General features: G+C 42.6%; 106 protein-coding genes, 1 tRNA gene and 2 riboswitches (1 of these 109 running past the window's edge). Of the genes, 33 read left to right on the top strand and 74 right to left on the bottom strand.

The window, feature by feature from the left end:
- Nucleotides 1-483, top strand: the end of a protein-coding gene (locus tag B6K08_RS05475; protein WP_080325601.1) for an Hpt domain-containing protein. The gene continues 1533 nt to the left of window position 1, outside the view; only the last 483 of its 2016 coding nucleotides appear in the window; its start codon lies beyond the left edge, outside the window; the stop codon is at nt 481-483.
- 83 nt (nt 484-566) lie between these two features.
- On the opposite strand, the gene B6K08_RS05470 is transcribed toward B6K08_RS05475, so the two are convergent.
- Together B6K08_RS05470 and B6K08_RS05465 are read right to left on the bottom strand one after the other, a co-directional pair.
- Complete coding sequence (locus tag B6K08_RS05470; protein ID WP_039206121.1) at nt 567-1961, bottom strand: sodium-dependent transporter; 1395 nt, start codon at nt 1959-1961, stop codon at nt 567-569.
- 267 nt (nt 1962-2228) lie between these two features.
- The gene (locus tag B6K08_RS05465; RefSeq protein ID WP_039206122.1) at nt 2229-3062 is read right to left on the bottom strand and encodes a DUF4931 domain-containing protein; all 834 of its coding nucleotides are present in this window, start codon (nt 3060-3062) and stop codon (nt 2229-2231) included.
- 155 nt (nt 3063-3217) lie between these two features.
- Here B6K08_RS05465 and B6K08_RS05460 point away from each other — a divergent pair, with 155 nt between their 5' ends.
- From B6K08_RS05460 to B6K08_RS05450, 3 genes are read left to right on the top strand one after another with little or no spacing between them, the layout of a single operon-like run.
- On the top strand, nt 3218-4876 hold the full coding sequence (locus B6K08_RS05460; RefSeq protein ID WP_052211801.1) for a putative polysaccharide biosynthesis protein: 1659 nt from the start codon (nt 3218-3220) through the stop codon (nt 4874-4876).
- A 48-nt stretch (nt 4877-4924) separates the two neighbouring features.
- The gene (locus B6K08_RS05455) at nt 4925-5794 is read left to right on the top strand and encodes a diacylglycerol/lipid kinase family protein (protein ID WP_080325600.1); all 870 of its coding nucleotides are present in this window, start codon (nt 4925-4927) and stop codon (nt 5792-5794) included.
- A gap of 54 nt (nt 5795-5848) precedes the next feature.
- A complete protein-coding gene (locus B6K08_RS05450) occupies nt 5849-7273 on the top strand; it encodes an amidophosphoribosyltransferase (protein ID WP_080325599.1) in 1425 nt (474 codons plus the stop codon).
- A 59-nt stretch (nt 7274-7332) separates the two neighbouring features.
- Here the strand turns inward: B6K08_RS05450 and B6K08_RS05445 are convergent, their stop codons facing one another.
- Complete coding sequence (locus B6K08_RS05445; protein ID WP_039206125.1) at nt 7333-7605, bottom strand: hypothetical protein; 273 nt, start codon at nt 7603-7605, stop codon at nt 7333-7335.
- Nucleotides 7606-7746: 141 nt separating this feature from the next.
- On the opposite strand from B6K08_RS05445, the gene B6K08_RS05440 reads away from it, so the two are divergent.
- The 3 genes from B6K08_RS05440 (at nt 7747) to B6K08_RS05430 (ending at nt 11446) form a co-directional block, all read left to right on the top strand.
- Entirely contained in the window at nt 7747-9612 is a 1866-nt protein-coding gene (locus B6K08_RS05440) for a B12-binding domain-containing radical SAM protein (RefSeq protein WP_080325598.1), read from the top strand.
- Nucleotides 9613-9654: 42 nt separating this feature from the next.
- A complete protein-coding gene (locus tag B6K08_RS05435) occupies nt 9655-10605 on the top strand; it encodes a tRNA modification radical SAM protein MnmL/YtqA (protein WP_080325597.1) in 951 nt (316 codons plus the stop codon).
- A 61-nt stretch (nt 10606-10666) separates the two neighbouring features.
- The gene (locus B6K08_RS05430) at nt 10667-11446 is read left to right on the top strand and encodes an enoyl-CoA hydratase/isomerase family protein (protein ID WP_159446706.1); all 780 of its coding nucleotides are present in this window, start codon (nt 10667-10669) and stop codon (nt 11444-11446) included.
- An 88-nt stretch (nt 11447-11534) separates the two neighbouring features.
- On the opposite strand, the gene B6K08_RS05425 is transcribed toward B6K08_RS05430, so the two are convergent.
- From B6K08_RS05425 to B6K08_RS05415, 3 genes are all read right to left on the bottom strand, one after another.
- Nucleotides 11535-12344 (bottom strand): 5'-methylthioadenosine/S-adenosylhomocysteine nucleosidase, encoded by an 810-nt coding sequence (locus B6K08_RS05425; RefSeq protein WP_234985250.1) that lies wholly within the window; start codon nt 12342-12344, stop codon nt 11535-11537.
- Between the two features lie 91 nt (nt 12345-12435).
- Nucleotides 12436-12618: a (2Fe-2S)-binding protein gene (locus B6K08_RS05420; protein WP_080325594.1), complete on the bottom strand. Its 183-nt coding sequence runs from the start codon at nt 12616-12618 to the stop codon at nt 12436-12438.
- Between the two features lie 78 nt (nt 12619-12696).
- Complete coding sequence (locus B6K08_RS05415; RefSeq protein WP_080325593.1) at nt 12697-14055, bottom strand: sodium-dependent transporter; 1359 nt, start codon at nt 14053-14055, stop codon at nt 12697-12699.
- Between the two features lie 183 nt (nt 14056-14238).
- On the opposite strand from B6K08_RS05415, the gene B6K08_RS05410 reads away from it, so the two are divergent.
- Nucleotides 14239-14622, top strand: coding sequence for a hypothetical protein (locus tag B6K08_RS05410; RefSeq protein WP_039206133.1), 384 nt, complete (start codon nt 14239-14241; stop codon nt 14620-14622).
- A 14-nt stretch (nt 14623-14636) separates the two neighbouring features.
- Nucleotides 14637-18002, top strand: coding sequence for an ATP-binding protein (locus B6K08_RS05405; RefSeq protein WP_159446704.1), 3366 nt, complete (start codon nt 14637-14639; stop codon nt 18000-18002).
- 79 nt (nt 18003-18081) lie between these two features.
- Here B6K08_RS05405 and B6K08_RS05400 read toward each other — a convergent pair whose 3' ends face one another.
- The 17 genes from B6K08_RS05400 to B6K08_RS05320 all read right to left on the bottom strand — a co-directional run bounded on the left by B6K08_RS05400 (nt 18082) and on the right by B6K08_RS05320 (nt 39703).
- The gene (locus B6K08_RS05400; protein ID WP_080325591.1) at nt 18082-21351 is read right to left on the bottom strand and encodes an ATP-binding protein; all 3270 of its coding nucleotides are present in this window, start codon (nt 21349-21351) and stop codon (nt 18082-18084) included.
- Between the two features lie 205 nt (nt 21352-21556).
- Nucleotides 21557-22507 (bottom strand): tyrosine-type recombinase/integrase, encoded by a 951-nt coding sequence (locus B6K08_RS05395; protein ID WP_080325590.1) that lies wholly within the window; start codon nt 22505-22507, stop codon nt 21557-21559.
- 193 nt (nt 22508-22700) lie between these two features.
- Nucleotides 22701-23399, bottom strand: a complete 699-nt coding sequence (locus tag B6K08_RS05390; RefSeq protein ID WP_039206136.1) for a PrsW family intramembrane metalloprotease — start codon at nt 23397-23399, stop codon at nt 22701-22703.
- A 6-nt stretch (nt 23400-23405) separates the two neighbouring features.
- Entirely contained in the window at nt 23406-24569 is a 1164-nt protein-coding gene (locus tag B6K08_RS05385) for a DNA recombination protein RmuC (RefSeq protein ID WP_039206137.1), read from the bottom strand.
- 53 nt (nt 24570-24622) lie between these two features.
- Complete coding sequence (locus B6K08_RS05380) at nt 24623-25759, bottom strand: acyltransferase (RefSeq protein WP_039206138.1); 1137 nt, start codon at nt 25757-25759, stop codon at nt 24623-24625.
- A gap of 22 nt (nt 25760-25781) precedes the next feature.
- Nucleotides 25782-26516, bottom strand: a complete 735-nt coding sequence (locus B6K08_RS05375; protein ID WP_080325589.1) for an SIMPL domain-containing protein — start codon at nt 26514-26516, stop codon at nt 25782-25784.
- A 172-nt stretch (nt 26517-26688) separates the two neighbouring features.
- A complete protein-coding gene (locus B6K08_RS05370; protein ID WP_039208229.1) occupies nt 26689-28434 on the bottom strand; it encodes a putative bifunctional diguanylate cyclase/phosphodiesterase in 1746 nt (581 codons plus the stop codon).
- A 178-nt stretch (nt 28435-28612) separates the two neighbouring features.
- Entirely contained in the window at nt 28613-29134 is a 522-nt protein-coding gene (gene lepB, locus B6K08_RS05365) for a signal peptidase I (protein ID WP_027396533.1), read from the bottom strand.
- Between the two features lie 79 nt (nt 29135-29213).
- The gene (rplS, locus tag B6K08_RS05360; protein WP_027396532.1) at nt 29214-29555 is read right to left on the bottom strand and encodes a 50S ribosomal protein L19; all 342 of its coding nucleotides are present in this window, start codon (nt 29553-29555) and stop codon (nt 29214-29216) included.
- Nucleotides 29556-29827: 272 nt separating this feature from the next.
- Nucleotides 29828-30916, bottom strand: coding sequence for a 3-dehydroquinate synthase (aroB, locus tag B6K08_RS05355; protein ID WP_039208226.1), 1089 nt, complete (start codon nt 30914-30916; stop codon nt 29828-29830).
- A gap of 40 nt (nt 30917-30956) precedes the next feature.
- Nucleotides 30957-31367 carry a response regulator gene (locus B6K08_RS05350; RefSeq protein WP_039208224.1) on the bottom strand — a complete coding sequence of 137 codons (411 nt, stop codon included), beginning with the start codon at nt 31365-31367 and terminating at the stop codon, nt 30957-30959.
- Between the two features lie 12 nt (nt 31368-31379).
- On the bottom strand, nt 31380-33104 hold the full coding sequence (locus B6K08_RS05345; protein WP_039208222.1) for a PAS domain-containing sensor histidine kinase: 1725 nt from the start codon (nt 33102-33104) through the stop codon (nt 31380-31382).
- 14 nt (nt 33105-33118) lie between these two features.
- Nucleotides 33119-34411 carry a chemotaxis-specific protein-glutamate methyltransferase CheB gene (cheB, locus tag B6K08_RS05340; RefSeq protein WP_072033462.1) on the bottom strand — a complete coding sequence of 431 codons (1293 nt, stop codon included), beginning with the start codon at nt 34409-34411 and terminating at the stop codon, nt 33119-33121.
- Nucleotides 34408-35235, bottom strand: a complete 828-nt coding sequence (locus B6K08_RS05335) for a CheR family methyltransferase (protein ID WP_039208218.1) — start codon at nt 35233-35235, stop codon at nt 34408-34410. Before B6K08_RS05335 ends, cheB begins: the two co-directional genes overlap by 4 nt.
- A gap of 30 nt (nt 35236-35265) precedes the next feature.
- Nucleotides 35266-37011 carry a methyl-accepting chemotaxis protein gene (locus B6K08_RS05330; protein ID WP_080325587.1) on the bottom strand — a complete coding sequence of 582 codons (1746 nt, stop codon included), beginning with the start codon at nt 37009-37011 and terminating at the stop codon, nt 35266-35268.
- Nucleotide 37012: 1 nt separating this feature from the next.
- Nucleotides 37013-37525 (bottom strand): chemotaxis protein CheW, encoded by a 513-nt coding sequence (locus tag B6K08_RS05325; protein ID WP_051555352.1) that lies wholly within the window; start codon nt 37523-37525, stop codon nt 37013-37015.
- A gap of 15 nt (nt 37526-37540) precedes the next feature.
- Nucleotides 37541-39703: a chemotaxis protein CheA gene (locus B6K08_RS05320; RefSeq protein ID WP_039208841.1), complete on the bottom strand. Its 2163-nt coding sequence runs from the start codon at nt 39701-39703 to the stop codon at nt 37541-37543.
- A gap of 206 nt (nt 39704-39909) precedes the next feature.
- Here B6K08_RS05320 and B6K08_RS05315 point away from each other — a divergent pair, with 206 nt between their 5' ends.
- The gene (locus tag B6K08_RS05315) at nt 39910-40872 is read left to right on the top strand and encodes an asparaginase (RefSeq protein ID WP_039208843.1); all 963 of its coding nucleotides are present in this window, start codon (nt 39910-39912) and stop codon (nt 40870-40872) included.
- 74 nt (nt 40873-40946) lie between these two features.
- Here the strand turns inward: B6K08_RS05315 and B6K08_RS05310 are convergent.
- Nucleotides 40947-41022, bottom strand: a tRNA-Ala gene (locus B6K08_RS05310).
- A gap of 247 nt (nt 41023-41269) precedes the next feature.
- On the opposite strand from B6K08_RS05310, the gene B6K08_RS05305 reads away from it, so the two are divergent.
- Nucleotides 41270-41668, top strand: a complete 399-nt coding sequence (locus tag B6K08_RS05305; protein WP_052212221.1) for a Panacea domain-containing protein — start codon at nt 41270-41272, stop codon at nt 41666-41668.
- A gap of 67 nt (nt 41669-41735) precedes the next feature.
- Here the strand turns inward: B6K08_RS05305 and B6K08_RS05300 are convergent, their stop codons facing one another.
- Nucleotides 41736-43229: an FAD-dependent oxidoreductase gene (locus B6K08_RS05300; protein WP_052212224.1), complete on the bottom strand. Its 1494-nt coding sequence runs from the start codon at nt 43227-43229 to the stop codon at nt 41736-41738.
- Between the two features lie 191 nt (nt 43230-43420).
- Between B6K08_RS05300 and B6K08_RS05295 the strand changes: the two genes are divergently transcribed.
- Together B6K08_RS05295 and B6K08_RS05290 are read left to right on the top strand one after the other, a co-directional pair.
- Entirely contained in the window at nt 43421-44569 is a 1149-nt protein-coding gene (locus B6K08_RS05295; protein WP_080325585.1) for an MFS transporter, read from the top strand.
- Nucleotides 44570-44671: 102 nt separating this feature from the next.
- Entirely contained in the window at nt 44672-45061 is a 390-nt protein-coding gene (locus tag B6K08_RS05290; protein ID WP_052212193.1) for a CGGC domain-containing protein, read from the top strand.
- Nucleotides 45062-45135: 74 nt separating this feature from the next.
- Here the strand turns inward: B6K08_RS05290 and B6K08_RS05285 are convergent, their stop codons facing one another.
- The gene (locus B6K08_RS05285) at nt 45136-45978 is read right to left on the bottom strand and encodes an Mrp/NBP35 family ATP-binding protein (RefSeq protein WP_039208735.1); all 843 of its coding nucleotides are present in this window, start codon (nt 45976-45978) and stop codon (nt 45136-45138) included.
- Between the two features lie 319 nt (nt 45979-46297).
- On the opposite strand from B6K08_RS05285, the gene B6K08_RS05280 reads away from it, so the two are divergent.
- From B6K08_RS05280 to B6K08_RS05270, 3 genes are all read left to right on the top strand, one after another.
- Nucleotides 46298-47179, top strand: coding sequence for a DMT family transporter (locus B6K08_RS05280; protein WP_080325584.1), 882 nt, complete (start codon nt 46298-46300; stop codon nt 47177-47179).
- Nucleotides 47180-47273: 94 nt separating this feature from the next.
- Nucleotides 47274-47711 carry a Fur family transcriptional regulator gene (locus B6K08_RS05275; RefSeq protein ID WP_039208741.1) on the top strand — a complete coding sequence of 146 codons (438 nt, stop codon included), beginning with the start codon at nt 47274-47276 and terminating at the stop codon, nt 47709-47711.
- Nucleotides 47712-47834: 123 nt separating this feature from the next.
- Nucleotides 47835-48743, top strand: coding sequence for a metal ABC transporter substrate-binding protein (locus B6K08_RS05270; RefSeq protein ID WP_039208744.1), 909 nt, complete (start codon nt 47835-47837; stop codon nt 48741-48743).
- A gap of 102 nt (nt 48744-48845) precedes the next feature.
- Here the strand turns inward: B6K08_RS05270 and B6K08_RS05265 are convergent, their stop codons facing one another.
- Nucleotides 48846-49829: a YeiH family protein gene (locus B6K08_RS05265; RefSeq protein ID WP_039208747.1), complete on the bottom strand. Its 984-nt coding sequence runs from the start codon at nt 49827-49829 to the stop codon at nt 48846-48848.
- A 160-nt stretch (nt 49830-49989) separates the two neighbouring features.
- A riboswitch (cobalamin riboswitch) is annotated at nt 49990-50168 on the bottom strand.
- A 105-nt stretch (nt 50169-50273) separates the two neighbouring features.
- Between B6K08_RS05265 and B6K08_RS05260 the strand changes: the two genes are divergently transcribed.
- A complete protein-coding gene (locus B6K08_RS05260; RefSeq protein WP_039208750.1) occupies nt 50274-51140 on the top strand; it encodes a LysR family transcriptional regulator in 867 nt (288 codons plus the stop codon).
- Here B6K08_RS05260 and B6K08_RS05255 read toward each other — a convergent pair.
- From B6K08_RS05255 to B6K08_RS05240, 4 genes are read right to left on the bottom strand one after another with little or no spacing between them, the layout of a single operon-like run.
- A complete protein-coding gene (locus B6K08_RS05255) occupies nt 51137-51703 on the bottom strand; it encodes a sugar O-acetyltransferase (RefSeq protein ID WP_039208753.1) in 567 nt (188 codons plus the stop codon). The genes B6K08_RS05260 and B6K08_RS05255 overlap by 4 nt on opposite strands.
- Before the next feature lie 24 nt (nt 51704-51727).
- Nucleotides 51728-52564, bottom strand: coding sequence for an aldo/keto reductase (locus B6K08_RS05250; RefSeq protein ID WP_039208756.1), 837 nt, complete (start codon nt 52562-52564; stop codon nt 51728-51730).
- 53 nt (nt 52565-52617) lie between these two features.
- Complete coding sequence (locus tag B6K08_RS05245; protein WP_143254840.1) at nt 52618-53124, bottom strand: rhodanese-like domain-containing protein; 507 nt, start codon at nt 53122-53124, stop codon at nt 52618-52620.
- 43 nt (nt 53125-53167) lie between these two features.
- On the bottom strand, nt 53168-54331 hold the full coding sequence (locus B6K08_RS05240; RefSeq protein WP_080325583.1) for an iron-containing alcohol dehydrogenase: 1164 nt from the start codon (nt 54329-54331) through the stop codon (nt 53168-53170).
- Nucleotides 54332-54563: 232 nt separating this feature from the next.
- On the opposite strand from B6K08_RS05240, the gene B6K08_RS05235 reads away from it, so the two are divergent.
- Nucleotides 54564-55442 carry a helix-turn-helix transcriptional regulator gene (locus B6K08_RS05235; RefSeq protein WP_200810390.1) on the top strand — a complete coding sequence of 293 codons (879 nt, stop codon included), beginning with the start codon at nt 54564-54566 and terminating at the stop codon, nt 55440-55442.
- 66 nt (nt 55443-55508) lie between these two features.
- Here B6K08_RS05235 and B6K08_RS05230 read toward each other — a convergent pair whose 3' ends face one another.
- Complete coding sequence (locus tag B6K08_RS05230; protein ID WP_200810389.1) at nt 55509-56366, bottom strand: NAD(P)/FAD-dependent oxidoreductase; 858 nt, start codon at nt 56364-56366, stop codon at nt 55509-55511.
- Nucleotides 56367-56437: 71 nt separating this feature from the next.
- A complete protein-coding gene (gene trxA / locus B6K08_RS05225; protein ID WP_234985244.1) occupies nt 56438-56794 on the bottom strand; it encodes a thioredoxin in 357 nt (118 codons plus the stop codon).
- A gap of 125 nt (nt 56795-56919) precedes the next feature.
- Here trxA and B6K08_RS05220 point away from each other — a divergent pair, with 125 nt between their 5' ends.
- Nucleotides 56920-57264, top strand: a complete 345-nt coding sequence (locus B6K08_RS05220) for a winged helix-turn-helix transcriptional regulator (RefSeq protein WP_037329760.1) — start codon at nt 56920-56922, stop codon at nt 57262-57264.
- Between the two features lie 60 nt (nt 57265-57324).
- On the opposite strand, the gene B6K08_RS05215 is transcribed toward B6K08_RS05220, so the two are convergent.
- Nucleotides 57325-58797, bottom strand: a complete 1473-nt coding sequence (locus B6K08_RS05215) for a proline-rich domain-containing protein (RefSeq protein ID WP_080325580.1) — start codon at nt 58795-58797, stop codon at nt 57325-57327.
- A 215-nt stretch (nt 58798-59012) separates the two neighbouring features.
- Between B6K08_RS05215 and B6K08_RS05210 the strand changes: the two genes are divergently transcribed.
- Nucleotides 59013-59876, top strand: coding sequence for a flagellin (locus B6K08_RS05210; RefSeq protein WP_080325579.1), 864 nt, complete (start codon nt 59013-59015; stop codon nt 59874-59876).
- Between the two features lie 217 nt (nt 59877-60093).
- The gene (gene hcp, locus B6K08_RS05205; RefSeq protein ID WP_080325578.1) at nt 60094-61692 is read left to right on the top strand and encodes a hydroxylamine reductase; all 1599 of its coding nucleotides are present in this window, start codon (nt 60094-60096) and stop codon (nt 61690-61692) included.
- A 54-nt stretch (nt 61693-61746) separates the two neighbouring features.
- Here hcp and B6K08_RS05200 read toward each other — a convergent pair whose 3' ends face one another.
- Together B6K08_RS05200 and B6K08_RS05195 are read right to left on the bottom strand one after the other, a co-directional pair.
- Nucleotides 61747-62646, bottom strand: a complete 900-nt coding sequence (locus tag B6K08_RS05200; protein ID WP_080325576.1) for an SIR2 family NAD-dependent protein deacylase — start codon at nt 62644-62646, stop codon at nt 61747-61749.
- Nucleotides 62621-63433 carry a protein-ADP-ribose hydrolase gene (locus B6K08_RS05195; protein ID WP_080325575.1) on the bottom strand — a complete coding sequence of 271 codons (813 nt, stop codon included), beginning with the start codon at nt 63431-63433 and terminating at the stop codon, nt 62621-62623. The genes B6K08_RS05200 and B6K08_RS05195 overlap by 26 nt, the downstream gene beginning before the upstream one ends.
- Before the next feature lie 202 nt (nt 63434-63635).
- On the opposite strand from B6K08_RS05195, the gene B6K08_RS05190 reads away from it, so the two are divergent.
- Both B6K08_RS05190 and B6K08_RS05185 read left to right on the top strand, forming a co-directional pair.
- Nucleotides 63636-64556 carry an MBL fold metallo-hydrolase gene (locus B6K08_RS05190; protein ID WP_052212204.1) on the top strand — a complete coding sequence of 307 codons (921 nt, stop codon included), beginning with the start codon at nt 63636-63638 and terminating at the stop codon, nt 64554-64556.
- 72 nt (nt 64557-64628) lie between these two features.
- Nucleotides 64629-65063 carry an Rrf2 family transcriptional regulator gene (locus tag B6K08_RS05185; protein ID WP_039208775.1) on the top strand — a complete coding sequence of 145 codons (435 nt, stop codon included), beginning with the start codon at nt 64629-64631 and terminating at the stop codon, nt 65061-65063.
- A gap of 242 nt (nt 65064-65305) precedes the next feature.
- Here the strand turns inward: B6K08_RS05185 and B6K08_RS05180 are convergent, their stop codons facing one another.
- From B6K08_RS05180 to B6K08_RS05165, 4 genes are all read right to left on the bottom strand, one after another.
- Entirely contained in the window at nt 65306-66295 is a 990-nt protein-coding gene (locus tag B6K08_RS05180; RefSeq protein ID WP_080325669.1) for an ABC transporter substrate-binding protein, read from the bottom strand.
- A gap of 20 nt (nt 66296-66315) precedes the next feature.
- Nucleotides 66316-67095 (bottom strand): ABC transporter ATP-binding protein, encoded by a 780-nt coding sequence (locus tag B6K08_RS05175; protein WP_052212207.1) that lies wholly within the window; start codon nt 67093-67095, stop codon nt 66316-66318.
- Entirely contained in the window at nt 67085-68086 is a 1002-nt protein-coding gene (locus B6K08_RS05170) for a FecCD family ABC transporter permease (protein ID WP_039208778.1), read from the bottom strand. The genes B6K08_RS05175 and B6K08_RS05170 overlap by 11 nt, the downstream gene beginning before the upstream one ends.
- A 101-nt stretch (nt 68087-68187) precedes the next feature.
- Nucleotides 68188-68373, bottom strand: a riboswitch (cobalamin riboswitch).
- Nucleotides 68374-68476: 103 nt separating this feature from the next.
- Nucleotides 68477-69139 carry an alpha/beta hydrolase-fold protein gene (locus B6K08_RS05165; protein WP_039208783.1) on the bottom strand — a complete coding sequence of 221 codons (663 nt, stop codon included), beginning with the start codon at nt 69137-69139 and terminating at the stop codon, nt 68477-68479.
- Nucleotides 69140-69383: 244 nt separating this feature from the next.
- Between B6K08_RS05165 and B6K08_RS05160 the strand changes: the two genes are divergently transcribed.
- The 4 genes from B6K08_RS05160 (at nt 69384) to B6K08_RS05145 (ending at nt 71232) form a co-directional block, all read left to right on the top strand.
- Nucleotides 69384-69677: a hypothetical protein gene (locus B6K08_RS05160; RefSeq protein ID WP_327078468.1), complete on the top strand. Its 294-nt coding sequence runs from the start codon at nt 69384-69386 to the stop codon at nt 69675-69677.
- Between the two features lie 112 nt (nt 69678-69789).
- A complete protein-coding gene (locus tag B6K08_RS05155; RefSeq protein WP_039208791.1) occupies nt 69790-70206 on the top strand; it encodes a ferritin family protein in 417 nt (138 codons plus the stop codon).
- Between the two features lie 37 nt (nt 70207-70243).
- Complete coding sequence (locus tag B6K08_RS05150) at nt 70244-70678, top strand: MarR family winged helix-turn-helix transcriptional regulator (RefSeq protein ID WP_039208794.1); 435 nt, start codon at nt 70244-70246, stop codon at nt 70676-70678.
- Nucleotides 70675-71232 carry a M48 family metallopeptidase gene (locus B6K08_RS05145; protein ID WP_052212214.1) on the top strand — a complete coding sequence of 186 codons (558 nt, stop codon included), beginning with the start codon at nt 70675-70677 and terminating at the stop codon, nt 71230-71232. Before B6K08_RS05150 ends, B6K08_RS05145 begins: the two co-directional genes overlap by 4 nt.
- Before the next feature lie 54 nt (nt 71233-71286).
- On the opposite strand, the gene B6K08_RS05140 is transcribed toward B6K08_RS05145, so the two are convergent.
- The 14 genes from B6K08_RS05140 to B6K08_RS05080 all read right to left on the bottom strand — a co-directional run bounded on the left by B6K08_RS05140 (nt 71287) and on the right by B6K08_RS05080 (nt 88469).
- Nucleotides 71287-73986, bottom strand: a complete 2700-nt coding sequence (locus B6K08_RS05140; protein ID WP_039208796.1) for a DEAD/DEAH box helicase — start codon at nt 73984-73986, stop codon at nt 71287-71289.
- Between the two features lie 14 nt (nt 73987-74000).
- The gene (locus tag B6K08_RS05135) at nt 74001-75647 is read right to left on the bottom strand and encodes a site-specific DNA-methyltransferase (RefSeq protein WP_039208798.1); all 1647 of its coding nucleotides are present in this window, start codon (nt 75645-75647) and stop codon (nt 74001-74003) included.
- Nucleotides 75648-76087: 440 nt separating this feature from the next.
- Nucleotides 76088-76237, bottom strand: coding sequence for a hypothetical protein (locus B6K08_RS13960; RefSeq protein WP_200810388.1), 150 nt, complete (start codon nt 76235-76237; stop codon nt 76088-76090).
- Between the two features lie 123 nt (nt 76238-76360).
- A complete protein-coding gene (locus B6K08_RS05130) occupies nt 76361-76837 on the bottom strand; it encodes a hypothetical protein (RefSeq protein ID WP_200810387.1) in 477 nt (158 codons plus the stop codon).
- A 15-nt stretch (nt 76838-76852) separates the two neighbouring features.
- Nucleotides 76853-78115, bottom strand: coding sequence for a response regulator (locus tag B6K08_RS05125; RefSeq protein WP_039208802.1), 1263 nt, complete (start codon nt 78113-78115; stop codon nt 76853-76855).
- Nucleotides 78116-78262: 147 nt separating this feature from the next.
- Nucleotides 78263-78538 (bottom strand): HU family DNA-binding protein, encoded by a 276-nt coding sequence (locus B6K08_RS05120; protein ID WP_027396493.1) that lies wholly within the window; start codon nt 78536-78538, stop codon nt 78263-78265.
- A 140-nt stretch (nt 78539-78678) separates the two neighbouring features.
- The gene (locus B6K08_RS05115; RefSeq protein ID WP_052212216.1) at nt 78679-80556 is read right to left on the bottom strand and encodes an EAL domain-containing protein; all 1878 of its coding nucleotides are present in this window, start codon (nt 80554-80556) and stop codon (nt 78679-78681) included.
- 21 nt (nt 80557-80577) lie between these two features.
- On the bottom strand, nt 80578-81447 hold the full coding sequence (locus B6K08_RS05110) for an NAD(P)-dependent oxidoreductase (RefSeq protein ID WP_080325573.1): 870 nt from the start codon (nt 81445-81447) through the stop codon (nt 80578-80580).
- A gap of 167 nt (nt 81448-81614) precedes the next feature.
- Complete coding sequence (locus B6K08_RS05105; RefSeq protein WP_039206712.1) at nt 81615-82943, bottom strand: PIN domain-containing protein; 1329 nt, start codon at nt 82941-82943, stop codon at nt 81615-81617.
- A gap of 17 nt (nt 82944-82960) precedes the next feature.
- Nucleotides 82961-84574, bottom strand: coding sequence for a peptide chain release factor 3 (locus B6K08_RS05100; protein WP_039206710.1), 1614 nt, complete (start codon nt 84572-84574; stop codon nt 82961-82963).
- A 159-nt stretch (nt 84575-84733) separates the two neighbouring features.
- Entirely contained in the window at nt 84734-85129 is a 396-nt protein-coding gene (locus B6K08_RS05095; protein WP_039206708.1) for a TM2 domain-containing protein, read from the bottom strand.
- A gap of 47 nt (nt 85130-85176) precedes the next feature.
- Nucleotides 85177-85827: a DUF805 domain-containing protein gene (locus B6K08_RS05090; RefSeq protein ID WP_052211907.1), complete on the bottom strand. Its 651-nt coding sequence runs from the start codon at nt 85825-85827 to the stop codon at nt 85177-85179.
- Nucleotides 85828-85870: 43 nt separating this feature from the next.
- Nucleotides 85871-87010 (bottom strand): glycoside hydrolase family 3 protein, encoded by a 1140-nt coding sequence (locus B6K08_RS05085; RefSeq protein WP_234985249.1) that lies wholly within the window; start codon nt 87008-87010, stop codon nt 85871-85873.
- Between the two features lie 40 nt (nt 87011-87050).
- A complete protein-coding gene (locus tag B6K08_RS05080; protein WP_039206706.1) occupies nt 87051-88469 on the bottom strand; it encodes a DUF6930 domain-containing protein in 1419 nt (472 codons plus the stop codon).
- A 190-nt stretch (nt 88470-88659) separates the two neighbouring features.
- Here B6K08_RS05080 and B6K08_RS05075 point away from each other — a divergent pair, with 190 nt between their 5' ends.
- Together B6K08_RS05075 and B6K08_RS05070 are read left to right on the top strand one after the other, a co-directional pair.
- On the top strand, nt 88660-89142 hold the full coding sequence (locus B6K08_RS05075; protein WP_039206703.1) for a hypothetical protein: 483 nt from the start codon (nt 88660-88662) through the stop codon (nt 89140-89142).
- 49 nt (nt 89143-89191) lie between these two features.
- Nucleotides 89192-90715, top strand: a complete 1524-nt coding sequence (locus tag B6K08_RS05070) for a response regulator (RefSeq protein ID WP_052211901.1) — start codon at nt 89192-89194, stop codon at nt 90713-90715.
- A gap of 87 nt (nt 90716-90802) precedes the next feature.
- Here the strand turns inward: B6K08_RS05070 and B6K08_RS05065 are convergent, their stop codons facing one another.
- Entirely contained in the window at nt 90803-93985 is a 3183-nt protein-coding gene (locus B6K08_RS05065) for an SbcC/MukB-like Walker B domain-containing protein (RefSeq protein WP_039206701.1), read from the bottom strand.
- Nucleotides 93972-95129: an exonuclease SbcCD subunit D gene (locus B6K08_RS05060; RefSeq protein WP_039206699.1), complete on the bottom strand. Its 1158-nt coding sequence runs from the start codon at nt 95127-95129 to the stop codon at nt 93972-93974. The genes B6K08_RS05065 and B6K08_RS05060 overlap by 14 nt, the downstream gene beginning before the upstream one ends.
- A 227-nt stretch (nt 95130-95356) precedes the next feature.
- On the opposite strand from B6K08_RS05060, the gene B6K08_RS05055 reads away from it, so the two are divergent.
- Nucleotides 95357-96796, top strand: a complete 1440-nt coding sequence (locus B6K08_RS05055) for a carbon starvation CstA family protein (RefSeq protein WP_039206697.1) — start codon at nt 95357-95359, stop codon at nt 96794-96796.
- Nucleotides 96797-97179: 383 nt separating this feature from the next.
- Here the strand turns inward: B6K08_RS05055 and B6K08_RS05050 are convergent, their stop codons facing one another.
- The 10 genes from B6K08_RS05050 to B6K08_RS05010 form a co-directional block, all read right to left on the bottom strand.
- The gene (locus B6K08_RS05050) at nt 97180-97551 is read right to left on the bottom strand and encodes a hypothetical protein (RefSeq protein ID WP_039206695.1); all 372 of its coding nucleotides are present in this window, start codon (nt 97549-97551) and stop codon (nt 97180-97182) included.
- A gap of 54 nt (nt 97552-97605) precedes the next feature.
- Entirely contained in the window at nt 97606-99240 is a 1635-nt protein-coding gene (locus B6K08_RS05045; RefSeq protein ID WP_080325570.1) for a dicarboxylate/amino acid:cation symporter, read from the bottom strand.
- A gap of 319 nt (nt 99241-99559) precedes the next feature.
- Nucleotides 99560-99775 (bottom strand): hypothetical protein, encoded by a 216-nt coding sequence (locus tag B6K08_RS05040; RefSeq protein WP_039206690.1) that lies wholly within the window; start codon nt 99773-99775, stop codon nt 99560-99562.
- A gap of 100 nt (nt 99776-99875) precedes the next feature.
- Entirely contained in the window at nt 99876-100406 is a 531-nt protein-coding gene (locus B6K08_RS05035; protein WP_039206688.1) for an ECF transporter S component, read from the bottom strand.
- A gap of 156 nt (nt 100407-100562) precedes the next feature.
- Nucleotides 100563-101045 carry a hypothetical protein gene (locus B6K08_RS05030; RefSeq protein WP_159446701.1) on the bottom strand — a complete coding sequence of 161 codons (483 nt, stop codon included), beginning with the start codon at nt 101043-101045 and terminating at the stop codon, nt 100563-100565.
- A gap of 9 nt (nt 101046-101054) precedes the next feature.
- Nucleotides 101055-101447, bottom strand: a complete 393-nt coding sequence (locus B6K08_RS05025) for a (deoxy)nucleoside triphosphate pyrophosphohydrolase (protein WP_027397784.1) — start codon at nt 101445-101447, stop codon at nt 101055-101057.
- Nucleotides 101448-101462: 15 nt separating this feature from the next.
- Entirely contained in the window at nt 101463-104612 is a 3150-nt protein-coding gene (locus tag B6K08_RS05020; protein WP_080325569.1) for a DEAD/DEAH box helicase, read from the bottom strand.
- Between the two features lie 167 nt (nt 104613-104779).
- A complete protein-coding gene (locus B6K08_RS05015; protein WP_039206890.1) occupies nt 104780-105088 on the bottom strand; it encodes a hypothetical protein in 309 nt (102 codons plus the stop codon).
- Nucleotides 105057-105224 carry a DUF1294 domain-containing protein gene (locus B6K08_RS14310; RefSeq protein WP_143254839.1) on the bottom strand — a complete coding sequence of 56 codons (168 nt, stop codon included), beginning with the start codon at nt 105222-105224 and terminating at the stop codon, nt 105057-105059. Before B6K08_RS14310 ends, B6K08_RS05015 begins: the two co-directional genes overlap by 32 nt.
- Nucleotides 105225-105269: 45 nt before the next feature.
- Complete coding sequence (locus B6K08_RS05010) at nt 105270-105407, bottom strand: DUF1653 domain-containing protein (protein ID WP_072033451.1); 138 nt, start codon at nt 105405-105407, stop codon at nt 105270-105272.
- Between B6K08_RS05010 and B6K08_RS05005 the strand changes: the two genes are divergently transcribed.
- Nucleotides 105378-105749 (top strand): restriction endonuclease, encoded by a 372-nt coding sequence (locus B6K08_RS05005; RefSeq protein WP_200810386.1) that lies wholly within the window; start codon nt 105378-105380, stop codon nt 105747-105749. The genes B6K08_RS05010 and B6K08_RS05005 overlap by 30 nt on opposite strands.
- 204 nt (nt 105750-105953) lie before the next feature.
- On the opposite strand, the gene B6K08_RS05000 is transcribed toward B6K08_RS05005, so the two are convergent.
- Genes B6K08_RS05000 through pdxA form a run of 3 tightly spaced genes read right to left on the bottom strand, consistent with a single transcriptional unit; the run spans nt 105954 to nt 109263 of the window.
- A complete protein-coding gene (locus B6K08_RS05000) occupies nt 105954-106913 on the bottom strand; it encodes a 2-keto-3-deoxygluconate permease (RefSeq protein ID WP_080325567.1) in 960 nt (319 codons plus the stop codon).
- A gap of 27 nt (nt 106914-106940) precedes the next feature.
- Nucleotides 106941-108206 carry a four-carbon acid sugar kinase family protein gene (locus B6K08_RS04995; RefSeq protein WP_039210284.1) on the bottom strand — a complete coding sequence of 422 codons (1266 nt, stop codon included), beginning with the start codon at nt 108204-108206 and terminating at the stop codon, nt 106941-106943.
- Nucleotides 108207-108210: 4 nt separating this feature from the next.
- Nucleotides 108211-109263, bottom strand: coding sequence for a 4-hydroxythreonine-4-phosphate dehydrogenase PdxA (gene pdxA / locus B6K08_RS04990; RefSeq protein WP_039210281.1), 1053 nt, complete (start codon nt 109261-109263; stop codon nt 108211-108213).
- A 191-nt stretch (nt 109264-109454) separates the two neighbouring features.
- On the opposite strand from pdxA, the gene B6K08_RS04985 reads away from it, so the two are divergent.
- Nucleotides 109455-111236 carry a sigma-54-dependent transcriptional regulator gene (locus tag B6K08_RS04985; RefSeq protein ID WP_159446700.1) on the top strand — a complete coding sequence of 594 codons (1782 nt, stop codon included), beginning with the start codon at nt 109455-109457 and terminating at the stop codon, nt 111234-111236.
- 155 nt (nt 111237-111391) lie between these two features.
- Here B6K08_RS04985 and B6K08_RS13955 read toward each other — a convergent pair whose 3' ends face one another.
- The 5 genes from B6K08_RS13955 to B6K08_RS04965 form a co-directional block, all read right to left on the bottom strand.
- On the bottom strand, nt 111392-111604 hold the full coding sequence (locus B6K08_RS13955) for a hypothetical protein (protein WP_052212389.1): 213 nt from the start codon (nt 111602-111604) through the stop codon (nt 111392-111394).
- 47 nt (nt 111605-111651) lie between these two features.
- Nucleotides 111652-111744, bottom strand: a complete 93-nt coding sequence (locus B6K08_RS13950; RefSeq protein ID WP_234985242.1) for a DUF4314 domain-containing protein — start codon at nt 111742-111744, stop codon at nt 111652-111654.
- A gap of 23 nt (nt 111745-111767) precedes the next feature.
- Nucleotides 111768-111965: a hypothetical protein gene (locus B6K08_RS13945; RefSeq protein ID WP_052212387.1), complete on the bottom strand. Its 198-nt coding sequence runs from the start codon at nt 111963-111965 to the stop codon at nt 111768-111770.
- Between the two features lie 263 nt (nt 111966-112228).
- Nucleotides 112229-112963 (bottom strand): vWA domain-containing protein, encoded by a 735-nt coding sequence (locus B6K08_RS04970; protein WP_039210270.1) that lies wholly within the window; start codon nt 112961-112963, stop codon nt 112229-112231.
- Nucleotides 112964-113018: 55 nt separating this feature from the next.
- Nucleotides 113019-114317: an ATP-binding protein gene (locus B6K08_RS04965; protein WP_080325564.1), complete on the bottom strand. Its 1299-nt coding sequence runs from the start codon at nt 114315-114317 to the stop codon at nt 113019-113021.
- A 259-nt stretch (nt 114318-114576) separates the two neighbouring features.
- Between B6K08_RS04965 and B6K08_RS04960 the strand changes: the two genes are divergently transcribed.
- On the top strand, nt 114577-115068 hold the full coding sequence (locus B6K08_RS04960) for a hypothetical protein (RefSeq protein ID WP_080325563.1): 492 nt from the start codon (nt 114577-114579) through the stop codon (nt 115066-115068).
- Nucleotides 115069-115343 lie beyond the last annotated feature (275 nt).

Below are 115343 nucleotides of genomic sequence, written 5' to 3'. Positions count from 1 at the left end.
ATTGAGGAAATCACCGAATTTTTGAAGGCTGATGATCTGGAAAATGCTACCATAAAAATTCATGCCCTAAAGAGTACCTCCCGTATTATCGGGGCAGAAAGTATCGGCGAGCTGGCCCTGGCACTGGAAAATGCCGGCAAGGCCGGAGACAAGGAAAAGGTGGAAAATGAAGTGGGGGGCCTTTTGGAGCGTTGCAAGGCTCTGGGACAGCAGCTTCGTCCTTTATTGGAGCCTACTGCTTCCAAGGAAGATGCTGGGGATACTGGCAAGCCTGCCATAAGTGATGAAAAGTTGACTGAGGCCTATGCCAAATTACGGGAATGTGCTGCTGCCTGTGACAGCTTTGGCATTGAAGAGGTGCTGGCGGAGTTGGGAAACTACCAATTGACGGAACCTCAGCAGGGAAAAATGACGGACTTGTCCCAGGCCATAGATAATTTTGATTTTGAGAAGGTATCGGAAATTTTGAAGGAAGAAAAATAACGAGCTTATGCTATGAATGCAAAAACACCGCCTGCCAGTAATGACAGACGGTGTTTTAAGTTACGCTACTTTTTAGATTTAGTTTAGAAGCTGATCATGCCGGAGGATTTCAGGAACAGGATGAACAGCAGTACAGGAGCAATGAACTTAATCATTGCAATGTAGATGTACTTACGGCTAAAGGTTTCGCCATTCTTTTCCATTTCGTCAATAATAACCTGTGGACCAACAACCCAGCCAATCATGATACAGGTACCGATGGAAATGATTGGCATGAAGATACTGTTGGAAATGTAATCCATTACATCCAGGACCTGGCCGGTGCTGCCGGTTGGCAATGGAAGCTCAAAGTAGAATACATTGTAGCCAAGACATACGATAGTACCAAATACCAGTGCAATTGCAAACTCAGCAAGAGCAGCCTTTACACGGGTAATGTGGAAGTAGTCCATAAAGCTGGATACAACTGCTTCCATAATTGACACAGCAGAGGTTACCGCTGCGAAAAGAACCATCAGGAAGAACATAATGCCCACGATAATACCGGCGGTGCCCATGCTTTCAAAAACCTTTGGCAGGGATATGAACATGAGGCCCGGGCCGGAAGCAGATAAGCCCTCGCTGCCCATGAAGGTAAATACAGCAGGGATAATCAACATACCTGCAAGGAAGGATACCAGGGTATCAAAGAACTCAATGCGGTTTACGGAAGCGACGGCATCAGCCTTATCACTAACGTAGGAGCCGTAGGCAACCATAATACCCATTGCAACAGACAGGGAGAAGAACAGCTGGCCCATGGCATCCACCAATACACTCATAAAATGGCTGAAGGTAAGACCCTCAAAGTTTGGAATAAGATAAATCAGCAGACCATCCATACCGCTTCTGGTAACACCATTGGCATCAGTATGGGTGATGGCCAGAGAATAAATAGCGATGGCGATAATAAGTATAATCAAGGCTGGCATAATAATCTTTGAGGATGCCTCAATACCCTTGTTTACGCCTAAAAGAATAATTGCTGTACAAGCCATCAAAAACAGGAACATATAAACCAGTGGCTCATGCTGGGCAGTAATAAAGCCTACAAAATAACCATCCTGAGCTGCTTCCACGTAGCTTCCGGTGGTAAACGCCAGGAAATATTTGATTACCCAGCCTCCAATAGCACTGTAGTAAGGCATGATGATGGCTGGAATTAAGCAGGCTAAAAGACCAAGCCAGCGCCATTTCTTGCAGATACGGGAGTATGCTGTGAGAGGACCCTGCTTTGTCTTTCGACCAATGGCAATTTCTGTGGTCAGCAACGCAAAACCGAAGGTCAGCAGCAAAATAAGATAAATAAGCAGGAACAGTCCGCCACCGTCCTTGGCAGCAAGATAAGGGAATCTCCAGATATTTCCAAGGCCTACAGCAGATCCGGCGGCAGCCAGAACAAAACCAAAGGATCCACCAAAGGATTTTCTTGATTCCATAATGAAAACCTCTTTTCTTTTTAGTATACGAGCGTAATTATAGCACATAAAAAATAAAAAGGAAAGACATTTTACTATAAAAATGTGTAAACTTGTAACATGAATTAAAACAGCAAACAATTTTAAAAGAGCTAGTATTCATCGGTTCTTTATGAATTAAGTTAGGATAAAAATAAAAAAGATGGAACAAAAATGTATATGTTCCATCTTAACGTATACTGCGATTTGTGGACATTAGATTAATACGAATAGACATTTAGCCTTTAATTATTTTATGTATCCCTGGTTTTCCAAATGTGCTCTCAAGTTTTCAGCAAAGTCAGGAATAGAGGTGGGGCGCAGGTGAATATTGTAGCCTACATACATTGGCGGGGTGGCAAATCTTGGCATAATTTTAACCCGCATCTTTTTTTCAACATTATAAAAAAAAAGGTTATAGCTGAAATTTGGTCGTTTAAAGTACCCCTTCATAAAGGTAACAGTTTCTTTTATTAGGTCAGCCAACAAATTAAGGCTATCATCCTTGGGCATAAGGGCCACAGAAGCAGTAGTGTCCTTATCAGTGTAAGCTTCATCATGAAGCACCAGATTGTACTCGGAAAAGCCAATACGCGGATTCGTAGAGGTGTTCAGCTCCACACCCTTGTCTTCAAAGATTTTCAACCCCTCAAATTCCACAGGGTCAAACATCAGGTCCGGGTCAAGCTCCGGGTAACCCACCAGCTGCATGTGGGGATGCTGAATTGTGCCTCCCGACATGGGACCAAAATTTTTAAAGAAAATAACGGAGCGGTATTTACCGCAGTTCAGCATTTTTATCCAGTGTTTTACGCCCATGTGTATAACACGTCGCATCTGCTCCCTTGAGTAATCAGGGATGTCTGATTTACATTGGTCTGTTTCAATAAGTACCAGCTGGTCTGAGGGTTCCATCACATTATATTTATTCTTCAATAATATAATGTTGTCATCTGTTTCGATAATACCCACCAGATGCTCTACATCACAGAAAGGGCAGTTACTGGTATTGGCCATACCCTGAATGGTCCGCGGTTTTTTAACCCCTATGGTTGTGTTGAAATTTACGATATTTATCTCCATGTTATAGACTCCTCGCGTGCTTGCAGTCTATGACTGTAAGTGATATAATTTTTTAGCATGGCTTATTATGCCATCACATAAGAATTAAACAGCTACACCTAATATTAAAGCATAATTTTAGGGTGGCGTACAACTATTTTATAACCTATGAGGGTGTGAGCAAGATTAGTAATCAGGAAGCTTCTGAAAACAATAAAAATAATAAAGGCGAATCTTTGCTTAAGGGTACCTTGATTTTGACTGTTGCCGGCATTGTGGTAAAGGTCATTGGTTCCCTTAACTGGATTTTTGTTTCCCGAATTTTGGGCGGTGAAGGTATCGGACTTTATCAGATGGCCTTCCCAATTTATTTTTTCGCCTTAAGTGTATCCACAGCCGGTGTTCCGGTGGCTATTTCAATCATTACAGCTGAAAGAGTAGCTCTAAAGGATATATTGGGGGCCAAGCGGGTATTTAAGGTATCCATGTCCTTGATGTTCATGACGGGTATTATATTTTCGTTGCTGACGTATTTCGGCGCCCAGTGGCTCATTGATTTCCATTTTATTCGTGATGCCCGTGCCTACTGGTCAGTTGTGGCACTGGCTCCTGCTATTTTCTTCGTAACCCTGTTGGCCAGCTCCCGTGGTTATTTACAGGGTTGGCAGCGTATGACGCCAACAGCTGTGTCCCAGATTGTGGAGCAGATATTCCGCGTAGTTACCATGATAATGTTTGCCAGCCTGTTCCTGCCTTATGGTCTGGATTATGCAGCGGCTGGTGCCAGTCTGGGTGCCTTTGCCGGTGCTGTGACGGGACTTATTGTGCTGGTATATTTCCACTGGAAGCTGGAAAAGGATATTGTAAGTGAATTTGGCCATGAGCTGAAGCCACTTCCGGATACTGAAAAAACCTCCAACTGGGGAATCATCAAGCGTATTTTCGCACTGTCCTTGCCTGTATCTGCCGCCAGCATCATGCTGCCTGTAGTGTCCAATCTGGATCTGGCCATTGTGCCACAGCGACTTGAGGTGGCAGGCTACAGTGTCAATGAAGCCACCGAGCTGTTCGGTTATCTCACTGGTATGGCGGTGCCGCTTGTTAATTTGGCTACTATTATCACAGCTTCTCTGGCAGTAAGTCTTGTGCCGGCCATTTCCAAGGCAAGAGCCCTCCAGGATGCCAAGCTGGTATTTAGTCAGACTGCATCTGGTATCCGTATTTCCAATGCGGTTTGTTTCCCTGCCTTTGTGGTGGTATTTGTTTTGGCTACCCCAATTGCTTCATTAATTTATAATGCACCAAATGCGGGGCCTGCCATTATGGTTTCTGCTGTAAGCATTGTTTTGCTGGGACTCCATCAGGTGTCCACTGCGGTGCTTCAGGGCTTGGGGCATCCTTCTATTCCTATGGTTAATATGATTGTGGCGGCTGTGGCCAAGGTTATTCTTAACTGGACACTTGTTGCCAAGCCTTGGCTGGGAATTATGGGTGCAGCCTGGGCAACTGCTGCCGACATGGGTGTGGCGGCTGTTATAAATATGTTCTTTATATATAAATACATAGGCTATCGTATGGAAATTCCTCAGCTTTTAAAGACCATTGTGGCCTCTGTGTTTATGGCGGCTTCTGTGTGGTATTTCTACGATTATACCCTGGCGGCCTGGGGCAGCAATGTTATTTCCACCTTTGGTGCTTGTTTGCTGGGTTGTGTGGTTTATTTGGCGGTATTGCTCCTTATTGGCGGTATGATGGAGGAGGATATGGCCCGTATTCCGATGATTGGCCGTTTTGGCATCAAGGCCATGCACAAGCTGGGTGTATATAAGGGCTGATTAATTTGACGAATTTTTGTTTTGAATAGAAAGGCCGAGTTTAAGATAATGAAAAAACTGGTTTTGGTATATAATCCGGTTTCCGGCAAGGCCGTTTTCAAGAAGCGCCTTGATGAAATAATATATAAGCTCCAGAGCCGTGGCTGTATGGTGATTCCTTACAGAACCACCCCGGAAAATGCAGATTTAGTTGATTTTATAAGGCTTGCGGCGCCAGATGGTATTATTGCTGCCGGTGGAGATGGTACTGTTCACGAGATTGTGAACCTCATAATGAGGGAGAAGCTGAACATTCCTATGGGAATTATCGGCACGGGTACCTCCAACGATTTTGCCACCTTCCTGCACCTTGACACAGATGAATACTTTGACCGTATTGCTTCCGGGCAGACCATGAAAATAGATCTGGGCAAGGTGGGAGATACTTACTTTATTAATGTAGCCAGTGCGGGTATGGTTACTTCCATTGCCCATGAGGTGGATACACGATTGAAAAATGCCTTTGGTAAAATGGCCTATTATGTGCATGGGTTGAAAACTCTGCCTCAGTTTAGGGCCTTTGACCTTACTGTGCGCATGGAAAAGGAAGAAATTCACGAGAAGGCCTTTCTCTTTTTGGTAGTTAATTCCAGCGTGGTGGCCAGCTTCAAAAAAGTGGCGGTTCAGGCCAGTGTTCAGGATGGTGTGCTGGACCTTATCATTATGAAGCAGTGCAATGTGGCAGATTTGATGATTGTTACCACAGAGCTTTTGGCGGGAAAGGACATTTCCCAGCGCAAGGAGGTTATTTATCGTCAGGCCTCTACCTTTGAGGTGGAGTGCTCTGAGGAGCTTACCAGCGATATTGATGGTGAGGTGGGGCCTAAGCTGCCTTTGAAAATTGAAACTGTACCTCAGGTTCTGGATATTTTTTATTAAGCATTTGACCAGAACTAAATAGTCTAGCTTTTTACATCGGAAGGAGAGTTATCGATGGGTGGATTTTTTGGTGTAGTGTCCCATAGGGATTGTGTGGTGGACCTTTTCTTTGGTCTGGATTATCATTCGCATTTGGGTACAAAATGTGGTGGTATGTTAATTCACGATGCCGTTAAGGGCTTCCAGCGTCAGATTCATTCCATTGACAAGACTCCTTTTAGAACCAAATTTGAAAAGGAGCTTTTCTCCTTTAATGGCACCAGCGGTATTGGCTGCATAAGTGATACGGATCCCCAGCCGCTTTTGGTGCGCTCTCACATGGGCCTTTATGGTATAACCACTGTAGGTATTATTAATAATACGGATGCTATTTTGAAGCATTATTTCAAGGACAAGAATCACCAGTTTATGGCCATGAGCTCCGGCGAGATTAATTCCACCGAGTTGGTGGCGGCCCTTATTAATGAAAAGGATGATATTGTATCCGGCATTCTTCATGCCCAGGATATTATTGAGGGCTCCATAACCATATTGATTCTCACTGAGGATGGTGAGATTATTGCTGCCCGTGACAAGGTGGGGCGTCTGCCAGTTATTTTGGGCAAGAACAATGATGGCTATTGCGTGTCCTTTGAGGATTTTGCCTTCCAGAAAATGGGCTATGACAAGTTCTATGAGCTGGGGCCAAGGGAAATCGTTCGCATGAATTCCTGTGGTATTGGCACCATTTCGCCTGCATCCAAGGATATGAAGGTTTGTGCCTTCCTATGGACCTATTATGGCTATCCTACTTCCTCCTATGAGGGCAAGAACGTTGAGGTTATGCGTGTCAATAATGGCAAAATTATGGCCCGTGAGGAAAGAAAGCGGGGCGATTTGCCAGAGCTTGATTATGTGGCTGGCGTTCCAGATTCTGGTATTCCCCATGCCATTGGCTATGCCAACGAAAGTGGCAATGAATTTGCCCGCCCGTTTATCAAGTACACTCCTACCTGGTCCCGTTCCTTCATGCCAACTACCCAGAAGATTCGCAACCAGGTGGCCAAGATGAAGCAGATTCCTGTTCCGGAGCTTATTAAGGGAAAGAAGCTGCTCTTTGTGGATGATTCCATTGTGCGGGGAACCCAGCTTCGGGAAACTGTAGATTTCCTCTACAAAAGCGGAGCCAAGGAGGTACACATGCGCAGTGCCTGCCCACCAATTATGTACGGTTGTAAGTATCTTAACTTCTCCTCCAGCAAGGGTGAGCATGAGCTGTTGGCCCGCCGGGTTATTCAGGATCTGGAGGGGGATGAGGGGGTTAAGCATATTGATGAATATGCGGATGCCACCACAGAGCGAGGGCAGTGTATGCTGAAGCGTATCTGTGAAATGTTCAAGTTTGATTCTCTGGGCTATCAGTCACTGGAGGGTACTCTTGAAGCCATCGGCATTGATAAAGACAAGGTCTGCACCTATTGCTGGACTGGTAAGGAATAAAAATAAAAGGGACTGCTTAGGCAGTCCCTTTAGTGTAGATAAATAAAATTGCGATTGGATTATGCTGTTGGCAAATCCTTTACCCAGCCCTTGAAGGCCCTGATGATGTTGCCGGCAGGCATAGCAGCCAGCTGCTCATCGGTGAGGTCAGCAGGGATAAGTGGAGCCAGAGTAGCCGCGGTAGCCATGAATTCCTCCATGGTCATGCCGTCCAACAGGCCCTTTACGATTTCATAAGCCTCCTGAGGGCTCTTTGCTTCGCTGAGCTTCTGGAGCATCTCAGGGTTCTGCATAATTGCAGCACCAATCTGCATAAACTTTTCAGGTATCATTATTAATCACATTCCTTTTTATCATATTCCGTCGTATGTATTCGTTCACAACGGTACATATCCTTTCACATTATAACCCAACTGGTGAAAATATGCTATAGGCAAAATTTTTCTGATGGGCTTTTCCAATGGAGCAAGATTATGAAAAAAATTCTTTGGCTGGCATTCAATGCCAAATTTTCCCACACCTCCCTGTCAGTTCGGTATCTGCGTCAGGCGGTCGCCAAGCTTAATATTGAGTCGGAGCTTTTGGAGCTTACCATAAATAATTATGTGCCGGATATTCTCAGTGAAATATATGGTCACAAGCCGGATATAATTGGTGTTTCCTGCTATATATGGAACATTGAACTAATAAAACATACTCTCCCACTGGTGAGGAAGGTTTTGCCTAATACACTTATAATTTGCGGTGGGCCGGAGGTTTCCTATGAAGTGACTGATTTTATGAGGACCAATCCTGCCGTGGACTTCGTGGTTTGTGGTGAGGGTGAGGAAGCTATTATGGAGCTTCTGGACCTTATTATTAATCATGGGGCTATTAATAATGAAAGAAAGCTCACAGTTGAACCCCAAAATCCTGGAATTGCCTGGCGGGGAGGGGCATTGGAGGCTACAGCCGAGGATGTAATTTACCCAGGTCAGGCTGTAACGGTTATGAATAGGCTGGAGCCTTCCAAATTGGAGCTGCCATTTCCTTATATTGATGAGGAAATGGAGGATATTAAGGAGAAGATTCTCTATTATGAAACCTCCCGTGGATGTCCCTTTTCCTGTGCCTACTGTCTTTCCTGTGCCACCGCCGGGGTTCGTTACCGTCCCTTGGATGAGGTATTTAAGGAGCTGAATTTCTTTGTTTCTCATAATGTGCGTCAGGTAAAATTTGTGGACCGTACATTTAACGCTAAAAAATCCCATTTTTTGCCAATAATTGAATATATCAGGGATTTGCCAGCGACTTGCCGCACCAATTTTCATTTTGAGGTGGCAGTGGATTATCTTGATGGGGAAACCGTAGAGGTACTGCAATCCATGCCAAAGGGCAGGGTTCAGCTGGAAATCGGGGTTCAGACCACCAATAAAGAGGTTTTAAAGCGAATTTCCCGGGTAAATCATTGGGAGGATATCTGCAAAAATATAAAGGCACTGCAAAAAAACCATAATATCCATATCCACACGGATTTGATTATTGGCCTACCTGGAGAGGATTTGGACTCCTTTGGCCAGTCCTTTAATGATTTGTACGCTCTCCATACCGATATGCTGCAGCTGGGCTTTTTGAAATTCTTAAAGGGTTCTGCCATGATGGATATGGTGGAGGAGTACCATTATGAATACATGGATATTGGCCCCTATGAGGTATTGTCCAATGATGTGATGGACTATGGTGAGATTCGCTGGCTCCATATTTTTGAGCAGGTGTTTGAGCTTTATCACAACGCTGGACGTTGTCTGAAGTCCATGGAATATATGATAGAAAACTTTTTTGGTGGTAACGCCTTTAAGTTTTATTCCTGCTTTACTGACTACTGGGAAAAGCTGGGAAATCACAGACGGGCCATCAGTGCCAAAAATCTCTATGGATACTTGTGGGATTTCTTTAAAATGGTTTTAAATGCCAATGTGGACAATGGTCCAAGGGATGATGTAATGGATAGGTCGGCAGAGAATCACCGCCTCATTATGGATAATTTGATGCGCTATGATGCCCTTACTGCGGATAGTGGCCAGAACAGGCCTGAATTTCTTAATTGGAACAAGGAAAAGTATCAGGAGCAGACAGCGGCCTTTTGGCGGGATAGGCTTCCAAAGGGGCAGGGGGCATCTGCTGTTATTGATGGGTTCAAATTCACCAACTGGCGTGAGCTCAATAAAAAGTATCACATAGAGGTCTTTGATGTGACAGTGGTGAATGCCATACTTCTTCCACAGCCACAGACCCTGTTGTTTGCTTATGAGAACAGGAATTTCGATAGGGTTGTGGAAGTGAATATCAGGTTGAAATGATACACTGTAATATATAAAATTCCTTTGGAGAGAAAATAACCTATGACTAACTCAGTATACAATACATTTTCGGAATATTTGATAAATCGCTATGGGGAGAAGACCTACAAGCTGCCTGTTGCACTTCCGGTCAGCTGCCCAAACAGGGATGGTTCTTGTGGAATAGATGGCTGTACATTTTGTGGGGAAATTGGTACTGGCTATGAGAATTTGCCGGCTGATATGACCATAACAGAGCAGATTGTGGCCAACAAGGCCCATATCGTTCCCAAGTACAAGGCCACAAAATTTATTCCCTACCTTCAGAATTTCAGCAACACCTATATGCCCTTGGACAGATTTACAGCCTATCTTGAAGAAGCGGCTAAGGCTGAGGGGGTAGTGGCGGTATATATTGCCACCCGACCGGACTGTATTCGGGATGATTATTTGCATTCCATGCAGGATATAGCCAAAAAATATCGTATAGATATTTGTGTGGAACTGGGACTTCAGACAGTGAATTACCATACTTTGGATAAAATTAATCGTGGCCATAGTCTGGCAGAATTTATTGACGCTATTTTAAGGGTAAAAAAATATGGGCTCCAAACCTGTGCCCATTTGATTTTAAATCTACCTTGGGATACGGACAGGGATGCCATTGAGGCGGCCCATATAATGTCTGTTCTCCAGCTGGATCAGGTGAAGCTCCATGCCCTTTATATTGTAAAGGGTACAGTCATGGCGGAGCAGTACGAAAAGGGGGAACTGGAGCTTATTGGCAGGGATGAATACCAAAAGCGGGTAATTCTATTTTTACGTCATTTATCCCCGAATATTGTTTTACAGCGTGTAATAGGCCGTGCTCCGGCAGAAAATACCCTATTCAGCAACTGGTCTACGGGCTGGTTCAAAATCCGTGACGGCATTATCCGGCAGATGGAGGAGCAGGGCTTTAGGCAGGGGGATTGCTGTGATTATCTCAACGGTGCGGCATTGAAGAAATTTTAAAGATTAGATATTTTTATTGGCAGATATATTTACTGTCAATACATTGATGGGAGGGGTATATGTGTCCGAGGACGTTGTAAAGTATGAAAAGAGTGATGGGGTAGCAATTTTAACCTTAAATCGCCCCAAAAGCCTGAACTCCATGAGCTTGGAGCTTATTAACGGGTGGCTTGCGAAGCTGCATTTTGCTGAGCATGACCCAGATGTACGGGTGGTGGTAATCACAGGTGAAGGGCGAGGCTTCTGTGCCGGCGGTGATTTGCCATCCCTTGATAATTTAAAGACCACTGAGGAGCGGCGTAATTTCGTGGCCCAGGCCGGAATGGTGGTTAAGCTCATCAGCAGTATGTCAAAGCCTGTTATAGCTATGGTTAATGGTGTAGCTGCAGGGGCCGGGTTCAATATTGCTATTGCCTGTGATTTGTGTTATGCGGTTCAGGGGGTAAAATTTATTCAGAGCTTTGCCAATATAGGACTGGCTCCGGATTGTGGCGGTTATTATTTTCTGGCTAAAACTGTGGGACTGGCAAAGGCAAAGGAATTGATGTTTACGGCCCGTCCATTGTTGGCTGATGAAGCCCATTCTCTGGGATTGGTTAATGATGTATTTCCTCCGGAGAAATTACGTGAAAAAACCATGGCTGTAGCCAAGCAGATTGCAGGTGCAGCCCCATTAGCTCTGGCCATGATGAAAAAGGAAATAAACAACTATGGAGCGACTCTGGACGAAACACTGACCTACGAAGCCATGGCCATGGCAATGCTGCTGGGGACAGAGGATTTCCAGGAGGGTATAAAGGCCTTCTCGGAAAAACGGGCCCCGGTGTTTAAGGGGAAATAAAGGGAATATCAGCTCTTAAAAATGGATGCCGACCATTAGCGTGGTCGGCTTTGTTTTTAGTAAAAATGTAATTATTCTAATAAGTTGGTTATTCTACCATAAATTTCAAGTATTTCTCATAATATGCCTTTGCTACTGAAAGAGAAAACTCCTGACAGGCGTGTCCGGCCTCGGGATTGAATTTTTCATCGTGGAGCTCTGTATTTGATAAAACCCGAAGTCCTATAAATGGTACACCATAGCTTCGGCAAATCTGAGCTACGGCATGGGTTTCCATGTCCTCACACAATGAGCCATATTCCTTATTAAGAAAAAGTATTCTTTCCTTTTGGCGGTTCCAGTTATTGGATGTGGCAATAGTGCCCACGGCAGTGTTGCCTTTATGATAGTCTTTGGACATATCCTTCGCCACCATCAACAAATTGGCATCGGCTGAAATCCTATAACTATCGGTTAAATAATAATCATCCTTAACGGCGTAAAAGCGTATATGCCGCCAGTCAGCATCATTTTTTTCGATTTTACTGATCCAGGCACTTGCATCAAAGGAATCAGCTCCAATCACCAGATCAAAGGTATGCATGGATGGGGCGTGACCACCACCGGTTCCCTGATTAATAACTGCAGCGGGATTAAAATGCTCAATGCCTACAGCAGTTGCAGCGGCAGCATAGCTAACACCTGCATGGGTAACGGCGACTATCAGGGGGACCCCTTGATAGTCACCAGTGATAAATCGCCAAGAACCAATCTTCTTCTCTTTTGGATTTCTAAGGGAAGAAATCATTTTATCGGTTTCGCAGGCCATGGCCCCTTGGAGCATAACAGAGGCGGAAGCCTTCACTGTAGTTGGAAACATAAACCATAATAGCAAAACAACACAGAAAAATATTTCCACATTCAAACTATCCACCTCCATGACAAATCTTAACAGCTTACCAGTTTTCAAGCATATAACTTACCAGCCGTGATGAATTCATTGTGGCTTTTTATGGTTTGGCACTTAGCTCTTTAATCAGATGCTGTATAAATTCCTTGCATTTGCCGCAGGAGGTGCCAAAGCGGAGCTTCTCCTGAATGTCGTTATAGCTTGTGCAGCCGTCCTTTATAGCATCCTCAATCATGCCATAGGTCACATTTTTACAATGACAGGCTTCCTTGTTTCTGTTCATGGGGGACACCTCACTTATAATATTTTTTAAAAGAAAAACCTCGAGATCTTTATTACTAAAGGTTTCGAGGTTTTTTTATTACTGTATTAATCCCTGTACGATAATAACAAAGAGCATAATTGGCAGAATCCACTGGAAATAGCCCTTTACCCAGGTAGGGAACTTCATACCGTCACCGGTGTTCACCTCTTCAAAGAAGTTCTTGAAGCCCCAACCGTATTTGGTAACGCAGAACAGCAGGAAGATAAGGGAACCGATTGGCAGAATCAGATTACTTACTAGGAAGTCCTCAGTATCCAGCACACCACGGTTGCCTATAATAGTGATGTTCTCCCATACGTTAAAGCCCAAAGCACAAGGGATGCTCAAAAGGCCTACCATGAAACCGTTGATAACAGCAGCCTTTTTACGGCCCCATTTGAAGGTGTCCATACAGAAGGAAATAATATTTTCACAAACTGCCAGTACAGTGGAGAAGCTGGCAAAGGTCATAAACAGGAAGAACAGGGCTCCCCAGATAAGACCACCGGTCATATCCATAAATACATTAGGCAGGGTGATAAATAAAAGGGAAGGTCCCGCATCTGGACGAAGACCGTATGCAAAACAGGCAGGGAAGATAATCATTCCGGCCATAATAGCCACGATGGTATCCAAAGCCGCAATACGAACGGATTCCCCAGGCAGGGAATGATGCTTGTCAATGTAGCTGCCGAAAATTTCCATAGAACCCATACCAACGCTAAGGGTGAAGAAAGCCTGATTCATGGCGGCAGAGATAACGGTCCACCAACCATGCTGATTAACACCGTCAAGGCTTGGCAGAAGCAGGAAGGAAAGACCTTCCATGCCACCAGGCAACACCAAGCTGTGGAGTCCCAGAACGATAATAAGAATCAGCAGGGCACCCATCATAATCTTGGTTACCTTTTCAAGACCGCTCTGAATGCCGGCACTTAAGATTATAAAGCAGAGGGCAACCTCAAGGAGCATCCAAAATACCAGCTCCACAGGATCGGCCAGCATATTGCCAAACACATTGCCAATCTGTTCAGTATTCATACCTGGTGTAAATTCACCACGGATGAATTTAAAGAAGTAGTCCAGCATCCAGCCGGAAACTACGGTATAAAACATCATCAGGATATAGTTGCCCACGATACTGGTAAGACCGTGAATATGCCATTTGGTGCCCTCAGGCTCCAGCTTCTTAAAACCAAGGTATGCAGACTTCTGACTTGCACGTCCTACGGACAGCTCCATAGCCAGCACAGGCACACCCATAATTAACAAGAATAATAAGTAGATAAGTACAAACAATCCACCACCGTACTCACCACAGATGTATGGAAAACGCCATACATTACCAATGCCGATAGCGCAGCCAGCACTTACCAGCAGGAATCCCAGTCTGGACTGGAAGGATTCTCTCTCCATTAGTCAAAGACCCCCTACAAAAATTCAATCATACTCGAATATTTTAACACATAGGTATACAAGTTTACAAATACAATTTTTGCAGGAAAAAAGGGCCCTCGTGTCGAAGTTATACCACACTAAGGAAGATAGGAAAGAATAGTAGAGAAAGGCAACCCGTACACACAGAATTGAGGGATTATTATGGTTGCTAAATCAAAGATGGTAACGACCAAGAATGTTAAAAAGGTTTCATTAAAGGAGCTGTTGTCTGAGGATACCATGGGTAAGCAAGAGCTGGTGGCAAAGATGCTTTCCAGTCTTTTCGTGCACAACAAGGTGGATGCCGAATTTCAGCAAGTCTTTCGTACTAGCTTAAAGGATGCTATGCGCTCTGTAGCGGAGGACTGTTTTTCTATGGGCTATAACAGTGGCTATGACGAGGGGCTGAAGGATGGCAATGTCATTGGACGCAAGGAATTTAAGGCAGAAGAGGAAAAGGCCATGGCAGAATTCCAAAACAAGCTGGAGGAGGAACTGGTTAAGGAAATCCTCATGAACGTAAAGCCAGAGGGATTACTGCAATGATAAAGGTGATAGAAATGATGAAACGCTTTCTTTTTATATGTGTTTTTTTGCTGTTGAGCGTTTTCACCGGTTGTAGTCCTCAGCCAGTAGAAGTTTCTCCGACAGATATGGACAGTGGCGCACCTTTAACCGGCAAGGTGGTAAAGGTGGGTTACTTTAGTGATGGCAATTTTATGGGTGGTGCATCACAGGGCGCAGTAAAATCAGGCTATGGCTATGAATACCTTCAGGCGGTGGCTAATTACACGGGATGGCGCTATGAGTATGTTTATGGTAGCTGGTCAGAGCTGTATAAAAAGCTACTGTCCGGTGAGATAGATCTGATGACGGATGTTTCCTACACCCCGGAACGGGCAGGATTAATCAATTATCCTAAAGATGGTATGGGGCGTGAAATCTATTATATTGCTGTAAAAACAGACAATAATCAAATAGATAGTATGGATTTAAGCACTTTTAATGGAAAGAAAATCGGTGTGGAGGAAAAATCTGTTCAGATAAAGTATCTGGAGGATTGGATTGAAAAAAATAATATTGACTGTGAGATTGTCCCTATGGGTAGCGGAACTGACAACAAAATCAAGGCTTTGATGGAGGGCAAGATAGATGCTCTTGTCAGAACACATTTCCGGGGAAAAGTAAATGGAATATCAAATATTGTATTGCTGGGTGATTCCGATTATTATCTTGTCACTGCCCCAAAACGCACTGACCTATTGGAGGAGCTTAATCTTGCTCAACCTAAAATTATGGCGTCTCATCCTTACTTCTGGAATGATATGGAATATAAACATTTCAAGGATGCCATGATGGATTCAAGGCTTTCTCCTGATGACAGGGAATGGCTAAATAACAAGAAGTACTTACGTATCGGATATTTTAGTAGACATTTGCCATTATGTGCTAGAGGCACCAACGGTGATGCTCCGCAGGGTGTTATTACCACCGTAATGAATGACATTTGCAAGAATATTGAAGTGGATCCTTCCATCATTACTTATGTACCCTTTGATGACAGTGATAGTCTCAAAAATGCTGTGATTTGGGGAGATGTGGATGCTGCCTTCGGCTTCTATAAAGATTTGTGGTGGGCAGAAAAGGTGGGCTTGTCCCAGACCAATGACATTTTTACCATTGGCCTTAGATTAATAATACGGGAGGATTTTGATGTCAATGATATTAAACGTATAGCTATTGCCAAGAATAAACCAAGTCCAACCTCCATTATGTTGGCGGGTATTTTTAATGGAGACTACGAATATGTATATTATGAATCTGAAGCCGACTGTTATGAAGCGGTAAAAAGAGGAAAAGTAGATGCTACTATATCCAATGAATATTTGGCCAGAAAATTTCTTCAGAAGAATAATGCTTACAGAGGTCTAAAAGAGGTGGATACCTTTTCCGATGCAGGGGTATGCTTGTCTGTAAATCGGAATAATAGCCACTTGCTGTCAATTTTTGAGCGGGGCATTGTCAACCTTGATCAGCAGAAAATAGACAAAGAAATTTCAGCCAATGTTTTTTCTCTCGTTCGTTCCAATTTGCATGATTTATTGCTGGATTATTGGTGGATTTTGGTTATTCTGGGGGTTGTATTCCTGCTGATTCTGGTTAATATGTATATTTTGAACAGAAGCCGCCAGCGCATCTCCAAGGTTAATCAGGTGTTAAGAGAGCAGACGAATCAGTTGAAGGTGGCCAATGATGAGCTGATAATGGCAAATGAACATCAGGTGTATGCCAATGAGGAGCTGTTGGCAAAAAATGATGAGGTAAAGGAGCTGTTGGATAAACAACATAAGGCCATTACAATTATTGAAAATAACCATGAGGCATTAAAATCCGCCAACTGGATAATTGAATTTGACCCAGTGGGTAATGTGGATAATGTGAACTGGAGTGATGGCTTGCGCCACATCTTAGGATATACGGATACTAATGATTTTCCTGATACTTTGGAAGCAGTGGTTGGTCTCATTCATCCAGAAGACCGTCTGGAGGGTGGTAAATATATATGGGAAATTTTGCGTGTTAATGATGAAAATATTAATATTGTTGACCATGAAATACGGATAAAGACAACTGACAGGGATTATGTATGGTTCCGGGCCTATGCCCGTCTTAATAGGCGAAGTGATGGTACACCTTTGAGACTGTATGGAGTATTGCAGGATATTAGCGACTACAAAAATATGATAGCTCAGAAGGATGAGGCACTTTTAAAGGCCCAGCAGGCAAATCAGGCCAAGAGTATATTCCTCAATAATATGTCCCACGATATTCGCACTCCAATGAATGGTATTATGGGGTATACAGCTTTGGCTGAGGAAAATCTCAGTAATTCGGCCGAAGTGAAAACATATCTGGAGAAAATCAAGCTGGTAAGCAAGCATCTCCTTAGTCTTATAAATGACGTTTTGGATATGAGCCGCATTGAAAGTGGACGTATTGAGCTGGAGCCACAGCCTACCAATCTGATTTCTCTCGTTGATGAGCTGAAATCTATTCTTCAGTCTGATGTTGAAGCAAAAAAGCTGCAATTTCAGGTAGATACTAATGGTATTATGGACGATACTGTGCTTTGTGATCGTCTCCGCCTGAAGCAGGTTCTCCTTAATCTTCTCAGTAATGCGGTGAAATTCACCCCGGTAGGTGGTTTGGTTTCCATTAAGCTGTTCCAAAAGCCTGCCAGTGATGCTAACCGATCAACCTTTGAGTTCCATGTTGAGGATACAGGCATTGGCATTGAAAAGGAATTTATTGACAAGCTCTTTGTTCCATTTGAAAGGGCCCGTAATACAACAGTAAGCGGTATTCAGGGAACTGGCCTGGGCATGTCTATTACCAAGAGTATTGTGGACATTATGGGCGGTACGATTACTGTTGATAGTGAGCCTAATAAAGGAACCAAATTTATAGTTTCTGTAGAGTTTAAGACTATTATGCATCAGGATGCTGATGTCACTGTCAGAACCAAGGATAAATATGACTTTACAGGCAAATCGGTGCTTCTGGTAGAGGATAACATGATAAATCAGGAAATTGCCAACGCTCTGCTGGAAGGAGTCAACTTCAAGGTGGATGTGGCAGGCAATGGCTCCGAGGCATTGGAAAAGATGAAGAAAGCCAGGGATGGCCAATATGATGTTATCCTTATGGATATTCAGATGCCGGTAATGGATGGTTATGAGGCTACTGAGGCAATAAGGGCTCTTGATAGTGATTATTGCAAAAAGGTGCCTATTATAGCTATGACGGCAAATGTATTTGCAGAGGATAAACTAAAAGCCATGAATGCAGGCATGAACGGACATGTGGGCAAGCCTATTGATACCCGTGAATTGTTCAGTACCTTAAAATCCATGCTTACTAATTAATCAGACTTAAGTATTACCAACAGAAAAGGCATATACCCCATTTGATGAAGGGTATATGCCTTTATTTTTGTTGAGTAATCTACTCAATTATGTCGGTTATGTCAACAACATATACAAAGCATACGACTTCTTCGCCGTTGTAGGCTCTGCAGCCAATAGAATCCAGATGACGGGTTTCCCCGTCCCGACGGGTAATGCTGAATTTGAAGGAACCGATATAGGAGGAGCTGGCGTTTAAGTCCTCAACTGTGCTGGCTACATCATCCCGTTCCTTCACGATAACGATATTCTTAATGGAGCCATCGGAGAAGGCTGTGAAGCTATCAAAGGTGTCACAGCCAAGAATATCCAAAACTTTTTCGTCAGCGTATAGGGTTTCAGCCTTTTTACTTGGTCGGAAGATATAGTAACCACATTCCAGACCTATGCGTTTATACTTTTCCTTAAAGTTGTCCATTATGTCACTGCGGATGTAATAATCCTTATGCTCCATTACCATTTCAATGGTGCTAAAAAGCTTATGAATATCGAAAGGCTTTGGAATATGAGCATTCATTCCAGCCAATAGTGCAGCGCGTTTATCCTCTTCAAAGGCGTTGGCCGTCATGGCAATAATAGGGATACTGGAATGGGCAGGCTCCTGCATACCGCGAATGGTGATGGTGGCCTTGTAGCCGTCCATTTGTGGCATTTGTACATCCATCAGGACTAAATTATAATACCCAGGATCAGAATTAGCCAGCATATCTACTGCTTCAACGCCATTTTGGGCATGTTCAACCTTAAAGCCCTGTGCCTCCAAAACAGTTTGGGCAATTTCTGCATTAAGCTCGTTATCCTCAGCCAACAGTATACGCATACCCTGGAATTTGGAGGTATCAATATCATTTTTCTTCTCCTCCAGACTATGCTGCAAGTGTTCCGGAGCAATTTTGTTTGGCATGAGGAGAGTAAAGCGGGTTCCCTTTCCCGGCTCACTTTCTACTGTAATATTGCCTCCCAATAGATCCACTAATTTTTTTACAATATGCATACCAAGCCCGGTACCGATAATACCACTTTGAGTGGTATTTTTTTCTCGGGTAAAGGCATCAAATATGGTATCCAGGAAGTCCTTTGGCATACCAATACCAGTATCGGCAACAACAACCTTAAAGATGGTGGTGCCAGGGGTGTCACATGGCTCCTCAGTAACATCGTAGGATACACTGCCACCGGGTGGGGTATATTTCAGGGAATTGCTGATAAGATTCAAGAGAATTTCCCTTACCTTGGTGGCATCCATCATTATATGGTTGTGTTCCACATTAAGTGAGTAGGTGAAATGCAGTCCCTTTTCCTTCATCTGTGCCTCAAAAACAGCACAAACCTCCGGCACTATTTTTTCCAGATTAACGCAGGATTCTTCTACTGTTGCCTTGCCACTTTCAATACGGGCCATTTCCAGCACATTATTTATTAGGGAAAGCAGGAATTTATTGGAGGACTGGATTTTTTCAATATAACTAAGGGCGAGCTCCTTATTATCGATATTTTTTTCCAGCAGGGTGGTAAAACCGATAATGGCGTTCATAGGTGTTCTTATGTCGTGGGACATATTGAAAAGGAAGGATGTTTTGGCTTTATCGGCCTTTTTCACATCTACAAGAGATTGAGTAAGCTTTCCCTGATATTCCTTCAGGGCAGTATTTTGCTCATCAATAAGCTGATTCTTTGCCTTAAGTCGACGATTGGTAATGGTCATAAAGAGGACAATCATGATTACTGATATTACTACTACCAAGCCAAAAATGCAACTTACCAGATTGTTGGAAATAAATTTATTAATAGAAAATGGGGCCATAGGCTGGTGTGCCGCTATCATGGCATCAATCTCACCACTATTTATCAACCCCCGTCCTTTGTCAATCATGGAAATTAATGAAACATTTTCCTTGGAGGTAGCAAAGCAAAGTGGAACAGTTTCCATCATAGGAGTGTACTCCAAGTCAGGATATGCCTGGGAATAAATGGCCAATGTAGAGCCTAAGCCAATGGCACCGGTGGCCTTACCACTATGGACTGCTTCCATACATTCAAGAAGGGTATTACAAGGTATATAATTATTAATGTTTTTGTTGGTTATGGTATAGTTTTTGACATTAAATTTTTCAAGATAGGCAAGACTTTCAAAGGCATCAGTGTAGGATGTACCGGCCTTTCGGACCAGACCAAGCTGTGCGTCATATATATCGGTGGAAATTATTACATTGTCCCGGGCGGCCCTATCATAATCAAAGAAATACTGGATAAGGTCAATTTCCTTATTGCGCAAGGCTTTCAGCATATCCTCCCGGCTGTCGAACATGGAAAATTCCAATTGTACGTCATCGATATATAGAACCTTAAATATGCGGTTCATAGTATCAATAGAAGCACCTTTTAATTCATTGGTTTTAGGATCGCGGTAAATGAATGGAGGGTCATCAGCTAGGCAACCAACATGAATAACCGGATGTTGACTAAGCCACTGGAGCTCCGGAGTAGAGAGGCTCTTTCTGATGGAAGCATAGGCAAAGTGCCGCTTGCTGATGTCAGTAATAAAATACGGATTTATTGACATCATCAGGCGGTGGGCATCATTAAGCTCCTTCAAAATATCAGGACGGGCTTTATTGACTACAAGGTAAAAATTGTCTTCACCAATACTTCCGAAGGCAATAAAGTGGGGCTTGTTGTATCTGTTGGCTATGAGATTCAGGTCGACATCACCGGCCCAAAGAGCGGCCCGACGTGCAGCACTGTTTTCATATTCCACAATTTCCGCATCCACATTATTTTTTGTCAGCCATTCCCTTAAAATGCCAATCTGCTTTGTACCCTTGGAAACACCTATTTTCTTGTGCTGGAGTGTATCAAGATTTCCGGAAATGATTTCCTTATTATGATCCAAGAAATACAGGTAGTAATTTTCAACTCCCATTGCTTCATTAGGAAAAGCTAAATATTTGGCCCTTTCTTCAGTATAGCTGACATCATAGGCCAGATCAGCTTCGCCATTTTTCACGGCATTGATACAGTCCGTAAAGCCAGGGTATATCTTATATTCCAAATCCCAGCCGGAATATCTGGCAATAGTTTCAATATATTCGTAGGCATAGCCGTTTTTCCTGTTGTTACCATCATTTAATACGAAAATTTCATCAGCATCGTAGGCCGCAACCCTGACGGTCTTACGCTGGTTATCATCTTCTCCCTGGTTGGCATAAGCAGACATCATCCAATAGGAAAGCAGCTGCATAGCCACCAAAAGAAGGCTTGTTATAATGAGAAATGATTTTCTTATATATCTGAAATTATTGAATTTCATATATGACCACTCCCTGTGAAAAACAGAAAGATAATTCTCGTCAAACAACTTATTTATAGGCAAATAATTCCTTCTTGTGATTATTCGACCTTGATATATGTTTTTCCTGCATTGTGGAGTAGGCTATTATTTTGATTTTTACTTCCGATAACTAAAATTTATCGGAAGTAAAATTTTTGCAATATATTTTGTGGGTATATATGGCTCATTTACTTCGTTTTGGGGCTATAATATTGGTTGCCCGTTTGCTAAGTGTTGGGTTGTCCTCCATAAATTTCATAGCGGAAATAATGTTTTGCTGTCTGAGGGTTTGCTGCACCAGCTTAATATCATTGGTGGCTTTAAAAAGATTTGTTCCGCAGCTATTTCGTAAAAGGTTGGCTGAAGCTCCGGAAACCTTTAATCCGGCCTTATCAAGCGCATTATTTATGATAAGTCGCATTCCGTTTCTGGAAAGCCTGCCGGCAAAATTATTTTTGGAATTGGAAATAATTAAGGGCGCCAGCTTGCCAATTAGCTCATCAATGATTGGCCCGGGAATACTGTTGATATAGTCCACAAGTACATTTATGGTTTCCTGGCAGGGATAAATTTGCTGCGTCTGGGTCACATCACTAACATCAGATGCGCTAATTTCGATTGTATAATTTTCCCAATTTATGTTCTGCATGTTAAGCCTGAATATATCAACAGGGCGCAGTCCCTCTACGCTGAAAAGATATAATATTAATGTGTTACGATTTCGTACAAAGTCATCCGGTTCATCATTATAGGCATTACATACCACCTGCAGCTGGTTCATATCCAGATAGTAACGCAGGGTTGGCGGATTTCCACCCTGGGTTTGTATGCTGCTGCATGGATTATCAAATATGAGGTGTTGATAAATGGCAGCACGATAAAGAGCCTTTAGGGCTGAGATCTTTATATGAATGGTCAAAGGCTTGTAGCCCTTGTCCAGCAATTCCTGATAATAAATCCTAATTTGCTGCTCTGTCATTTTCAAGGGCTGGCGGTTATTTTTATGGCACCATTTTAAAAAAATTCGTATATGCTTCATATAGGATTCCAGTGTATCAGGGCTGGGATTTCCTTTGGCAATACAGGGAATGATATATTGCTCTATGTTTTGGATGAATTCTGCTTCAGTTATCATGGTGAGATCTCCTAGTGTGTATGTAATGTAGTAATGGTGATATATTTCGAGTAGGTAGTTATTTTAACTGTAGGTAATTATAATTACCTACAGTTAAAGTATAACATCTCAACCTATATGTACACAATAACCTATTTTTACAAAAAATGGCAGGTAACTGCACTATACAACAGTTACCTGCCATTTATATATATTAATAATAAATCCGATGGTCTTCCCGGGACATCTTTCTAACCTTGAAAAAAGCATGGGCATACAGGGCCAAAATAAAGATAAAGAACACCACTACCATCATATCATCCTCAGTAAGCAGGCAGAAATCGTAGAAACCATGCAACACTGTTGGAATAAACAGGGCCAGCTTCAGGCTCCTGTCCTTTACCTTCCTATCCATGCGATGAAGATATTCCTTGGCCTGCCCATAGTAAATACCCATGAATATGGCAAATACTCCGTGCCCCGGAATAGATGTAAAAGCACGTCCAACGGCAGTTTCAATGCCCCCATCCAGCACATACATAATATTTTCCAAAATAGCAAAGCCCATGCTGACACATACAGAATATAAAATAGCATCAAACCGATAGTTAAACTTTGGATGGGTCCATGTCAATTTTTTCAGTACAAATAGCTTGCAGCCCTCCTCCATAAGGGCCACCCCCAGCAGAGCTTCGAAAAAGGCATACTCTACAGTACCGGAATAAAGAAACTGGTCTAATATACCTCCTGCAATAAACTCCAATAATACAGCAGGAAAACAGCAAATAGCACCAAAGCCAACGAGCTTCATTAGAAGCTCCGGTGGTTCCTTCTCTATCTTATCCAGAGTATAAATATAGTACAAGAATGCCAATCCAGGCACTATGGCCAGATTTACTAATAAATCGTACATATAGTATTAATCCTCCTGCTCCGGCAATGCTTCCACATCACGGAATTTTCGCATAAGCACGTTAGTACGGGTGTTAACAAGAGCCTCAAATTTATTGCTAACCTGTCCAAACTGCTTGTAAATAGCCTCCATGGCCTCATTATATTTTATTAGCTCGCTTTTGACCTCTCCCAGTGTTTTCCATACCTCGTTGGAACGCTTCTGAATTGCCAAGGTCCTAAAGCCCATCTGCAGGCTGTTCAGCAGGGCCGCCATAGTGCTAGGACCAGCAATATTAACCTTGTATTTATGCTGAAGTCCCTCCACCATACCGCTATCCACTGCATGAGCATACAGCCCCTCTGTTGGCAGGAACATAATGGCAAAGCTGGTAGTATAAGGTGGCTTCAGATATTTGGTTGCAATATCCTTGGCCTCACTGTCCAAACGTTTTTCCAGCTCCCGCTGTGCCTGTTCAATAAGCGCCTTATCGCCGGAGGCTTGCGCATCCAGCAAATGGTTGTAGGAATCCATGGGAAACTTTGCATCAATTGGAAGATATATCGTATCCCCATCCATCCCCGGCATCTTAATAGCAAATTCTACACGTTTCCCACTTTCAGGTACCGTCTCCACATTTTCATCAAACTGATCAGCTGTTAAAATATCCACCAGAATATTTTTCAGCTGGTACTCTCCCAGCACGCCACGGGTTTTCACTCCACTGAGAACCTGCTTCAGACTACCTACATCATTGGCCAGAGCCTGCATTTCCCCCAGCCCCTTATACACCTGCTCCAGCTGGGAACTTACAGCCTTAAAGGAAGCCGTAATGCGCTTTTCCAAAGCGGTCTGTAGCTGCTCATCCACTGCCCCTTTTATTTCCTTTAGATTTTTATCCAGCTCTCCTCGCAGCTCAGCAATACCCTTTTCCGTTTCATGACGAACCGATACCAGCCCTTGATTCACACTATCCTTTATTTCCTTCAGGCTTTGGCTGTTGGCATTGTCCATCTGCATAATATTGCGGCAAATGTCATCCTTGGTCATCTGCTGGCCATCTCCAAGAGCCTTCTGCATATTCCACAATACCTGTTCAGCCCTGGAATTATCAGGCTTTTTCATAATTAATACTGCCAACATAGCAATAATAATAACCAAAAGCACTATTATAATATATGAATTCTCCATAAATTTCTACCTCAAAATCCCCACATAAAAGGCTCCCCGCAGGGAGCCATGTGTCACATTGTTTTCTTTGGATATACCCCAATAGTTCCCTTATTAATAAATGGTAAAATATCACCAAGCCGGCGCATAACAACAGCCACCACCAAGGTCACCAGAACCACTCCAAAATACATGATTATGGCAGGCACCGCGTTAATCTTGAGATTAATTTTCTCATAAAATAGTGAAATATAGGTGATAGCCACAGGATGGGCCAGATACATAAAATAGGAATGCTTGCCCAAAAGGGAAAGCACAGGCTTTAATTTATCCGGCAATTTCCAGATGGTGAAAATCGTAAAGAAAAACAGGCAGGCTCCCAAAGTATAAATTATTCCCGTTGGACAAAGCTGATGGGCTGTATTTACGCCCTCCAATGGGGTATAGCCCTTGCTGTACAGCAAATAATAATAGTAGCTTAAATGAGCCGCCAATGTCAGCCAGAAAAAGGCCACAATAGAGCTGCGGTACTTAACCATAAAGCCCATGAATTTATCCATATTTACTGCCAGATATCCACCCAAAAGGAATATAAAGACATAATGAATCACCCAATAATTCAGGTGGTACATGGCAAATGGCTTAAGATAAGGATTATCAACAGCCCAGGCATTCCACATAAAGCACAGATAATAGTTAACGGCTATCTGGAATACCAGCAGTAAAGCCAGCTTCGAGATATTCAACCGCTTAACTGCCCACACCCAAAGAGGCATCAGCAAATAGAACCAGATCAGTAGAACCATGAAATACAGCTGATAATTGGCAAGGCCAAAAAACAAATCATACAGAATTGTAATTGGCTTTAGCGGGCTGTAATCCTTCCACAAAACACAGTAATGAAGGATATAAAACAGGGACCATACCACATAAGGTACCACCACAGCCTTGTAGCGGCGCTTTAAGAAGTCCTTATATACAAAAGGCTTGGTAATGTCCATGTTATAAAACAGCCCAAAGGCAGAAATAAAGAAGAAAATAGGTACACTGAATCTGGTAAATATTTCCAGCAATGCCACCAAATGGGCATTGCCCGGTGCTTCCGGTGTCAGGTGCTGTCCCAAATAAGCTGAGCCAATATGGATACCGATAACTCCCAGCATGGAGATACCCCGAATAAATTCTATGGCCTCTAAACGTGGCTTTTTCATCAAAAAACTCCCAAATCATTATTTATTCTACAATATAATCTACATGAACAGTGGCGCTGACATCTATGGTACCTGCCTCCAAAGGAGCAACCATTGCACTGATGGCCACCATATCCATAGCATTTTTTCCCAGTCTGGTATTATCTCTGGAAGTAACAGAACCGACATTTTCCGTTACCAGCTTAATACCGGTAATACGCACCCCAAGGGCTCCAGCAAGAATATCAGCCTTGTTTCTGGCATCCCTTACAGCATCCTTTAAGGCTGCCCGGCGCAGGGACTCAGGCTCCTTCACATCAAAGCTGAGGCTATCAATGCGATTGGCACCATTATTTAACGCTGCTTCAATAACATTGCCTGCCTTAACCACCTCATCTACCCGTACTGCTATATAGTTGGTGGCGGTACAGCCTACCATCTCAGCAGGTTTTCCCTCAGGATAATTATATATTGGAGTTAAGTCAAAAAAGGCTGTCTTAATATCACTTTCCTTTACCCCCAACTCCTTTATAGCTGCCAGTACAGAGGACATTTTATTGCCGTTTTCCATTTGAGCTGCCTTGGCATCCCGGGCTGTAGTTTCAATACCTATACGAATATCTACCACATCTGGGCTGGTGACAACCTTTCCTTGACCACTTACAGAAATAACAGAAGGCTCGGCATACTGTCCGCCCGGAGCAGCACTGGCCATAGCTGCAATCCCCAGACACAGCATAAAGCACAGCATCAAGGTGTAAAGCTTCTTATTCAGCATAAAAATACCTCCTCTGAAAAAAACATTTTAACACGTCAAACATTATACCATATATAGATATTATCTTCATTAAATGTGTATAAGAAAACCCTATGCCGTGTTGATATTTAATAACCAGCAGCATAGGGCTCAATATGTCTAAAAATTCCAAATTTAACCAATGTACTGTTAGTTAAATATTGGAGCAGTATCCGTTATCCAATATATATTTTACAAAATTCTCCTCTTTCATGGGCTCTGAGAAATAATATCCCTGAATCATATCAGCACCATATTTTCTGATAACATCCACCTGTTCCTTAGATTCAACTCCCTCAACCACGGTATTTAAATCAAGACTGTTGGCAAGATTGATACAACCATGAAGGATACTGCTACGTTTCTTGTCACTGATTTCATTCATAAATGACTTGTCCAACTTAATAATATCAAGTGGTAAATCACCTAAAATATTAAGTGACGAGTAGCCGGAGCCAAAATCGTCAAGCTCAATCTTAAAGCCAGAATCCTGGCACTGTTGCAGAATATGTCGCATCTCCATGAGCCTTGATTCGAATATATTTTCCGTAACCTCCAGATGTAGCAGGGAACGATCTACTCTGTATTTATCAGTTATGCTTAATATTTTTTTGACAAAATCAGGCTGGCGGAAATTCAGTCGGGAAAAATTTACCGATATAGGGAAAGGCTGTATGCCCAGAGCTTCCCAACGCTTGATGCACTTGCAGGTCTCCTCCCACACATACATATCTACTTCCACAATAAAACCGCTGTCCTCCATAATTGGAATAAACTCAGATGGATAAAGGTTTCCGAGCTCTGAATGATTCCAGCGAAGAAGAGTTTCTGCTCCTTCCAGCTCCCCAGTAAAGGCATTATGCTTAGGCTGGAAAACCAGATAAAATTCACCTGTACGGAGAGACTCACGCATATCATTTTCCATACGACGATAACGCTCCAGCTCCTCCAGCATCTTATCCTCATAGAAAGCGTAGAGCTTACCATACTTATGCTTAATAGGCTGAAGGGCCATAATAGCACGGTCACAGGCAATGGCAGCTGAAATGGAGCTGTCAATATTTTCATAAATACCCAACCGGAAAACCAAATCCTTCATGGAAATAACTTCCCTGGCAGACTGGTGAACATAGCGAATAAAATCATCAGTAAGAATACCTGTATGCTCCATAAGGGTTACAAACTGATCTCCACCATAACGTCCAATAAGGAAATCACTTCCTGTACTGCACTGCAACCACTCACTTATCTCAGTAATAATCTTATCACCAGTCTCATAGCCAAAATGCTCATTAACCAGCTTAAAGTCCACCACGTCAGACACTACAATATCGTATTTTTTGTCTGGATTGGCCGCCATAATCTGGTCAGCCTTTTCACAAAAAGCGCGACGGTTCAAAAGACCTGTCAGACGATCAATTTGGGAATCATCAGCATTCATCCTCTCCTCTATTGGCTCCAGAGTATTGCTCTGACCAATGGAAGAATTGGCTACAAAAGAACGCACTGTAACAAACCCTGAAAAAAGATCATCCGCATCAGGGAAGAATTCCATAATAGCTGGCTGATAATTTCCCTCCCTGCCAATCAGGCGAAGGTAAACAATCTGCACCGAGCCATTTTCACATCTTTTACAAAGCTTTTTTAAATTAGAAGGATTGGCAAAATCCACGAATCGCTGGCGAACGCTTTCGTGACACATTCCACTGTTTACGAAATCATTAAACCATTCACTTAATGTTGCTTTTTTTAGGTCAATTGTCGTATATTCACGCTCAAAATCATCAAGCTTTATAATATGAAAACTATCTTTTCGCAAATTAACATGTACGACCTTATTATAACAGCTCCCCAGAATTCTCTTTACAAAGAGTTGACGCATCTCCTGTGCATCATGCATACCCTTTTCCCTCCACAGATATGTACACATGTATATTAGTCTTTTATCGACAACGATATTTTATCAAAAATCATTGTTAATTAACACAATATAATCTAGTCTTATAGTCCTAAATTCAAGTTTAATAAAAAATACACCAGGGAAAGCCTGGTGTATCAATCCCGTATAAAATTCCCCATTAAGGCAGTGTTTTCCAAGCGGATAACGGCCAGAATACCAGCATTGCCTTCCCCTTCAATAGCTCGTATGGCACAAAGCCCACATCTGGGAAGCGACTATCCTCGGAATTGTTACGATTATCTCCCATAACAAAGACATGTCCCTCTGGGATAGTAGTCTTAGGATAATCCATACGGCTCTTAGCCAGAATGTAATCCTCATTCTGCAGCTCACCGTTTACATAAACATTGTGATCCTTAATCTCAATGGTATCGCCAGGAACAGCAATAACACGCTTGATAAAGTCACGGCTTTTATCTCTAGGATATTGGAATATAAGTATCTCACCACGCTCAGGAGCACGCATCTTGTAAATGAATTTATTTACTACAAGGCGCTGCTGATGCTCCAGAGTTGGCATCATTGACGGACCATCCACAAGATACAATTCCACCACAAATGTACGAATAAACATAGCCAATGCCACGGCAACAGCTATGGAAATAACCCAATCTCTAATTTCAGTACCCAACTGACCCATGATAAATCACCTCTCATTAGTTCTCTACTGGGAGAAGAAAAAAAGGGACTGAAAAAACAGTCCCTTTTTAATTCTTGCATTAGCGCTTCTCGCGGATACGAGCAGCCTTACCAGTGAGGTTACGGAGATAGTACAGCTTAGCGCGACGAACAACACCGCGACGCTTAACTTCGATCTTATCGAGTCTTGGGGAGTGTACTGGGAATGTACGCTCTACACCAACACCGCTAGCGATACGACGAACGGTGAAAGTCTCACGAACGCCAGAACCGGAACGTGCAATAACAACGCCCTCGAATACCTGGATACGCTCACGGGAACCCTCGACAACCTTTACATGGCAACGTACAGTGTCACCCTGCTGGAATGCTGGGATGTCATTTCTGAGCTGTTCTTTCTCTAATTCCTGAATAATGTTCATTGTATATCCTCCTCTATTCAAGTGTTCTTGGCAAGTGTTGAATTCTAATATAGCCTTGTCCAGAGGACCACTCAGATACCCGAATATAATATCATGTTATTTTTCAAAAAGCAAGGAAAAAATAACGAGCTTTAAAATTTCCCCTTCCTCTTTAGGTGGGGGAAAACAAACTACAACTGCTGGTGAGCATATCTCCCAGCTCGTTGAAACGCTAATTGGAAGATTTTTCTTCTAAAGAAGAAAAATTTGAACAATGGCGTTATAACACTTTTTTATGCCAAACAATACTTCATGGCATTTTTCACATCTTCCTCAGAAACCTCTTTGGAAATTCTGACTTTGCCGATTTCCCCATCCATCAAAACCCATTTAACTTGACCGTTAACAGTTTTTTTATCGTGGAAAATGGCTTCATATAATGTATCTATGTCACAGCCCTGGGCTCTAACCGGAAGCTGCATTATTCTAATTAAATTTTCTACTTCAGCAAAGGCTTCCTCATCTACAAGCCCCATGGCTCTGCTAATATGAGCCGCACAAACCATGCCGATAGCCACTGCCTCACCATGATTATAACGGGTGTAGCCAGTATTCTTTTCAATGGCATGGGCCATGGTGTGGCCGAAATTTAAAATAGCCCGCAGACCAGATTCCTTTTCATCCTCGCTTACCACCGCTGCCTTAATTTCACAGGAACGGGCAATCATATAAGCTGTCTCCTCATCCTTTAAATTGAGGATATCATTGGTATTTTCTTTGAGGTATTTAAAAAATCCCCTATCATATATAATTCCATATTTAATGATTTCTCCAAGGCCGGTATAAATCTCCCGCTTTGGAAGAGTCCTGAGCCAGTCAAGGTCCATAAATACCGCCTTTGGCTGATAAAAGGCACCAATGAGGTTCTTGCCCAACGGGTGATTAACGGCGACCTTGCCCCCTACGCTGGAATCCACCTGCGCCAAAAGACTGGTAGGAACCTGTACAAATGGGACCCCCCGCATATATGAGGCTGCTGCAAAGCCTGCCAAATCACCTACCACACCGCCACCCAGGGCAAATATAGGAGATTTTCTGTCAAGGCCCAGCTCTATACAACGGGTCATAATTGCCTCAAATTGCTTTAAGGATTTGGAGCTTTCACCAGCAGGAATCTCGTATATTTCAGCTTCCAGACCGCCTTCAGCCAGCATATCCTTTAATTTCCCGCCATAAATCGGACCTACATTGGTATCGGTAATAATTAACCCCAGACGGGAAAAGCTGCTTTTTTTGCAAAACTCCACAAGCTCTGAATGTAAATCATTACCTATATAAATTTCGTAGCTATTTTCTCCTAATTCAACGGTCACAATACGCATAAACTTACAAACTCCCAACATAAAACTTGCTCAGACTTACTTACTCACTTTTTTCGTCTGTAATAAGTCCCAGATTTCTCATGGCTTCCTCCACCTTTTCAGTATCTACAGGCTTGGAAGCATACGCATCACAGCCAAGACGGAAGGCTTCATCCACATAGCCGATATCAGCCAGGGCTGTCATCATTATAATCTTGATTTTCTTGTCAGAAGCCTTTTCATTCTGATTTTCCAGCTGACGAATTACCTTCAGCACCTTAAGGCCATCTACCTTTGGCATCATAATATCCAGGCAAAGAAGATCAAAAGGCTTGCCCTCCTTGATAGCATCCATGTAAATGTCAATGGCATCCATACCGTCCACGGCAACTTCAACCTCACCATAGGTAACCATGAATTTCTGTAAAAAAGAACGACTGATTCTGTCATCTTCCGCAATTAATATCCTCATATATATACCCCCCTAGTCATTCAATTTATCTTCACAGTATTTAAGAAGCTCGCTGATATCGTCTTCATCATCATCGCCCAGCCCCGGCAGTAAAGCTTCTTCTTCATTTTCCTTACCGTCCTTGGTCGTTGATGGTGAATAAGGATTCATAAACACTGTTTGATTTTTTAACTCAATATCAGCCTTTTCAGCCAATACCAGCGGAATTAGCACCGTAAACCGGCTTCCGTTGTTTTGTCTTGAGCTGACACCGATTTCGCCTCCCATACTGGACACGAGCTCCTTTACTATCATCAGCCCCAGGCCAGTACCACCAAACCGGCGTGTAGTGGAACCATCCACCTGGCTGAAAGGCTTAAACAGCTTAGCCTGTTCCTCCATGGTCATGCCAATGCCCGTATCCTCAACATAAAATTCCAAATATGGCTGTTGCCCTCTGTCATAAACATAGGCCCCCAGTGTAATGCCGCCTTCCATGGTAAACTTCAAGGCGTTGGTAAGCAAATTATGGAGTATCTGCCGTATGCGGAGAGGATCTCCCCTGACAAATCTCGGCAAGCCAGCAATATTTGGTCGGGTAAAGGTAAGTCCCTTATTTTCTGCTGTCTGCCCATGGAGATTACTTACCCTGTCAAGAAGCTCGTGCAAATCCAAATCAATATTTTCCAGACGCATCCTGCCATTTTCCAATTTGGCATAATCCAGAATATCGTTGATAATCCTCAAAAGATCCTCGGAGCATTGCTTGGCGGCAGTAAGATTCTCCCGCTGCTCATCAGTGAGAGATGTCTTTAGGGTAAGATCTATCATACCGGACATACCATTTATCGGAGTTCGGATCTCATGGCTCATATTGGCCAGGAATTGAGTTTTGGTAGTGCTGGCCACCTCCGCGTGTCGGCGGGCCTCCTGAAGCTCGTGCTCCTTCTGCTTCCGCTTGGAAATATTCAGCATTGTAAGCACTATCTGCTTTTGTTTGCCGTTCCATAGCTGGGTAATAAACATCTGAAGCCATACTGGCTCCTTGACGTCCTTAATCTGAACAGCCACCACAAAATTCACCGTAAACGTGTCATCCAAAATAGCCGACTCAATGTTATTGCGGACAACACAAAACTTGCAGTTATCCGATTTACCACAGCCATTTTCGATGCTGTTGATACAATGAATGGCATCTCCGAAATTTTTTCCCATTATATCTATATAATCTTCATTGAGGGTTTCCAGAGCAGGGTCGTTAACGTCCATGATTTCTCCCCGGACATTAAGTGTAATAATACCTATTTTGGCGGCCTCGAATACAGACCGCATATAATAATGGTCCGTTTCCACCTTGCGCTCCAGAGTACGGATTCTGGTAACATCGCGAACAATAGCCGTACAGCCCTTTACAGCACCATTGCTGTCCAAAATTGGTGAACAGGTAGCAGACAAGTACACTGCACCATCTGAACGGGTAAAGCCGATATTTTTGGAAAGGCCCATGGTCTTTTTAGAACGCATTGCCCGAATAACAGGGCTTATAATTTTTTCCCTGGTGTCGACATTTTCCAGTCTCATCACATCGCTGACGCTGACAGGCTCATCGCTGTTATAGCTGTATTCAAAAAGCTCCTCCGCGGCCTTGTTCATAAATATGATCATACCTTTTACATCAGTCATAATCACACTGTCACCAAGACCACCAAGCAAATTCTGGAGAGAGCCATAATCGATTACCATATCTGATTTTTCCATAATGGTCTCCCTCCTTACTTATAATTAGCTACAGCTGTTATCATCATGGCCATGCCGTTTAATGGCACCTGCTGCATAACAGCACCCTTTTCAAAGGCTACCCTTGGCATACCGTAAACCACACTGCTGGCCTCGTCCTGCCCCAATGTCACACAGCCCGCTTCGCGCATTTTCACCATGTATTCGGCACCATCCTCACCCATACCGGTGAGAATAACTCCCATGGCCCTGTCACCAACATTTTCGGCAACGGACTTGAACAGAACATTAACTGCAGGACAATGACCACCGTATTTTGGTCCCGGATTGACATCCAAAGACATCAAGCCTCCCACATTCTTTACCCGCATCTGCCTGTTGCCTGGGGCAACATAGGCAGAATTAGGCTCCAGTCTGTCCCCATCCTCTGCTTCCTTTACATTAATGACACACTCATTATTAAGTCGGTCAGAAAACATCTTGGAAAACATCGGTGGAATGTGCTGTACAATAACTATAGGCGGAAGGGGTGGCTTTAAATCCCTTAATATTTTGGACAATGCCTCCGTTCCTCCAGTAGAAGCGCCGATGGCAATAAGCTCCACCTTCCTTGGTGGCACAGGCGTCTTAAGTGAACTAAGCGGTACCGATTGAGGCTCCGGCTTGTCACTTTTCAGCTGCTGGGCAATTGCCTTCATGGCGTTCATATTGGATACGACCCTACTAAGGTGCTGTGAAACCTGTTCATGACTGCCATAGCTTTTGAATGAAGACCCTGGCTTAGCTCCAGACTGCACCGATGATGGCGGAGCAGCAGTAAATGACTGCGCTGGCTGTGGCTTTGGTGGTGGCGGAGCAGCAACAGCAGTTTGCTGAACCGAAGGTCTTGGTGGCTCCGGGGATGGAGGAATAACCTCCCTGCTTTCCGCAATTAGCCTATCCCCATGGGCTTTGGCGCGATAAACCTCCTCAGCCACCTTTTTCATAAAATCACCGCTCCCCAGAGTCATGGAAGGCTTTTCAATAAAGGAAAAGGCTCCCGCCTCCAAGGCAAGATTCTTATAAGCCGGCCTTGAGCTCAATACCACCGTAGGCAGTGCATATTGCACAATAAGACGCCGCAGAAATTCAATGCCGTTCATCTTTGGCATTTCCACATCAAGTATCATAACATCCGGGTCAAAGGACAAAATCTTGTCCCTTGCCTCAAATGGATTTTCAGCTCTTTCCACCTCTATGGTGCCTGAAATATTTGATGCCAGGCCCCTTGCCAGTGCTTCCCTAAAAAACAGGGAATCATCCACAATCAGAATTTTTAAGTCACTCATGTGAACGCTCCCTTCTTTCTATAAATTGATGGCATAACATAATCAAAATCACTTTTATGTCTGTCAATAACTTCGGAATGACCAATAAAGAGATATCCCCCCGGCTCCAAAAATTCAGCGAATTTCCTTACCAGATTATCCCTTGTTGTATTATCAAAATATATCATAACATTTCTGCAAAAGATTACATGAAAAGGCCTTTTGAAAGGAAAAACAGGCGTCATGAGATTAAACCGACGAAACAGTACCTTGTGTCGCAGCCTGTCCACCACCTGATATTTGCCATCAAAAGTGCGATGGAAATAACTGTTCTGCCACAAAGCGGGCAGAGTCTTCACTGATTCGGCAGAATAAACACCGTTCTTTCCGATTTCCAGCACGTCCTTTGATAAATCAGTAGCCAACAAGGTAGTCTCCCAGCCCGGCATGGACCCGAAATGATCCTCCAGCATCATGGCCAGAGTATAAGCCTCCTCTCCTGTGGAAGAAGCGGCACACCAAGTCCTCATATCACCATCACGAATAGACTTCTCCAGATAAGGAAGAACCTCCTTCTCGTAGAAAGAGAAATGGTCGGCCTCCCGCATGAAGAATGTATGATGGGTGGTAATGGCCTCTGCCAGCATGGCCAGTCCCTTGCTGGTTTTATCCTCCCGTATATATTTCAGAAAGGCCTCATCACTGGCCAGCTCCGGTCTGCCCATGTTATCATTTTTCAGTTTAAATAATCGGCTCTCCAAAAGGGCCTTTTTCTCCGGTGGCAGCTGAATACCAAAATTCTGTGTCACCAAAGCCGCAAACTGCTGAAACAAGGACTGGTTCATATCGTGGTCTTCTCCAAATTATCCAATGAGTTAGTATTTTCCGAAGCCTTCGTCATCTGTAAGGGCAATAGTCTTTGGCTTTACGCCAGGAGCCGCCGGCTTAACCATTGGCCTTACTTCAGCTCTCTGGACACTGCTCTGTACCTCTGTCTCGGCTGGCTTATCAGGGTATACAGGTACAGCCTTTGGCATATCTGTAATCCTGAAGTTTACCACAGATGAGCTGAGCTTGAAATGTCTTACCCTCTCTCTCATGCGGTCAGCCTGGGCACTGAGCTGCTGACTGGCAGATGCAGCTTCCTCAGATGTGGCAGAATTGGACTGAACCACCTGAGAAACCTGATTAACGCCTTGATTTATCTGGTCAATGGCCAGCTTTTGTTCGTTGGATGCCTTGGCAATACCCTCTACGATATCAGCCACATCAGCCACATTGCCCACAATGGCACCAAGGACCTCGGCTGTCTTGTTGGCAATGGTACGGCCCACATTAACCTTTTCAATCGAGCCCTCAATCATATCAGTGGTTTCCTTGGCAGCCTTGGCACTGCGGGCAGCCAAATTGCGAACCTCTTCAGCCACAACGGCAAAGCCCTTGCCGTGCTGACCTGCCCGGGCAGCTTCAACGGCAGCATTAAGAGCCAAAATATTTGTTTGGAAGGCTATTTCATCAATAACCTTGATAATCTTGGAAATATTGTTGGAAGAATTATTGATTTCCTCCATGGCATCCAGCATAGCCTTCATATCCTCATTACCCTGCTCGGCATGACTGCGGCAATTACGGGTAAGAGCATTGGCCCGCTCAGCATTCTCAGCATTGCTGGCTGTCTGGGAAGCAATCTCACTGATGGAGGCAGACAATTCCTCCACAGAAGCCGCCTGTTCAGTAGCCCCCTGGGAAAGTCCCATGCTGGCATCGGAAACATTCTTGGCACCTGCAGCCACCTGATCTGCCACATTATGGATATCCGAAACGGATTCATGAACCCGCTGACGCATAATCTCGAAGCTGGCCGCTGCATCCCCCAGCTCATCACCGGTACTTGTCTTCACCTCGGTAACCAGATCACCATCGGCAATACGCGCTGCGGCAGCCCCCAGCTCCTTCAGGCGGGCTGACAAATCTCTGGAAAAATAAACACCTGCTGCCAGAGAAATAATTATCAGAATAGCAGCCACCACAATATTGGCAAAAATGCCACTTCTATTTTCATCGGCAATTCGCGCCACTTCCCGATCTGCAGCTCCTTCACCCATATCAGCAATAGCCTTTATATCAGCATACAGCTTCTCCGCAAGCTTTGACTGCTTGATCATGTCGCTGTTCAGGGCTTCTTCATCAATGGTTGCTGAATTATCCAGCTTTTTCTTTATAATAGTAGCCGTTACAGTCTTATAATCATCATAATCCTTCTGAACGGCAGCCATTTTCTGTTTTCCCTCAGGACTTTCGGCCATGGCACTCAACTCAACCATGTCCTTGTCACAGTCAGCAAGGGCCTGTTTCATTGTAGCATAGGAAGCCTCTATTGCGCTATTGTCCGTTTTACCCAATGTAATAAGATAATTAATGCGGGCAGCATTCAGATGCATTCCCAAAGAATTTGCACATACTGCCGCCTTGGAATCCATCTTAATAACGTTGTTATACTGTTCAGCTGTACTCACAGTATTGGAAATACCATGCCAGGATACAGCAACGATCATCAGTTCAAGGACAACCACCAACGTTATTAGTTTAGCACCTATTGTGAGATTTTTGAAAAACATCATATCAAGTTGCCTCCTCGCTTGCTTCCTCTGCACTCATATCATCAAACAGACTCTGATCATCCTCACTAAAGAGCTTCATCCAGTCAAGGAGCAACACCACGCCCTCACCGATTTTGCCAATGCTGCGGATATACTTGTTTTGGGATGCCTTCAGCTCTGGAGGCGGTACTACATTCTTTTCCGGAATTGTGAGCACCTCGGAAACCCCATCCACAATAAGACCAATCAACACATCATTAACGTCAATGACAATAACACAGGTTCTGTCACTATATTCCTTCCCCGGGCGTTTAAATCTAAGATGCATATCCACCACCGGGATAATCTTTCCTCTGAGATTTATGATACCCTTAACGTATTCCGGCACTTCTGGCACCACGGTAATCTTCTGAATACCAATAATCTCAATAACTACCTTTATATCGATGCCATAAACTTCATTTCCCAGAGTAAAAGTGAGGTATTTATCCTTTTGGGTATCCTCGTCTTCCATTAACAGCTTATCATCTTCCACGATTATCCCTCCCGGTTAGTCAAAAATAATATTATGCACCTGCTGCGGATCAATAATCAGGCTGATACTGCCATCACCCAGCAAGGTACATCCACTGATGCCGGTAGTTTTCATCATGCGACTGATGTACTTTGGAACAGGCTTAACCACAATCTCCTGCACCCCAAGCAGCTCATCTGCCAGCACCCCGAACCGGGCATCACCAGCCTCCAGAAGCAGCAATATACCCTCTGTTGGCTCGTGAATTGCATCAGGGATATCATACATATCATACAGTCTTATCACAGGGCAGCATGTGCCCTGCACCATTATCATTTCGGAACCATCCGGATCCCTGAAAATGGCCCCCTCATCCGGACGGAAGGATCGACTGATATAATTTATTGGAATCGTAAAACGGGAACCGCCAACAGAAACCGACATACCCTCAATAATAGCAAGTGTTAACGGAATTTTAATTGTGGTGGTGCTGCCAAGTCCCGGCTCACTGTCCACTATAACCTTGCCACCCAATGATTTTATGTTGGAAACCACCACGTCCATACCTACACCACGGCCAGAAAACTCTGTAACCGCTTCCTTGGTGGAAAATCCCGGCGCGAATATAAAGGAATAAATTTCTCTATCTGTAAGCTCTGACTCCGGCTTTGTAAGAATGCCGTTTTTGCGGGCTCTATCAAGAATTTTCTCCTTGTTAAGGCCGCCACCGTCGTCCTTGATTTTAATAACTACCTCACCACCGGCATTTTCTGCGGAAAGGATAACTGTCCCCGTTTCTTCCTTCCCCGCCTCCACTCTCACCTCTGGCATCTCAATACCGTGGTCGACAGAGTTTCTGACTATATGCATAAGGGGATCGGAAATATGCTCGTTGATGTTCTTGTCCACCTCTGTGGACTCTCCCACCAGCACCAGACGTGCCTTCTTCCCCAGCTTCTTGGTCATATCACGAACAATACGGTTCATCTTCTTGAAGGTGCCCTCCAAAGGAACCATCCTAAGGGCCATTACACTGTCCTGAAGCTCTCCGTTAATCTTATGAAGCTGACGGGCAGCCTTGGCAAAATTGTCCAGCTCCATGCCCTTTAAATCCGGATTCTGGGTAACCATGGCTTCGGCTATGACCATTTCACCCACCAGATCCATCAGCTTATCCAGCTTGTCAACACGAACCGTAATCATCTGCGCCCCATCACCGCCCTTGGCAGGAGCCGGCTTTCTGGCAGCAGGTGTCAAATCCCGCTGTACTGGTGGCATGGCAGGCTTTATAGGCTCGGAATTTTCCAGTGCTGTGATAGCAATAGTTTCCTGAGAAGGCCAATACTCCAATTCAGCTACACTGGCCACTTCCTTTATCTCCAGGCGATCAAGGAATATGGTCTGATCCAGCTCTGCCTTTGCCTCATCAAAATTCATCTCCGTTGTAAAGAAAAGGCGAAAGCCCATATTACGAATGGTATCCGTTGCTGATTCATCCTCCAGAATCTTTTCTGGCAGATAGTGAAGCTCCTTAACCTTTTCCTTCAAGCTATTTACAACGCCAAAGGCACGTACCTCTTCCATTTCACAGCCCTGCTGGAAGAAAACAGTTGCCTCAAATATATGCTGTCCGCCGCTGGTGGCTCCCGTAGCCGCTGGTGCAGGTGTCGCAGGCTTTGCTGCACCGATGTAGTATTGCTTTTTTTCTGGCTCTGGAGCCGGTGCTGCAGCATCTCCCCCTGCTTCTCCGGCTTTCTTGGCATTCTTTGCCTTACGCAAATCGATATCAGGATCATGGCCGTTATCCAGCTTCATATTCCTGAGAAAATCCTTGGTATAATTACGAAGCTCCTCAGAGCTCATATCTGGGGTGCCACCAGCATCCAGCTTGTCCATTTCAATGCGCATGAAATCCACGGCATTGAGCACAATGTCGGTAATGGCAGTGGCATCCACTTTCGCCGGCTTAAGCTCTCTTATGTAAAAGAAAATATCCTCTACTGAATGGGCCAGTGTCGATACCTGATCGAACATCATCATGGCCGCTGAGCCTTTAATTGTATGCATGGCACGGAAGATTTCGTTGACGTCTTCCTCGCTGAAACCGCCCTGCTCTTCACTGCCAAGAGCAATTTGTTCCAGCTGTTCCAGGAACTGCCTGGTCTCAAATATGAAGACCTCAACCATAGGTTCTGCCATACACATCACTCCTATCTATAGATTATTGCAGTTAATATATTACGTAGATAAGCTCAAACGGGACACACTCCCAGCATGTTTCTATTATTCACTACGAACACCTATAATTCCTGCCTATAGATATATTTTTTGGAAAATTTGGACAATAGCTGTATAATTTTCATTGGAATGAATACCCCAGATGGAGAAGGAGGATATTTTGCCCTATGAAGAAGATTTTACTTATTGCAACCGGTGGTACCATTGCTTCCGTACAAACTGTAGATGGCATGATGCCAGGACTTGATGGAAAAGGTCTTATTGAGCGGGTACCAGCCCTTAAAGAAATTTGTGAAATTGATACCATGGAGCTGATGCAGCTGGACAGCACCAACATCCAGCCAGAGCATTGGAAAAGCATGGCCTGCACTGTGGAATCCCAATATGATAAATACGACGGCTTCGTTATCAGTCACGGAACTGACACTATGGCCTATACATCTTCAGCCCTCTACTACATGCTGGAGAATTTAAAGAAGCCGGTTATAATAACCGGCTCACAGTTGTCACTGACTGAGGAAGGCTCTGATGCCCCTGATAATCTCATTACTGCTTTTACTGCTGCCGCCCAGGGACGTCCTGGTGTATATTTGGCATTTTACGGCAGACTTATACAGGGAAACACTGCAAAAAAACTTCATACAGAGGAGTTCTACGCCTTTAAGAGCATAAATGCCCCTGAAGCTGCAGTTCTAAAAAATGGAAAATTGGAATTTAATCCTGAGTACGACAAATATTTGGCAGATAATCCACACCCGGCTACAGGGCAAGCGTTAAAGGTCCGGGATAAAATGGATACCAGAGTTGTCATTGTGGACCTGGTTCCCGGCTACAAGCAGGAATATCTCAAAGCCCTTGTGGATGCAGGCTGTCGTGGTATAGTGTTAAATCTCTTTGGTTCTGGTGGAATCCCAGGAGAAAAATCCCCTGGCAATCTTCTGCCAGCCATTGATTATGCCATCTCCAAGGGGGTAAAAATCATCGGTGCCACCCAATGTATAAACGATGGCGTTCACATGGACCGCTATGAGGTAGGCATCACTGCCCTAAAACACGGCGTAGTTTCCGGTGGTATGCTCACCAGCGAGGCTATGGTTACCAAAATGATGCTTGAGCTGGGAGATGAATAAGGATATCAACCCCGTCAGTAAAACAAAAAACCTCGAAGCCCTTATCACTAAAGGTTTCGAGGTTATTCTTCTTATGGTGGAGACGAGGGGGCTTGAACCCCTGACCCCATGCCTGCCAGGCATGTGCTCTCCCAGCTGAGCTACGCCCCCATAGGAAATCAAACAAGATGTATTATACAATATAAAATTAATTAATTCAACACATTTTTTGAAAAATCCTTTATTAAGTATTGTTGCATTCTATAGGGCCAATCCCCTTGACATCAGACAAATATTTGTATAATATGTTTTCTGCAAATTATCAAAAACTTGTAAATGAAGCATTTTTTGATATAATTAACATCAATTACAGAAATTAAATAATGACAGTGATTAATGAAAGGATTGGTTTTCTCCAATGGACGCAAGGAAAGTCGCGGACTACATTGTAAATAAGTACTATATTAATAACAATAAACTGCAAAATGTTTTGTATTTCATACAGGCAAAATACTTGTTGGAGCTCAACAAACCGTGCTTTGAACAGACCATGGAGGTTGCAAGCTCCGGCGTAATAGTTACAGATGTCTACAATGAATATAAAGAATATGAAGGCGGACTTATCCCACATGATGGAGAGGAGATTCCTGACATTGGCGATAGTTCCCTGATCGATGAAGTTGTAAAGCAGTGCAACAGGAAGTCCTTGGCTCAGTTAAGAGATATTATTACCAGACAGGATCCTTGGAAGCAGGCTAATGAAAAATACCAATCCGAAATCACATTGGAATCCATGAAGGAATACTTTGTAAATTAATCTACTTGAAGGAAACAGCACCTTGCAAATAAATGCAAAGTGCTGTTTTTTACTGTGCATATACATTTTATTTACTTACATAGCTGCGGTGACTGGCTGGGATTTCTTCCCATTTTATGTCATTAGCAGCTATATTGTTCTGTATACCCCAAGCAGCTGCAACGCCGGCAGCCTCGCCAATACTCATGCAGGTAAGCTGTATCCTCATTGAAGCCTGTAATATAAAGCTGGCACTTATACAACGACCGGCCATGATAAGGTTGGAAATTTCATTCGCTACAAGGGACCGATAAGGGATTTCATAATAAGCCCCCTTAGGTAGCTTCTCACTTACCTTCTCCCCATGGGCATCAATAAACCAAGCAGTTCGGGCCACCGCATCCTTAAATCTGCTTTGGTTGTGGTAATCATCCTCAACAAGATAGTATTTACCCTTAATTCTCCAGGATTCCCTTGCCCCCAGCATGGATGCCTCCTTGGCCAGATAAGCCTTTTCAAATCCCGGCATGTGTTTAATGAAATACTGGCTAATACGATGTATCATCTGGCGGCCTGCCATAACGCCGCGACTGTAAGATAAAGGATCTGATGCACTATACTGCAACGGCAGCTCAGGACAGTTCATGGATATAGTACCAGGTTTTCCCACAATAGCAAAGGCCTGCATATACTCTGCATCCTCCTCGGTAAGTTCCCCGGAGGCTATGCCGTCCACCATGAATTTTTCCAGCACATATTGCCTGGTACGATGACGGGCTTCTGCAAATTCATAATGAGGTGGCTTGGTAGGACAGAAATCATCCCCCAGCTCCACCGTTACATACTGATAAACCTTGTCCAAATCTATGCCGCCCATTTCAAAGCGAAAACTCATCGGCTGATTTTTACCGGTTTTTTCAAAGCCATGCTCACTTGGGACACCGGCAGTACGGGCCAAAATAGCATCACCGGAGCAATCAATAAAGGTTTTGGCTTTTATAGCCTTCAAGCCGTCTATGGTCTGTACAATCAAATGGGTAATACTATGACCCTTTTTTAAAACATCGACAAACGTGGTGTTGTACAGAACCTCCACATTGGCCTCCAGACACATTTCATCGTAAATGTAGCTGAGGGCTTCAGGATTGGTCCATATTCCTACTTCACTTTTTTCGTTATGGTCATCATAATCTATGCCATACTTTTCCAAATGCTTTTTCAAATCTGTCACAAAAGAGGTATCACTGTTCGGGGCCCAGGTGGTCATACAAGGTATAACATTGCCCATGGTCTGGAGTCCCCCCAAGGTTATTCCCTTTTCCACCAGCAAAGCCTCTGCGCCTTTTTTTCCGGCACTTACAGCAGCTGCCACTCCGGATGGACCGCCTCCCAGTACACAGACATCAGCTTCATAAAGCAATGGAATATCCCGTCCCCCATAGGAACAGGAGCCCGTTACAGCTGCCTTGGCATGGGCAACACTTTTATTAGGTATATTGGAAAGCATAATGCCTGTGGTAGCAACACCAGCCATTTTTAGAAAATTTCGCCTTGAGATTTTAAACTTCATAGACTTATCCATCAAAAGCACCCCTTAATAATTTTAACTTCACCTGAAAATATTCGTCATTCATCACCTTACCATGTTCGACAAATAATATTCTTTTTCCTGCTTTTCAGCTCTCAAGCTCCTATTTTGACATCTTGTGGAAATAACATTATTATTGACGTATGCTTTAACGCATATTGCGACATGAAAGGAAAGATGCGTTCATGAATAAAAAATATCTTTACGTTTTATCAGCTGGCCATTTTAGCTGTGACATAAATACAGGTGCGCTGCCAGGACTATTGCCTTTTTTCGTTACCCTATATGGTATGGACTACAAGCTGGCCGCTGGCCTTATGTTTGCCTCCAGCTTCCTGTCTTCCATAATTCAACCTCTCATAGGTTACATTTCGGACAAAAAATCCTATTCCTATCTGATGCCCCTGGGGATTCTTCTCAGCGGGCTGTCCTTAGGCTCTGTGGCCTTTATCCATGACTATACCCTTATTTTTGTAGCCGTAACCCTTATGGGAATAGGTAATGCCATTTTCCACCCTGAAGCAGCCAGAATGGTAAATGGCCTGTCAGAGGGAAACAAGGCCCTAAGCATGAGTATTTTCTCCACTGGAGGTAGTGCGGGCTTTTGTATCGGCCCTATACTAGGTGCCTCTTTAGCAACCATTTGGGGAATGGATGCCCTTATTTTCTTCGGTGGCTTCTGCATTATTATGAGCTCAATAATAGCTTTACTGATGCCAAAAATGAGACGCATGGTAAAGCATATTGCCAAAAAACAAGCCAATGATGACTCTGAAAATAAGGAAAATGACTGGAACGCCTTTAGCCGACTTACTGTTTTTGTAATTGTAAGGGCTGCCCTTTACACCTCCCTTACCACCTTTTTGCCGCTGTATTGTGTTAACATTCTTAACCAAAGTGAAGCGGTGGGCAGTGTTACCATTACTGTTTTGGCCATGGTGGGTATCTTTACAAACTGGATGGGAGGCTATGCCGCAGACAAGTGGGGCAACAGCTTTGTTCTGAGAATCGGCATGCTTGTTATGGGGCTGGCACTGTTGGCCTTCAATTTCAACCAAAATCTGGCCCTGCTCTATATTATTGTAGGCTGCGCCGGCTTCGCACTATACGCCTGTGTGGGGCCAATGGTGGTATTGGGTCAGACCTACCTAAAGAAAAATATTGGTATGGCCTCAGGAGTAACACTGGGTATAGGCTTCAGTGCCGGCGGTGTCATTGCCCCAATGCTGGGCTGGGTAGCAGATACTCATGGGTTAGAATATGTCTTCTATATCCTGCCTCTATTTGCCCTTACAGGACTGCTTACCACCTTCTTCCTTAAGGAAGCAAAATAAATCAATACGTGTCTTTGTTGTAAATACAACATACAAATTTGATTTACCATATTACAATATTAGCTAAAATTAATATATTTAAATTTAGGAGACGTTAGTTTTATGAAGAAAATTGCTATTTTGCGCTGTCTTAAAACCTCTGCCGCCTGTGCAGGTACAGGATGTCTTCGGGCCTTCAATGAAAAAAGTGAAGGCTTCAGAAAATATGAGGGTGAGGACATTCAGCTAATCGGTATGTGGACCTGCAACGGCTGCGGAAAAAGTATGCTGGAAAATCAGGAAGGCATTGAAAAGAAGATTGCCCGTATGGCAGACAAGGGAGTTGATGCAGTACACATTTCCCATTGCACTGCCAAGAAAAATGATGATGGCATTCCAGTGCGCTGCCCTACCATTATTAATATCTGCAAAAAGCTCAATGAGCAGGGTGTAAAGGTGGCAGACGGCACCCATGGCTCCAATGCCACCGGTGAAATTATTACCTTTGACTAAATTTATGCAACCAAAAACACCTATTAAGGATTTCTTGTCCCTAGTAGGTGTTTTTTAGTTTGAATTTTGAATTCTTATTTCTTATTTTCCAGTTCCAGCAGTTTTTCTGCTGCTTCATGCAAATATATATCCTCTACTGTTTCAATCTGTCCTGCATCGCATTTTGCAGCCAGCTCAGGCTTCATTGGAATACGGCCTAAAATATCAAGGTTGTACTCCTTGGCGATATTGTCCAAATGGCTTTCGCCAAAAATATGGTGATGCTTGCCACAGTCAGGACATTCAAAATAGCTCATATTTTCCACAAGGCCCAAAATAGGAACCTTCATGGTGGAAGCCATCTTCACTGCCTTGGAAACAATCATGGAAACAAGCTCCTGAGGACTGGTGACAATAATAATACCATCCAGCTTTATGGACTGCATTACCGTCAAAGGAACATCTCCAGTTCCCGGTGGCATATCAATAAAGAGAAAATCCACGTCATTCCAGATAATATCGGACCAGAATTGCTTTACAACGCCACTGATAACAGGGCCACGCCATACTACAGGATCTGTATTACTTTCAAGGAAAAGATTCATGCTGACCACATCAATTCCCCCGGCAGAAGCCACTGGAAATGCTCCGGCCTGACTGCCACGAACCTCACCTGTAACCCCAAACATTTTAGGAATGGATGGACCGGTAATATCTGCATCCATGATACCAACATGACGGCCCTTTCTGGCCATGGCAACGGAAAGCAGACCAGTAACCATGGATTTACCAACGCCACCCTTGCCGCTGACTACAGCGATGGTATGACGAATAGTGCTAAGGTCATTTGGCTTTTCAAACATATCCCCTGACTTACGGGTATCCTCCCCGCAGGTTGTACCGCAGGAGCTACAATCGTGATTACATGTTTCTGACATAAAGATAATCCCCCTAAATATTTATAATACACTATTAATATGTTAAATATTATTGCTTTGGCAACATGTTTAATTATACGCCCCATTATCCGTATAAGTAAAGGAATAAACAAAGCAAATAGAACAAAACAGGAGCAATGACAAAGCAAAAATTGTTTTGAATACAGTACTATTCTTTTTGTTAGCTGCGTGTTATATTAATTTTTATGAAATAACCTTAGAGCAAGTATAAGGAGTTTTTTATGTATGTAAAAAAGATTGAAGAAGAAATTCGCTGTCCCCTTGAATTTGGTCTTAAAGTGTTTGGCGGGTGATGGATATGACAAACAGAAACAAAGGGCTGCTCATGGTGAGCTTTGGTGCCTCCATGTGGGGTGGTAGCGGTGTAGCCGGACAGTATCTGCTGCAGGACTGCGGATTTTCAACGGAATGGCTGGTGGTATCCCGCATGATTTTAGCAGGATTAATACTCCTTTTGGCAGATAGAATTATGTATAAAGAAAGCATCCTTTCCATCTGGCATGACAAAAAAGACGCTTTGGAGGTACTGTTATTTGCTGTATTTGGTATGCTGGCGGTGCAATATACTTATTTCGCCTGTATAAAATATGGTAACGCGGCAGCGGCCACTGTGCTGCAATACTTAATGCCTATATTTATCATTGTGTATATAACCTTGAACACCCGAAAGCTCCCCAGATTAATAGAAATCATCTGTGTAATCATGGCCGTGGCAGGAACCTTTCTGCTGGTGACTCACGGCAGACTGGACTACTTGTCAATTTCCCCTACCGCTCTGGTTTGGGGTCTGCTATCGGCAGTTGCTGCCGCTTTTTATACAGTACAGCCCAAAAGGCTTATCCGAAAATGGCGGGCTACCCTTATAATTGGCTGGGGCATGCTTATTGGTGGTATTGTACTAATGCCAATTAATCCCCCATGGCAGTTTGTGGGGACATGGAACATTATGACCGGGCTCATCTACGCTTATATTATTATTTTTGGCACAGTGCTGGCCTTTGGCTGCTACCTGGGCAGCATAAAGCACATCCAGCCATCAGAGGCCAGTATATTAGGCTCCATCGAGCCACTATCCGCTATAATTCTGTCCATATTGTTCCTAAATACCAGTTTTGGTCTGATTGATATGATTGGCACCGCACTTATTATCGGGACTGTATTTTTGCTTGCAAGAAAATAAACGAAATCATATCATCATTGACATTGAAAATTTATTGTAATAGTATAACTTACGATGATTTAAAAGTTTTCGGTTTCTACGAGGTGATTTATCTATGACACCAAAGCAACTGCCGCTGGACCGGCTCAAGGCCAAAGGCTACAAAATAACACCACAACGGCGCGCTGTTCTACAGGCATTAGCAGTCTGCCCCCCCTTCACCACGGCACAACAAATTCGCGATGAAGTGCAAAAGCAGCAGCCTGATGTATCTCTGGACACCGTATACAGAAACCTTGCCCTGCTAACAGAGCTGGATATAGTACACGAAATATTCCGCAGCTCAGGAAATGTCTATGAGCTGGTGGACGCCGATCACCATCACCATCATCTGGTGTGTACGGAATGTGGTCACACAGAATGTATCGACATATGTCCCATGATCAATTCATATCAGCAGGAAGCAGACAAAAAGGGCTTCAAAATTACTGGTCACGTTTTCGAGCTGTATGGACTATGCAGCGAATGCCAAAAGAAAAAATCCCAAAAATAATAACCATAAAAGACAAATGTGATAATAATTATTGTATTACTCACTCTTGTCTTTTTTCTTTATCGTGGTATAATCGTAAATAGTAATATTACTATTTACATATTTTCTTTGTAGGAGGTAATCATTTTGAATATCAAATCGCTCTTATTATGTCTGACAGCAGTCCTTTGTTTCATGCTTACAGGCTGTGGCTCCAACACTTCATCAGATAAATCCGACACCAAGGATGGCTCTGTACACATTGTCACTACATTCTATCCAATGTATATAGACGCCATCAACATTACAAAAGGGATTGATGGTGTTACTGTAACTAACATGACCAAGCCTCAAACCGGTTGTCTTCACGACTATCAGCTGACTACTGAAGACATGAAGACTCTGGAAAAGGCTGATATTCTAATCGCCAACGGCGCCGGAATGGAGAGCTTTTTGGACAAGGTTATCAAAGAGCAGAAAAAGCTCACCGTAATTGATGCGTCCAAGGACATGGAGCTGTTGGAAACTGACGGTGAAAAGAATCCACATCTTTGGCTTAGTGTCACTGCCGACATTCAGCAGGTAAAAAACATCACTGAACAGCTGAAAAAAGCTGATCCAAAGCATGCTGATGCTTATCAGTCCAATGCTGATGCTTATATTCAGAAGCTGGAGGCCCTGAAAAAGGAAATGCACGATACTCTTGATAAGGTTCCACACAAGGATATTGTCACCTTCCACGAGGCTTTCCCTTACTTTGCCAAGGAATTTGGACTGAATATTATTGCCGTTGTGGAACGTGAACCAGGCAGTGAGCCAACACCAAGCGAGCTGCAGGAGGTGATTAAGCAGATAAAGCCACTGGCCTCCAAGGTTCTGTTCACAGAGCCACAGTATTCCCCAAGTGCAGCCCAGACCATTGCCCGTGAAACCGGAGCAAAAATTTTCACCCTTGACCCTGTGGTAACCGGAGAAGCCAATCCAGATGCCATGGACGCTTATCTGGTAACCATGCGCAAGAATATGAATACATTGAAGGAAGCCCTTCAGTAATATTTAGTATTATTAAAACATTAAAATAACACCTATCATCACACTTATATGATGGTAGGTGTTATTTTTATTTGTCTAAACTTTTTAAAATCAACAAACGGATTACAAGATCCCCACCACATATTGGACGGCAAGAGACATACAGGCCACAGCCACCCAGCAGCAAAATCCTAGGAAAATTGGACGCACGCCGTTACGCAAAAGTTCCATTATTTTTGTATTGAGGCCTATGGCACACATAGCCAGCACAATACAGAATTTTCCCACAGTCCCTAAGGCGCGGGAGAGAGCTTCAGGCAATATGCCGGTGGTATTTACTATGGAAGCAACCACAAACCACATAATGAAAAAAGGAAAAATCTTAGCCAATTTGAATCCTTGTCCCTGACTGTTACTTTCACGGGCAGTGAGCCATGCAAAAATGAGGCACACCGGCACTATCATTAATGCCCTTGTAAGTTTAACGATGGTGGCAAATGCCCCCGCCTCTTCACTAAATGAATACCCCGCCGCCACCACAGAAGAAGTATCATTAACTGCCGTTCCGGCCCACATTCCAAAACCAAAATCCGACATATTCATAACATGACCCAAAAATGGGAAAATGAATACTGCCACAACATTGAAAAGAAAAATTGTAGAAATAGAAAAAGCAATATCCTTATCTTTGGCACCAATAACAGGAGCCACCGCTGCAATAGCTGATCCCCCGCAAATAGCTGTACCGGCACCAATAAGGGTAGTTGTATTCTTCTCCAGCTTCAGCATTTTTCCTGCCCCCCAGGCCACAACAAAAGCGGTAAGCAGTGTAAAAATCATAACAGATACTGACCTGGAGCCCACACTAAGTACGTGAAAAAGATTCATTTCAAATCCAAGAAGTATTATGGAATATTGAAGAATTTTCTTCCCAGTAAAGGCTATGCCCAGTTCCACCGATTTTGGGCGACTAAATGATGCCAAAAGCATTCCAAAAAGTATTCCAAACACCGGTCCCCCCACTATAGGAAACGCTTGCCCCAAAAACCAGGCTGGTATGGCGAAAATCAAAGCAAATAAAATACCCTTAATGTGTTCTTGTTTCATACAACTATCCTCCACAAAATAAGTTCTTAAATGACAAGAATTATATTATCATTAAGAGCATTATATTAAAAATACTATTTTTTTATTATTTCTATATAGTTTTACCTATGCATTTGCTTTCCAGCCAGGCAGCCCCCTTCTTGCAAAGCTTGCAAGATGCAAGTAAAATCATTTTTGGGCAGTTCTCCTGGCTCAGTTTCATCGTTCGATTCGCCTTCCCAGCTACAAATAGCCAGTGACATCATGAAAGGAACTCCACATTACAGTGACAGGATCGCAACGGTTTTTCACCGTTTTCTCTGTTAGGCTCTCGCGAGCACCCAAAAACATATGTAATTGTATTTTTAATTGACAACCAAAATTCTAACCACTAAATTAAAAGATGTAAAATACTATTATTTAACGATTTGCATAGGCATATACCTATAGATGGAGGTTTTTTCCATGACGCTAAGACATTTTCTTATATTTCTAAATGTTTGTGATGAGGAAGGAATGACCAAAGCTGCTGAAAAGCTGCATATTTCACAACCTTCGGTGAGCCAGGCCATCAAAGAACTTGAGGAACATTACCAAGTTAAATTGTTTGAAAGACTGGGAAAAAGATTGTTTATTACTCCAGCCGGACAGGAGCTTATGCACTATGCCCGCCATGTACTTAGTCTGACTAATAAGGCAGAATCAACACTACGTGGTTTTTCCAGTCATTCCCCGCTCCGCATTGGTGCCACCCTGTCAGTTGGCGAAAGCGTTTTCGTTCCCCTGCTGTGCCATTTTAAAGCAAAACTGCCGGAGCAGGTAATTTTTTCCCGTATTCACAATACCACCACTTTGGAGCAATACCTGTTTCAGGATGAGCTAGATATTGCACTGGTGGAGGGAACCCTTGAATCAGAATATCTGCGTGAAATTCCTTTTATGGAAGATGAGCTGGTATTCGTAGCTTCACCTAACAGCAAGCAAACTATGTCCAAGAAAGAAATAGCGAAATGCTCCTTTATTGTACGGGAGGAGGGCAGCGGTACCCGCAATCTTTTTGAACAGATTATGAGAGAACATAATATAACCCCGCGTATCTCCGGTGTTTATAACAATTCTTCCACCATCAAGCAAGCAGTTATGGCTGGTCTTGGTATAACCGTTCTTTCCAAAAAAATTGTGGAAAAGGAAATAATTGACGGATCTCTTATTGAGATTACCGTCCCTCATATTCATTTCCGTCGAAATTTCCGCATTGTTCATCACGTAAATAAATATATTACATCTACTTTAGAGCTTTTTATTAACACCTGCCACGAGATGTACAGCTAAACTATATCATTTTCCAAGTCTCTTATTTTTTTTGCCGGAATCCCGCCTACTAAAGTATTATCCGGTACATCATTAGTCACCACGGCACCTGCAGCAACAACCACATTATTGCCTATTGTGACTCCTGGCAGAATAGTTACATTTCCGCCAATCCAGACATCATTGCCAATTTTTACTGGCTGAATAAGGCTTAAATGCTGCCTGCGTCCCATAGGGGTAAGAGGATGATTAACTGTACTGATAAGGGTATTGGGACCAATCATTACATTATCTCCAATATGCACTTCGTCCACATCAAGAATCGTCACATTGTAGTTGGCGAGAAAATCATCACCCACATGGATATTCCTGCCATTATCGCAGTTAAATACAGGAAGTACATTTGGATTTTTCCCTACGCTGCCGAAAAGTTCCCTAATAGCCTTTTCCCTGGCTGCCGCTTCCGTCACTGAAATACTGTTTAGCTTCTGGCAACCTTTTACGGCATGAAGCTTCAATGCATCCACTTCATTATCAGTGAAATCAAAGGACATGTGTGCTTTGAGTTTTTCCAGTTCCGTCATAAGATGTACCTCCCGTAATCACGCTTAGAAATCTACTGTATCTGCATCTAGGCCTGAGCCTCCAAAATTATCCAGTGCATCTATCTTCAGCATATCTTCTTCACTAATGTTAAAATCGAAAATCTCTATATTTTCTTTTATCCTTGAGGCCGTTACGGATTTTGGAAGTGGTAAGACCTCATGTTGTTGGCACCAACGAATGCAGATTTGTGCAACAGACTTCCCATATTTTTCTGCAATTTCCATAAGAACAGGATTTGAAAGCATTCTTCCTGTCCCCAGTGGTGACCAGGCCTCCACAATGATTCCGTTTTCATGGCAATATTTTACTATTTCTTCCTGCAACAAACCCGGATGGAATTCAATCTGATTAACCGTTGGTTTTACTTCTGTTTCCATCAAGGCTCTAAGATGATGAGGTTTAAAATTAGAAACACCAATGGCCTTGATTTTTCCGGCTTTGTAAAGCTCAGTCATTGCTTTCCATGTGGCAAGGTTGATTTTTTCCCAATCGTCAAACATGTGCCCAGCAGCTGGCCAATGAATCAGGTATAAATCCAAATACGAAAGGCCCAGATCCTGCAATGTTTTTTCGAATGCAGCCAGCGTTTTCTCGTAACCACGCTCCGTATTCCATACCTTGCTGGTAATAAACAGTTTATCTCTTGGAACGCCACACTCAGCAATTCCCTTGCCCACACTCACTTCGTTTCCATAAACTGCTGCCGCATCAATATGCCTATATCCGCAGGAAATAGCCGTCTTGACGCCAGTTACAGTTATGTCGCTGTCCGGGGACTGCCATGTTCCATATCCGATTGAAGGTATCTCTATACCATTCATGAGCTTCATTGTCTGCATAATTTTCCACTCCCAATCCTTTCCATAAATTACTTTCGAATATTTTACGTGGTCTATTTTTCCGTCTCAGCCAACCATTCATTATATGGCACTACCAGAGGTGCGCCTGCAATATAAGAGAGCTGAGGAATATCTTTTCTCTTTTCCTGCAATACCTTGTAAGCATCTACAGATACAATGCCTCCACCACAATGCAGGATAACAGGCTTACCGAAAGGAATTTCCCCATAACGCTTTTCCATTTCATCATGGGGAATATGCATCGCACCACGAAAGCCGTTCTTAAGTTTCCAGTAATCAGTGTTCACCTCCACAATTACCAGTCCCTCTTTATGATGTTCTTTCATATAGGCCAGAGCATCCTCTGGTGCAAGACCACCAAGCCAGTTCATCGTATTGTCCGTCATATTGCCCTCCTTCACATCAGCATCTTTAGCATGAACCACATGTTCAGTAATAGGCGACTTCATCTCCTGATTTGTCCCATTCGCCACCGAATCCGTACAAGCTACTGACAATAGGCATATTGCCAGTAGCATAATAGCGCCGAAAATTTTCATTCGTATCCCTCTTTACTGATATTATACAGCTACAGCACACAAATTATTTGTAGGCTGCTTCGAAAATAGCCAGATAATCCTCATCGCTTAGTCTCACAGGATCTGCATCGTTGTTTCCCCCCAGCACTTCATGAACACGCTGCGGGTATTTTTTTATTTCTTCACGGGTAATGCCGAAATTGCTCATCTTGAGGTCAGCGCAGCCCACATCAGCAATGAGCTTATCAAGTGCCTTGATAAAGTCCTTGCCGGATTCCGGATTCTCTACTCCCATGGCCCTTGCCATCTTCTTCATTGGTTCTTCGGCTGCCTTTCTCTCTGCAAAGAAATCAAAATACGCATGGGAAATCATAATGAGTCCGGCACCATGCGGAAGATCTTTATGATAGCCGCCCATTACATGCTCCATTGTATGCTGGGAAGTGCAAAGCATATAGTAGCCGGCCAGGGAATTGGCCAGAGCAACATAGGCACGGGCTTCCTTATTGTTGCCATCCTTATAAGCAACAGGGAGATACTTTGCCAAAAGCTCTATGGCCTTCAGAGCAAACATTTCGCCCATTGGATGTTCCGTTGTATTAATAACGCTCTCGGCGGCATGATAGAAAGCATCCATACCCTGATATGCCGTAAATTTCGGTGGAACACTCATCATAAGGTCGCTGTCAACAATGGAAAGATAAGGGAACATTGTTTCATCAAAAACCCCTGTCTTTTCTTCCGTCTCATCGTTAGATATAACTGAGAACATGTCTACCTCAGAGCCAGTCCCGGCCGAAGTAGTGATTGCAACCAGCGGCATGGAAGGATTTGGAAAGTTCTTCTTTCCGCCATTCACACTGAAGCTGTAATCCCAGATATCACCTTCATTAACCGCCATCAAGGCAATGCACTTACTGCAATCCATAACCGAGCCGCCGCCCAAGGCAACCACGAACTCACATTTATTCTCCCTGACAGCTCTGGCACCATCCATAACATTGGTGGTAGTAGGATTTGGACGAACCTGATCAAAGAGTACATAATCTATGCCTGCTTTGTTCAGCTCCTCCTCCACCCGCTTAAGAGAGCCATTTTTCTTTACGGAAGTGCCGTTGGAGGTAACGATGAGTGCCCTTTTGCCTGGAAGATTTTCCTTATGCAATTCCCCCAGTTTACCAGGACCAAACAGAACCTTTGTAGGCATATAAAAATTAAAATTATACATTCAAATTCCTCCTTTATTAATATGTGCTTTAAATATGGATTCATTATATTGACTAATCTTTCTCCCTTCACTATCTTTTTCTAACAAATATACTGGCAATTTCTAAGATATTTGCTATACTGTAAAAAATACCTTTTAGAGGAGACAAACAATGGATAGACAGAAAAAACTGGAAATGTCCATAGATAAGCTGAGCAGAGAATTTTCCCAGCTGGATCTCACTTTTCATAAAATGGAAGAAGGTAACGCCGATGATATAACTTCCTATTGGCCTGGACAGGAAGATGAGGATATCATGGTCTGTGTATTTAAAGGAAATAAAATCCACGAACCCTTCCACCGGCAGGATTTCTTCTTTATAAATTTCGCTTACCAAAACAGTTATGAGGCTCTTTCAGCCAAATATGACCGTCTGATTACGATACATGAAGGAGATACCTATATTGGTCAACCATACAGCGGTTATGCTTTACGAGGGAAAAATGATAAAACTATTATCATAATTGGTGTTTTGATTCGGCGTGATTCCTTCTTTAGGAATTTTCTGCCTATTATCTACGCGGACACCTCTCTATTCCATTTCTTTATTGAACCAGCGTCCAACCGTTTCTCAGATGAATATATTCATCTGACCACTGTAAACCGACATGTAATACGCATTCTGTTTGAACTAATGATTATTGAATATGCAGACCGCAAGGAAGATACACAACGCTTTTTGAAGTCTCTGCTTCAAACGCTAATGCTGGAAATTGCCCGTGAATATGCCAATGAAAAAATGACTGTATCTAGTCGCTCTATTTCCGAGCAAATTCTGGATTACATGGACAGTCACTCAAATGTTGTAACCCTAAAAGATATCTCCGCACATTTTTCCTATCACCCAAACTATATTTCCACTGTTCTCCACAAGGAAACCGGGAGAAAATTTACAGATATTTTATTAGAAAAAAGAATGGAGAGAGCAAAACTCCTTATCAGGAATACTACTCTCTCCATTGAGGAAATCTCCAATATGGTTGGTTATAGTAACTTTAGTAATTTTTATAAATCGTACAAAAAATACTTTGGACATACACCACGATTACAAAATCCCCGCCTTTCTTTTTAATAAGATCTCAAATTCAAAACACCTATTGAGGATTTCCTTTTCCCCAATAGGTGTTCTTTTTGTGGGCTATTTATTTTTAGCAAGATGCTCTAATATCTCGTGGGCGGCGACATTGCCCTCACCTATGGCCTTGGCTATCTGGTACGGTCTTCCTGTGTTGTCCCCTGCCGCAAAACAGCCCTCTATATTAGTGTGAAGCTGACGGTTCACGGCAACATGAGGGCCATCCAGCTCCAGCCCTGGCAGAAGCTCCTCTGGTGGAATGGCGTTGCGCAAAATAAACACACCATCAACGGTAATTTGATCGCCATTACTCAGTTCTACTATCTCTACTCGTTTCTCTCCCAATATTTTCGCCAGTCTTCCGTCAACCAGCTCCACATTATTTTCCGGTGCTTTCAATTTGCCATCGGTGGAAAACAGATACACCTTTTCAGCTATATTGGCAAGGTAAGAAACCTCAGGAATAAAGCTTTTGTCGCCACAATATACTGCCAGAGTCTTTCCCTTGTAAAACATACCGTCACATGTGGCGCAGTAGCTTACGCCTCTTCCCAGATATTCCTTTTCCCCATCAAAGCCTTTTGCCACAGCAATGCCAGCAGCCAGGAGCACAGTCTTGGCCTCATACATCTCATTATCTGCCAATAAGGTAAAATGACCACCAAAATCAGATATCTTTGAGACAAATTTATTGGTAATCTCAAGATCCAACTCCTTGATATGCTTACGAAAATGCTCATTTAGCTCATGCCCGGTGATAATACCCAGTCCGGGATAATTGGAGATTTTCTCAGCCTTTTCAATTTTGGAGCTCATTTCTTCAGGGCCAAACCATATTATATTCTTTCCTCTTGCCTTTAGCACAGTAGCCGCCGACAACCCCGCCGGCCCGCTTCCAACGATTGCTGCATCATATATCATATCTCCCGGACCTCCTTTAAAGCGCAAATTCTTCCATTTCTTCTATTGCTTTTTAGATTCTTTACTTTCAGTTATACCATTGCCTCTAACTTGCTGACAAGTCTGGATTTTGGAACTGAACCCGTTATATCATCACAGAGATTGCCTTCTTTAATAAATGCGAAATACGGAATACTCCTTACGCCGTACTTACTGGCAAGCTCCGGCTGCTGATCCACATTGACCTTGCCAATCTTTACCTTGCCGTCATACTCTGAGGCCAGCTCCTTCACCACCGGTCCCATCATCTGACAAGGGCCGCACCAATCTGCATAAAAATCAATGAGCACTGGTACATCGCTGTTCAATACCTCTGCGTCAAAGTTATCCTTAGTAAACTTGTATTCCATAATATTCACCACTTCATCCTGCTGGATGCCTTTCATCATAATAAATTATTAGTTATCTTTAACTCTAATTATGTTGCATTTATCAGCTGATAGTTATATTATATGTGGTATAAAAAATATATCAAGTACGCAGTTTTTATTTATCTAGTAAGGAAAATGATACCATGAAGAAAAACGAAAACAGAGAACCATTATGTGACGATATTGCCGGAAAAGATTGCGGTCTGAAGCGGGTTATTGACACCGTGGGGGGCAAATGGAAAATAATGATACTTTGCGTTATTGACCGAAATGAAATCGTGCGCTATGGGGAGCTCAGACGCTCCATTCACGGCATTACCAACACCATGCTTGCCAATTCCCTGAAAGAGCTGGAGGCCGACGGTCTGGTGGAAAGAAAGCAGTACGATGAAATGCCTGTAAGGGTTGAATATAATCTTACAGAAAAAACGAAAACCCTCATCCCCATTCTTCTTGAATTGAAAAAATGGGGAGAGGGTAATTTGTAAAATATCCAGTTTATATAATCACGATTATTATAATCTTGATTATATTTTAATTATCCAAATTTACAGAACTTTGACGCCATCTACATAAAGGCTGTGCCCATTAGTGGTTATCTGGCTAAGATTCCCTGTGAAGCTGGAAATATTTGTATCATCTGTCAGAATCCACTTACTGGTGTTATCCAAAGAAACTGCCACATTTCCCACATTAGTGGAAACCGTTTCGCCCTTAACATTGGTAATATTACCACTTATTGCGCCGGTAAATATAGAATTATCCTTAATATTTAAGGTCAGCTTAGAATTTTCACCAACCAAAATATTTCCATCCAGCTTCTGATTGGCAGCATTCACAGTTGCAATATTTGAGCCACCGCTCCAACCATCATCACATACGGACATAAGAACATTATTTTCATCCTGGTTTATAATCTTAACTCCATCAAGATTTATAACCCCATTGGTATTTGTAACATGGAATACATGACCATTTTTGTTGGTCAGACTACCACCATTTACATTAAAGAATGAAGTACCGCTGTCCGCATCCCCGGAGAATGACTGATAAATCATAATCATATCATTAAAGGTTGCATTGGCATTACAGCCCCTATTGTTGGCAGTCATATCACAATTATTCAAAGTGATGGAATTTAACCCCTCAATACATACTCCCTCAGACATGGTGGACTCCAGAGTTGCATTGGACACGGTAATATCCGCAGTGGAATAAATAGTAGGTGAACCCATGCCATGGGATACATAGGTACCACCATCAACTAGAACCTTTCCGCCTCCTCTATCACTTCTGATTGGGGCAGAAGATTGACCATTGGTAATGATATGAAGATTGTAGGCTTCTGTAATACCGCCTCCTGTAGTCATAATACCGCCAGACCCACCACCAGAAGTAGTTATTTTTGTATCCCTGATAATAACCTTGGTGCCGTCGCCTTCTGCACTATTTTGTCCACCGTTACCACCATAGGAAAATACTCCATTGGCACCGGAAGCATTGGAGGTGATGGTACCACCAGTAATGGTGGTAGTAGAGCCACCTTTTACCAGCACAGTGGCATTCTGTCCATAAAAACTACAGTTATCCCGTCCATCGGAATCACCGGCTTTTGTTATTGTAGGATTAGTAATATTTACATTATCAGCAGTGCTTATGATTAAAGCACTCTTCTCCGCTGTATCACTTGAATAGGTTTTATCGTTTTGGCTAGTGGCAGAGGTAATTTCTGTAGAAGCTGAATACTTCACTTCTGACATACTGCCGGGGCCACCAAATCCCCCTGGCATTCCATTAGGTGGAGCTCCATTTGGCGGTGCCCCGTGAGGGACAAAACCTGTAGGTGGCGGCCCCATAGGTGGTTTCCCATCAGGTGGTGGACCAGCCGGTCTGTCCTGATCTGAAGCCAAGATAACCTGTGTATTATCAGCATTTGCCGCATAAGCAGAATTAATAGTTCCGTAACCGCCAATGGCTATTGTGGTGACCAACATACAGGCCAATATTTTTGATTTCTTCATAATAATATGCCTCCTTTGATTTTCATGAACACATAATAGAGCATAAATCTAAATATACATTAAACAAAGAAGGCATAATGTTAAACTTTTCTTAAAATGGAGAATGTCAATATCAACTATTTATCATTTCTTAATTTCCAGTTTATAAAAAATTTATATTTAGCCAATATAATGAGCCCATTAAATTTAGATTAGAAAAAGATGGGAGCAAAAAAATGAGTATTGGCAATGTAATGAGTGTAATCAATTCCTCTTTAAATGATTTAAACCGGGCCCAAAGCTCACAGGCAGAAAGCATAAAACGAATTGCAACAGGAACAAAATATTATAGCCCAGCCAATGGTGCTTCAGAATACGCCATTGTGCAACGGATATATAACAATATTGGCAGTGTAACACAGTCCAACAGCAATACCCAAACGACCAATGCCATGCTAAATGTGGCTGCCGGGGCTGTAAACAACACCATAAATTCCCTGTCATCTCTAAAGCAGACACTGATAAGTGCCGCCAATGGTACCAACAGCAATTCTGATGTTGCCGCCCTGCAGGAATCAGTAAATCAAACCCTTTCCCAGATTGATTCCAACGCCCAGATTACCTATAACGGGCAAAGCCTTCTGGACGGCAGTCAGTCTATTCAGGTGTCCAGTGACAATGGCTATGAAACCATTAATCTTGGCGATATGAGTACCGCCGGCCTTGGGCTTACAGACAGTGAAGGTAACAGCAACATCACACTAGGAGATTTGTCTGATTTAGGCACCGCAATTGATACAGTTGACACTGCTTTAAACACTGCCCTTGACCAGGCTACCAGCATTGGTGCCGCCCAAAAGGGTCTGGAATATCAATCTGCCAACTACACCACCATGGAAGAAAATCTCTATGAGGCGGTATCTACCCTTGATGATACCGACATTGCCGCTGAATCCGTAAACAACGCCAGCGCCAATGCCCAAAGCCAGGTTGCCCTCTGGGCCGTAAAACAGGGTATGCAAGCCCTCAGTAAAGAAGTAGGTTCCCTGGGTGAGCTGTACACGCATAACCCTAACGCTGCCTACAATTTGCTTAGTTAATTTGTAAAGTGACTAATTGGCGTACACACATTCAAAATTATCCAAACCACAGAGAAGATTGGTCATAACACCGCCAATCTTCTCTGTGGTTTTTCTTTTCTATAAATGTTGTAATTACAACATACAGGTTAGATTTACTATGTTATATTAAACACACAAAAGCAAATCAAACAATATGAAAACTATTATGTGTGTATTAATAAGGGGGATTATAATTATGAGCAATGAAATGTTTTGTTTTCAGTGTGAGCAGACCGCAGGATGTATCGGTTGCACTGGAAAATCTGGCGTATGCGGCAAGAAATCTGATACAGCAAAGCTACAGGATGAGCTGACTGGTGCCCTGATTGGCTTGGCCAGAGCCGTTGACAGCAATGGTGAGGGCACCCAAGAGGTTTACAATACTATAATTGAGGGACTGTTTACCACAATTACCAATGTGAGCTTTGACAACGAATCACTTGAAAAAATGATTGCCAAGGTTCGCAAGCTTGAGCAGACTCTCGCCCCAGATTGTGGCAGCTGTGCATCACCATGCGGCAAGAACAGTGAATTCAACATGGATGATCTGTGGACTGCCAATGAAGATATCCGCTCTCTGAAGTCCCTGATTTTATTTGGTATTCGTGGCATGGCAGCCTACGCTTATCATGCCAATGTGCTGGGATACACTGATGAAGAAGTAAATAAGTTCTTCTGCGAGGCTCTCTTTATGATTGGCTACGGCGAAGATCAGGATACTCTGCTGCCAGTTGTTTTAAAGGTTGGTGAAATTAACTTTAAGTGTATGGCCCTTCTCGATAAAGCCAACACTGAAACCTATGGTTCACCAGAGCCTACCACTGTTTCACTTACAGTGGAAAAGGGGCCTTTCATCGTGGTTACAGGCCATGATTTAAAGGATTTGCAGCTTTTATTGGAGCAGACTGATGGCAAGGGCATTAATATATACACCCATGGTGAAATGCTGCCAGCCCATGCCTATCCACAGCTTAAAAAGTTCTCTCATCTCAAGGGCAACTTCGGTACCGCATGGCAGAACCAGCAGAAGGAATTTGATAACCTCCCTGCACCTATTCTTTACACCACCAACTGCCTTATGCCACCTAGAAAGAGCTATGAGGACAGGGTATTTACCACCGAGGTGGTTGCATTCCCTGGGGCAGTTCATATTGATGATAACAAGGATTTTAGCCCTGTAATAAAAAAAGCATTGGCTCTGGGCGGCTTTGCTAACGATACCGAATTCACTGGCATAAATGGTGGAACAGAGGTAACCACTGGCTTTGGCCATGCTGCAATTCTTTCCCACGCAGGTACTGTGGTAGAGGCCGTAAAATCCGGCGCCCTTAAGCATTTCTTCCTTGTGGCTGGCTGTGATGGTGCCAAGCCTGGCAGAAATTACTACACTGAATTTGTCAAGCAGACTCCAAAGAACAGCATTGTTTTAACCTTGGCCTGCGGCAAATATCGCTTCAATGACCTGAACCTCGGTGAAATTGGAGGACTTCCACGCCTTATGGATATGGGCCAGTGCAACGATGCCTACGGAGCCATTCAGGTGGCTGTTGCCCTTGCAAAAGCCTTTAACTGCAGTGTAAACGAATTGCCACTCTCCTTCGTCCTTTCTTGGTACGAGCAGAAAGCAGTATGCATTCTCCTTACCCTGCTCCACCTTGGCATCAAGAATATCAAGCTGGGCCCTTCCCTTCCAGCCTTTGTTTCCCCTAATATTCTTAATTTCTTGGTAGAAAATTATGGTATTGCACCAATTACCACTCCTGAACAGGATTTGGCAGATCTGCTAGGTAAATAAAAACAAGGACAGCCGTCTCTTATTTGAGATTGCTGTCCTTTTTAATTGCACATTCTATAATAATCGCTGCAATATCTCAGCAATATCACCATCAATACAAATGCTTCGCTCAGAAATTGACTCCGGGCAAAAGGCTTCACCATAATTTACGCAGGCATATACGGCATTTTTATTGGCTGCGGTCATTTCCCAAAATGGGAACTTAATAATTCCCGGGGTGTTAGCCCCCACTCCCAATTCCCAATACAGAACATGTTTATTTTCATGTACTTTTATGTATTGATTGTAGGCAATAGCCGCCCTATGCCAGCCTGCATCCTCCACAAAGGTGTCATCGGAACGCAAATTCATTACAACAGGCGACCCATCATCCGGGCATTTTGGTATTAACTCAGAAGGAAGTCGCATGGAAATCTTGCCTTCAACAGGAATCTGGAAAAATCCTTTGGAATCCTTCACAAACCCCTGGGCCTCCATGGCAGTCATAACCCACTCTTCATTATCGTAAGTATTTTCATCAGAGGGATTTGTACTCTGAAAAAGGCCATAGTCTCCCTGGGTATAAAAAAGTCTGCTCTTGTCAAAACCCGCCCGCTGAAACTGGTGATCCACATTGGTGGTCAGCACGAAATAGTCCTGATTCTCCACCAAAGACAGTAAATCCTTGTACACAGACTTTGGCGGGTCTACGTAGCGATTAAAATAGATATGCCGTGCCCACCAGGCCCATTTGATTTCCTCTGACGGAAAAGGGTAAAATCCCCCTGCATAAATATTATTGATACCATATTGTTTCGCAAAATCGCAAAAATATTTCTCAAAGCGCTCTCCGCTGTAAGTAAGCCCAGCTGCCGTGGATAATCCAGCTCCTGCGCCTATTACTATGGCCTGAGTGTTTTTTATTTCCGTTTTCAATCGCTCAATTTTCTCAGGAAGCGTCCAAGATTTCTTCATAATATCTCCTGTCCTCATCCTTAAATACATTGAAAATAACTCTTTCCATACGATAGTTATTCTCAAAAAACCATTTATTTATAGTTGCAACAGCTATTTCTGCCGCCCGCTTGTTCGGAAAATGAAATACACCGGTAGATATACAACAAAAGGCCACACTCTTTAACCCATTTTCCCTGCACATTTCCAGTGTGTTCCAATAACAGGAAGCCAAATCCGTCTCCAAAGCTGGATTAAGATTCTCCTGCACGATGGGTCCCACAATATGTATTACTTTTTTAGCTGGAAGATTGTAGGCTTCTGTCAACATAGGCACTGCCGTGGGTTGTTCGTAATCCTTGCCATACTTCTTTCTCAACTGAATCATTTTATTGTGACATTCCCACCTGAGCTGGACTCCCGCAAAGGTATGAATGCAGTTATCAATACAGGTGTGCATAGGTATAAAGCACCCCAGCATCTGAGAATTGGCCGCATTGACAATGGCATCCACTGCTAAACGGGTTATATCACCCTGCCAAATGGAAATATTATCCTTAATAATAGGGATATCTGCCAGTCGTACCACGCCGTTGGCCTCGATGCGTGACTGTAAATAGGAATCTTGCACAACCTGCACTTTATCATTCATTTTCCCCGGTATGCGGATATTCATGAGGGAGCGCAAGATACGCCGCTTTTCTGGTAAACTTTCAGGGATTTGAGCACCATGATATTCTCCACTTTCTTCCAGAAAACTACTAATCAAAAAATCAAGCTGCTGCTCCTGCGACATATTATCATCCATGTACTGCTCCTTATTAAAACTAAAAAAATTCCATCCCACTAATAACATGTGTTGCAACCATTCGCCAACTATGCTCCGTTATCCTGCAAAAAATTTCTAAAAAATTTTTGTTGTAACTATTGACATTACAACAAGCCGATGTTAATATATCATTGTAATCAAGTTAGTTACAACATTAGTTGAACTTTAGGAGGAAAACAAAATGAAAATCAAGAAAATTATTATTCCCGCTCTGTTAGCCCTGTCCCTTCCATTTATCACCGGACCAGTGTCCGGCACTGTGGCAGAAGCTGCCGCTGTAGTAACAGTAAATAACATTCAAGCACCGTCGGCATCTACACTTAAATTAACCAAAGGCGAAGTAACCGTTTATAATTTTGGTTCTGCTAAGCTCCATGCTTATAAAACAAATGATGTGCTGAGCGATGAGTGCTATGTTTTAGAAAGTAAAGAAGGGCTGGTTCTCCTGGAATCCACTGCCTTCAAGGAAAACGTACAGGAACTCAATAACTACATCCATTCTCTCAATAAACCTTTAAAGGGCATGTTCCTCTCCTATCACTCCAATGGCTATAACACCTATCCTGATGTTCCTATTTATGCCACTGAGAAAGCCTTGGCCAGCTGGGGCGAAAAGGGTGGTGTTAAGGCACTGACTGATAATTTTGTTCAGGCTTTTGGCGACAGCGTTGATACTAACCTCCCTAACAATGCGACTATTGTTAAGACTGGAGATTCTGTGAATGTAGCTGGTATAGAATTTAACATTTTGCCAACGGCTGATGAAGATTATAGCGTGGAAATCCCTGCTCTGGGAATAGTATATCGCCACATGCTGGGTGCCAAGGTGCACAATATTCTGCCAAGCATAGATTATATTGATGCTGAGCTTAACGACATGAAGCGGTATCAGGCAGCAAATTACCAGATGATTCTTACTAGCCATCATACCCCTGAGGGACAGGATGCTGTAGCTACAAAAATTAAGTATCTCCTCAAAGTAAAAGATTTGGCTGTTCAATGCAAGGACAAGGATGATTTTATCCAGCAAGTGAAAAATACCTTCCCTGATTATGAGGGAGTAAATTATTTGGAAATGAGTGCAGGTTTTCTGTTTCAGTAAGCATAATTGACAATAAAGACTCATTGTAATACCATGAATTACAATGAGTCTTTATCTTTAAGGAGAATTATTATGCAGTTTTCATTTCGTATGCCTGTGGCAGCACAAATATTGTTATGTATCGCAAAGTTTGATGGTGTTTTTAAAACCACTTCTAATTTTCTTGCCTCCAGTGTCAATATCAACCCGGTTATTATCCGCAAAACCCTGGGACAGCTGAAATCTGCGGGATTAGTGGAAGTAGCAGCAGGCGTGGGCGGGGCAAAGCTTGTAAAGGATCCTGAAAAAATAACACTACAGGAAATATTTAATGCTGTTGAAGATGATGAAGATTTATTTCATATTCAGGATAATCCAAATCCCCAATGTCCTGTGGGCCGCAATATTCAGCAGGTGCTGGGGCGCAGATTATCCACGGTGAAGGAGCACATGCTGGAGGATTTTTCCAGAATTACGCTGGCAGATTTGCTGAATGATATAAATAATGCGGAACAAAACAGGCAATAGATGCCCTGGCCCTTCTGCCAAACCTCTTTGGTCTTGACGGTGTACTGACCTCACAGCTTGCCACCGATATGATAACTGTAGCCATTGGAGTAGGCATCTACCGCAACCGTGGCTTCCCTGTTAAGGAAAAGCTGGTACTGCCAGGACAACTGAATATGTAAAAACAAGCTGAATACATAAAAATAGGGACAGCCGTCTCATATTTGAGATTGCTGTCCTCTTTATTTTCATATTAAAATTTTTTACTTGTTCATTTCAGCAGCAAGACGCTTCAAAGCATCTACTGTACGCACACCTGGCGTAATCTCCGACAGACGAACCTTTATAAAGTGATTCTCCTTAACGGCCTTAACATCTTTCAGTTGAGGATTATTGCGGATTGTTGCGACCTTCTCCTTGAAATCATCCTCATTACGAACACCACTACTGTAATCGCAAATAATAATGTATTCCGGATCACCTGCTACAACAGATTCCCAGCTGGCTGCGGCCCAGGTCTTGTCAACACCTGCGTTTTCCATAATATTTTCTGCACCAATCAGCTTCAGGATATTGGTGGTGTAGCCCTTGTAGGCTGTAAACGGCTTGCCATCAGAAGCGTCATATACAAATACACGTTTTTTCGGCTGTTTGCCCAGTTCCTTCTGAACCTGCTCCAATTCCTTCTTCTGGGAGTCCACCCATGCTTTGGCCTTGTCCTGAACACCAAAAATGTCGCCCAGCTTCAGCATATCTGCAAAAACTGTTTCCAGATCTGCATCAGTCTTCTGCATGGAAGAAGGGATATAAATAGGTACTCCCTGAGAAGTAATGGAATCTGACGGAATGCCGCGCTTGGTGAAAGCAACCTCCCAGCCAGTTGCAAAATCTGGTTTCTCTGCCATAAAGGCCTCATAGGAAGGCCATTTTTCTGACAAAACCTTCACCTTGCCGTAGGCATCTGCTACAGGACCAAAAACCTCTTCCTCCTTCATGGCTGTTCCAACCATGCGGTCCTCCAGCCCCAGTGTCAACAGCATTTCACTGGTGGCCTGGGACATGGAAATAACACGGGCCGGTGCCTTATCAACAGACACCTTGGTCTCCTGTCCATTCAAGGTTTCTGTCCAGGATACAGGATACTCTGAGGAGGATGCCGCCTGTTCATTTTTTTGATTGCCACATCCGGCCACACTCAACAAAGCGGCCATCAGCATACCAGCAACTGCACCTTTTTTCAGCCAATGCTTCATCTTCAAATCAATCTCTCCCTTCAGTAATTCAAATAAATTTTTCCATCTTGCTCAAAACGTAAAAACGGCACTTCAAATATTTCTTCTAAAATTTCTGGCTTTAAAACCTCCTCTGTTTTGCCTTTGGCATAGACTTTACCGCCTTTCATAGCGACAACATAATCCGTATACTGTGCCACCAATGATAAATCATGAAGCACAGCTACAACTGTCTTGTCACACCCCCGCAAAAGGTGCATTAGGGCCAGCTTATGCTTTACATCAAGATGATTTGTAGGCTCATCAAGGAACAGCAAATCTGTATCCTGGGCCAGCGTTCTGGCAATCATGACACGCTGCAGCTCCCCTCCTGAAAGTCCCCCTGCCTTGCGAAGGGCCAGATGGGATACCCCCGCCTTTTCCATGGCAATACGAACCTTTTCACGATCTTCGGCTGTATAATCCTGAAATTTTTCCTTAAATGGAAAACGTCCCATCAGCACAATATCTTCAACATAAAAATCCAGAATGGTGTGATGAAATTGTGGTAGCACCGCAGCCAGTCTGGCAAAGCTTTGGGAGCTCATATCTGACAAGGGATTTCCGCAGAAAAGCACCTCACCATCGGTTCCATTAGTCTCCCCAACCACACGCTTTCTGGTGAGAAAGGACAGCAGGGTACTCTTGCCGGAGCCATTCGGACCAATGATGGCAGTAATCTGATTTTCAAAAAAATGGGCTGAAACCTCACATAATACATTTTTGTCCCCGATATTAAGGGACAATTTCCTTGTCTCAAGCAACATATCCTTATCGTGCATACTGCCTCCATATAATCCACAAGAAAACCGGTGCTCCCAAAAAAGAGGTGAGAATACCTATAGGTAATTCCTCCGGACGGAAAAGGCTCCGCGCTAATGCGTCTGCCACTACCATCACCAGTGCTCCCAACAAAACAGTGACCCAAAGCATGGAGGCATGGTCCGGACGGCCAATACGTCGCGCCATGTGGGGTACTATAAGACCAACAAATCCGATAACACCTGCAATAGATGTCACCACAGCAGCTGATACAGAGGCCATAATAACTGACATACGCTGCAACCGCTGATACGACATCCCCAGTGAACGGGCTTCCTCACTGCCCAGCAGCATAATATCCAGCTCATGGCGGTAAAGCCAGCAAAAAAGAATTAAAACCGTCAGGGATATCATCATTACAGGAACAACCTTCCATTGAATCCCTGTCAAACTACCTAACAACCAAAACATGGCGCTACGGACCTGGGCCTCGTCCTTTGCCGCATATATGGCAAACATGGTCAATGCTGAAAAAATAGCTGACACACCGATACCCATAAGCACCAAACGTAGCGGATTATCATTTCTTCCAGAAAGCAACAGCACCGAAGCCGTAGCTAAAGCTGCCCCCACAAAGGCTCCAATATAAACTCCATAACCCAGCAGCATTGTCGATAAACCAGTGACTATACAAATTACAGCACCGGCACCGGCACCTGAAGAAACGCCCAAAATATATGGATCTGCCAAGTCATTTTGGGATATGGTCTGCATCAATAATCCCGTCAATCCCAGTGACGCCCCAGCCATAGCAGCAAACAAGCTACGTGGCAATCGGATATCAAATAAAATTCGGGACACTTGGACATTTTCACCTGTGAATCCTGTTATAACCTGCTGCCAAACCACATCAGATGGAATCATGACAGAACCGGCCCCCAAGGATAAAAGCAATGTGATGCATAATAAAACCAACAATATGGCAGCTATACCAAAAACAGATTTCCGCAAAATGCACCTCCATAAAAAACAAAAGCTCTTGACCACGTAGATCAAGAGCGCAGAATTATCCTGTCAAAGCGAAAATCCCCTCCCCATCTCTCGTAGGTCTAACGGTGATTATAAATCAGGCAGTTCTCCTGGCTCTGGCTCATAGCTGCATTGCGCCTTCCCAAAGAGGCTTTTCCCCCTTCAGTGGCAAAATTACAAATTAGCTCCCCAATACAGTGGCGGGACCGCGCCGGCTTTTTTCCGGCTTCTCTATCAAGTCTAACGACACCTGATTTTATGTATTATTCTATTAAAAACTTATCGAAAAAATATTTTACATAATTATACTACACTTCATATTATTAGTATAGAAAAATTTAACTTTATTATCATATCGCCTTTAAATTAAGATTAAGTAACACAACGCAAAATGCCCTTGGCAAGGCGTATATCAGGATCTTTAAAATGATTTCCGGGATTCATTTCAAACACTGTATCTACCCCAAGACCTCTGTAGCTGTCCACAATTTCCCGGGTCTTTTCCTCGACGGAACTTAGCATGGGATTTCTTGTTTTTGCCTCCTTATCACCAAGGGAAAAATACGCCCTATCTGGCTTTTTGCAAAACGCATGTGTAGCTGTATATTCCTTGAATCCAGGAAACCACATGGAGCCTGATGCACTTATTGCCCTGCTAAACATATCAGTCTTGTATAAGCTATAAACGGCAAACAGTCCAGCCAAGGAATATCCCCCAATTACTATCTCTTCAGGTTCACTGGCCATTTTACACTTTATAGCTGGCACAATGCTCCGGATCAGAACAGTCAGATATTTATCTGCTCCACCTGTGCATGGTGCTTCCCCCTTGCCAACAGGTGGACATGCCCATGGAGACATTTCATCAGCCCAATTTATATCACTGACAACCCCCAGACATATTTCCTTATCTGTCATACCTTGTATGGACGAATAAATTCCGCTGCCATCCCCCTGAAAGGTATTTATAATAACCAAGGTTTTTGAACCTGTTTTTTCGCCATATATGTAAATATGCTTTCCTTCAACTACCATTGTAATTATTATCCTCTCTGCCCATATAGATATCATTATGCTAACACAAATAGCAGCTTATTCTCTACTCTTTCATAGTAAAAGTAAATACAATTGACAACCAACACTCATTGTAATACTATGATTTGCAATAAGTCCATTAGCTTAAGAAAATTACTATATAGTTTTCATTTCGAATACTAATGCTGAACCAAACAGGCAGTAAATCACCACCAACGATGCTCCGGCTCTCAAAACTGCCGATGTGGGTGTTGCAATGGGAGCAATGGGCAGTGACATTGCCGTAGATGCTGCCGATGTAGCTCTGATGGATGACAACACCTCCAAGCTGCCATATTTAAAGTGGCTAAGCAATACAACCATCAAAACTATAAAAACCGCAATTACTCTTTCCATGTGCATAAACTTCGTTGCTGTTACACTATCTGTACTTGGTATATTAAATCCAACTACCGGAGCCCTTGTCCATAATGCTGGTTCCTGCTTTGTGGTACTACTGGCAGCTCTGCTTTATGACCGAAAATACGAATACTCTTAAAATAGATTGTACAAAATTAAATTTTATTCTTGACATTGTTTCCTCCATCGGTTATTATTAACCCATCAGATAAATTGTACACAATTAAATTTAAATCAAGGAGATGTATATTATGAGTATTTTCGGAAAAACTAAAGGTACTGAGATGGAGCAGGTTATTGAGTATATGGCAAAGGCTGAGAGCGATGGTGCAATGATGTATCAGTTCCTTGCCCGTATGGCCAGAGAACAGGGCTTGCCTGAAGTAGCAAAAAAGTTTTACAATATTGCTATGCAGGAGTCTATTCATTCCGGTTTCTTCTCTGCATTAAACGGAAAATATGACCAGAATTTCTGGCCATTGGTGGCTGAAATCCAGAAGCTGGAGGCCTCCGCTGATGAGAAGATGCCTGAGATGATCGAAGGTCTCCGCAAACTGGGCGTTCATGAAGCAGCTGATGAGCTTGATACCTTCATGGCCCAGGAAATGAATCACGGCAAGATTCTGGCAGAGCTTTTGGCAGAGCATGCTCCTGAGCTTTGCAAATAAATTTTAGGAAAATCAATCACCCCAAGGAGATAATAACGTGGCAAACTACGAACAGCTTAGATTACGCAATCAGCTATGCTTCCCATTATATGTGTGTTCCAAAGAGGTTGTACGCAAGTACAAGCCCCTTTTGGATGAACTGGACCTTACCTATACCCAATACATTACAATGATGGCTATGTGGGAGCACCGGCAGCTTTCTGCCAAGGAGCTGGGCACTATCCTCTATTTGGATTCCGGTACCCTGACCCCTGTGCTGAAGACTCTGGAAAAAAAGGGCTTCGTAGAACGCCAGCGTTCCAAGGAGGATGAACGCAGTCTGATCATTTCCCTCACCCCAGAGGGAAATGAATTGCAGGACAAGGCTGCTCACATTCCAGCGGCTATGGGAAAATGTATTGACATGGATTTAGAAGATTTACAGACCCTTCACAGACTTCTCCATAAATTCATGGATACCTCAATAAAATGAGAAAAGCAATACGCAATCTTGCCGCCGGTCATCCCATGCCATATCGGGGAGTAACCTATTCCCTGGAAATAAGAAAAACACTGGATAAGCCACAAGTAAAAATAGATGGGGACAGACTTAAAGTTAATTTTTACAAGGATCACCCTGAAGTGCCTGTACAGGTGCCTTTAGTGAAATGGTATCGCCGCAGGGCGCAGCATTACATCATAAGCCGCACCGCCTACTGGTCTGAGGAAATGGGGGTATCCTTCAATAAGATTTTTATCAAGGATCAGGATTCCCGCTGGGGAAGCTGCTCGTCACTTAGAAATCTTAATTTTAACTGGCGCATTATTATGGCACCGGATGAGGTGATAGATTATCTTCTTATCCACGAGCTGGCACATTTAAAAGAAATGAACCACTCCGCCGCCTTTTGGAAGCTGGTTTCCCAATACGACCCTAAATACAAATTGCACCGCCAGTGGCTAAAGGATAACGGCAAGGCAATTTTCCTATTGCTTCCAAAGCTGCCTGTATCGCTGCTGGATTCCATATTTTTCCATGTGGATTAGATTTATAACACAAAAGGACAGCTTTCTCTAATTTGAGATTGCTGTCCTTTTGGTTTACATATCCTTCAATATTTCCCCAATAAACCTGTCAATGGTATAGGCTCCGTCCACTGCCGTATCCTTGTTATCAAACACCATGAAATACTTGAATTTCTTCCCGGCGTTCTCCTGCCACTTGCGGCCAAGCTTCAACTTTTCTTTGCTTTCCTCATTATTCAGATGGTCCCCCTTGGCCTCAATCAGAAGGAGCTTCCCCGATGTGGTCATTACCATAAAATCAGGATAATGGTTAATGAAGCCGTTTAACTTCATCTCGTTGCGGTTGCGGTCAATAATCCTGTGCCACCACCGCACATTGTCCAGGCTCACCATGGCATCCAGCAGCCGCAGCTCAAAATTGTTCATATCCTCCTTTTCCCCTTCATAAAGGGATTTCGGAATAGAGGAAATGGCTTTGTCCGGGGCTATCACCTTAGGCAGCACATAGCCTGCCTTGCAGACAATTCTGTCACTGTCCAGCCATTTGAAGAACTGTTTTTCCTGATAGCTCTTTTTTAAAGTCTTTATTTTCCTGTTGATGGTATCAGCATAAACGGGAATAGAGGTCTCCAAGGCGGCCACCTCATCCGCCGTCATGCCCTCCACCACACGCTTTACATAGGCCAAAATCTCCTGGTCGGTGGTGCCGTCATCCCGCTTGGCAATAATGGCCGCAATACTCTCTGCACATTTTTCCGTACGCTTGGCTGGAGGAAGGGTTGCCAGATATTCCCGGAAATACTGGCTGTCCCTTTGGCTCAGTTGTTTATATTTCGGTACAGCCTCCCCTTTTTCCGCCAAATTCACCTCATAAATCTCCCCGGTGGACAGCTGGAAATTTATATCCGTATCCTGCCCTTGGAGCTTGAAACCCTTGCTAAGATTGTCTGGCTCCAACATTTCCTCACTTTCCCCAAAGAGGTTGCTGGTTCCCACTTCCACGAAAAATTGCGGTATTTTCAGTTCCATAGCCTCCTGGGCAAATTCTTCCACCATTTTATACTGCTTTTGCATTTCTCCCAGCTCCCCTGTGGCAAGGCCAGTACGCTCCGCCATTTCCGCATTGGTGATATATACCTCGGCTTCCTCCGTTGCCTGTCTTAACATACTATCTATTTTAAGGGAGGTAGTGGACGCCTCCGTCTCTGCCACCGTCATGGCAAAGCCATCGCTAGTTATATCCCCAAAATCGTCATTATCTGGCTCAACTGTATTTTCCTCCGCTGTCCCAGCATCTGCCGTGTCTGATTGTTGCAATGTCTGCTCCAGCTCCTTTTCCTCAAACAAGGATGGCTGTTCCTGGGTATCGGTGCCAGTTTCAGTCCCAATAATACTGTCAGTATCCACGGCACGGAAATCTTTTTCGGAAAATCCCGCATTATTAAGCCCGGCCACCACATTTTTCAATATAGCGTGGAAATCGCTGGAACAAGTCAGCACGTAGGACATATTTAATTCCTTTTTTTCATGCTGACGGGTATATGGCTGACGCAAAACCCGGCCAAGTATCTGCTCCACATCAACTTGGGAGGTTTTATTGGCAAGGGTAGCCAAAATATAGGCAAATGGACAGTCCCAGCCCTCTTTCAGGGCATTTACTGTAATAATATAACGAATTGGACAGGCACGGCTCATCAGGTCAATTCCAGCCAAATCATTTACTTCGCTGGTTTTTACTGCTATCTGTTCTTTTGGAATGCCCCGCTCCACCAGCTTTTCCTTAATCTTCTCAAAGGTATCCTTGTTTTTGGCAATCTTTGGCTCCGCCTGAAACAGCACAATTGGGCGAATGTAACTGCCACTCTCTTTTTCCTCTGCCAAAGCCGCACTCTCCAACCGGGAACGAAGCAATAAAGCATCATTCATCACATCCCGCCGTTCCTGACGGTTGTACACAATCACCGGCAGCTTCACCATATTTTCCTTTTGCAGCTCACGGGCATCCACATAGGAAATAATATTGCTGTCCTTCCTTGGGGTAGCCGTAAGATTAAGGATAAAGGACGGATTAAGATTTTCCAGCATTTCCGTACTCAGATTGGACTGGACGTTATGGCTTTCATCCACCACCACAACAGGGTGCAGTGCCCTAAGAGTCTGTATCAGGGCATCCTCAGGAGTATCGGGCAACATATCCTCATCCTTCAATATGCTTTTAAATGACATCAGATTACCATTTTCCTGATAAACCTTTCGCACGTCCTTCTTTCGGCTGTCAATGCGCAGGGAAGCAAAGCTCATTACACAAATAGTGAGCTGTTCTCTCACAATATCCAAGGAAAAGCCCTGACCAGATAATAACTGCTCCTTATTTAACACCGCCACCTTGCCCTGATTGTCCTGCATAAGACGTTGATGATAGGAGTGCTCAGGATTGGACAATGCCCCCAATGTCTGGGCAAGAATGGAGTCCGAAGGCACCAGCCATACCACCATACGGGGATTTCCATTTTTATAGCCAATACCGTGAAAAATCTCCCCAATGGAGCTGCAGGCCAATATGGTCTTGCCGCCCCCGGTGGGCACCTTCATACAGATATTTGGTACTCCTCCAATATTGTTTTTATAGACAGGAATGCCACCATTACCCACGGAAAAATCCTTATCTCCCCAGTATTTTTCCCAGGCTTTATTGAGGTCAAGAGTATTATTCAAAGCGTCCAAATAATCCCGCAAATCATTCAGTACGCCCTTTTGATAATTTTTGAGTTCCATAACTCTGTATCTCCTTAGATTTTGGTAATATCCCGCGGAATTTTTCTAAAGGTAATGTTGTACTTTTGGAGCTGGCTGTCAGACAAGGCACAATTATCCGCATAAATAACATAGGCATCCGCCCTGGTTTTCACTGCCTCATTTAGCAATTCAAAATCCATCGTAACGGCATTTTCCTTATCATAACAGAAATAATACGCCGTACCAAAATTTGTACCCAGATAACATGGTTCCTCAGCTCTGGCCGGCTCCAATCTTTGGTGGGTTTCTGTAAAGTAGATGTATTCCCGCAATTTATCAATGGCAACATTTTCGTTTATAAGGCCATCAATCAGGAGTGGTTCTCCCAGCTCGTAGTAGCTAAAGTCTCCCCCGGTGCCTTCCACTGCCTTTTTGCCCTCACCATAGCCCTTTATCACCCGGCGCACCCGTTCCGCCGTAATATCCTCCGCATAATCCATCATCTCAATAAGGATAAATTTCCGGTTGCCACCATCGGCTTTGTTAAGGTTTAGCACTGCATGGGCGGTGGTGCCGCTGCCAGCAAAGGAGTCAAGGATAATGGAATCCTTGTCTACTGCCTGTTGAAGTATATATTCTATTAATCCTGTGGGTTTTGATGTCTCAAATATTCCTTTGCCAAGGATAGATTTTACCTCTAATGTTCCTGTTTCAGCAGAAAATTCCGTACCCAGCCAAAAAGATTTTGGTTTAACTCTTTTTACACCATCCTGTGGGAGATAGTCTTTTTGAAAAACATCATATTCATCACGTCCCCTTACTTTTTGTACCGTTAGTTCGGTTATACGAGCACGAGATGTATCTATTCCCCAACGCCATCGTCCGTCACTACCATCAGATAAATGTGGATATATCTCTATAAAACCATTTTTCCTTTCAACGGATAGTTCATCCGTTTCTACAGAATAATAAAACGGATAAAACATATTGGGTCTGTCTTCTCTGCGTGCTCCAGAACCTCGTTTTCGTAATCCCTGCAATCGGTATCTACAACCTTGCTCATCAGTTAATCTATAATCTCTGTCATACTCCTCTGGCATGTCAACACCATTAGTTTCAAAATTTCCTTTTTGATATATTAACAATCCCTCATGAGCGGTGGCTATATACTTGTCATCACTACGTCCTTTTAAATTATTAATGACGGCAATATCAGAGATAAAATTACCACTACCAAATATTTCATCACATAACAATTTAAGAATGTGTTTTTCGTTATCATCAATACTGATAAAAATAGCCCCATCATCACTTAGGAGCCGGTGCAACAGCTTTAGCCTTGGGTACATCATGCACAGCCACTTATCATGCCGGGATAAGTCCTCTCCCTCTTTGCCTACCACTTCCCCCAGCCATTTTCTTATCCGTGGGTCATTTACATTGTCGTTGTACACCCAGCCCTCATTGCCGGTATTGTAGGGCGGGTCGATGTAAATACACTTGATTTTCCCTTCATACTCCGGCAAAAGGGACTTCAAGGCCAAAAGATTATCCCCATGAATTATCTTATTGTCGCTGGCCGCCCCTTCCGTTACATTCTTTTCACCATCAAAGGTATATTGCTTGTTAAGCACATGAAAAGGCACATCCAAATGGTGATTGACCACCTTGCTTTTCCCTATCCATTCCAAAACCGGCATATCTATCTTCCTATCTGTAGTTATTGTTAGTTTACTTGATATTTTCTACCTATTATCTTACTCAAAATACACTTTCATTACAACATTGGAGCTTGTTATATCGCTTCAAAAAATACACGCCAAAGAAAAACAGACATAAAAAAAAGAGCTAATGCACTTAGCTCTAAATTATTAAATATATTGACAGCTACTTCTTATTATTTTAAACTATAATTGAGGTGCTACCATAACGGTAGGCGGTCAATCTTGCCCCGGTTGGGGGGGATGCTTATGACAGTGTATGATTTTTTAACAATCGTATTTCTTGTCACTTTGTGTGTTCTCGCAATTAAGGCATAGAAAAACCGCCACAGCTCGCAAGTAGACGGTTTTTCTAAATCAATCTATTGGGGCTGGCCGCTTATCGGCAGCACCTTTTCTTGTCTTAATTATAGCAAATATCATCTAAACAATCCAGCATTTCCTACAAAGAGGTCGTCGCCCCCCTCCAGCAGCACCCCGGCCTTATTGGCAAAGAAATCAGCCAGATTTTCTACCCCGGAGGCCATCAGTATTAAGGGCATTTGTATTCTGCCGATCCACAATTTCATCAAAATCGAATTTCATCTTTCCTCACTCCTGAATGCTTTAACACTAATAAAATATTGAATGTCTTTTCAAACCAATTTATATATTCGTCAATTATTCCCATTATCCTGCGAATAAAAAAATATTTATGCGGCAATATCCACATTTGCTCCCCGATACTTCACGGCATCGGTTTGCTTTAAATCCTTCTGATAAGGATTGTCCTCATTATAATACTTAATCTGAGTATTGGTCTCCCCACCAGAAATATAGGAGCGGCCACATTCCGGGCAAATATCCGTCTTCAGGCGAACCGTAGCCCTTTCCACATGGCCATTGTTATTTCTGGCCTTATTATAGGCATTGGAAACATGCTCCTGCTCATGGCCCAACACCACCGCTGCCGCATTGTTAGGATCAATGTGACCAGGTGCCTTAAAGGACACCATTTCATCGGAGCCATCAGTATATTTGCGGTTTTTACAGGTCTGACACTCTGCCGGAGATGACTTCTTGCCAGGCTTTATCTGATGCTCAGGACCAACGCCCTTTCCATCAGTCGCCTGAGGCCCCTGGGCAGCATAAGAGTTAGACATATATCCGTTAATTCCACCGATTTCCACCTTCATGCACCTCCTTTAATACCTGTCCATTATGATAAAGACATAGGCCATTTCACCAAAAGTAACCGTGTTTACAGCCTTGATACCCATTGTTATCAGTCTTAGATTACCATTTTTCATGGTAAGCCTAAGCTCCACCGTATTTATACCGCTGGCCCTATGTTTAACCACGTTAACCCCGGCTCTAAGCAGATTATAATCATCTGGATGAACTACATTTTTAATATTGTTGTTCACCATCTGGCGCATTTCCTTTGAAGACTTGTAGCCCAGCATGTTCACTATATCCTTGTTATAGTGAATCAACTCACCGGTATCCAGGCGGAAGGCCAAAAAACCACCAGGCAAAAATTCCGTCATGGCTCCTGCCAGCCGCAGCATATCACTGTTGAGGATTTTTCTGAAGAATTTATTATGGTCTGCCCGTTCCTCATAGTATTTGGTCTTTTCCTCATACATATTCCTGTCAGCAGCAGCCACACCTGCCTCAATATTTTCCATGCCCTTAGTAAACACCATGCCCAAAGATGCGGAAACATTCTCTGTCCAGCAGGTCTTTAATTTCATCACCTTTTTCCCAAGGGAGCTTTCACTTTCATCAAAGGAGAGTATGATAAATTCATCTCCACCCATACGATAAATCTCTGCATCATAAAAAACCTGTTTGGCGGTTTCCACCACATTCTTAATGAGGAGATCACCAGCAGTGTGGTCCTCCTCGTCATTTACCTCCTTGAGTCCATTAATATCCATATACACAATACCAACTGTCCTGCTGGAGGCATCAGGCAAAGCGGCAAAGCTCTCAACATCTTCGTAATAGCCCTTTCGGTTTTTCACCCCTGTAAGAGCATCCGTAGTAGAATCCACTACGGACTTTTCACTTTCCAAAAGACGAATAATATTATTGATACGGGTAAGAATCAGCTTTGGAATATACGGCTTGGCAATAAAATCAAATACTCCCATATCAAGACAATGGATTTCCTCGTTAATAGAGCTGTGTACCGTGGTTACCACAATAGGTATCTTGGATAACCTTATATCATCCTTCACTGCCTCAATGAACTCATAGCCGTTCATAACCGGCATATTAATATCCAAAATAACGACGGAAATTTCCTTGTAATGCTCCCGCATAAAATTAAGACCGTCCAAACCATTGGAAGCCGTGATTATATTAAAGCTCTCCTCCAAAATATTACAGAGTATCTCCCTATTTACAATATTGTCCTCTACTACTAACAGAGTATGTTTATATTCAGCTGTGTCCTGCACAGGTACCACCGTCCTTAAAGAACATTATTCTCTCATAATACAATTCGACAACAGGTAGGAAAGTCCTGCAAAAAATACAAAACAAAAACCCCTGATATTAATCAGGGGTTTCACGGCAAATGCCATGTTTACAGTGTAGTAAAGAAATTACTTGTTAACTGCGTCCTTCAGAGCCTTACCAGCCTTGAAAGCAGGAACCTTTGCGGCAGCAATCTTGATTTCCTCACCAGTCTGAGGATTGCGGCCGGTACGAGCAGCACGCTCATTTACCTTGAAGGTACCAAAGCCTACCATCTGTACAGCGTCGCCAGCAACGAGAGCTTCCTGGATAGCTTCCATGGTAGCCTTTAATGCAGCGCCTGCATCCTTCTGAGTTAACTCTGCCTTTTCTGCAATCTTTGCAACTAATTCTGCTTTTGTCATAGTGTTCATTCTCCTCTCAGTTACTTACACTGCTAGTATAATAGCATAGTGAAGTTCTTTTGTCCAATTAAGACTAAATATTTATCAAAAAAATGGGAAAAAATGTCCATTTATGGTACAATCCCACTTCTGATACGGAATTATGGGCTATTGTGTCTCCGAATAAAGTCCATAAATTCATAAACAGGCAAAGGCTTGGAAAAATAGAAGCCCTGAATGGAGTCTACACCACACTTACGCATGTTGTCAAATTCTTCCTTGGTTTCTACGCCCTCTGCCACAACACTAAGCCCCATTTCATGAGCCATACGCTCCACAGCCTGTATAACATGGCGAGCCCGTTCACTTACCTGATATGACTTAATAAGATTCATATCCAGCTTTAAAATATCAAATGGCATATCTGCCAAATAGGTGAAGTTGGACTGACCGCTGCCAAAATCATCCAGTGCAAATCGGATACCAATATTTCTAAAGCTCTCCATATTGCTGAGAATCAGCTTCTTGGAACGGATAGAGGCTGTTTCCGTAACCTCCATACAGAGGTAATTAGGCTCAATGCCGTGGCGGGCAATGACTGCCAGCACATCCTCCAGCAAATCAGGCTGTTCACACTGCAAAATGGAAAGGTTAATCTCAACAGTTTTCAAGCCCAGGGCCACCGCCTTGCCATCTGCCAGGAAGGAGCAGGTCTTATCCACCACCCGTTTCCCCAGCTCAATAATCATGCCGTTGGCCTCAGCAACCGGTATAAACGCGCTTGGCATAAGGTATTCACCATTTTGCTTTCTGATGCGCACCAAGACCTCAGCCGCCGAATATTTACCAGTCTTAATATCATAAATGGGCTGAAGGAAAATCTCCACCCGGTCCTCAACCAAAGCCGTAATAATCTCGGATTTCATTCCATCAATAAGATGAAACTCCTTTACGTCCTTTTCCGTGACAAAAAGTACATTATTGCTGATAGACATACTCTTCTGGTTGCGGCAATAGCTAAAGAGCTTTAACAGGTCATCCACAGAATTAATCTGATTACCCCTTGGCATTATACTAATCATGGATTCCATGCCTCCAGGGGACATGCCGGAGAAATATTTGACATAATCCTTTAAAAGCCTTCTTATCGCATTAATATCCTTTGCAATAAGAATAATATTCATATCCAGATTATTAAACACCAGCACATCAGGGTTCTTTGCAAGGACCTTGTTGCCCAGCCTACGGATTTTTGCAATATCTGCGCTTTTGTTTTTCAGAATGCTTACATTGTCCAGAGAAATATCACAAATAACAAATTGTTCTCCCCGCTCAAGAAGCTGGTTCAAATACTCAGACAAGGCAGTTCCATTAAAGCATCCATACTGACGGTCCAGCTGCAGCTCCGGATTTTCCAGGCTCACGAACAATACAATTATACCCAAAGATGTGGCAAACCCCACCACCAGCAGATTGTTATAGACAAACTGAATAATGGCCGCCACCACCAGGGCCGTAATCCAATATCGTAGCCCGGTACAGCGATTCCGGTTCATCCTCTTTTTATAAATAAATGTACAGAGTATAATTGCCGGCAGCATAATGAGGGCATAAAAATACGTCACATACACCGCAGGTCCATAGGTATATACCACACCCTGTTCATCATAAATCCCGATATTCTGAAGCATAGCTACTGCCCCAAAGACCAGAGTTGCAGCGAAAAGTCTGCGGCAAAATCTCCTATGCTGTCTCTCCGTCATCAAATCACAGGTGGTGTAGCACATAGCCATCCAGGTTTCCAGCATAAGCACCAAAAGATAAGCTTTACATACCAGCTCCGTAACTGGCAAGGTAAAATAATCCCTGTAATGTATACATAACAGAGAAAATATATCCAGCGACAGATTTACTATGGAAATCAGCAGCACGCCAACAAAAAGCTGTCCCTTATACAGCTGCAGCCGTCTATTCTTGAAGTAAAGTGCAGACAGCAGCAATACAACAATAAGACTGCATATTTGGATTTCTACATTCAATGTGTTCAGGTTCCCTCCCAATTATTGATTAAGGTACCATTTGATAATCGCCTGAGTGCCGTTATCATCCATCCCCTTTTGGGAAAGAATATCATAAAGCTCCTTGGTCTTCAAAAGTCCCGGCAGCTCAAGTCCAGCCTCCTCAGCCGACTCAATGGCAATACGCATATCTTTAAGAAAATGCTTGATATAAAATCCCGGAGCGTAATCCTCCTTAAGCATACGGCGGCCAAGATTGGACAAGGACCAGGAACCAGCGGCCCCAGTTTCAATGGTTTCCAGTACTTTCTGTGGATCCAAGCCCATTTTCTTTGCATAGAAAAGTGCCTCAGCCACTCCCAGCATACCAGAAGCAATAGCTATCTGATTGGCCATTTTGGTATATTGACCGGAGCCAGCAGGGCCAAAGAAATTAATGGTCTTTCCCATAGCCTCAAATACAGGCTTGGCAGCATTAAATGCATCCTCATCGCCACCAACCATAATGGCAAGGGTACCATTCTTAGCCCCCAAATCACCGCCTGATACAGGTGCATCAAGGGAGCTGACCCCCTTGGCCTTGGCGGCTTCATATATTTTCTTGGCCAGTGCAGGACTGGAGGTAGTCATATCAATGACAATGCCTCCCTCCTTTGTGGAAAGAATACCCTTATCCCCAAGGAATACTTCTTCCACATCCTTTGGGTATCCAACTATGGAAATAACCACATCAGCATCTTTTGCGGCCTCTGCCGGTGTATCACACCATTTCATGCCTTCATCAATAAGAGGCTGGGCCTTTGCCTTGGTTCTGTTATACACTGAAACATCAAAACCGGCATTTTTCAGATGACGGGCCATAGAGCTGCCCATTACCCCGGTACCAATAAAGCTAATTTTCTTAATTTCCATATTTAGGTCCCCCAATCTTGCAAAAAATAAATACAATTTTGAATTCTCTATAAAGACCTATTATTCCTGCATTTTTATTAAAGAAAAAGAAAACCCGACAGATTTCCCTCCATCGGGCCACATTTTCTGTTTTTTTGATATTTTTGCAATATTGTCTGCAAATGATATCATTCTTTGGATGAAGAGGCTTTTTCAGTACCCTGAGCAGATTTTCTGCGGGTAATAGTACCTGTACGACGGGTACCACGGCGCTGATAAGTGCGGCGTGGACGTACTGTTTTCTCCTCGTTTTTTGTATGTGCCTCAGTCTGCTCACCGGCAGGCTTTACTTCCCGCTTTTGCGCAGAATTTCTGGTTGCCCGCGGGCGACGATATGTCCGTTTTGGTCTGGCTGAAGGCTCAGCCAATTTATCTGCCCCTTCAATCCCCTGTTCTTCTGTTTGGCTCTGCTGTCCCTTGGATGCCAGCATCACAGCCGACACGATAGCAGCCGCCTCTGCCTCCACATCCTCACCAGCCAAGGCTTCCTCAGACAGGGCCTCCATGACGATTTCCATCATGGTCTGCTGGGAATCAATGCCCTCCAGATTTATCTCACGGACAGCAGGCTCCTTCTCAATGGCTGCCGCCATGGCCTCGGGAGTTGCCGCTGCCATTTCCGCTGCAGCCACAGAGGCCTTGTATATGCCACGGAGAGTTTTATAAATGGCCTTTATCTTCTGATAAAGCTCACTGCCCTCCTTGCGTCCCATGATACTATTCAGTCTGCGATAAAACTCCATCTTCGTAGAGGTCTGCTTCAAGGCCTTATAAACCTGCTCTGCCTGATGATAGTTAAGGGGAACCTTATGGTTAATCTTGATAGTATTTAAAATCTTTGTACAAATAGACTGATAGGAGCGCTTATCCTTTTCCTCCGCAGAAATTTCAGGCTTAATCTCATCAGTAGTTTCAGCAGGTTTCAATTTATTATCCGCTGCTTCCACCTCTTGGGAATTATTATCCGCCCCATTTACATTCTCGCCGTAATCATTGTCCGAAAGGAGCTCCTCCACGGTCTGGATAATTTCAATCTCATCAGTGATTTCTGTAATTACCTCAGGATCACTTTCATCAATAGCCTCGTTATTCATGTGCTTCAAAGCCCAGTTAATGTCCTTGCAGCGGAAAATTTCCTTACGGTCACGCTGCTGCGCCATATTAATGGCCGCATCATAGCCCTTATCCCTGGAAATAATGTAATAATTGTTATCTGCGGAATAATCGCACATAAGGGCTGTAATAAGCTGGAAATCCAAGGCATTTTCCACACCGTTTTCTATTTTCATAAAACGGATATTGCCCTGGGTAGCCAGCAATTTTTGCACCACATCAATTTTAAGGGTATCTGCTTTGTCACTGTAAAACAGATAAATGGTGTCATCAGGGGTGAGTCTTTCCACACCCTTCAGTCCTTCATTATGAACATTTTCATAATCAATGTAAAAATTTGCCACGTTCTTACCTACCTATATTAAACTTCTTTTCTGTCAACAGGCACAGTATGAAGCTCCAAATCAGGGTTGTTATCGGTAATCCAGCCCAGAGCCCACTCATTGCTTACCAGAAGCACCGGATTTTCACGGCGGTCATATACGAACATGCCACGATCTGCTCCGCGAAGGCTGGCAGGAGTAACCTCCCGGTCGTCCTCATAGGTCATCCAGCGGGCCACCTCATAAGGCTGCATATTCATTTCAATATCAACGCCGTACTCGTTCTTCAGACGATATTCCAATACCTCGAACTGCAGAGTACCTACAGTACCTACAATAAAGGAGTCCATACCAGCTCCGGCCTGTCTGAAGAGCTGAATAGCCCCCTCCTGAGTCAGCTGTTCAATACCCTTTACAAACTGCTTGCGCTTCATGGTATCCTTGGCGCTTACACGAGCAAACTTCTCCGGTGGGAACACTGGGAATGCTTCATACTCAAACTTCCTGGAGTTGTCGCAGAGGGTATCGCCGATACCGAAAATGCCCGGGTCAAAGAGGCCCACAATATCCCCAGGATATGCCTCCTCCACAATCTGACGGTCCTGGGCCATGAACTGCTGTGGCTGAGCCAATTTAATGGCCTTGCCACTGCGCTTGTGATAAACGCTCATACCGCGCTCAAATTTGCCGGAGCAAATGCGGATAAAGGCCAAACGGTCACGGTGGGCAGGATTCATATTGGCCTGAATCTTGAACACAAAGGCAGAGAACTTATCATCCTCAGGGGAAATGAGGCCATCAGAGGACTGTCTTGCCTGTGGTTCAGGAGCCAGCTTTAAATACTCCTCAAGGAAATTCTGCACGCCAAAGTTGGTCATGGCAGAACCGAAGAACATAGGAGTCAGCTCACCACGGGCCACCTTCTCCAAATCGAAATCCTCACCAGCCATATCCAAAAGCTCAATATCATCCATGAGAGTCTGATGAGCTTCTGCCCCCAGCATCTTGGCAAACTCAGGATCATCCAGTGAACCGGTAACAGATGCACGGGTATTCTGGCCATGGGTAGTATCGTCCTCGAAAAGCTCAATCTGCTTCTTCTGACGGTCATAAACGCCGAAATACTTGCCATCAGTGCCGATTGGCCAGTTCATAGGATAGGAACGTATACCCAGCACATTCTCCAGCTCATCCATCAAATCAATAGGAGCCTTGCCGAAACGGTCCAGCTTGTTTACAAAGGTAAAAATTGGAATACCACGCTGCTTGCAGACCTTAAAGAGCTTCTTGGTCTGTGCCTCTACGCCCTTTGCCACGTCGATAATCATTACGGCACTGTCCACGGCCATAAGGGTACGATATGTATCCTCAGAAAAGTCCTGATGGCCTGGGGTATCAAGGATATTGATACAATAATCGCCATAATTAAACTGCAATACGGATGAAGTAACGGAAATACCACGCTGCTTCTCGATTTCCATCCAGTCAGATACTGCATGATGGGCAGTCTTTCTGGACTTTACGGAGCCTGCCAGATGAATGGCACCTCCATATAAAAGCAGCTTCTCTGTAAGGGTAGTTTTACCTGCATCCGGATGGGAAATTATGGCGAAGGTCCGCCGTCTCTTTATTTCATCAGTCAACTGTGACAAAGTCTATTCCTCCACTGTCTTAAAAATCTCGTCATTAAAAATATACCCGTATATTATATAGGAAACACGGGTAAAACACAATTATTTAATACGCAAAATAAAAGCTCCATCAAATCACTTTCCATGACTTGATGGAGCTTTACATTTTAACAGAATATATTAGGCATAAATGTTGCCCTGGCCGTCATCCTTGGTGGTAAGGCCAATAATGCCCTCTACCAATGCCAGAATGGAAGGAATCCCAGTCCAGCAAAGCAGAATATAAATTATTCCCCACAAAGTTTTACCTGCATAAAACTTATGAATTCCAATACCGCCCAACAGAATTGCCAAAACGCCATAGGCAACCTTGCTGACCAGCTTTTTGTCATCCCCTAAGCCCCAGGCTGTACCAGCCTCGCCCATAGGCTGCTGATAAGGATTATTTTGCTGATAACCATCGTTGCTGTTTACATTCGTAGATGGAACAGTGTCCTGAACACTAGCGCCACAATTTGGGCAAAAAGCGCTGTTATCATCCACGGTCTGCCCACAGTTTTTACAAATTCTTGACATATTTTACCTCCATAGCATAAATAACCAATTATTTCCAAATTATATCATCAAGGGAACATAAGCGGATCGTCACCATACTGGTTAGGTCCCTCAGTACCCTTAAAGAACAGCAGATAGATACCTACTAATAGGTTTACAACCGGAATAAAAGTAGAAATTGCCAACCAACCAGTTTTATCCAGGTCATGACAACGCTTCATGGTATTCATATAAGAAAGAACAAATACCGGCAGGCAAACAATATAACCAAACCCTTCTGCAGCATCCTCGGTAAAATCCATAGCAAGTGCTATCATAGCACCTATCATTGCCAAAACAAAGGCGGCAAGTCCAAAGGCAAGACCACGAAGGAAATATCTCTGTCGATTCAAACGACCAGTATAGGTGGTCCACTTAAAGGCCTGAATGATGTTATCTGGCTTTGGACCCGCATTATAGCCGCCATACTGAGGCTGCTGATATCCACCCTGCTGTCCATAAGGATTGTAGCCGTTAGGCTGTCCCTGATTGTAGCCGTTCATTGGCTGCTGTGGCTGGGCAGGCTGGTATGGATTCTGCTGCATAGGCTGCTGTGGCTGTACCACTGGCTGTGGCTGAGCTGCAGGCTGGCTCTGAGTATTTAAATTCTGTCCACATTCAGGACAGAACACTGCTGTATCCTCCACTTTCTCTCCACAATTTGGGCAAAATTTCGACATATTATCATCTCCATACTACAAAATAACTCTTTAATTATACACTTTATTCATCAAGACTTCTCTTGATAATTAGTCCCATTCTAGGAGCCGCCAAATTCAGCTTGGCACGGATAATCCGTCTGAGGGACTCATTTATCCGCTCCTCTGATATTTTACCGCTTCTGACTGCAGACAGCAAGGCTTCAGCCGTCTCCTTCTGATTTTCATATATATGACAGGACATCACCACGTCCGCACCGGCCATTACAGAGGCCACTGCCGCATCCCCCGGCTTGTAGTGTCTGGAAACTGCTCCCATTCCCATGTCATCCGTAATAATAATTCCTTTATAGCCCAGCCTCTCCCTTAACAGCTTTGTCATAATTTCAGGCGACAAGCTGGCAGGAATCTGACCACTGACCTTCGAATATACCACGTGGGAAACCATAATCATCTGCTTATCGTTGGTATTTCTGTTTATCACCCTTACAAATGGGGCAACATCCGCGTCGTTCAGCTGCTCCAGTGTAGCATCCACCACCACAGTATCCTTGTGGGTATCAGTCTTTCCACGGCCAATACCCGGAAAATGCTTCAATGAATACAGCATACCACTTTCCTCATATCCAATAGCCGCCTGCTCAACAAAATCAGCAGCTATTTTGGGATTATTGCTGTAATGGCGGTCCTTAAAGGAACCCAAATCCGCCACAGGAGCAAAATTAGTATTAAAGCCCAGCTCCTTTAGCTTAGGCGAAATCTTCATAGCCCATTCCTTGGCCAGTTCAGGCTTCCCGGACTGAGCAATTGACAACTGTGATGGTGGTGGCGTCAAGGCATGTCGCATTCGGGCCACCTGCCCCCCTTCCTCGTCTATAGCAATAAAAAGGGGTAGCTTCTCACCGCCTACCTTCTGAAGCTGCTCATTGAGAGACTGCACCTGGGGAATCGTTTCCATATTGAAATCAAATTCCACCACGCCACCAAAGTGATACCTGTCAAAAAGCCCCTGGGCTGTGGGATCCAGCTCCTTGCCGGTCACTCCGGCAAGTATCATCTGTCCCACCTTTTCCTCCAGACTCATGCCAGACAGTATTTCCTCCACTTTCTGGGGCGGGGTCATACTGCCGTCAGCAGCTATTGTCTTAAAATCTCTGGGCTGATTGGCTTTGCACCCGGTAAGGGCTAGTACCAAAAAAAGCACAGTCAACAGACAAATGCCTGAAAAAAACCTATGTTTTCTATTAATATTCGTCTTCACCATCGTCGAAGTCATCATCAAAATCGTCCTCATAATAGCGGCGCCTGAATTCTGCCTTTACCAGCTTTTCCAGCTCTGGCTCAATATCAAAAAGCAGCACCGCATCCGCTAGATTATCAAAAACTATATCCGGCACCTTGTCCATAATGCCCCTGCTGCTCGCATATTTTATAAATTCCTCTGCAGCACTCTGGTCCTCCACCAAGCTATCTGCAATGGAAGCCAGCATTTCTGCCCGATTATTCTCTTTTTTACGCTTTGAAGGCACAGAATCGGGATCATCAAAGACCTTGCCCAGCTCCTGATTTATCTCTTCCTCTGTAAACCCCTGGCCCTCCATCCACTGGGCATGAATATCACAACGGAAATCATCCAGCTCCGGAATTGACTCCCGACGGTCCAGCTTTATGTGCAGCTTGCTGCAAAGGCCCTTAAACATAGCCTCTGTGGCATCGTTACGAACTCTGACGGTCATAGGACAGCCCATATCAATAATGGTGTTCATCAGGCACTTGGCAATATTCCCATAAATATCCCTATCAGATGTACTGGTTTCCATGAAAAGCAGCTCTCCGCTGGCCTCGTCAAATACCGCCATCATCTCTGGAAAATACGGAGCCTTTATGGCCTCACCATACTCATTCATCTGAGCATCCTCGTTAATTAGCGCCTCTGGTAACGGCCCCTGATCCGCCACCCAAATAGCACCAGTTTTCTTTGCCTTCTTCATGCGGGCCACCTGCAAATCATTCCACCTTGGCTGGTAGTATTTAGGCTTGTTACCAACAGTAAAGTCCACCACTTCGCGGGAAAGCTCCTGCCCATTGAAGGATACAGCAGGAATGGATAAATGCTTATCATGGGTATGCAGCCGCAAATCCAGCACATACTTATCTATTTCCTCTCCGGACTTTATGTGCTCCAAGAGCTTCATAATAATCTGCAGACAAGCCAAGGTATTATCAGCTTCCGCCTTGTCTCGATACATCCAGGTCCTATGACGGGACGTGGTGACGCGGAACACAGGATAAAAGCCACTGCCGCTTGGCTTCAGCTCCCTCATTTTCAGATATTTCTGCATGGTCTCAAGCTCAGATGGTGCCATAGCGGCCTTATTTTCAAAGGTAAGGATATAAGCCTCCTGCTCCACCAGATAATCTACCTTGCTATAAAAATTTACCTGCTTTGAATGTACCATCCGCAAATACGCCTGTACACTCTGTTCACTGTTATGAATCCATAATGCGGGCTTTCCGGAAGACCCACCAAAGACCTGACAAAAACGTGGTTTGCCGTCGGATAAAATAACAGCAAAGAACTGAGCCGGATGAAGCATCTTCCACGGCTTTGCAGACTTAAACTCAAAAGCCAGATCAAATAATTTATCTGGTATCATTACCATAGTACACTCCTCGTTGACATTAATCTCCCCTATACACACTCATCCTCATTGGGAAATGATAATTAATATATTCTGTTAATTATACCACAAAATTCACTGTAATGGCTTTTAAATGTAATAATATACAGTCATTAAGTCAACTGAAATTATTATCGATAATATTACATAAGGTAAGAAAGGATGGTGCACTATGGCTTTTATTAATAATAATATGGATATAATGATGCAGCTGCATGGTCTTCTGGCCAACAGCAAAATGGGCAGCATCACCAAAAGCTCAAAACGTACCTCTACGGAAGAAACCGATGAATCCAAATCTTTTGCAAATATTTGGAGCAAAATTCAAAAAGAGCAGCAGGAATTTCAGGACATTATGGATAAAATAGATATAGCCCAATATAAGCTCTCTTTGCAGGACGCTTTCTGGTCAGATCAGGCCGATGCAATGAAGCATCTGAGGAACTACACCCAGCGCCATCAGCGGGCCTACACCCAGGAAGCCATAGGCGCCATAACCACCGGCGTACTGAAGCTGAATCTGCTCAACAACCCACTTTACAGCTACAACGTGGATCCGAAGCTCTCCCAGGAGCTGAGCAAGCAGCTTCAAACTGCACTGACAGAGGTTATGATGAGCAATATCCAAAGTACTGGCGCTTGGATGTTTTATTGATATAATATAACTAAATAAGACTAAAATTTCATAGCACAGGAGAAAAACTATGAACAAGAAAAAGAATAGTGCCAACACCTCCTTCATCTTCAACATTGCCCACAAAATGCTGACTCCACTGAACGCCATGACAGAGTTCACTAATATGCTGGAAAACAACCTGGAAGATGAACAACAGGCACGGGACTGTATCAAAAAAATTAAGGCTTCCCATGAATTCATGCGGACCCTCATCAACAACATTCTGGAAACCGCCCGTCTGGAAAGCGGTATCGCCACGGTGGAAGAGGCCTACGGCAATGTCCATATCCTGATGAAAGTGGTGGCAAAAGAATTCCAGGGGTTGATGAAGAAAAAAAATATCCAGTTCTCTACCAATATTGACGTAAAGCACCCGGATATTATGGTGGATTTTACCAAGGTCAAAGGAATACTATTAAATCTTATCAGCAATGCCCACAAATACACTCCTGAGGGAGGGCAAATAACAGTCACTATAAAGGAACTGGACTATGATAAGCCAGATTATGCCCTGTATCAGACCACTATTTCAGATACAGGCAGTGGCATTTCCCAAGATGTTCTGCCATTTATTTTTGATGCCTTCGCCACCAGTGGTTCAGCACCACAGGGGGGAGTATTTAGCACCGGGCTTGGCATGCACATCGTTAAAGAGCTGGTAACTGTTTTAAATGGTACTATCGATATAAAAACCCGTGACGGCCAGGGAACGGATTTTATCCTCACCATCCCTCACCGCATAAATACCCAGATTACCAAGGATATGCGTATTCTTTTGGCAGAGGATAATGAGCTGAACGCCGATATTGCCATTGCCCTTTTGGAGGACAGGGGCTTTACTGTGGAAAGGGCTTCTGACGGAAAGCAGTGTGTGGAAATGATACAGGATTCTGAGCCTGGCTATTATAGCATTGTTCTCATGGATGTGGAGATGCCTTATGTGAACGGCCACCAGGCCACCAAAATCATTCGCAAACTGAGAAACCCGGCACACAGCACCATCCCTATCATTGCCATGACAGCCAATGCCTCAGATGAAGATAAGCGGAAAACTCTCCTTGTCGGCATGAATGCACATGTGGCAAAGCCATTTGATGTGGACAAGCTCTATGCCACTATTTTCAACGTGCTGGCCCATAAAAATTATTACATTCAGACAGACGGGCTGGAAACCTTCAGGAAGAAATACACCAACCTGGGCTGCAAAGTTGGCTTCTTCATTTACCATGTGGACTGGGATGAGAAAATCACCTACGCAGATCAGGGTACCGCAGAAATATTTGGCTGCGCCAATGAAGCAGAATTTCTGCAGCTGGTGGGAGGTACCTTCAAAACACTGGTTCACGCCAATGATATTGAACAGGTACAAAACGCCATCAATCAGCAGCAGGAATCCTCCTCACTGAATCTTGACCTGGTGGACTATGACATAATTAGAAAGGACGGCACCATTCGCCATCTGGCAGATATCGGCTACAAGGTATTTGACGGCGAGCGTCTGGTTTACTTTGTTTACATCGCAGATATTACCGATATCAACCAAAAGCAATAAATCACATTTGCATAACATACACAACTGCAAACTAAAACGCTGGAATCCATTTTGGTTCCAGCGTTTTTTAATGTTTATATACCTGTATTAAATTCCTGTGTCTATGGTGATTTCACTGCCGTTTTTAGTTTTTGCCACATGAATTTGCTGAGGAATATTCTCCACCAGCTCCTCCCGATGGCTGATAACACCTACCAGCTTATTGGTCCCGGATAGATTAACCAAAATATCCATGGCGCTCTCTATGGATTTACGGTCCAAAGTGCCAAAGCCTTCATCAATAAACAAAGCATCCATCTGAATACCACCGAGATTAGAGGAAACTGTATCAGAAAGGCCCAGAGCCAGACTCATGGAAGCCTTAAAGCTCTCACCGCCGGAAAGATTTCCCACAGGGCGCCGGTGTCCAGTAGAGTTATCCAGCACCTCCAGATCAAGGAAATTATTGCTTTTCTTTCCCAGAGTATCCTCCTGGCGATACAATTCGAACTGACCATCACTCATTGGAATCAGGCGCCGATTCGCTGCAGCAATAATTCCATCAAATCCAGCGGCCTGAATATACTGCTCTAGGGTAATCTTGCCGTTACCAGTGGTACCCCGCACCAATTTGTACAGTCTATCACAAATGCTGTACTCCTTTTGGGTTCTTTCCAGCTCACCCCTTCTGGCAAGAATGCTTGCCCTCTTATCAAGATTGGTACCCAAACGATTTGAAACAGCATTTTCCTGCTTTCTGATGGAATCAACCTCAAGCTGCTGCTGGTGACAAAGCTCCTGTAAGGCTGCCACATCAACGAGCTCTTTCCCCTTGGCATCGGCTCTGGCCTGAGTCAGCTGAGTTTCATTGGTAGCCATGGCCTGTATATATCCATTGATTTCCCTTTCTCTACGAGAGAGTTCATCCTCTGATACCACCAGCTCATTCATAGCGGAAATGTCCTTAAACCTATTCTCTGCCATTTTTTTATCCAGAGCTTCCTTTAAGGAATTTTCCGCTGTTTTTTGGCTTTCAAGGCTTTCTGAAAGGGTCTTTAGCTCAGCCGCTATGGCAGTCACTCCTTTGTCGGCTGCTTCCCTTGCACGGGTCACGCTGTCCAGCAATTGATTTAACTCACCGATACGCTTCAATGTATTATCCAGCTCCACAGAAGCCTGCTTCCAATCTGTAAAACTCAGCTCCTCAAGGCCGGCCAAGGTTGCCATGGCTCCGGCCAATCCAGCCTCCGTTTTCTGTTTATCGGATAATACTTTTTCCCGCTTGGCTGTCAGCTCTTCACTATCATGACCAGTGGCTTTTTCCAAATCCTTCTCTGAATGCGATAAGAGTTTACATTTCCCGACCAAAGCCTTCTGCTGCTGGCTATTCAACTGTATCTCATCCTTTAAGTGGCTGTAACCCTCCCGAATATCAGAAATCAGCTCATCCAGCTCCTTGCCCTCAGGCTTACCTCCCAGCTCCTCATTTTCCAGACAAGCAAGAAGTGCGCCTCTCATCTGGTTTTCATACTCCATAAGGGAAATTTTAGCTGTTTCCGCAGCTGTACTTGCCTTGGATTTTTTGGACTGAAGCTCCTCCTCTTTCTTTCGCAGTAACTCAAATTCATCCTCACTAATGGATGCCTTTGGCAAAATAGCCAGCTCAGGATGGTGGGTGGAACCGCATACCGGGCACTTTCTTCCTTCTTCCAGCCCCTTGGCCAAAATACCAGCCCTACAGCCATCAAGAATTCTTTCAGCCTCTATTCTGGCGGCATTGGCTTTTTCATATTCCTCAAAGGATTTTGTATAGGCCTTCTGCTTGCTTGACAAATCCTCCTGGCGACGGGCTCTTTCCTCCAGCTGATTCTCCAAAATATCATTAATAGAATTTTCTAAATCAGATAGTTTTTTGCCCTTTTGCTGGATTTTAAGAAGCTCATTAGGGCTTTCCTTCAGGTCAGCTACAGTCTCCTTTAATGTAGCAATTTTCCTTTTCAGCTCAATATCCAACTCAGTAAGAGCAGCCTCTTCCTCAGCAAGCTGAAGCCGCTGTTTCTCCAGAACTGCCTTTTTCCAGTTCACTTCATCCCGCTTCTTGTATTTCGGCTCATCCTCTTTCAGTTTATTGGCACTAATAGTGAGTTTTTCCAGCTCAGGCTTGCTTTTTTCCGCCTCTGCCATTTTTTTAGCCGCCTGAACAGCTATCTTCTGCGCCTGCTCCTGCTCAGTCTTTTTTGCGATAATCAGCTTTTCCGTGTAGGAAACCTCTTTATGCTTTTTCGTCCAGGCTTCATAGGCAGGATAAACCCCATGAGTAGCCGCCTTTTGACGTTCCAGCAAGGCATTCAGCTCGTTAATACGTGGCTCCTGCTCCTTCAACTTGGCCCTTTCCTGCTCAAGCTGACCTACTCTCCTAATAAATTGATTATTGGTTTCCGCCGTTGCCAAAGCCGTCTTATTACCATTTAGCACTGCCTCAGCCTTTTGAAGCTGCTCTTTTATATTTGCCGCCCTTTTATTATCCGAGTCGATTATCCTGTCAATAATCTGTAATATCTCATCCAGATTCCACACACTGTCAGCCTTTTCAGCCCTTGACCTAAGCTCCTGTAATTCCGTAAAATTCTCGTCCTCCTCAGAGGCCGCTACATCATTAAAATGCTGCAGAATGCTCCTTTTCCCCTCTGTGAGACCTGCCCTGACAGAATCCAGCCTGTCCTTTAGCTTAAACTCGATATTTTTGTATCCATCGGTCATAAAAATCGTACGAAGAATTTCTGTGCGCTGGTCTGTTTTGGCATTAAGCAGAGCCCAAAACTCCCCCTGTGCTATCATGGCTATCTGCTTAAACTGCTTGTCATCAATTTTCAGCAAATCCCTGACAGCACCATTAACCCGGGTAAGGCCCTCCACAAGTGGCTCCCCGTCCTTATACAGAACAGCTTGCTCCTTCACGGTAGCATACCCTTCTCCACGTAGCTTTTTCCGTTGATACGAAGGATTTCTCTTAATATGGTAGTTGCTCCCCTGATGGGAAAAATAAAAATCCACATAGCTTTCCACGTCATCCCTGGCATATTCGCTGCGAAGATTTTGGGTATCCCGATAGCTGCCGCTGGTGGTTCCGTACAAAGCAAAGCTGATAGCATCAAAAATAGTGGTTTTCCCGGCACCAGTATCACCGGAAATCAGAAATAAGCCTTTATCCTCAAACTGCTCAAAGCTTATTTCAGGCATGGTAGAAGCATAAGGTCCAAATGCACTTATTATTAACTTAATTGGCTTCATTCAGCACACCTGCCTCTCTGGCTGCCATTCGCATAACATCCATTTCCTCATCACTTATTTCACAATTATACATAAGTCTGTAAAACTCGCTTATCAGTTCACCAAAGGACTTGTTACGGGCTATTTGGGAAATGTCCACCTGTTCCACGGCCCTTGTCCGTGAATTATCATAATCAATCTTTACCGTATTGGGATAAATCTGCTGAAATATCCCCATGGCATCGTTAACTATATCCTCATCTGTCAAGGTAGCATATATAAAATCTTCCTTGGAAAAATCAGCAGATGCCTTTAACAGCTCCGCCATATTACCCCTTATATGTCTCATTTCCCGCAATGGTGTTAATGGAAAAAGCTGAACGTCAATATCCTTTACCCCATTAACGGAAATAATAGGAACAGATTTCTTGTTATTGACTTCACTTAAGGAATATTTCAGAGGTGAACCGGCATAACGTACTGTTTCCCTGCCGATTTTCTGAGGAGAATGTATATGCCCCAGAGCTACATAATCAAACTTATCAAAGAGATCAAAGCCTATCTTTTCCACCAGACCAACGCTTTGAGTCCCTGCCCCCTCTGAGCCTCCCAGAGAAGGATCCCCGCTCTTTCCTGCCACAAACTGGTGAGCCACCAATATATTTGTCTGTGTATCATCAATTTCTGTATTTTCCAAAATGGTCCGTACTGCATCTTCGTAATTTTCTATACCAGCATCAGGGAAATAATGCTTCACCTGAGAAGCCTTTACAAATGGCAGGGCATAAACATTTACCTTAGTTTTCCCGTCATCAGCCACCCATCTGTCCAGTAGTCCGCTATACTTGGCTGAAATAAAAACGTGGCTATGCTTAAAAAGAGAGCTGCCAAAATTCAGTCTGTCATCAGAATCATGATTACCACTTATCATAATGGTTGTTACCTTCCGAGTAGCCATCTCCCCAAGGAAATAATCCAGCAACCTGGTGGCAGCCTCACTGGGAACGGATTTGTCGTAAACATCACCAGCAATCAGCACCGCACTAACAGATTCCCTTTCAATAATCTCAATAACCTGATTTAAAATAAATTCCTGGTCCTTAATCAAATCAAAATCCAACAAGGATTTGCCCAGATGCAAATCACCCAAATGTAAAATCTTCATACATACCCTCCAAAAATAATAGCAGCCAGCTTCGCAACACCAGCGACTCATTTACTGTTGAGTTAATAATAGTATAACACATGAGTTTTTCCAACAAAGTGCTGTTCATTTTTTTACCCACTTAACCCCTATCCGGTGACTTATTGAGGGAATATAGACAAAAATAGTATTAAAGAGTTATATTACACATATAATTTAATTAAATTAGTGAAATGGGGGGAATATTTTTGATTACTTTCCTATGTGCAATAGCAACATTATTATTAGGTTATATTATATATGGTGGTTTTGTTGAAAGAATATTCAAACCAACTAATGCCACTACTCCGGCTGTATTACATAATGATGGGGTGGATTACATCCCCCTACCTAAATGGAAGAATTTTTTGATACAGGTACTGAATATCGCCGGTCCCGGTCCTATTTTTGGTGCCCTTGCCGGAGCTATCTGGGGACCGGTTGTATATGTATGGATTGTATTAGGAACCATTTTTGCCGGTGGTGTCCATGATTATCTTTCAGGAATGATTTCTATTCGCGAGGACGGTAAAAGCATTGCTGAAATCGTAGGTCATCACCTGGGAAAAACCATGCTGCTTATCATGCGTATTTTTTCAGTTGTACTCCTTATATTGGTTGGTACCGTTGCTATGACAGGGCCTGCAGGACTGCTAGCCAAGCTGTTAGGCGATGCTACGACAATTATTCTGCCGTGTATATTGCTATATTATTTCCTGGCCACCTTATTACCGATTGATACATTGATTGCCCGTTTTTATCCTATACTGGGTGCCTGCCTAATTATTATGGCCATGGGCATCATGTCGGGAATGCTATTGGGTGTAGGTGGACATACCATGCCTGAAATACAATTTGTCAATCTTCACCCGAAAGGTGATGCCATGCCAATTTGGCCACTTATGTTTATTACCGTGGCCTGTGGAGCCATTTCCGGATTTCATTCCACCCAATCACCGATTATTGCCCGTTGTCTAAAAAACGAACACTGGGGGCGTCCAATATTTTACGGTGCCATGGTGACTGAGGGTTTCATTGCTCTTATTTGGGCTGCAGCCGGTGTAACCTTCTATGACAATACCCTCAACTTAGCTACAGCTATGTCTGAAAACGGTCCCGCCGGTGTAGTATATGACATTTGTGTCGGTTTTATGGGAGGCCATGATAATGCAATCGGATATGTGGCATCAACAATAGCTATGCTGGGAGCTATTGCATGTCCTATAACCTCTGGTGACACAGCTTTTCGCAGTGCCCGTCTAACCTTGGCTGACTGGTTCAATATTAATCAATCTAAATTTAGCAATCGCATTATATTTGCCGTTCCTTTACTGACTATAGGGGCCATTTTTTCCCAAATAAATTTTGATATTATTTGGCGCTATTTCTCCTGGGTAAACCAGACCTTGGCCATGATTGTACTGTGGACGTCTGCCACCTATCTTTTCCAAATGGAAAAGGGCCGTAAGGTCTGGCTTATTGCGGCTATTCCGGCCACCTTTATGTCAGCTGTAACCTTTACCTACATTCTGCAGGCCAAAGAAGGATTCCAGCTAGGAATCGATATCTGCTATCCGGCGGGCATAATCTTTGCCATAGTATGTGCTGGTCTATTTCTCCGAAAGGTATACTTGGAAAAATCAGACTAATCTGTCCATCAAAATAAAATGTGAACAATCAGCCGCAAACTTCCAATACTAGCCAATTAGGCCGCTATATTATTTACCAAAAAGCTCCCACCATAAAAACCATTTGTTCCAATATAAAAAAGCCTACCAGAGTGTGGTTCAAAATCACACGTCCCAGTAGACCATCAAATCATTTACCTATACAAAAGCATAACAGCAGTCCGGCTAAGTGTAAAAATCATATATTCACGATACGCTATACTCATTTATGCTCATGTTTTACCAAAAGCAGACTCACCAACAAAGCTAAAGACAATATGGCAACCAGGAAAAATACTATCCCCGGCCAACCAAAAAGGCTAAGGAAATAGCCGCCTCCAGATCCTATAATACTAACATAAGCTTCATAGACGCCAGCTGGATACTGGGAATTTTTTCATATAGGGCTTCATTACCTGCCACATTTTATAGGTAAAAGCATTGTCCTTAACCCGGCCTTTAAAGCACCAACCAAAAACCTTGTCATTAAAATCATAGACTACACGATTCGTTTTCTTATCCAAGTAAAAACGACGTTGATTTACCTTCGGAGAGGTACGGCCATCGTTATAAATAACACTGGCATAAAGGTAATTGTTGCTGAATTGGAGGCTAGCAGGATCAAGATGATGCCATCCCATTATCCATGTGGGCTCGTCCTTGGCCATAGCTGGCGAAGAATATGTAAGTAAAAAAATGGCTATCAATGAACATAAAATTGCGACTGATTTTTTCATAAAGCGAGCCTCCCCCACAATATATGTATGTCGTATCATTCTATATATCGGTGGCTATTTCCTGCTATTACTTTTAGCATATATTTCCTTATCCAACTTATCATTCAGACGGGCCATAACAAAGGCTGAGGAAATATCACCAGCCACGTTGCCGGCAGTTCTGATACCATCCAAAATTGGATCGATACCAATAAAAAGTATTACCATGGAGGCCGGAACTCCAGCCATTCCAAAAACAGAGGCCATTACAATTATCATAGCTCCCGGTATACTTGGAAAGGTGAAGGTGAGTAAAAGGCTTCCCACAAAGAAGGATACAAGGAACTCAATATCCACCGGTAAACCACAGGACAAGCGCATAATCAATGCTATCATTATCAGATAGGCACCGCTGCCAGTCATGTTAAACTGGGCTCCAACCGGAATGGCAAACATTGTCAGTTTTTCATCAACTCCCAGCTTCTCCCGACAAAATTTCATGGTTTCCGGCATACAGGCACTGGAATTACAAATGGAGAAGGGAACCACCAAATATGGCAGAATTTTTCTGATAAATGGTATGGGAGATATCCGCCCCACCACACCTACAAATATAGTTAAAATCAGCATTATCAGCGGGAAGGCCAAATAACCCGCAAGTATAATTTTGCCGTAAACAAATAGCATGGAAAAATCAGTATGAAGCATCATTTTAGCCATAGATACAGCTACCACAAAGGGCATGATTGGCATCAGGACCCCCATAGCATCCATGGTGAATCGATTGCAAAACTCCACCACTTCCTTGGCATGGGCTGCTCTGTCCCCTGCCTTGGCCAGAAGAATGCCAAAAAACAGGGCGATGAATAAAATTTGCAGCATATTATTGGAGGCGAAAGGAATAATCACATTTTTCGGCACAATACCCACAATTAGCTCGATTAGATTAATGGCTTTTATATTTTCATCGTTTCCTTGCTGCATTATGTCAACCATTTCCGGTATAGCGCCCACCCATAAGCCTAACGCAATCCCCAGCAACAAGACCACAGCCAGCTTTATTATGGATATTCCCAGGAGCTTGCCCCCCATTTTCCCGGTATCAGCTGCATTGGACATACCAGTTATACCAGACATTACGGAAAAGAAAATAAGAGGCCCTGCCAACATCATCAGTGCCTGAATAAACATACTTTGAATTGGGGTAAGAATTATTGAGTCCACCCAATTTATTCCACCATCGCTTAAAACCATTTTCAGCACAGCACCCAATAAAATACCTGTCACCAGACCGGCCATAATACGAAATGCCTGTTTACTGCTGGAGGTATGGACCCGGATGGAAATAATATTTTCCCCATTACGTCTATTATAGCTTAGGGAATCCTTGTGGGACTTTAAAATGGCAAATACATACATTTCCTCCTCATCATCAGAGACTTCTTCCATAGACACAAATGGATTAAAGGCCTCCCCCCGGGCTGAAACGCTAATGCTGATATCTCCAAACCGCTTTCTGATGGTTATCTTACCCTCAAAAGTCCCTGGATCAGCAGAGGCACTCACCATGCGAAAAAAAGATTCCTCCAATAAAAGCTCCCCTTTAAGGATTTCCTTTTTGGTAGCTCCCATTTCTGTAAGGTTTTCTTCAAGCCACACAATAGTTGTTCTATAATTATCTTTTGAAATTTGACGAGTTTTCAAACTCATATAATCACCCTCAAAACCATAAAAATATATGCTCCTTTGCCTAATCTGTAACAATTATTTTCCAGATTAAGTCATTTTTTTGTTATGCTACTCGTCATAGAAATTCAAGCTAAACTATATATTAATTACTTCGACAAATATTAGACAACACCTTTTGTGAACTGGAAAATTATTCGTTATTACATAGTAAAAACCTCTTTTGACCACATAAAAAAAGGCCATCCTCTGATTTGAGAACAGCCCTGTGATTTTATTTACGAATATATTGTTATGATTGGACAATATTTATTTTCCCATTACGGCAATGTCTAATGAAAAATCACTCAGCTACATAAATAGCGATTTCACTTATTACACCGTTCTTTACAGTAAAACATAATGATACACATTCGTTAGCATTATATGTATATATTGTTTTATTAATCCTATCTTGTCTTTTTTTATTGTCTGCTGCAGAAAGTTTAGGTGCTGTATCTATTACCGTATGGATACTGTCAGCAGTACCATAAACCTTTGTTAATACATCTTCAGACATCCCCGGTTTTACTCCGTCAATGGTTGTTGCTCCTAACTGTTATTGTTAAATTCTTCTTTGTTATTCGACACAATAGATAAAAAATCCTTTAAAGGCACATTTATCTATTTATGGCAACCCTATCTTTTAAAAGTGCAAAGGCAATATAGAAAGCTAAAATATTTACTGCTGATTCTATCAATAATCCCGGAGCAGATGATAGGCCTGCCTCTAGGCTATCGTATAAAATGGCACCGAAAATGGTATAGCCTGCTGTCATTATGGTGGTAGCTATTACCAGGGCTATAAAGGTACGAGAAGATTTAAGCACATTTTCTTCGCTCACTTTTTCCACAAAGATAGCAAAGGACAGGGCCATGATAAATTTTATCAGAATAGTAGGACCGATCCATAAAGGGAAGCCTCCTAATAAATCAGCAAAAGCAGAACCTATACAGCCTGCCCAAACTCCTTGGCGGCGGCCTGCCAACAAAACTATAAGAAATATTGCTGCATCACCTAGATGGGCATATCCCAACGGAATAGGAATCTTCGGTACAAAGGTGGCTACAAATACCACAGCTGACATAACTGCCACAAGACAAATTTCCCGTGCTGTCCATCTTTGATGATTAATTGGTGAAATACTCATATAAAACTCCTCCTTACATTGCCTACTAAAGCTATAGGTTATATGATTAGCCCTTATTATATACCCTAAGGATATTTTGTCAATAAAAAAATGCCCTCCCCAAAAGGAGGACCATCCTGTTATCAATGCAATTTATCTTGAAAGTTTGGTTTTCTCTTATCCATATAATGGGATCAACATTGCATACGGAGCAGTAAATATTGCCAGTATCCAACACAATTTATTTATAATTCTATCGTCCAAATCAGTATTTACAAATGCAAATCTTCTATTAAAAAAGAAAATGCTCACCGCCGACAGCAAGACCCCAGGAACGGCTATTAAAGTTGCACCAGGAAAATAAAATGTATTCCATTCAGGACAAATTTTATCAACCAGCAAAGCAACTGCCAAAATCAGTAGGGCCCCCAAAATATCGCTTATAAATCCAATGACCCAAATCCTAAAAATACAGCGCTTCCAAAGTTTTACCAAATCCTTAATATGCAAATATCTACCACCAAAATATAATACCAGACTATCTATAAGAAAATTCGCTGGCAAGATAATCAGCCATACACCGGTGGGCAGAAGGTAAAATAACCACATGGGGAAAAGAATATTGTAAAGCCGTTTTTGCATTATATCTTCTCCCCCCAAACATTAAATTTATCCACGCAATATTTCTTTAATTTTTTCTGTCATTGGCTTATCCGCTGGCAGCCAATTCACAGTATCTATTGTTTCTGCCGTAAGCCACTTCATAGCTTCATGTTCTAGTAGGGTGACATCCTCAGAAACCAGAGAACACATAAAGCATCGCATATTTAGATGAAAATTTGGATAGTCATATTCCACTACTCCCAAATCCTCACCTACAGAAATAGCAGCCTTCAATTCTTCTTTAATTTCTCTCTTTAAGGCCTCCTCTGGTCTTTCCCCAGGCTCAATCTTTCCCCCCGGAAACTCCCAGCCGTCCTTAAATTCACCATATCCCCGCTGGGTTGCCAGTATCTTATCGCCCTTACGAATCACTGCTGCTACTACATTTATAGTTTTCATTAAATCCTCCAAAAATTAGCCCATAACGTTGCTTTTTAGTTTCATAGAATCTTTTGCCAAAAGCTTCCGCTCCAATTTCCAAGTAATATTCATTGGACGGCTACCCGTATGAGTTACATAATTTACTGGACCAACAAAAATATATGGTGCAGTTCCCATACTATTCTTTTTGAAATCTCTGACAAAAAGCAATACTGTATTTCCCATATTCTTATGATTAATGTATCGTTGCCCCGTAGGCGCCGTTTCAGATGTGGTACTCTGACTTTGCCAATGAAATAATTCGTCACTAATAAAATAATCATCATACATTGTTGTAGGAGAATAATCTTTATCAGATTTATTAATAGTCACAAAAAATAAATCTGTCTTTTTGTCGTTGACATATAAAACTCCCTGACGCATAGAAGACAATTTAAGATAATCCATAGCTATTAAAATTTGATCTTTAGTATAAGAACAATGTAAATCCATTGGGCACTCATATTCTAATAATAATGGCTTATACAGAATATCTGTCTTATCAAGATTATATTCCAATATTTCTATTATTTCATTAAGAATCATTGGGCTATCCGATAGTTTATTTAAATTATCCTGAATTTCCGGGCTTGCAGGATCAAAAGTCTGTACATTCCAAACAGTAACATAGAACATCCACAATAAATGTTTTTCGTACCCTGATAAACTACCAATATCAGTCGTCTTAATATTAGGCAAATATCTCAGTAAAAATTTAATCCAACGCCTAGAATTAATGGAAACAATTTTAGGGAATGCCTTTTTTATAAACAATTCAGTCATCGGTTCATTATATTTCTCAATGGCTCCGGCTGACATGCAAAGATCGTAAAAACCGTAATTTTTATAAATAGCAGAAATAGGCTGATGATAATATTTTAAGAATTCGCTCAATGTAGGGATTCGTTTAGTTTCATCTACAAAATCATTTATCCGTTTAACAATACTTGCCTTATTATTAAATGCTTGACTAATATTATCAAGTACATATTCTTTCGCCTTTTTCTCCAGCTGAACAAAACACCCTCTAGGAACTGATGGAAAACCCTTATCCATTTCTGTTTTCACACTGTGCCTAGTATTGGAAAGTAATGCTGCAAATTTTTCTTCGTAATTATATTTCTTATTTGCCTGACCAACGAAATCTAAAACTGTTAGACAATCCTTCCCTTCAAATAATCTTAAGCCTCGGCCCAACTGCTGTAAAAATACAGTTAATGATTCTGTAGGACGCAAAAACAGTACCGTATCTATTGCTGGTATATCTACACCTTCATTGTAAAGATCAACAACACAAATGATTTTAATTTCGCCAGCTAATAATCGTTTCTTAGCCTTATTTCGATCATCATTCGGTGTATCTGAACTCAGTGCTATAGAACTCAACCCACGCTTATTAAAAAAATCTGACATAAACATAGCATGCTGTATTGATACGCAAAAGGCAATACACTTCATAGTTGATGCATTAGTAACATAATAACTGATGGAATCAACAATATGTCCCGCTCTTTTTTCTGCAACATATCTGTCAATAGTATAAATATTGCTAAGCTCTGTTTTATCATAGCCACCATTAGTCCATTTAACGCTGCTTAAATCCACATCATCGGATACGCCAAAATATTGAAACGGACACAATAGCTTTCTGTTTATTGCTTCAGGAAGTCTTATTTCCGCCGCAATACGTCCATCAAAATAATTTAAAACGTCTTTCTCATCATTTCGCTCCGGGGTAGCTGTTAACCCCAAAAATATTTTTGGAGTAAAATAATTTAAAATATTTTGATACGTTTTTGCCGCAGCATGATGAAACTCATCTACAATAATAAAGTCATAATAATCTGCCGCAACATTTTCGTATAGTTTGCGTGACTCCGCTGTTTGTATTGAAACAAATAAATGTTCAGCACTAGACGGTTTATTATAAGAACCGACAAATAGCTCACCAAAATTTGGTTCCTTCAACACACTGCGAAACACTTCTACATTTTGCTTTAAAATTTCTTCCCTATGTGCTATAAATAACAATCGTGCAGAGCCATTATCACGCCTAAAACGTCTATAATCAAAAGCTGAGATGAGTGTTTTACCAGTACCTGTAGCTGCTACTATTAAATTTTTATAGTGTCCTTTTTCTTCGCGCTCCACTTGCAAGCGATCTAATATTTCTTGCTGATAGGAATAAGGATTTATATCCAAAACATACTCCCGCTCCTCCATGTTCCCGATGTGTCTTTCATCAGCAATAGCTTTAATTAACCGGTTTTTTTCTGTAAAAGAATATGATTCAAATTCAGGCGTACACCAATATGTCTCAAAGGTTGCTTCTATCTTTTTAATATTATTAGGCTGATCTTGTTTAGTAAGCTTTACATTCCATTCCAATCCGCTGGACATGGCAGCATTTGATAAATTGGATGAGCCAACATAAGCCGTAGTAAAACCTGTATCACGATAAAAGATATATGCTTTAGCATGAAGCCTTGTTCTTTTTGTGTCATATGAAATCTTGATTTTTGTATTAGGCAATTTTGCCAATTCATCAACAGCTTTTACATCTGTTGCCCCCATATATGAAGTTGTAATTATCCTAAGCTGACCACCATTACCAGTAAATTCCTTCAACGGTTCCAGTATTAGGCGCAAGCCTGTCCATTTAATAAAGGAAACTAACATATCAACTCGATTTGCAGTTTTCAATTCTTTATTAATCTCTGAAAACATGGTTGGTTCATTAGGCGCACCTGTAAAAAGGCTGCTGGAAGAAACAGATGTCTCCGGCCGTTCAATTATTTGCTCAACCTTTTTACCAATCGCCAAATTTGGGTTATTTGCCTCTATTAATCCTAATAACTGTTCCCCTTTCCCATTGATTGATTTATCCCCGTAATAATCATCACTCGTATAATTTCTGACAAGCTCAATAATATTATTAGCAAGTTGAACCTGCTGTTCAATTCCTTTATCACGGTCAAACAAATTATCAAGACCAGACTTAATAACATCACCTGTATATTTTGAAATAATTTCTGAGGCTTCTTTCTTATCTATGTCCTTAATATTTTTACATTGATCTGGCCACTCAGCCAATTCCTTAGACATTGCTTTGTTTATTACAGCTTCATAAATACCTGATTTCATACTGTCACCCCTGAATGTTAAACCAGTTAATAAAAAATAACACTATATCACAATCAGTATAGCAGCATACAATAGCTGAAACAATAAAAGACATATAATAATTAACATATATAACATTAAAAAATAAGCCCCTCCAAACTGAAGGGACTCACATTCCACTTTTCACACTATTCGTGACAATCTACAATATAAATAAAATCATCATCATTCAATCCACAAAGTAAACCATCATTTATTGATTCATTGGATAAATCAGTATTAAAGTCACCATACTTTGAGAAATAACCATAAACCTTCGATAAAATCTCTTGTTGAGCTTTAATGGTCTTTACTTCATAACGTTCCAAAGATTCTTCATCTACATAGTCGAACATGTCCGGAACATACTCATAAAGTTCATTGATGGCAGCACAATCACATGTTTTAATGGCCTTATCTCCTCTCTCAATAGCAACTGCAACATATACATGGGCCATAGCAAATAATCCTCCTTGTCTTTTCCGGCACTCTCCACCTATGTTGTATAGTACACAGCTTATCCCAGCCATAAACTGCAATAGCAATAACATTTATAATGGCCAAGTACCATACAATAAATTCATGTATATTCATATTCAATACCTTCCGTTCAAATCTGTACGTCTGCTAAGCTTCAGGCTACTTCTCCCGATCCACTTCACTCATAAACATATCAAGCGGTCTGGCATAAATCCCATTATTGCCATACATGGCCTGATACACCACCATCTTTTCATCCGTTTCAGTGTGCATAGCGATGGCAATAATCTTATATATGGCTTTGAACGTTTAACTCAACGAGTTCTTCGTGAATGTGGCTTCTCTCAGGTTGAAGTCACTAAAAAATCTGGTGATGGTGGCATCGATGGGACTGGAAAACTTAAAATCAATGGCATCTTCAGCTTTAACGTTGCCTTCCAATGTAAACGCTACAAAGGTGTTGTCGGAGCACCGGATATCAGAGATTTCCGTGGCTCACTTACTACCAACATAGAAAAAGGACTTTTCATAACAACTGGCACTTTTTCAAAAGCGGCGCGTGAAGAGGCTTGCAGCCCTGGTAAGCAACAGATTGATCTTTTGGATGGCGAAGAATTCATCAAAAAAATCACCGAATAAGAGATCGGTGTGCATCCAATAACCATATATGAAATCGATGAGGATTTTTTCAATAAAATATGAAACTACGTATCTTTTATCGCACAAAGACCAAATCCCCCGAAAGCAGCAGTAATGCTGATTCCGGGGGATGAATTTTTATGCCTCCGATAAGGAATACTTATTTGGAGTCTATATTTATCTCAAATTTGCATAATTAATGTATTATTCAGATTGAAGCTGTGGCTCCATATGCCCTCTAGTTCTAGTCAAAAATGTAACTAAGGCTGGGCACAGGATTGCTGTTACAATAATTGCCGCTGAAACCTGGGCTGTTGCTACATCACTAACTTGTGTACTGATAATGCCTGCAGCGGCGAGTGCTGCTGGAGTAGCTGCTGCATTGCCTGCCGTTGTACCAATAGCTGCACCAAGAGCTGGATTTTCCATACGAAGTACTTTGTAAATAATGTAACCAGCAAAACCTGTTATTATAGTACAAAGTACACCTAAGAGAATTCCAGGAAGGCCAGCTGCAACAAATGATGAAAGAGTAAGTCCAGCACCAAGAGGGAATGCAAAAAATGGAATCAGCATAGAAGCACCTGGCTTACAAAAATCTCTGATATCAGTGTCGAGGTTACCTAAAATTACACCTGCCAAAATAGGGATAAGACAACCTATTAAGGTATTAATAGGGACATCATAACCAACTGCACCAAGAGCTAACATTGTAAAAAAAGGTCCATCATTTATAGCTAATATAGACACAGCTCCAACATCTGTTGCCTTTCCATATTCGCCCGCAAGAGCAGCATAAATACCACCATTTGAATTTGCGAGTGCAGCAATGATAGCTATAGGTGCTACACCCATGACACCAGCTTCACCAAAGAATGCTGCGACCGCCAATCCACAGAGCATGCCGACAATTACTTTGACAGCTGTTAATACGCATCCTTTATAAACAGTAACTCCTGCTTCTTTAAAGTTTATAGTAGTTCCATTGCAGAATAAGAATACTGCTAATATTGGCATGGCACCTGTTTTCCATAGATGTGTTGTAAATGTACCATTAAAGTATGTAAAAAATTCAGGGAAAAATGTATTGAAAATACAGCCCAATAATAATGGTACAATCATCAAACCTCCGGGTATTTTTTTTACACTTTTCATAATAGACATAACTTTTACCTCCTTATTGTTCAGTTATTACTTAGTGATGCTAAGCGATTCATACATCAAAGGGAATATACTCTTTTCTCCAAATCCTCCAGATTTAGATATTACCAATACATTTTGATCTTTCCATTTCATAAGAGACAGAACTGCACCTTTTCCAATTTCAGCTAAAGGCGTTAACTCGGTGCAAGCTGCTGCTCGCATCAATCCCATTAAGGTATCTCCTCCAGTCAAAGAAAAAGTAACATTCAATCCACGCTTAATCATATCAAGTGCTATTTTTCCTAATGTATTACTAATCTGAAATCGGCATTCATCTAAAGTCATGTTGTGAGATGTCATATAATCGGCAACAGTCTCTTCACCAGGCACATCGAGAGTATCCAAAATATACTTGTCGTTCTCTTGCATAATTTTATACAAATTATTCAAAAAATTTTGTCCTTCAGTTGAGGTAAGATAGTTTTTGTTTAGTTTTTGGAAGGATTTAAGATTACCTCGTTGAAATCCTGAATTCTCTGCATAATCTAATTGTTCAACTGTAATTTGATTTACACTGCCGCACAAGACAAGTAATCCATCGGTTTTAGGAATATCCGGGAGAGTACCTTTTTCAAAGTCCAGCAAAAAATCATAACTGCTAGCAAAACCTGCACATCCAGCACATAAATGAAATGCATCACCAGATTTCATTTTTTTTGCTATTTTAGTGAAATCTGTTGAATCTTCAGCATCAAATAGATATACTGCTTGTTCCTGTTCACCCCATTCTACAGAATCATAATCATTTTGCTTTATTTTTTTAATGTTGAGGTCGCATTGTGAATGAATAATTTCTGCTATGTCTGAATATTTGACTGGTTCATATGGGTCATTACCAAAGACACTTTCTTTGACAGGTACACCATCGATTAATGCGATGCCATTTTTAGTGATTCGATTTAAGCTAGGCAGGGCAGGTATGAAATTTAAGAAGCGACTACCTGTACCATCAATGATTGCTTTCAATTCTATTCCAATATTGCCACGTAGACCAGAATCTGTTTTTTTATAAAAATTCTTAAATCCTGCGGCAACAGCCTTTTTAGTAACATTAAATACACGAGTGTATGCTTCTTCAGGAGGGAGAGGACGCGAATCTGTATTAATTACCAACAGAGAAATTGATGGGTCAAGATTATTAAAATCATAATTATATTCTGTTACAACTTTGGACTTTACCCCTTTTTTACAAAATTGTATCCCCGTATCAAGTGCTCCAGTAAAATCATCAGCAATTATTAATAACCTATCCATTAATTCATTCCCCCTTATTATGACGATTAGAAGAAAGTTTTGCGCCATATTCAATCGCATTGACCAAGCTTAATTCATTTGCATCACCTTTTCCAGCGTGGTCATAAGCTGTGCCATGGTCAACTGAAACACGAACAATTGGTAATCCTAATGTTATATTTACACCAGCAACAGAATTCCATTGTTGTTTTTCTCGATTATAGACAAATCCTTGTACTTTTGTTGGAATATGGCCCTGATCATGATACATACATACAACTATATCGTACCAACCACCTATTGCTTGGGAGAATACGGTATCTGGCGGGCATGGCCCGATTGCATTAATGCCAAGTTCCTTTGCTGCTTCTATTGCGGGAATAATTTCATCTATTTCTTCATTCCCAAACAAGCCATGTTCCCCGCAGTGCGGATTCAAACCTGCTACGGCCACCTTCGGTTGCTTGATATCAACCGCAAGACAAGCCTGATTAGCAAGCCCAATGACTTCTAGAACACGATCTTTCTTGCATAGATCACACGCTTCTCGCAAAGAAACATGAGTTGAGACATGTGCGACGCGAAAATCATTATGTGCCAACATCATGCAATATTTTTTTGTGTGGGTGTATTCGGCATAAATTTCTGTATGACCGGAATAATGGTGTCCAGCTAAATTTATTGCTTCTTTGCTTATGGCGTTGGTAATCGTACCATCTACTATATTCCTCATAGCAAGATCTATTGCTGTTATTACATAATTAAATGCAGCTTCGCCGGCAATAGCATTTATTGTGCCTACACCTATAGAATTATAGTCCCTAATCAGTCCGATATCGTATACATCAATAACATTAGGCGCAAATTGTGCTTCAGATATATCATGTATTGTATTTATTTGGAGTTTATCTTCTGCACCTACAAAATTAATTGCTTGTTTCAATACACACGTATCACCAATGACCAATGGTCGACAAATATTATGGATATTGCCATTGAGAAATGCTTTTATCGTAATTTCTGGGCCCGAACCAGCTGGATCACCAGAGGTTATGGCCAAAATTGGCAATTTAGACATAAAAGTATCACATTCCTTCCTTTTTGGGATTAGTTATTTCTTACATAGAGAGTACCATTTGATTTTTGTGTAATAAATATGATATAAAATTTTTATTGATTTATATTGAAACAATAGTGGAATTCGTCTAAACTTTTAAGCAAAATATGTTTCATAATAAAACACATAAAAATGGTAAGGAGAATATATATATGGATAGGACTGTATCATTGCTAATCATATCGCCATATAAACAACTGAGTGAAATGATAAAAGAGATAGTTGCAGTACGTTCAGATATTACAGCTGATATATACGTAGGAAATCTTGAGGAAGCGTTGGCCATCACCCGTAATTTAGATTTAAGTTGCTATGATGGTATTGTTTCTAGAGGCGGAACGGCTTTACAATTAAAAAAAAATACCCAATTACCAGTGTATGATATTGGGCTATCTGGAATGGATGTCTTGCGTTCCTTAAGATTAGCGCAAGGCTTTAATGATAAGATTGCTGTAGTTGGCTTTGAGACAATTACAAACCCAGCTAAGAAGGTTTGTGAGATATTGCAATATAATACCCCAATCTACACGGTTACAAGCGGTGATGAATCTTTTCAATGTTTGGAGTCATTGAAGTCTGAAGGGGTTAACGTGGTGGTATGTGATGTTATAACGGCTCATCACGCAATTTTGTTTAATATGAACCCCATTCTAATAACGTCAGGTTATGATACTATACAAAACACACTAGATGAAGCAGTATATTATTCTCTTATAACGAAAGATGATAGATTAAAGAAAAATACATTATTTAAACTACAACAGAAAAATCCATACCCATGTATGGTATTTGATGATAAAGGCGATATATTTTTTTCAAGTTTTTCGGATAAACAAAATTATATAAATTTGTATCTTCAGGCGCATTACGACGAGTTAAAAATGATGAATGAATCGTCTTTTGAAAGAATCATAAAAAATAAGCTTGTCATCATCTCAGTCAAACATAATAACAACTATATGTTTGTTTACGCTAGAATTAGTGATAACGTAAATCTTAGACGAATAAATGCTATACACATAATAAGTTCTGAACATATAGAAAATACACAAGATGAATATTATTGTTCCCATACTATTGGTTCAACAATAAATATCTTAAAAAAATATAGTGACACATCAGCATCTATAATTATCAGAGGTGAAGTTGGAACAGGTAAAGACAAAGCGGCCTTGATGCTGCATCGACAAGGGAAATATAGCAAAAACCTATTTTATCAAATCGATTGTGCAAATATGACAAATAAAGATTGGGGATATCTACTTCGGCATCATGATTCACCATTGTCACATAACAAAAGGACCATATACTTTAGGAACATTAATTCGATTGATAATAGCATTTTCATAAAGTTATTGGCGACAATAATCGACACTAATTTAAATGTTCGGAATCAATTAATATTTTCCGTCATAAGTACTAAGTCAGCGGAAGAAGATGATAACAAGTATATCTCTGAATTACTAGATAATATTTCCTGTGTGAGTATATATTTACCATCGTTAAAAGAGCGCAGTGAAGATATTCCAATTTTGACATCATTTTATATCAACCGATTTAACCTCTCATTGGGTAAACAGATTATCGGATTTGAGCCTAAAGCGTTACAAGTGCTAACTAAATTTCCGTGGGAAAGGAATCTGTCTCAATTGCAACGTATTGTGAGAGAACTTATGTTGTTGACTGATACTTCATATATATCTTATGAGAATACAATGACTATACTTCATAAAGAGACCGCCGTGTGGAATGACACAACTACTGGTTATGGTGGGAACTTGGATTTAAATCAAACATTATCTAAAATAACTTATGATGTAATTCGATTGGTCTTAAAAGAAGAACATAATAATCATACTAATACAGCATATCGTTTGGGAATTAGTCGTAGTACTTTATGGAGAATTCTAAAGGCACATCAAACTGAAGACTGAGAAAACAAGCGTGTACTACCTATCCTGACACTCCCATTCACATATTCACTACCATGGCAAACAAAAAGTGCCTGACGACCACTTAATATAAGGCATTCAGACACTTTCTATTTATTTATGACTCAAGTTAAACAAAAAATCGTAATTTTTTGACTTTACTCAAACTCCGCTGTCAATTTTCCTCTAAATTCTCTCGTGTCCTCATCATTAGGCTCACCGTAATAGAAGCCAACCACTGAGGTTGTATTCTCCTTATCTTCCATTATAAAGGTGATGTCACCTTCCTGAGAATAAAGCGTATACACCTCCACTGCTTCCCTAGTACCACAATCAGGACAGATCTCAGTACGGTTATCTTTTCTTGACAATGCCGGATAATCTTAATACTCCTTGCCGCAAATTGGACATAGTCTCATTACTTCACCACCTCGATATCATCCCCACCCAGAACCACATTTAATCCCGAGCCGTTATCCCATGCCACCATAACCGAACCGATGTCATCCACACCTCTTACCGTTCCCTCGGTGCCTATCGGCGGTGCCTGGATATGGCAAACTCATCACAATATTTAAGTTCACGTTCCAACGATGCTAATACTTTTCTACCTTTACGGAAGTCATTGAACACGAACTGTGGACGAAATTCCATATCAGAATGACTATCCTTGTTTTCAAATGCAGTGCGCAAACCCTGTCGTATTTTATCTGTAATAATCTGATTATCCACTGCAATTCCTCCTATGCACTTTAGCTTAAATTTATTAATATTATTATAACATAAAAAAATAAGCCCCTACAAAATGAAGGGACTTACATTCCAATTAATAGTACTATTCATGACAATCTACAATATAAATAAAATCATCATCCGTAGAAGTGACATTAGAAGTGACATTTTGTCACTACAAAAATGTCACTTCTAATGTCACTTCTAAATCTATGAAACCCAGTTTTGTTTTTTCAACCACCATAACACAGGAAAAGGCTTCACTATTCCTCGCCTTTTTTCCAGTCTTCGCCAACGGTGCCCGATTCCCTCATTTCCGTGGCTGCCTCGCTCATACGTGCGAAGGATTGTCTTACGCCAGCAGAATCATGAGCAAAGTTTACTGCATGGTCGGCTGAAATACCAATAGAAGCCGCCTCAGAGACAGAATCCATATTTGCGCCCATGAAAATAAAATTCCACTTGTACTCCTGAGTGGCCTTTTCTATCATGGCCTTTACATCTGCTTTGGTATACTCCCTGCTGTGATTTTCCTTGCCATCGGTCATAATGAGAAACAGCACACGGCGCTTGGCAGGGCAAATGCCGTCACGATTCATTCTGCCAAATGTGTCTGTAACCGTTCTGCCCACTGCATCCAAAAGGGCAGTCATCCCTCTTGCGTAGTATTCTTTGTCGGTTAGCTCAGGCACCTTCTTTATATCTTCAGCGTCTACAAGCTTTTCATACTTGTCGTCAAAAAGAACCGTGGTAACCTCAGCACTTCCCTTTTCTTGCCGTTGCTTATCCAAGAAAGAGTTATAACCGCCTATAGTATCTCCCACTAAATGTCTCATTGAACCGGAACGGTCCAAAATGCATACAATCTGCACTGGCTCAGCTGATGTAAGCTGGCATTCTGGAGTATGCTCATGTGGCAATAAATCCGTTTGTTGAGCAAAGCATATACCTGTACTAAAAACCAGCATCGATACTAACATTAATAAGCTTCTGTACATTTAATCATCTCCTCCTAATGGGCCTTCACTTGTGAAGGCAGTACTGTTGGAAAAATTATATACTCGCAATCTGACCCACAGCATACAGCGGCAGATTTATCAGCCACTCCTCTTTCTTGTAGTCTGCCATAGATGTGCGAACACAAATCTCTGGAGAGAATTTCTCTCTATATGTTTTTAAACTCTTGGCACGAAGATTTACCTCTGCCTTTACTTCCACCGGAACTACTTGATTACCAGTATCGATAACAAAATCAATTTCACAGGAGCCTCTGTCATTGGTGTAATAGTACACCGCTATATCATCAATAGTTTTTAACTGCTGACAAACATACTGCTCCGTCAATGCACCCTTAAATTCTGTAAAAAGGCTATTGCCATCCAGTAAGGTTCGATGGCTAAGGCCAGCCATACACCCAAGAAGACCAACATCTACCAAAAACAACTTAAACGCTTTTAGGTCATCATAACCCTTCAATGGAATACCAACTGAATTAACCCGGCTAACCTTATGAATCAGTCCACAGTCACTAAGCCACATGATAGCGGTTTCATAATCCTTCGCCCGGGCACCTTCACGAACGAGCCCATACACAAATTTTTTGTTCTCCTTTGCCAGTTGGGAAGGAATACTATTCCATAACACCCTAATTCTCGGAACGATTTCATTTGGAGCATGCTTGGAAAAATCCTGCTCATAAGCATATAATATTCGCTTTTGTATTTCCCGAACTTCCCCGAAATCTTTATTATCAGTAAAGTTTTGCACTGCCTCAGGCATGCCACCAACATAATAATATTGCTTCAGGGCATCAATGTAAGTTTGTTTGAAGCTGGTAATCATCTGAAAATCCTGACGGTCCAACAACTCAGCAAACTGTTTCTTGGCAGTTGCCATTAAAAATTCATTGAAGGAAAGAGGATAAAGCTTCAAAAAATCCACTTTTCCCACAGGAAATGAAGTCCCTGGATGCAGAGCTATACCCAGCAAGGATCCAGCACATACGATGTGGTATTGTGGTGCCCTTTCACAGAAATACTTAAGAGAAGCCAATGCTCTTGGGACCTCCTGTATTTCATCAAAAATCAGCAAAGAATTATCTGGATCTATCTTGCGTCCTGCATATAACTCCAAGCCCATTATTAAACGATCAACATCCAGATTATAGGCAAACAGCTCTGCCATATTTGGATTAGAATCAAAATTTATATATATTGTATCGGCATACTCTTGCTTGCCAAATTCCTGCATCAGCCATGTTTTGCCGACCTGGCGTGCTCCCTCAATAATTAAAGGTTTGCGGTATTTACTTTTTTTCCACTTTAAGAGCTTTTCAATAGCAGTTCTGTACATACCAACACCTCCACCATCTATTTAAGTACAGTATGACATTTCGTCACAAAAAATGCAACGAACTTTTGTAGTATCACTACACTTTTTACGCCGAACTTTTGTAGCATAGCTACACTTTTTGCAACGAACTTTTGTAAGCCAGCTCCATTGTCCTTTTTTTCACCCACACATCTATTGCCAATAAATTTCGCGTAGTATAGTATTAAATAAAACATCGGAAAATACAAAGGGCTGTAGTTACTTGAGGGGAGGGAGAAATATGGGAATTGAAGACACCCATCTATGGAAAGACTACTACGACGGATGTGAAGAAGAGGGCTGGCAGGATGCGGATCCTTTTGACAAGGACAGCCAGGACGCTTATGATGCCATCTGGGATGATTGCAGTATGGACCGTGATGAATTTGAAGAAGATAATTACGATTCAGATTTTTTTGATGAACGCGATAACGATAATGTAAAGGTGGATAATCCTCCAGCTGCCACTCCCAGAACAAGAAATATCTACATTCCTATTATTGATAATCCCCGTAAGCCCCGTTATTACTGCCCCAAGTGTCACAGTAATGGCGCGATACGACTAAAATATATTACCCCGCCGCCACAGCTGGATTCCAGCCAAGCTGTTCACTACTTTTATTTGCTCATTTCCCTGATATTCCTTTTGCCAGCCCTGCGCAGCGTTGCGGATATAGTGTTGGAGTCGGTCGAAATTAGCCACTCCAGGTCGGTCAAAATTAGCCGATTTTAGTCAACATAAAATAGCCATTCCTTTTTTCATTCGTTTCCTCTAAACTGGATAGTGACCAATCAACCCAGCTGGAAGGAGACAATGTGAATGATATAAAAAGTAATGGCTTAGTGCCAATTATAGCACAAGCCTTAGAAGTAATGGAAGCCAAGACAGGCCACAATATACCTTTGGATAAGGTAAATCTTGCAGAGCTTGGCAGATTAACTGGATTATCTCGCAGCAAGCTGCGTACTCTCAAGAAGAATAACTTTCAAGACGGCATCAGAACTAAA

Origin of the sequence: Anaerovibrio lipolyticus DSM 3074 (genome assembly GCF_900141865.1) — a bacterium.
Lineage (GTDB): Bacteria > Bacillota > Negativicutes > Selenomonadales > Selenomonadaceae > Anaerovibrio > Anaerovibrio lipolyticus.
Note: the sequence above shows the minus strand (reverse complement) of the source record. Positions and strands in the feature narration are given on the sequence as shown.

Bases quoted from the DNA above. Each gene is read 5' to 3' on its own strand.
- B6K08_RS05065 (WP_039206701.1), bottom strand. From the start codon at position 93,985: ATGAAGCCAATTAAGTTAATAATAAGTGCATTTGGACCTTATGCTTCT.
- B6K08_RS05350 (WP_039208224.1), bottom strand. From the start codon at position 31,367: ATGAGGATATTAATTGCGGAAGATGACAGAATCAGTCGTTCTTTTTTA.
- B6K08_RS04965 (WP_080325564.1), bottom strand. From the start codon at position 114,317: ATGTACAGAACTGCTATTGAAAAGCTCTTAAAGTGGAAAAAAAGTAAA.
- pdxA (WP_039210281.1), bottom strand. From the start codon at position 109,263: ATGTCTAAATTGCCAATTTTGGCCATAACCTCTGGTGATCCAGCTGGT.
- B6K08_RS05380 (WP_039206138.1), bottom strand. From the start codon at position 25,759: ATGAAAAAGCCACGTTTAGAGGCCATAGAATTTATTCGGGGTATCTCC.
- B6K08_RS05415 (WP_080325593.1), bottom strand. From the start codon at position 14,055: ATGGAGAGAGAATCCTTCCAGTCCAGACTGGGATTCCTGCTGGTAAGT.
- lepB (WP_027396533.1), bottom strand. From the start codon at position 29,134: ATGGGTCAGTTGGGTACTGAAATTAGAGATTGGGTTATTTCCATAGCT.
- B6K08_RS05400 (WP_080325591.1), bottom strand. From the start codon at position 21,351: ATGAAATTCAATAATTTCAGATATATAAGAAAATCATTTCTCATTATA.
- B6K08_RS05320 (WP_039208841.1), bottom strand. From the start codon at position 39,703: ATGGCAGAACCTATGGTTGAGGTCTTCATATTTGAGACCAGGCAGTTC.
- B6K08_RS05215 (WP_080325580.1), bottom strand. From the start codon at position 58,797: ATGAAGAAATCAAAAATATTGGCCTGTATGTTGGTCACCACAATAGCC.
- B6K08_RS05375 (WP_080325589.1), bottom strand. From the start codon at position 26,516: ATGCTGAATAAGAAGCTTTACACCTTGATGCTGTGCTTTATGCTGTGT.
- B6K08_RS05220 (WP_037329760.1), top strand. From the start codon at position 56,920: ATGAAGAAAAACGAAAACAGAGAACCATTATGTGACGATATTGCCGGA.
- B6K08_RS04985 (WP_159446700.1), top strand. From the start codon at position 109,455: ATGGATAGGACTGTATCATTGCTAATCATATCGCCATATAAACAACTG.
- B6K08_RS05450 (WP_080325599.1), top strand. From the start codon at position 5,849: ATGGGTGGATTTTTTGGTGTAGTGTCCCATAGGGATTGTGTGGTGGAC.
- B6K08_RS05335 (WP_039208218.1), bottom strand. From the start codon at position 35,235: ATGAACCAGTCCTTGTTTCAGCAGTTTGCGGCTTTGGTGACACAGAAT.
- aroB (WP_039208226.1), bottom strand. From the start codon at position 30,916: ATGCGTATTGTGACCGTTGAATTAGGAGAAAATAGCTACGAAATTTAT.
- B6K08_RS05315 (WP_039208843.1), top strand. From the start codon at position 39,910: ATGAAGAAGATTTTACTTATTGCAACCGGTGGTACCATTGCTTCCGTA.
- B6K08_RS05435 (WP_080325597.1), top strand. From the start codon at position 9,655: ATGACTAACTCAGTATACAATACATTTTCGGAATATTTGATAAATCGC.
- B6K08_RS05240 (WP_080325583.1), bottom strand. From the start codon at position 54,331: ATGTATAATTTTAATTTTTATATGCCTACAAAGGTTCTGTTTGGTCCT.
- B6K08_RS05230 (WP_200810389.1), bottom strand. From the start codon at position 56,366: ATGATATATGATGCAGCAATCGTTGGAAGCGGGCCGGCGGGGTTGTCG.
- B6K08_RS05265 (WP_039208747.1), bottom strand. From the start codon at position 49,829: ATGAAACAAGAACACATTAAGGGTATTTTATTTGCTTTGATTTTCGCC.
- B6K08_RS05305 (WP_052212221.1), top strand. From the start codon at position 41,270: ATGGACGCAAGGAAAGTCGCGGACTACATTGTAAATAAGTACTATATT.
- B6K08_RS05410 (WP_039206133.1), top strand. From the start codon at position 14,239: ATGGTTGCTAAATCAAAGATGGTAACGACCAAGAATGTTAAAAAGGTT.
- B6K08_RS05295 (WP_080325585.1), top strand. From the start codon at position 43,421: ATGAATAAAAAATATCTTTACGTTTTATCAGCTGGCCATTTTAGCTGT.
- B6K08_RS05385 (WP_039206137.1), bottom strand. From the start codon at position 24,569: ATGGAGAATTCATATATTATAATAGTGCTTTTGGTTATTATTATTGCT.
- B6K08_RS05420 (WP_080325594.1), bottom strand. From the start codon at position 12,618: ATGAACAGAAACAAGGAAGCCTGTCATTGTAAAAATGTGACCTATGGC.
- B6K08_RS05140 (WP_039208796.1), bottom strand. From the start codon at position 73,986: ATGGAACTCAAAAATTATCAAAAGGGCGTACTGAATGATTTGCGGGAT.
- trxA (WP_234985244.1), bottom strand. From the start codon at position 56,794: ATGATGAAAGGCATCCAGCAGGATGAAGTGGTGAATATTATGGAATAC.
- B6K08_RS05120 (WP_027396493.1), bottom strand. From the start codon at position 78,538: ATGACAAAAGCAGAATTAGTTGCAAAGATTGCAGAAAAGGCAGAGTTA.
- B6K08_RS05040 (WP_039206690.1), bottom strand. From the start codon at position 99,775: ATGTCTGAAGATGTATTAACAAAGGTTTATGGTACTGCTGACAGTATC.
- B6K08_RS05090 (WP_052211907.1), bottom strand. From the start codon at position 85,827: ATGTCGAAATTTTGCCCAAATTGTGGAGAGAAAGTGGAGGATACAGCA.
- B6K08_RS05145 (WP_052212214.1), top strand. From the start codon at position 70,675: ATGAGAAAAGCAATACGCAATCTTGCCGCCGGTCATCCCATGCCATAT.
- B6K08_RS05390 (WP_039206136.1), bottom strand. From the start codon at position 23,399: ATGTACGATTTATTAGTAAATCTGGCCATAGTGCCTGGATTGGCATTC.
- B6K08_RS05080 (WP_039206706.1), bottom strand. From the start codon at position 88,469: ATGGTAATGATACCAGATAAATTATTTGATCTGGCTTTTGAGTTTAAG.
- B6K08_RS05190 (WP_052212204.1), top strand. From the start codon at position 63,636: ATGAAAATCAAGAAAATTATTATTCCCGCTCTGTTAGCCCTGTCCCTT.
- B6K08_RS05175 (WP_052212207.1), bottom strand. From the start codon at position 67,095: ATGCACGATAAGGATATGTTGCTTGAGACAAGGAAATTGTCCCTTAAT.
- B6K08_RS05020 (WP_080325569.1), bottom strand. From the start codon at position 104,612: ATGAAATCAGGTATTTATGAAGCTGTAATAAACAAAGCAATGTCTAAG.
- B6K08_RS04960 (WP_080325563.1), top strand. From the start codon at position 114,577: ATGGGAATTGAAGACACCCATCTATGGAAAGACTACTACGACGGATGT.
- B6K08_RS05465 (WP_039206122.1), bottom strand. From the start codon at position 3,062: ATGGAGATAAATATCGTAAATTTCAACACAACCATAGGGGTTAAAAAA.
- B6K08_RS05035 (WP_039206688.1), bottom strand. From the start codon at position 100,406: ATGAGTATTTCACCAATTAATCATCAAAGATGGACAGCACGGGAAATT.
- B6K08_RS05180 (WP_080325669.1), bottom strand. From the start codon at position 66,295: ATGAAGCATTGGCTGAAAAAAGGTGCAGTTGCTGGTATGCTGATGGCC.
- B6K08_RS05455 (WP_080325600.1), top strand. From the start codon at position 4,925: ATGAAAAAACTGGTTTTGGTATATAATCCGGTTTCCGGCAAGGCCGTT.
- B6K08_RS05250 (WP_039208756.1), bottom strand. From the start codon at position 52,564: ATGCAGACAATGAAGCTCATGAATGGTATAGAGATACCTTCAATCGGA.
- B6K08_RS04995 (WP_039210284.1), bottom strand. From the start codon at position 108,206: ATGGATAGGTTATTAATAATTGCTGATGATTTTACTGGAGCACTTGAT.
- B6K08_RS05050 (WP_039206695.1), bottom strand. From the start codon at position 97,551: ATGAAAAAATCAGTCGCAATTTTATGTTCATTGATAGCCATTTTTTTA.
- B6K08_RS05285 (WP_039208735.1), bottom strand. From the start codon at position 45,978: ATGTCAGAAACATGTAATCACGATTGTAGCTCCTGCGGTACAACCTGC.
- hcp (WP_080325578.1), top strand. From the start codon at position 60,094: ATGAGCAATGAAATGTTTTGTTTTCAGTGTGAGCAGACCGCAGGATGT.
- B6K08_RS05445 (WP_039206125.1), bottom strand. From the start codon at position 7,605: ATGATACCTGAAAAGTTTATGCAGATTGGTGCTGCAATTATGCAGAAC.
- B6K08_RS13960 (WP_200810388.1), bottom strand. From the start codon at position 76,237: ATGAAATTGTGGATCGGCAGAATACAAATGCCCTTAATACTGATGGCC.
- B6K08_RS05255 (WP_039208753.1), bottom strand. From the start codon at position 51,703: ATGACGGAACTGGAAAAACTCAAAGCACACATGTCCTTTGATTTCACT.
- B6K08_RS05280 (WP_080325584.1), top strand. From the start codon at position 46,298: ATGACAAACAGAAACAAAGGGCTGCTCATGGTGAGCTTTGGTGCCTCC.
- B6K08_RS05110 (WP_080325573.1), bottom strand. From the start codon at position 81,447: ATGGAAATTAAGAAAATTAGCTTTATTGGTACCGGGGTAATGGGCAGC.
- B6K08_RS05290 (WP_052212193.1), top strand. From the start codon at position 44,672: ATGAAGAAAATTGCTATTTTGCGCTGTCTTAAAACCTCTGCCGCCTGT.
- B6K08_RS05405 (WP_159446704.1), top strand. From the start codon at position 14,637: ATGATGAAACGCTTTCTTTTTATATGTGTTTTTTTGCTGTTGAGCGTT.
- B6K08_RS05200 (WP_080325576.1), bottom strand. From the start codon at position 62,646: ATGAAGAAATCTTGGACGCTTCCTGAGAAAATTGAGCGATTGAAAACG.
- B6K08_RS05025 (WP_027397784.1), bottom strand. From the start codon at position 101,447: ATGAAAACTATAAATGTAGTAGCAGCAGTGATTCGTAAGGGCGATAAG.
- B6K08_RS05245 (WP_143254840.1), bottom strand. From the start codon at position 53,124: ATGAAAATTTTCGGCGCTATTATGCTACTGGCAATATGCCTATTGTCA.
- B6K08_RS05075 (WP_039206703.1), top strand. From the start codon at position 88,660: ATGGCTTTTATTAATAATAATATGGATATAATGATGCAGCTGCATGGT.
- B6K08_RS05440 (WP_080325598.1), top strand. From the start codon at position 7,747: ATGAAAAAAATTCTTTGGCTGGCATTCAATGCCAAATTTTCCCACACC.
- B6K08_RS05095 (WP_039206708.1), bottom strand. From the start codon at position 85,129: ATGTCAAGAATTTGTAAAAACTGTGGGCAGACCGTGGATGATAACAGC.
- B6K08_RS05155 (WP_039208791.1), top strand. From the start codon at position 69,790: ATGAGTATTTTCGGAAAAACTAAAGGTACTGAGATGGAGCAGGTTATT.
- B6K08_RS05070 (WP_052211901.1), top strand. From the start codon at position 89,192: ATGAACAAGAAAAAGAATAGTGCCAACACCTCCTTCATCTTCAACATT.
- B6K08_RS05210 (WP_080325579.1), top strand. From the start codon at position 59,013: ATGAGTATTGGCAATGTAATGAGTGTAATCAATTCCTCTTTAAATGAT.
- B6K08_RS14310 (WP_143254839.1), bottom strand. From the start codon at position 105,224: ATGAATATACATGAATTTATTGTATGGTACTTGGCCATTATAAATGTT.
- B6K08_RS05470 (WP_039206121.1), bottom strand. From the start codon at position 1,961: ATGGAATCAAGAAAATCCTTTGGTGGATCCTTTGGTTTTGTTCTGGCT.
- B6K08_RS05000 (WP_080325567.1), bottom strand. From the start codon at position 106,913: ATGTCTATTATGAAAAGTGTAAAAAAAATACCCGGAGGTTTGATGATT.
- B6K08_RS05330 (WP_080325587.1), bottom strand. From the start codon at position 37,011: ATGATGTTTTTCAAAAATCTCACAATAGGTGCTAAACTAATAACGTTG.
- cheB (WP_072033462.1), bottom strand. From the start codon at position 34,411: ATGAGTGACTTAAAAATTCTGATTGTGGATGATTCCCTGTTTTTTAGG.
- B6K08_RS05165 (WP_039208783.1), bottom strand. From the start codon at position 69,139: ATGGTAGTTGAAGGAAAGCATATTTACATATATGGCGAAAAAACAGGT.
- B6K08_RS05185 (WP_039208775.1), top strand. From the start codon at position 64,629: ATGCAGTTTTCATTTCGTATGCCTGTGGCAGCACAAATATTGTTATGT.
- B6K08_RS05260 (WP_039208750.1), top strand. From the start codon at position 50,274: ATGACGCTAAGACATTTTCTTATATTTCTAAATGTTTGTGATGAGGAA.
- B6K08_RS05235 (WP_200810390.1), top strand. From the start codon at position 54,564: ATGGAAGAAGGTAACGCCGATGATATAACTTCCTATTGGCCTGGACAG.
- B6K08_RS05195 (WP_080325575.1), bottom strand. From the start codon at position 63,433: ATGGATGATAATATGTCGCAGGAGCAGCAGCTTGATTTTTTGATTAGT.
- B6K08_RS05045 (WP_080325570.1), bottom strand. From the start codon at position 99,240: ATGAGTTTGAAAACTCGTCAAATTTCAAAAGATAATTATAGAACAACT.
- B6K08_RS05015 (WP_039206890.1), bottom strand. From the start codon at position 105,088: ATGGCCCATGTATATGTTGCAGTTGCTATTGAGAGAGGAGATAAGGCC.
- B6K08_RS05345 (WP_039208222.1), bottom strand. From the start codon at position 33,104: ATGGAAAAATCAGATATGGTAATCGATTATGGCTCTCTCCAGAATTTG.
- B6K08_RS04970 (WP_039210270.1), bottom strand. From the start codon at position 112,963: ATGTACAGAAGCTTATTAATGTTAGTATCGATGCTGGTTTTTAGTACA.
- B6K08_RS05060 (WP_039206699.1), bottom strand. From the start codon at position 95,129: ATGAAGATTTTACATTTGGGTGATTTGCATCTGGGCAAATCCTTGTTG.
- B6K08_RS05370 (WP_039208229.1), bottom strand. From the start codon at position 28,434: ATGCATGATGCACAGGAGATGCGTCAACTCTTTGTAAAGAGAATTCTG.
- rplS (WP_027396532.1), bottom strand. From the start codon at position 29,555: ATGAACATTATTCAGGAATTAGAGAAAGAACAGCTCAGAAATGACATC.
- B6K08_RS05395 (WP_080325590.1), bottom strand. From the start codon at position 22,507: ATGATAACTGAAGCAGAATTCATCCAAAACATAGAGCAATATATCATT.
- B6K08_RS05275 (WP_039208741.1), top strand. From the start codon at position 47,274: ATGACACCAAAGCAACTGCCGCTGGACCGGCTCAAGGCCAAAGGCTAC.
- B6K08_RS05300 (WP_052212224.1), bottom strand. From the start codon at position 43,229: ATGGATAAGTCTATGAAGTTTAAAATCTCAAGGCGAAATTTTCTAAAA.
- B6K08_RS05135 (WP_039208798.1), bottom strand. From the start codon at position 75,647: ATGCCGGTTTTGGAATGGATAGGGAAAAGCAAGGTGGTCAATCACCAT.